This window comes from Kitasatospora misakiensis, assembly GCF_042656005.1.
Classification (GTDB): Bacteria; Actinomycetota; Actinomycetes; order Streptomycetales; family Streptomycetaceae; genus Kitasatospora; species Kitasatospora misakiensis.
Window position 1 is genome coordinate 1 of the sequence record NZ_JBHSOF010000039.1, and the last position, 86,302, is coordinate 86,302.

91 protein-coding genes and 4 pseudogenes are annotated in these 86,302 nt (G+C 72.4%); 50 read left to right on the forward strand and 45 right to left on the reverse strand.

Annotation, left to right across the window (positions count from 1 at the left end; translation table 11 throughout):
* Nucleotides 1-128 precede the first annotated feature (128 nt).
* The gene (locus ACFP3U_RS25630; protein ID WP_380228013.1) at nt 129-770 is read right to left on the reverse strand and encodes a DUF2461 domain-containing protein; all 642 of its coding nucleotides are present in this window, start codon (nt 768-770) and stop codon (nt 129-131) included.
* Nucleotides 771-842: 72 nt separating this feature from the next.
* Between ACFP3U_RS25630 and ACFP3U_RS25635 the strand changes: the two genes are divergently transcribed.
* Nucleotides 843-1,181 carry a hypothetical protein gene (locus tag ACFP3U_RS25635; RefSeq protein WP_380228014.1) on the forward strand — a complete coding sequence of 113 codons (339 nt, stop codon included), beginning with the start codon at nt 843-845 and terminating at the stop codon, nt 1,179-1,181.
* A gap of 76 nt (nt 1,182-1,257) precedes the next feature.
* On the opposite strand, the gene ACFP3U_RS25640 is transcribed toward ACFP3U_RS25635, so the two are convergent.
* Nucleotides 1,258-2,247: a COX15/CtaA family protein gene (locus ACFP3U_RS25640; RefSeq protein ID WP_380228015.1), complete on the reverse strand. Its 990-nt coding sequence runs from the start codon at nt 2,245-2,247 to the stop codon at nt 1,258-1,260.
* Nucleotides 2,248-2,644: 397 nt separating this feature from the next.
* Between ACFP3U_RS25640 and ACFP3U_RS25645 the strand changes: the two genes are divergently transcribed.
* Complete coding sequence (locus ACFP3U_RS25645) at nt 2,645-3,388, forward strand: LAETG motif-containing sortase-dependent surface protein (RefSeq protein WP_380228016.1); 744 nt, start codon at nt 2,645-2,647, stop codon at nt 3,386-3,388.
* An 81-nt stretch (nt 3,389-3,469) separates the two neighbouring features.
* Here the strand turns inward: ACFP3U_RS25645 and ACFP3U_RS25650 are convergent, their stop codons facing one another.
* Entirely contained in the window at nt 3,470-4,189 is a 720-nt protein-coding gene (locus ACFP3U_RS25650) for an ABC transporter permease (protein ID WP_380228100.1), read from the reverse strand.
* Between the two features lie 41 nt (nt 4,190-4,230).
* Nucleotides 4,231-5,157: an ABC transporter ATP-binding protein gene (locus tag ACFP3U_RS25655; protein WP_380228017.1), complete on the reverse strand. Its 927-nt coding sequence runs from the start codon at nt 5,155-5,157 to the stop codon at nt 4,231-4,233.
* 208 nt (nt 5,158-5,365) lie between these two features.
* On the opposite strand from ACFP3U_RS25655, the gene ACFP3U_RS25660 reads away from it, so the two are divergent.
* The 8 genes from ACFP3U_RS25660 (at nt 5,366) to ACFP3U_RS25695 (ending at nt 12,174) form a co-directional block, all read left to right on the forward strand.
* On the forward strand, nt 5,366-6,193 hold the full coding sequence (locus tag ACFP3U_RS25660; protein ID WP_380228018.1) for a helix-turn-helix transcriptional regulator: 828 nt from the start codon (nt 5,366-5,368) through the stop codon (nt 6,191-6,193).
* A 28-nt stretch (nt 6,194-6,221) separates the two neighbouring features.
* Complete coding sequence (gene sufB / locus ACFP3U_RS25665; RefSeq protein ID WP_380228019.1) at nt 6,222-7,637, forward strand: Fe-S cluster assembly protein SufB; 1,416 nt, start codon at nt 6,222-6,224, stop codon at nt 7,635-7,637.
* A gap of 58 nt (nt 7,638-7,695) precedes the next feature.
* A complete protein-coding gene (gene sufD, locus ACFP3U_RS25670; protein ID WP_380228020.1) occupies nt 7,696-8,928 on the forward strand; it encodes a Fe-S cluster assembly protein SufD in 1,233 nt (410 codons plus the stop codon).
* A 5-nt stretch (nt 8,929-8,933) separates the two neighbouring features.
* A complete protein-coding gene (locus ACFP3U_RS25675) occupies nt 8,934-9,251 on the forward strand; it encodes a non-heme iron oxygenase ferredoxin subunit (protein ID WP_030308000.1) in 318 nt (105 codons plus the stop codon).
* 6 nt (nt 9,252-9,257) lie between these two features.
* Nucleotides 9,258-10,022: a Fe-S cluster assembly ATPase SufC gene (gene sufC / locus ACFP3U_RS25680; RefSeq protein WP_380228021.1), complete on the forward strand. Its 765-nt coding sequence runs from the start codon at nt 9,258-9,260 to the stop codon at nt 10,020-10,022.
* A 23-nt stretch (nt 10,023-10,045) separates the two neighbouring features.
* The gene (locus tag ACFP3U_RS25685; RefSeq protein WP_380228101.1) at nt 10,046-11,293 is read left to right on the forward strand and encodes a cysteine desulfurase; all 1,248 of its coding nucleotides are present in this window, start codon (nt 10,046-10,048) and stop codon (nt 11,291-11,293) included.
* 17 nt (nt 11,294-11,310) lie between these two features.
* Nucleotides 11,311-11,778 carry a Fe-S cluster assembly sulfur transfer protein SufU gene (gene sufU / locus ACFP3U_RS25690; RefSeq protein WP_380228022.1) on the forward strand — a complete coding sequence of 156 codons (468 nt, stop codon included), beginning with the start codon at nt 11,311-11,313 and terminating at the stop codon, nt 11,776-11,778.
* A 120-nt stretch (nt 11,779-11,898) separates the two neighbouring features.
* Complete coding sequence (locus ACFP3U_RS25695) at nt 11,899-12,174, forward strand: metal-sulfur cluster assembly factor (protein WP_051770310.1); 276 nt, start codon at nt 11,899-11,901, stop codon at nt 12,172-12,174.
* Nucleotides 12,175-12,393: 219 nt separating this feature from the next.
* Here ACFP3U_RS25695 and ACFP3U_RS25700 read toward each other — a convergent pair.
* A pseudogene (locus ACFP3U_RS25700) lies at nt 12,394-12,555 on the reverse strand (SMI1/KNR4 family protein); the annotation flags it as partial.
* Between the two features lie 90 nt (nt 12,556-12,645).
* Nucleotides 12,646-13,959, reverse strand: coding sequence for a helix-turn-helix transcriptional regulator (locus tag ACFP3U_RS25705; protein ID WP_380228023.1), 1,314 nt, complete (start codon nt 13,957-13,959; stop codon nt 12,646-12,648).
* A gap of 155 nt (nt 13,960-14,114) precedes the next feature.
* Here ACFP3U_RS25705 and ACFP3U_RS25710 point away from each other — a divergent pair, with 155 nt between their 5' ends.
* From ACFP3U_RS25710 to ACFP3U_RS25735, 6 genes and pseudogenes are all read left to right on the forward strand, one after another.
* Nucleotides 14,115-15,107 (forward strand): Gfo/Idh/MocA family protein, encoded by a 993-nt coding sequence (locus tag ACFP3U_RS25710; protein WP_380228024.1) that lies wholly within the window; start codon nt 14,115-14,117, stop codon nt 15,105-15,107.
* Complete coding sequence (locus ACFP3U_RS25715) at nt 15,104-16,357, forward strand: DegT/DnrJ/EryC1/StrS family aminotransferase (protein WP_380228026.1); 1,254 nt, start codon at nt 15,104-15,106, stop codon at nt 16,355-16,357. The genes ACFP3U_RS25710 and ACFP3U_RS25715 overlap by 4 nt, the downstream gene beginning before the upstream one ends.
* Nucleotides 16,354-16,788 (forward strand): NUDIX domain-containing protein, encoded by a 435-nt coding sequence (locus ACFP3U_RS25720; RefSeq protein WP_380228027.1) that lies wholly within the window; start codon nt 16,354-16,356, stop codon nt 16,786-16,788. Before ACFP3U_RS25715 ends, ACFP3U_RS25720 begins: the two co-directional genes overlap by 4 nt.
* 132 nt (nt 16,789-16,920) lie before the next feature.
* A complete protein-coding gene (locus ACFP3U_RS25725) occupies nt 16,921-17,394 on the forward strand; it encodes an NUDIX domain-containing protein (RefSeq protein ID WP_380228028.1) in 474 nt (157 codons plus the stop codon).
* Between the two features lie 248 nt (nt 17,395-17,642).
* A complete protein-coding gene (locus tag ACFP3U_RS25730; RefSeq protein WP_380228029.1) occupies nt 17,643-18,464 on the forward strand; it encodes a class I SAM-dependent methyltransferase in 822 nt (273 codons plus the stop codon).
* Nucleotides 18,465-18,523: 59 nt separating this feature from the next.
* Nucleotides 18,524-18,628, forward strand: a pseudogene (locus ACFP3U_RS25735) (NUDIX hydrolase); the annotation flags it as partial.
* A 276-nt stretch (nt 18,629-18,904) separates the two neighbouring features.
* On the opposite strand, the gene ACFP3U_RS25740 reads toward ACFP3U_RS25735, so the two are convergent.
* Nucleotides 18,905-19,342, reverse strand: coding sequence for a hypothetical protein (locus ACFP3U_RS25740; protein ID WP_380228030.1), 438 nt, complete (start codon nt 19,340-19,342; stop codon nt 18,905-18,907).
* Between the two features lie 151 nt (nt 19,343-19,493).
* On the opposite strand from ACFP3U_RS25740, the gene ACFP3U_RS25745 reads away from it, so the two are divergent.
* A complete protein-coding gene (locus ACFP3U_RS25745) occupies nt 19,494-20,807 on the forward strand; it encodes a sensor histidine kinase (protein ID WP_380228031.1) in 1,314 nt (437 codons plus the stop codon).
* Nucleotides 20,792-21,448: a response regulator transcription factor gene (locus ACFP3U_RS25750; RefSeq protein ID WP_380228032.1), complete on the forward strand. Its 657-nt coding sequence runs from the start codon at nt 20,792-20,794 to the stop codon at nt 21,446-21,448. The genes ACFP3U_RS25745 and ACFP3U_RS25750 overlap by 16 nt, the downstream gene beginning before the upstream one ends.
* Nucleotides 21,449-21,470: 22 nt before the next feature.
* Here the strand turns inward: ACFP3U_RS25750 and ACFP3U_RS25755 are convergent, their stop codons facing one another.
* The 6 genes from ACFP3U_RS25755 to ACFP3U_RS25780 all read right to left on the reverse strand — a co-directional run bounded on the left by ACFP3U_RS25755 (nt 21,471) and on the right by ACFP3U_RS25780 (nt 27,151).
* The gene (locus ACFP3U_RS25755; RefSeq protein WP_380228034.1) at nt 21,471-22,226 is read right to left on the reverse strand and encodes a hypothetical protein; all 756 of its coding nucleotides are present in this window, start codon (nt 22,224-22,226) and stop codon (nt 21,471-21,473) included.
* Nucleotides 22,227-22,659: 433 nt separating this feature from the next.
* A complete protein-coding gene (locus ACFP3U_RS25760; protein ID WP_380228035.1) occupies nt 22,660-23,811 on the reverse strand; it encodes a hypothetical protein in 1,152 nt (383 codons plus the stop codon).
* 9 nt (nt 23,812-23,820) lie between these two features.
* Nucleotides 23,821-24,495 (reverse strand): histidine phosphatase family protein, encoded by a 675-nt coding sequence (locus tag ACFP3U_RS25765; protein WP_380228036.1) that lies wholly within the window; start codon nt 24,493-24,495, stop codon nt 23,821-23,823.
* 13 nt (nt 24,496-24,508) lie between these two features.
* Nucleotides 24,509-25,582 (reverse strand): hypothetical protein, encoded by a 1,074-nt coding sequence (locus ACFP3U_RS25770; protein ID WP_380228037.1) that lies wholly within the window; start codon nt 25,580-25,582, stop codon nt 24,509-24,511.
* Nucleotides 25,539-26,441, reverse strand: coding sequence for a phosphotransferase (locus ACFP3U_RS25775; protein WP_380228038.1), 903 nt, complete (start codon nt 26,439-26,441; stop codon nt 25,539-25,541). Before ACFP3U_RS25775 ends, ACFP3U_RS25770 begins: the two co-directional genes overlap by 44 nt.
* Nucleotides 26,442-26,476: 35 nt before the next feature.
* Nucleotides 26,477-27,151, reverse strand: coding sequence for an ATP-binding protein (locus tag ACFP3U_RS25780; RefSeq protein WP_380228039.1), 675 nt, complete (start codon nt 27,149-27,151; stop codon nt 26,477-26,479).
* Nucleotides 27,152-27,168: 17 nt separating this feature from the next.
* Here ACFP3U_RS25780 and ACFP3U_RS25785 point away from each other — a divergent pair, with 17 nt between their 5' ends.
* The 4 genes and pseudogenes from ACFP3U_RS25785 (at nt 27,169) to ACFP3U_RS25800 (ending at nt 29,902) form a co-directional block, all read left to right on the forward strand.
* A complete protein-coding gene (locus tag ACFP3U_RS25785) occupies nt 27,169-27,315 on the forward strand; it encodes a hypothetical protein (RefSeq protein ID WP_380228040.1) in 147 nt (48 codons plus the stop codon).
* A gap of 363 nt (nt 27,316-27,678) precedes the next feature.
* Nucleotides 27,679-28,940 (forward strand): annotated as a pseudogene (locus ACFP3U_RS25790) (helix-turn-helix domain-containing protein).
* A complete protein-coding gene (locus tag ACFP3U_RS25795; RefSeq protein ID WP_380228041.1) occupies nt 28,937-29,488 on the forward strand; it encodes a flavoprotein in 552 nt (183 codons plus the stop codon). Before ACFP3U_RS25790 ends, ACFP3U_RS25795 begins: the two are co-directional and overlap by 4 nt.
* A 3-nt stretch (nt 29,489-29,491) precedes the next feature.
* Entirely contained in the window at nt 29,492-29,902 is a 411-nt protein-coding gene (locus tag ACFP3U_RS25800; RefSeq protein ID WP_380228042.1) for an NUDIX hydrolase, read from the forward strand.
* A 424-nt stretch (nt 29,903-30,326) separates the two neighbouring features.
* Here the strand turns inward: ACFP3U_RS25800 and ACFP3U_RS25805 are convergent, their stop codons facing one another.
* Nucleotides 30,327-31,658, reverse strand: a complete 1,332-nt coding sequence (locus ACFP3U_RS25805; RefSeq protein WP_380228043.1) for an MFS transporter — start codon at nt 31,656-31,658, stop codon at nt 30,327-30,329.
* 330 nt (nt 31,659-31,988) lie between these two features.
* Here ACFP3U_RS25805 and ACFP3U_RS25810 point away from each other — a divergent pair, with 330 nt between their 5' ends.
* Nucleotides 31,989-33,647, forward strand: coding sequence for a hypothetical protein (locus tag ACFP3U_RS25810; protein WP_380228044.1), 1,659 nt, complete (start codon nt 31,989-31,991; stop codon nt 33,645-33,647).
* 40 nt (nt 33,648-33,687) lie between these two features.
* Here ACFP3U_RS25810 and ACFP3U_RS25815 read toward each other — a convergent pair whose 3' ends face one another.
* Nucleotides 33,688-34,134 carry a VOC family protein gene (locus ACFP3U_RS25815; protein ID WP_380228045.1) on the reverse strand — a complete coding sequence of 149 codons (447 nt, stop codon included), beginning with the start codon at nt 34,132-34,134 and terminating at the stop codon, nt 33,688-33,690.
* 182 nt (nt 34,135-34,316) lie between these two features.
* Between ACFP3U_RS25815 and ACFP3U_RS25820 the strand changes: the two genes are divergently transcribed.
* Together ACFP3U_RS25820 and ACFP3U_RS25825 are read left to right on the forward strand one after the other, a co-directional pair.
* A complete protein-coding gene (locus tag ACFP3U_RS25820; protein ID WP_380228046.1) occupies nt 34,317-35,678 on the forward strand; it encodes a hypothetical protein in 1,362 nt (453 codons plus the stop codon).
* 287 nt (nt 35,679-35,965) lie between these two features.
* A complete protein-coding gene (locus tag ACFP3U_RS25825) occupies nt 35,966-37,447 on the forward strand; it encodes an alkaline phosphatase PhoX (RefSeq protein ID WP_380228047.1) in 1,482 nt (493 codons plus the stop codon).
* A 91-nt stretch (nt 37,448-37,538) separates the two neighbouring features.
* Here the strand turns inward: ACFP3U_RS25825 and ACFP3U_RS25830 are convergent, their stop codons facing one another.
* Entirely contained in the window at nt 37,539-39,140 is a 1,602-nt protein-coding gene (locus tag ACFP3U_RS25830; RefSeq protein ID WP_380228048.1) for a PucR family transcriptional regulator, read from the reverse strand.
* Nucleotides 39,141-39,371: 231 nt separating this feature from the next.
* Here ACFP3U_RS25830 and pruA point away from each other — a divergent pair, with 231 nt between their 5' ends.
* Nucleotides 39,372-41,000 carry an L-glutamate gamma-semialdehyde dehydrogenase gene (gene pruA / locus ACFP3U_RS25835; protein ID WP_380228049.1) on the forward strand — a complete coding sequence of 543 codons (1,629 nt, stop codon included), beginning with the start codon at nt 39,372-39,374 and terminating at the stop codon, nt 40,998-41,000.
* Between the two features lie 81 nt (nt 41,001-41,081).
* Entirely contained in the window at nt 41,082-42,011 is a 930-nt protein-coding gene (locus tag ACFP3U_RS25840) for a proline dehydrogenase family protein (protein WP_380228050.1), read from the forward strand.
* A gap of 71 nt (nt 42,012-42,082) precedes the next feature.
* Here the strand turns inward: ACFP3U_RS25840 and ACFP3U_RS25845 are convergent, their stop codons facing one another.
* The 4 genes from ACFP3U_RS25845 to ACFP3U_RS25860 form a co-directional block, all read right to left on the reverse strand.
* The gene (locus tag ACFP3U_RS25845) at nt 42,083-42,676 is read right to left on the reverse strand and encodes a Uma2 family endonuclease (protein ID WP_380228051.1); all 594 of its coding nucleotides are present in this window, start codon (nt 42,674-42,676) and stop codon (nt 42,083-42,085) included.
* A gap of 142 nt (nt 42,677-42,818) precedes the next feature.
* Nucleotides 42,819-43,310, reverse strand: a complete 492-nt coding sequence (locus tag ACFP3U_RS25850) for a GNAT family N-acetyltransferase (protein WP_380228052.1) — start codon at nt 43,308-43,310, stop codon at nt 42,819-42,821.
* 76 nt (nt 43,311-43,386) lie between these two features.
* Entirely contained in the window at nt 43,387-44,634 is a 1,248-nt protein-coding gene (locus tag ACFP3U_RS25855; RefSeq protein ID WP_380228102.1) for a TerD family protein, read from the reverse strand.
* Between the two features lie 172 nt (nt 44,635-44,806).
* On the reverse strand, nt 44,807-46,057 hold the full coding sequence (locus ACFP3U_RS25860; RefSeq protein ID WP_380228053.1) for a hypothetical protein: 1,251 nt from the start codon (nt 46,055-46,057) through the stop codon (nt 44,807-44,809).
* A gap of 579 nt (nt 46,058-46,636) precedes the next feature.
* Here ACFP3U_RS25860 and ACFP3U_RS25865 point away from each other — a divergent pair.
* Nucleotides 46,637-47,026, forward strand: a complete 390-nt coding sequence (locus ACFP3U_RS25865) for an SsgA family sporulation/cell division regulator (RefSeq protein ID WP_380228054.1) — start codon at nt 46,637-46,639, stop codon at nt 47,024-47,026.
* Nucleotides 47,027-47,040: 14 nt separating this feature from the next.
* Here the strand turns inward: ACFP3U_RS25865 and ACFP3U_RS25870 are convergent, their stop codons facing one another.
* Nucleotides 47,041-48,510, reverse strand: a complete 1,470-nt coding sequence (locus tag ACFP3U_RS25870) for a GAF domain-containing protein (protein WP_380228055.1) — start codon at nt 48,508-48,510, stop codon at nt 47,041-47,043.
* A 560-nt stretch (nt 48,511-49,070) separates the two neighbouring features.
* Here ACFP3U_RS25870 and ACFP3U_RS25875 point away from each other — a divergent pair.
* The 4 genes from ACFP3U_RS25875 to ACFP3U_RS25890 all read left to right on the forward strand — a co-directional run bounded on the left by ACFP3U_RS25875 (nt 49,071) and on the right by ACFP3U_RS25890 (nt 52,586).
* Nucleotides 49,071-49,724 (forward strand): phosphatase PAP2 family protein, encoded by a 654-nt coding sequence (locus tag ACFP3U_RS25875; RefSeq protein ID WP_380228103.1) that lies wholly within the window; start codon nt 49,071-49,073, stop codon nt 49,722-49,724.
* A gap of 126 nt (nt 49,725-49,850) precedes the next feature.
* The gene (locus tag ACFP3U_RS25880) at nt 49,851-50,972 is read left to right on the forward strand and encodes a TIGR03364 family FAD-dependent oxidoreductase (protein WP_380228056.1); all 1,122 of its coding nucleotides are present in this window, start codon (nt 49,851-49,853) and stop codon (nt 50,970-50,972) included.
* 11 nt (nt 50,973-50,983) lie between these two features.
* Nucleotides 50,984-51,658: a phosphonatase-like hydrolase gene (locus ACFP3U_RS25885; RefSeq protein ID WP_380228057.1), complete on the forward strand. Its 675-nt coding sequence runs from the start codon at nt 50,984-50,986 to the stop codon at nt 51,656-51,658.
* Between the two features lie 136 nt (nt 51,659-51,794).
* The gene (locus ACFP3U_RS25890; RefSeq protein WP_380228058.1) at nt 51,795-52,586 is read left to right on the forward strand and encodes an alpha/beta fold hydrolase; all 792 of its coding nucleotides are present in this window, start codon (nt 51,795-51,797) and stop codon (nt 52,584-52,586) included.
* Nucleotides 52,587-52,590: 4 nt separating this feature from the next.
* On the opposite strand, the gene ACFP3U_RS25895 is transcribed toward ACFP3U_RS25890, so the two are convergent.
* Genes ACFP3U_RS25895 through ACFP3U_RS25915 form a run of 5 tightly spaced genes read right to left on the reverse strand, consistent with a single transcriptional unit; the run spans nt 52,591 to nt 54,127 of the window.
* Nucleotides 52,591-53,262, reverse strand: a complete 672-nt coding sequence (locus ACFP3U_RS25895) for an HAD family hydrolase (protein ID WP_380228059.1) — start codon at nt 53,260-53,262, stop codon at nt 52,591-52,593.
* A gap of 60 nt (nt 53,263-53,322) precedes the next feature.
* Complete coding sequence (locus ACFP3U_RS25900; RefSeq protein ID WP_380228060.1) at nt 53,323-53,466, reverse strand: hypothetical protein; 144 nt, start codon at nt 53,464-53,466, stop codon at nt 53,323-53,325.
* Nucleotides 53,463-53,669, reverse strand: a complete 207-nt coding sequence (locus ACFP3U_RS25905) for a hypothetical protein (RefSeq protein WP_380228061.1) — start codon at nt 53,667-53,669, stop codon at nt 53,463-53,465. The genes ACFP3U_RS25900 and ACFP3U_RS25905 overlap by 4 nt, the downstream gene beginning before the upstream one ends.
* 24 nt (nt 53,670-53,693) lie before the next feature.
* Nucleotides 53,694-53,903, reverse strand: coding sequence for a hypothetical protein (locus ACFP3U_RS25910; RefSeq protein WP_380228062.1), 210 nt, complete (start codon nt 53,901-53,903; stop codon nt 53,694-53,696).
* The gene (locus tag ACFP3U_RS25915; protein ID WP_380228063.1) at nt 53,900-54,127 is read right to left on the reverse strand and encodes a hypothetical protein; all 228 of its coding nucleotides are present in this window, start codon (nt 54,125-54,127) and stop codon (nt 53,900-53,902) included. The genes ACFP3U_RS25910 and ACFP3U_RS25915 overlap by 4 nt, the downstream gene beginning before the upstream one ends.
* Nucleotides 54,128-54,414: 287 nt before the next feature.
* On the opposite strand from ACFP3U_RS25915, the gene ACFP3U_RS25920 reads away from it, so the two are divergent.
* From ACFP3U_RS25920 to ACFP3U_RS25930, 3 genes are all read left to right on the forward strand, one after another.
* Nucleotides 54,415-55,284 (forward strand): helix-turn-helix domain-containing protein, encoded by an 870-nt coding sequence (locus ACFP3U_RS25920; protein WP_380228104.1) that lies wholly within the window; start codon nt 54,415-54,417, stop codon nt 55,282-55,284.
* Nucleotides 55,284-55,484 carry a DUF397 domain-containing protein gene (locus tag ACFP3U_RS25925; RefSeq protein ID WP_380228064.1) on the forward strand — a complete coding sequence of 67 codons (201 nt, stop codon included), beginning with the start codon at nt 55,284-55,286 and terminating at the stop codon, nt 55,482-55,484. The genes ACFP3U_RS25920 and ACFP3U_RS25925 overlap by 1 nt, the downstream gene beginning before the upstream one ends.
* Nucleotides 55,485-55,672: 188 nt before the next feature.
* The gene (locus tag ACFP3U_RS25930) at nt 55,673-55,873 is read left to right on the forward strand and encodes a DUF397 domain-containing protein (protein WP_380228065.1); all 201 of its coding nucleotides are present in this window, start codon (nt 55,673-55,675) and stop codon (nt 55,871-55,873) included.
* A 161-nt stretch (nt 55,874-56,034) separates the two neighbouring features.
* On the opposite strand, the gene ACFP3U_RS25935 is transcribed toward ACFP3U_RS25930, so the two are convergent.
* The 6 genes from ACFP3U_RS25935 to ACFP3U_RS25960 all read right to left on the reverse strand — a co-directional run bounded on the left by ACFP3U_RS25935 (nt 56,035) and on the right by ACFP3U_RS25960 (nt 61,281).
* A complete protein-coding gene (locus tag ACFP3U_RS25935; RefSeq protein WP_380228066.1) occupies nt 56,035-56,355 on the reverse strand; it encodes a DMT family transporter in 321 nt (106 codons plus the stop codon).
* A gap of 6 nt (nt 56,356-56,361) precedes the next feature.
* Nucleotides 56,362-57,036, reverse strand: coding sequence for an HAD family hydrolase (locus ACFP3U_RS25940; protein ID WP_380228067.1), 675 nt, complete (start codon nt 57,034-57,036; stop codon nt 56,362-56,364).
* A 31-nt stretch (nt 57,037-57,067) separates the two neighbouring features.
* A complete protein-coding gene (locus ACFP3U_RS25945) occupies nt 57,068-58,153 on the reverse strand; it encodes an ABC transporter ATP-binding protein (protein ID WP_380228068.1) in 1,086 nt (361 codons plus the stop codon).
* A 20-nt stretch (nt 58,154-58,173) separates the two neighbouring features.
* Complete coding sequence (locus tag ACFP3U_RS25950) at nt 58,174-59,052, reverse strand: ABC transporter permease (protein ID WP_380228069.1); 879 nt, start codon at nt 59,050-59,052, stop codon at nt 58,174-58,176.
* On the reverse strand, nt 59,040-60,005 hold the full coding sequence (locus tag ACFP3U_RS25955) for an ABC transporter permease (protein ID WP_380228070.1): 966 nt from the start codon (nt 60,003-60,005) through the stop codon (nt 59,040-59,042). Before ACFP3U_RS25955 ends, ACFP3U_RS25950 begins: the two co-directional genes overlap by 13 nt.
* Before the next feature lie 106 nt (nt 60,006-60,111).
* Complete coding sequence (locus ACFP3U_RS25960; protein WP_380228071.1) at nt 60,112-61,281, reverse strand: ABC transporter substrate-binding protein; 1,170 nt, start codon at nt 61,279-61,281, stop codon at nt 60,112-60,114.
* Between the two features lie 340 nt (nt 61,282-61,621).
* Here ACFP3U_RS25960 and ACFP3U_RS25965 point away from each other — a divergent pair, with 340 nt between their 5' ends.
* Nucleotides 61,622-62,428: a GntR family transcriptional regulator gene (locus ACFP3U_RS25965; protein ID WP_380228105.1), complete on the forward strand. Its 807-nt coding sequence runs from the start codon at nt 61,622-61,624 to the stop codon at nt 62,426-62,428.
* 53 nt (nt 62,429-62,481) lie between these two features.
* On the opposite strand, the gene tmpA is transcribed toward ACFP3U_RS25965, so the two are convergent.
* The 3 genes from tmpA to ACFP3U_RS25980 all read right to left on the reverse strand — a co-directional run bounded on the left by tmpA (nt 62,482) and on the right by ACFP3U_RS25980 (nt 66,284).
* On the reverse strand, nt 62,482-64,080 hold the full coding sequence (gene tmpA, locus ACFP3U_RS25970) for a 2-trimethylaminoethylphosphonate dioxygenase (RefSeq protein WP_380228072.1): 1,599 nt from the start codon (nt 64,078-64,080) through the stop codon (nt 62,482-62,484).
* Nucleotides 64,081-64,225: 145 nt separating this feature from the next.
* Nucleotides 64,226-65,128 carry a hypothetical protein gene (locus tag ACFP3U_RS25975; RefSeq protein WP_380228073.1) on the reverse strand — a complete coding sequence of 301 codons (903 nt, stop codon included), beginning with the start codon at nt 65,126-65,128 and terminating at the stop codon, nt 64,226-64,228.
* 55 nt (nt 65,129-65,183) lie between these two features.
* Nucleotides 65,184-66,284, reverse strand: coding sequence for a pyridoxal-phosphate-dependent aminotransferase family protein (locus tag ACFP3U_RS25980; RefSeq protein WP_380228074.1), 1,101 nt, complete (start codon nt 66,282-66,284; stop codon nt 65,184-65,186).
* A 117-nt stretch (nt 66,285-66,401) separates the two neighbouring features.
* On the opposite strand from ACFP3U_RS25980, the gene ACFP3U_RS25985 reads away from it, so the two are divergent.
* The 4 genes from ACFP3U_RS25985 to glnII all read left to right on the forward strand — a co-directional run bounded on the left by ACFP3U_RS25985 (nt 66,402) and on the right by glnII (nt 70,679).
* The gene (locus ACFP3U_RS25985; RefSeq protein ID WP_380228075.1) at nt 66,402-67,505 is read left to right on the forward strand and encodes an amidohydrolase family protein; all 1,104 of its coding nucleotides are present in this window, start codon (nt 66,402-66,404) and stop codon (nt 67,503-67,505) included.
* A gap of 97 nt (nt 67,506-67,602) precedes the next feature.
* Nucleotides 67,603-68,280, forward strand: a complete 678-nt coding sequence (locus ACFP3U_RS25990; protein WP_380228076.1) for a uracil-DNA glycosylase — start codon at nt 67,603-67,605, stop codon at nt 68,278-68,280.
* Nucleotides 68,281-68,428: 148 nt separating this feature from the next.
* On the forward strand, nt 68,429-69,487 hold the full coding sequence (locus tag ACFP3U_RS25995) for an SCO1860 family LAETG-anchored protein (protein ID WP_380228077.1): 1,059 nt from the start codon (nt 68,429-68,431) through the stop codon (nt 69,485-69,487).
* A 169-nt stretch (nt 69,488-69,656) separates the two neighbouring features.
* Nucleotides 69,657-70,679, forward strand: coding sequence for a glutamine synthetase (gene glnII, locus ACFP3U_RS26000; RefSeq protein ID WP_380228078.1), 1,023 nt, complete (start codon nt 69,657-69,659; stop codon nt 70,677-70,679).
* Nucleotides 70,680-70,788: 109 nt separating this feature from the next.
* On the opposite strand, the pseudogene ACFP3U_RS26005 reads toward glnII, so the two are convergent.
* Together ACFP3U_RS26005 and ACFP3U_RS26010 are read right to left on the reverse strand one after the other, a co-directional pair.
* Nucleotides 70,789-71,219, reverse strand: a pseudogene (locus ACFP3U_RS26005) (GNAT family N-acetyltransferase).
* A 56-nt stretch (nt 71,220-71,275) separates the two neighbouring features.
* Nucleotides 71,276-71,947, reverse strand: a complete 672-nt coding sequence (locus tag ACFP3U_RS26010) for a DUF4232 domain-containing protein (protein WP_380228079.1) — start codon at nt 71,945-71,947, stop codon at nt 71,276-71,278.
* Nucleotides 71,948-72,195: 248 nt separating this feature from the next.
* Here ACFP3U_RS26010 and ACFP3U_RS26015 point away from each other — a divergent pair, with 248 nt between their 5' ends.
* Nucleotides 72,196-72,582 (forward strand): hypothetical protein, encoded by a 387-nt coding sequence (locus ACFP3U_RS26015; RefSeq protein ID WP_380228081.1) that lies wholly within the window; start codon nt 72,196-72,198, stop codon nt 72,580-72,582.
* 7 nt (nt 72,583-72,589) lie between these two features.
* Here ACFP3U_RS26015 and cobC read toward each other — a convergent pair whose 3' ends face one another.
* On the reverse strand, nt 72,590-73,699 hold the full coding sequence (gene cobC / locus ACFP3U_RS26020; protein ID WP_380228082.1) for an Rv2231c family pyridoxal phosphate-dependent protein CobC: 1,110 nt from the start codon (nt 73,697-73,699) through the stop codon (nt 72,590-72,592).
* Entirely contained in the window at nt 73,696-74,103 is a 408-nt protein-coding gene (locus ACFP3U_RS26025; RefSeq protein ID WP_380228083.1) for a cobalamin biosynthesis protein, read from the reverse strand. Before ACFP3U_RS26025 ends, cobC begins: the two co-directional genes overlap by 4 nt.
* 647 nt (nt 74,104-74,750) lie before the next feature.
* Between ACFP3U_RS26025 and ACFP3U_RS26030 the strand changes: the two genes are divergently transcribed.
* The 7 genes from ACFP3U_RS26030 to ACFP3U_RS26060 all read left to right on the forward strand — a co-directional run bounded on the left by ACFP3U_RS26030 (nt 74,751) and on the right by ACFP3U_RS26060 (nt 81,242).
* Complete coding sequence (locus ACFP3U_RS26030) at nt 74,751-75,659, forward strand: alkaline phosphatase family protein (RefSeq protein ID WP_380228084.1); 909 nt, start codon at nt 74,751-74,753, stop codon at nt 75,657-75,659.
* A gap of 5 nt (nt 75,660-75,664) precedes the next feature.
* A complete protein-coding gene (locus tag ACFP3U_RS26035) occupies nt 75,665-77,101 on the forward strand; it encodes an MFS transporter (protein ID WP_380228085.1) in 1,437 nt (478 codons plus the stop codon).
* On the forward strand, nt 77,098-78,135 hold the full coding sequence (locus ACFP3U_RS26040) for a TolB family protein (protein WP_380228087.1): 1,038 nt from the start codon (nt 77,098-77,100) through the stop codon (nt 78,133-78,135). The genes ACFP3U_RS26035 and ACFP3U_RS26040 overlap by 4 nt, the downstream gene beginning before the upstream one ends.
* Before the next feature lie 133 nt (nt 78,136-78,268).
* Nucleotides 78,269-79,054, forward strand: a complete 786-nt coding sequence (locus ACFP3U_RS26045; RefSeq protein WP_380228088.1) for a hypothetical protein — start codon at nt 78,269-78,271, stop codon at nt 79,052-79,054.
* Between the two features lie 59 nt (nt 79,055-79,113).
* Complete coding sequence (locus ACFP3U_RS26050) at nt 79,114-79,686, forward strand: Uma2 family endonuclease (protein WP_380228089.1); 573 nt, start codon at nt 79,114-79,116, stop codon at nt 79,684-79,686.
* A gap of 48 nt (nt 79,687-79,734) precedes the next feature.
* The gene (locus tag ACFP3U_RS26055) at nt 79,735-80,598 is read left to right on the forward strand and encodes a hypothetical protein (RefSeq protein WP_380228090.1); all 864 of its coding nucleotides are present in this window, start codon (nt 79,735-79,737) and stop codon (nt 80,596-80,598) included.
* A gap of 125 nt (nt 80,599-80,723) precedes the next feature.
* The gene (locus tag ACFP3U_RS26060; RefSeq protein ID WP_380228091.1) at nt 80,724-81,242 is read left to right on the forward strand and encodes a hypothetical protein; all 519 of its coding nucleotides are present in this window, start codon (nt 80,724-80,726) and stop codon (nt 81,240-81,242) included.
* 23 nt (nt 81,243-81,265) lie between these two features.
* Here ACFP3U_RS26060 and ACFP3U_RS26065 read toward each other — a convergent pair whose 3' ends face one another.
* Nucleotides 81,266-81,883 (reverse strand): TOPRIM nucleotidyl transferase/hydrolase domain-containing protein, encoded by a 618-nt coding sequence (locus ACFP3U_RS26065; RefSeq protein ID WP_380228092.1) that lies wholly within the window; start codon nt 81,881-81,883, stop codon nt 81,266-81,268.
* Between the two features lie 134 nt (nt 81,884-82,017).
* Complete coding sequence (locus tag ACFP3U_RS26070; RefSeq protein ID WP_380228093.1) at nt 82,018-82,425, reverse strand: RidA family protein; 408 nt, start codon at nt 82,423-82,425, stop codon at nt 82,018-82,020.
* 101 nt (nt 82,426-82,526) lie between these two features.
* Here ACFP3U_RS26070 and ACFP3U_RS26075 point away from each other — a divergent pair, with 101 nt between their 5' ends.
* Nucleotides 82,527-82,928 (forward strand): winged helix-turn-helix transcriptional regulator, encoded by a 402-nt coding sequence (locus ACFP3U_RS26075; protein ID WP_380228094.1) that lies wholly within the window; start codon nt 82,527-82,529, stop codon nt 82,926-82,928.
* A gap of 92 nt (nt 82,929-83,020) precedes the next feature.
* Entirely contained in the window at nt 83,021-84,010 is a 990-nt protein-coding gene (locus ACFP3U_RS26080; protein WP_380228095.1) for a S66 peptidase family protein, read from the forward strand.
* A gap of 11 nt (nt 84,011-84,021) precedes the next feature.
* Here the strand turns inward: ACFP3U_RS26080 and ACFP3U_RS26085 are convergent, their stop codons facing one another.
* The 4 genes from ACFP3U_RS26085 to ACFP3U_RS26100 all read right to left on the reverse strand — a co-directional run bounded on the left by ACFP3U_RS26085 (nt 84,022) and on the right by ACFP3U_RS26100 (nt 86,177).
* Nucleotides 84,022-84,795, reverse strand: coding sequence for an NUDIX domain-containing protein (locus ACFP3U_RS26085; RefSeq protein WP_380228096.1), 774 nt, complete (start codon nt 84,793-84,795; stop codon nt 84,022-84,024).
* A 53-nt stretch (nt 84,796-84,848) separates the two neighbouring features.
* Nucleotides 84,849-85,058, reverse strand: coding sequence for a DUF397 domain-containing protein (locus ACFP3U_RS26090; RefSeq protein WP_380228097.1), 210 nt, complete (start codon nt 85,056-85,058; stop codon nt 84,849-84,851).
* A gap of 77 nt (nt 85,059-85,135) precedes the next feature.
* Entirely contained in the window at nt 85,136-85,369 is a 234-nt protein-coding gene (locus tag ACFP3U_RS26095; RefSeq protein ID WP_380228098.1) for a DUF397 domain-containing protein, read from the reverse strand.
* On the reverse strand, nt 85,332-86,177 hold the full coding sequence (locus ACFP3U_RS26100) for a helix-turn-helix domain-containing protein (RefSeq protein WP_380228099.1): 846 nt from the start codon (nt 86,175-86,177) through the stop codon (nt 85,332-85,334). Before ACFP3U_RS26100 ends, ACFP3U_RS26095 begins: the two co-directional genes overlap by 38 nt.
* Nucleotides 86,178-86,302: the final 125 nt, after the last annotated feature.

The following is an 86,302-nucleotide window of genomic DNA, read 5'->3' on the forward strand; positions in this document are numbered from 1 at the left end:
CAGCTTGGTGAACCGCCGGATGCGTGGCCCGCATGTCCGGTGGTGTGGGAGGAGGAGGGCCGGGTGACCCGGCCCTCCTACCCGATTCGCCGGGGCCCTGACGGGGCTTCACCGGGGCTTTGTCGGCGCTAGCGGGCCGGCAGCTCGGAGGGGCCGACGTGACCGTCCAGCCAGTCCTTGAGCGGCTGCGAGGCGCGCAGGAAGCCGGTGATCCGCTCGTACGCGGCCCGGGTGCCCAGCCAGGGCCCGGGGGTCCACTCCTGCCAGGCGATCAGCCCCTTGTGGCGGAGCAGCTCGATCCGCGGGTGGTCCTTGGGGTAGCCGCGCGGGGCGGTCTTCAGGGAGTCCCGGCCGACCACCTCGGGGCCGGCCCGGCGGACCCTGGCGGCCACCCGCTCCAGCTCGGCGCCGGTGACGTCCTCGGCGACCGCGGCGCGGTACCGGTCCAGCTGGTCGGCGGCGAGCTGGTACAGCCCGTTGCCGCAGGCGAGGCCGTCGGCGGAGAGCTGGACGTAGCCGCCGGCGGTCAGATAGGCGCCGATGTGCGTCTTGTACGGGGACTTGTCGGCGCTGAACCGGACGTCGCGGTTGGGCCGGAAGATCTTGCCCGGTCCGAACTCGGGTTCCAGCTCGGCCAGCAGCCGCTCCATGGGCTCCCGTACGGCGTGCTCGTACTGGGCCTTGTGGGCCTGCCAGAAGGTCTTGGAGTTGTCGGCCTCGAGGTGCTCGTAGAAGTCGAGCGCCTCGGCCGGCCAGCCGTCGAAGGTCACCCCACCAGTATGTGGCCCGGGGCACAGGGCGCTCCCGTCGCCAGCTCTCCTACCGCTCGGTAGCATGCGGGCATGAGCAGCGCAGAGACCGCCACCCCCGCCGCGCCGGACGCCCGTGCCGAGCGCCGCGCCAAGCGCATCGCCAAGAACCTGACCGCCTTCGCCAAGGCGCACGGCGGCAGCGCCGACGGCGTCGTCGAGTACGTCGGTTCGGTCGCCACCCGGATCGTCGTGGTCGGTGCCGACGGCGCCTGGGGCGACCAGGTCGCGCCCAGCTACGCCGTGGGCCGCCGGGCCGCCGAGCTGGCCGGGGTCACCCTGCACGACGACTTCGAGGGCGAGCTGGCCTTGAAGGTGAAGACCGGCGCGTACGAGTGGAAGCGGATGGCGGGCATCCAGATCGGCGGCTGACACCCGCCCACCCCGCCCGAGTACGCCGAAGGGCCCCGATCGAGAAGATCGGGGCCCTTCTGGTGTGCGGTGTTCCTCAGACGGCCGCGGCCTGCGGGGCGCGGGCGGCGGGCGCCTCGGTGGGGGTGGGGGTGTCCTCGCGAGTGCGGAGGGCGAGGGGGATGCGCAGGGCGGCGATCCAGACCAGGGTGGCGCCCAGCATGTGGAGGCCGACCAGCAGCTCGGGGACGTCGGTGAAGTACTGGACGAAGCCGATCACGCCCTGCAGCAGCAGGCCGATCAGCAGCTCGCGGGAGCGGGCCCGGGCGGCCGGCGGGGCCTTGACGGCGGCGAACACGAAGATCACCGCGACGGCCAGGCCGATCGAGACGAAGGCCAGGTCGGCGTGGGCCTGGGCGAGGCGGTCGTAGTCCAGCGGGATGCGCGGGACCATCTTGTTGTCCTTGGGCGTCCCGGGGTGGTGGCCGGCGCCGGTGACCAGGGTGCCGGCGGCCACCAGCAGGCCGATCACACCGACCAGGACGTAGGAGAGCCGCTTGATGGGCTCGGCCACCAGCGGGCGGGCCGGGCCGTCGCCCTCCTTGCTCCGCTCCCACATCAGCGTGGCGACCCAGACCAGGGCCATCGCGGCGATCAGGTGCAGCGCCACGGTGTAGGGGTTGAGGCCGGTCAGCACGGTGATGCCGCCGAGCACGGCGTTGCTCATCACCAGCCAGAACTGCGCCCAGCCGAGCTTGGTCAGGCCGCGCCGCCGGGGGCGGTGGCAGCGGGCGGCGAGGATCGCCCAGCCGACGGCGGCGCTCAGGACGTAGGTGAGCATCCGGTTGGTGAACTCGACGACGCCGTGGAAGCCCATCTCGGCGGTCGGGGTGAGGCTCTCGTCGGTGCAGCGCGGCCAGGTGGTGCAGCCGAGGCCGGAGGCGGTGAGGCGGACGGCACCGCCGGTGACGACGATCACCACGCTCATCACCAGCGCGGCGAACGCGGCGCGCTTGACCACGGCGGCGGAGGGCTGCCAGCGCTCGGCGAGCAGGGAGAAGGGGGTGGTGGTAGGCACGGCGTCCATGGTATGCGGCCTTACAGCCGATCTTGGGGCGGGGCGGGGCGGGGCGGGTGCCGGTCGGGCGCGGGGCCTGCGCCGCGTTCGTCCGAGCCCGTCCGGGCGTGACCCGGTCTGCTCGTTGAGGCAACCCCTGGTGATCAAAAGTGATCACCGGGGGTGCAGTCTTTCGGCCACGCTGACGGCGTACATGCGAGTCGGCCGAGGCGGTGTCGCCCGAGCTCGCGGCGGTGACGGCCCGTCAATGCACATCGGGGGGCGGACGGAAAGACGGAATCCGGTCGTGCGGCGGGGTGTGGTGGGGGGAGGGGATGCCGGTAGAGTCCCCCGGACAGTCGTAGCGGGCCACCGCTGTTCCACTCAATGCGCCTGCTGCACAAGACCGTTCGGAGGGAACTACGAAATGGCGCGACAGCGGAGGCAGATAGGCATCGGCAGTGCGGCGATCGCGGGAACGGCGGCGGCTGCCGTCCTGCTGCCGGTGGCGCTGGCGACCAGTGCCTCGGCCCACGTCCCGACCTGGCAGGTCACCTGCGACAAGATCGTGATCGACCTGACCAACTACAGCGACGCGTCGGGCGTCAAGAACGCCGTCAGCCTGACCGTCGACGGTGAGAAGGTGCTGGACCAGAAGGAGTTCGGCAAGGCGTTCCACCAGGTCTTCCCGGTGAAGGCGCACCCCGCGCCGATCAAGGCCACGCTCGTGGTGACCACCACCGAGGACCCGAAGAACGCGGACTGGAACAAGACGGAGACGAAGACGATCGAGGTCTGCGCGACCCCGACGCCCACCCCGACTCCCACCCAGACCCCGACGCCGACGCAGACCCCGACCCCCACGCCGACCCCGACGCCCACCCCGACGGTGACGCCGACCCCGACGCCCACCGTCACCCCGACCCCCACGCCGACCCCGACCCGGACGGCGACGCCCACGCCGACGTCCAGCCCGAGCGTCACCCCGACGCCGAGCCGGACGCCCACGCCGGTCCCGACGGCCACCGCGACCCCGGTCGGCCCGGTGCTGGCCCAGACCGGTAGCAGCGACGCCACCCCGGTCATCGCGGCCGTCGGCGGTGGTGTCGTGCTCCTCGGCGGCGCGCTCGTCCTGCTCGCCCGCCGTCGTCGCGGCGGCAGCCAGGGCTGACGCCCCTCCCGTACCGCGAACGGCCCCCGGTACCGCCCCCAGCGAGCCGGGGGCCGTTGCCGTGCGGTGGTGGCGGCGGGGCTACTCCCAGCGGAAGAAGCGCGCGGCGGCGGCCAGACCGAGGACGGCCCAGCCGGCCAGGATGCCGAGGTCGGCCCAGGGGACGCCGGCGCCGGTCTGCAGCATCGAGCGCAGCCCGTCGGAGAGGGCGGCGATCGGGAGCAGCTCCAGGACGGACTGCACCGCGGCGGGGAACTTCGACAGCGGCACGATCACGCCGCCCGCCAGCAGCAGCAGGATGAAGACCAGGTTGGCCGCCGCCAGGGTCGCCTCGGCGCGAAGGGTGCCGGCCATCAGCAGGCCGAGCCCGGAGAAGGCGGCGGTGCCGAGCACCAGCAGGGCGATCACCGAGAGCGGATTGCCCTGCGGCGACCAGCCGAGGGCCAGCGCGATCACCGACAGCAGCGCCACCTGGAGCGCCTCGGTGACCAGCACGCAGCCGGTCTTGGCGGTGAGCAGCGCCCAGCGCGGCAGCGGGCTGGCGCCCAGCCGCTTGAGCACGCCGTAGCGGCGCTCGAAGCCGGTGGCGATGGCCTGCCCGGTGAACGCCGTCGACATCACCGCGAGCGCCAGCAGGCCCGGTGCGAGGAAGTCGACCCGCTTGCCGGGCCCCTCGACGGCGACGATGTCGACCGCCGAGAAGAGCACCAGCAGCACGGTCGGGATGACCACGGTGAGCAGCAGCTGCTCGCCGTTGCGCAGCAGCATCCTGGTCTCGAACGCGGTCTGCGCGAGCAGCATCCGGCCGACGGGCGCGGCACCGGGCCGGGGGGAGTACGTGGTCACGAGCGCAGGTCCCGTCCGGTCAGGTCGAGGAAGACGTCTTCGAGGCTGCGGCGCTGCACCGCGAGCCGCTCCGGGAGGATGCCGGAGGCCGCGCACCAGGCGGTGACGGTGGCGAGCAGCTGCGGGTCGACGGGCGCCTCGATGCGGTAGCCGCCGGGGGTCGGCTCGGCGGCGGTGGCGCCCTCGGGCAGCTCCTTGAGCAGGGTGGTGAGGTCGAGGCCGGGCGGGCCGTCGAAGCGCACGCTGGACTCGGCGCCGCCGCGGCACAGCTCCTCGGGGGTGCCCTCGGTGACCACCCGGCCGCGGTCGACGATGGCGACCCGGTCGGCGAGCTGCTCGGCCTCGTCCATGTGGTGGGTGGTGACGACCACCGTGACGCCGTCCCGGCGCAGGTCGCGGACCAGCTCCCAGGTGGCGCGGCGGGCCTGCGGGTCGAGGCCGGCGGTGGGCTCGTCCAGGAAGACCAGTTCGGGGCGGCCGACCACGGCCATCGCCAGGGCGAGCCGCTGCTGCTGGCCGCCGGAGAGCCGGCGGTAGGCGGTGCGGCCGCAGGAGCCGAGGCCGAGGCGTTCGACCAGCGCGTCGACGTCCAGCGGCTCGGCGTGCAGCTTGGCGGTGTGCCGGAGCATCTCGACGGCGCGGGCGCCCGCGTACACGCCGCCGGACTGGAGCATCACGCCGATCCGGGGGCGCAGCTCGGCGTTCTGCGCGACCGGGTCGAGGCCGAGGACGCGGACGGTGCCGGCGTCGGGGCGGCGGTAGCCCTCGCAGGTCTCGACGGTGGTGGTCTTGCCGGCGCCGTTGGGGCCGAGCACGGCGGTGACGGCGCCCCGGGCGATGGTCAGGTCGAGACCGTCGACCGCGGTCTTCTCGCCGTAGCGCTTGACCAGCCCGGTGATCTGGACCGCGGGTTCGGATTGCATACGGGTGAGTCTAAGAGGACCGAACAGCCCCGCCGCGCACGGGGAGTCCGGGGCCGGAGATGGCCGGATCGGGCCGCCGAGCGGGGCGTCCGATGATCAAAACCGCAGGTCAGGTAAGGCTAACCTGCGTGACAGATGCCACGGGTGAGGCCTGGATCACGGCTTGTCCTGCCGGAAGTAATTACGCAACACTGGTGTTGTGAAAAACATGCGCGAGCACTCCACGCACCAGGAGGCCGAGTCGGCCCCCGGCTGTGCCGTGCCCGCGACGGCGGCCGAGGTGCTGCTGGAGGGCCACCGGGCCACCCGGGACCGGGTCGCCCGGTCGATCCTGGACCACGGCCCCTCCTCCGCCGCCGACCTGGCGAGCCGGCTCGGCCTCACCGCCGCAGCCGTCCGCCGCCACCTGGACGGACTGGCCGCCGCCGGCCTGGTCGAGTCCCGCGAGCAGCGGGTCTACGGCAGTCGCGGCCGGGGCCGTCCGGCCAAGGTCTTCGCCCTGACCGACGGTGGTCGCGACGCCTTCTACCAGGCGTACGACCAGCTCGCCGCCGACGCCCTGCGCTGGATCTCCGACGCGGTCGGCGGCGGCAAGGCCGGTGAGGAGGCGGTCGCCGCCTTCGCCCGGGCCCGGTTCGGCCGGCAGGCAGAGCGGTACGGCGAGGCCCTGCGCACCGCCGGGGCGGACGGGCGCACCGAGGCGCTCGCCCAGGCGCTCAGCGCCGACGGGTACGCTGCCACGGTGCGACGGGTCCCGTCGGCCGCCGCGGCGCAGGCCCCGGCGGGCGCCCAGCTCTGCCAGCACCACTGCCCGGTCGCGCACATCGCCGAGCAGTTCCCGCAGCTCTGCGAGGCGGAGACCGAGGTCTTCTCCCGGCTGCTGGGCACCCATGTGCAACGGCTGGCCACCATCGCCCACGGCGACGGGGTCTGCACCACCTATGTGCCGGCACCCGGTGCCGCATCGTCGCCCGTCCTGCGGACCACCGCGGGCCGGGACACCGATGCCGCGCCGACTGCCGGTACGTCCACCTGATTCAGCGTCCGCGCGTTAGGAAGCTCGCATGACTGACACCGTTTCGCACCCCGAGCTCGAGGGCCTGGGCAACTACGAGTACGGCTGGGCCGACCCGGACGTCGCCGGCGCCGCGGCCAAGCGCGGGCTCAGCGAGGACGTGGTCCGCGACATCTCGGCGAAGAAGAACGAGTCCGAGTGGATGCTGAACCTGCGCCTCAAGGGTCTCAAGCTGTTCGGCAAGAAGCCCATGCCCACCTGGGGCTCGGACCTCTCCGGCATCGACTTCGACAACATCAAGTACTTCGTCCGCTCCACCGAGAAGCAGGCCGAGTCCTGGGAGGACCTGCCGGCGGACATCAAGGCGACGTACGACAAGCTCGGCATCCCGGAGGCGGAGAAGCAGCGTCTGGTCGCCGGTGTCGCCGCCCAGTACGAGTCCGAGGTCGTCTACCACCAGATCCGTGAGGACCTGGAGGAGCAGGGCGTCATCTTCCTGGACACCGACACCGCGCTGCGCGAGCACCCGGAGCTGTTCCAGGAGTACTTCGGCACCGTCATCCCGGTCGGCGACAACAAGTTCGCCGCGCTGAACACGGCCGTCTGGTCCGGCGGGTCCTTCATCTACGTGCCGAAGGGTGTCCACGTCGACATCCCGCTCCAGGCCTACTTCCGGATCAACACCGAGAACATGGGCCAGTTCGAGCGGACGCTGATCATCGTCGACGAGGACGCCTACGTCCACTACGTCGAGGGCTGCACCGCCCCGATCTACTCCTCCGACTCGCTGCACTCCGCGGTCGTGGAGATCATCGTCAAGAAGGGCGGCCGCTGCCGCTACACGACCATCCAGAACTGGTCGAACAACGTCTACAACCTGGTCACCAAGCGCGCCGTGGCGTACGAGGGCGCGACCATGGAGTGGGTCGACGGCAACATCGGCTCCAAGGTCACCATGAAGTACCCGGCCGTCTACCTGATGGGCGAGCACGCCAAGGGCGAGACCCTGTCGATCGCCTTCGCCGGTGAGGGCCAGCACCAGGACGCCGGGGCCAAGATGGTCCACATGGCGCCGAACACCTCCTCCAACATCGTCTCCAAGTCGGTGGCGCGGGGCGGCGGCCGGACCTCCTACCGCGGCCTGATCGAGATCGGCGAGGGCTCCAAGGGCGCCAAGTCCAACGTGCTCTGCGACGCGCTGCTGGTCGACACCATCTCCCGCTCGGACACCTACCCCTACGTGGACGTCCGCGAGGACGACGTGTCCATGGGCCACGAGGCCACCGTCTCCAAGGTCAGCGAGGACCAGCTCTTCTACCTGATGAGCCGCGGCATGACCGAGTTCGAGGCCATGGCCATGATCGTCCGCGGCTTCGTCGAGCCGATCGCGCGCGAGCTGCCGATGGAGTACGCGCTGGAGCTGAACCGGCTGATCGAGCTGCAGATGGAGGGCTCCGTCGGCTGACCGCCGGCCGCCCGCCGTCCATCGACCATTTTTGAGGAAGAGAGCACAACGAACAGCCATGGCTGACGTCCAGAACAACTCCGGCTCCACCACCGCCGGTTCGATCGAGGTCGGTACGGCCGGCGCCGGCGCCCAGCTCGCCGGCCCCGGCACCGGCCGGGACAGTGTCCGGCAGCCGATCGACGCGCGCGTCGCGGTCGCGCCGTCCTTCGACGTCGCGGACTTCCCGGTGCCCACCGGCCGCGAGGAGGACTGGCGGTTCACCCCGCTGCACCGCCTCGGCGGCCTGCACGACGGCACCGCCGCCTCCGCCGAGAAGGGCGAGGACAAGGTCGAGCTGAGCCTGCCCGAGGGCGTGACCGCCGAGACCGTCGGCCGTGACGACGCCCGCCTCGGCAAGGCCGGCAAGCCGGTCGACCGGGTCGCCGCGCAGGCGTTCAGCGCCTTCGAGCAGGCGCTCGTGGTCACCGTCCCCCAGGACGCGGTGCTCACCGAGCCGGTGAAGATCGACGTGCACGGCGAGGGCGGCACCCGCTTCGCGCACGTGGTCGTCGACGTCAAGCCGTTCGCCGAGGCCGTCGTGGTGATCAACCACACCGGCACCGGCACCCGGGCCGCCAACGTCGAGCTGCTGGTGGGCGACGGCGCCAAGCTCACCTTCGTCTCGGTCCAGGACTGGGACCGCGACGCGGTGCACGCCGCCCAGCAGACCGCGCTGGTCGGCCGGGACGCCTCGCTGAAGTCCGTCGTCGTCACCTTCGGCGGCGACGTGGTCCGGATCCACCCGCGGGTCAACTACGCCGCGCCCGGTGGCGAGGCCGAGCTGTTCGGCCTCTACTTCGCCGATGCCGGCCAGCACCTGGAGCACCGTCTGGTCATCGACCACGACACCCCGCACTGCCGCTCCAACGTGGTCTACAAGGGCGCGCTGCAGGGCCAGGACGCGCACGCCGTCTGGGTCGGCGACGTGCTGATCCGCGCCGCCGCCGAGGGCACCGACACCTACGAGCACAACCGCAACCTGGTGCTCACCGACGGCGCCCGGGTCGACTCGATCCCGAACCTGGAGATCGAGACCGGCGAGATCGTCGGCGCCGGCCACGCCTCCGCCACCGGCCGCTTCGACGACGAGCAGCTCTTCTACCTGCAGGCCCGCGGCATCCCGGCCGACGAGGCCCGCCGCCTGGTGGTGCGCGGCTTCTTCGCCGAGCTGGTCCAGCAGATCGGTGTCGCCGAGATCCAGGACCACCTCATGGAGAAGATCGAGGCCGAGCTGGAAGCGGCGGTCTGACACCCATGAGCTTCCTTCGCGCCTGCGCGCTGAGCGAACTGGCTGAGGACGTGCCCAAGCGCGTCGACCTCAACGGCGTACCGGTCGCCGTCGTCCGCACCGACGAGGGGGTGTTCGCGATCAACGACATCTGCTCGCACGCGAACGTCTCGCTCTCCGAGGGCGAGGTCGAGGACTGCATGATCGAGTGCTGGCTGCACGGCTCCAGCTTCGACCTGCGCAGCGGCAAGCCCTCCGGCCTGCCCGCCACCCGTCCGGTCGCTGTCTACCCCGTAAAGATCGAAGGGGACGATGTGCTCGTCTCCGTCAACCAGGAGTCCTGAGTACACATGGCTACCCTTGAAATCCGCGACCTGCACGTCTCCGTCGAGGCCGAGAACGGTCCCCGGGAGATCCTGAAGGGCGTCGACCTGACCGTGAAGCAGGGCGAGACCCACGCCATCATGGGTCCGAACGGCTCCGGCAAGTCCACCCTGGCCTACTCCCTGGCCGGCCACCCCAAGTACACCGTCACCGGCGGCTCGGTGCTGCTGGACGGCGAGGACGTCCTGGAGATGTCCGTCGACGAGCGCGCCAAGGCCGGCGTCTTCCTGGCCATGCAGTACCCGGTCGAGGTCCCCGGCGTCTCGGTCTCCAACTTCCTGCGCACCGCCGCCACCGCCGTCCGCGGCGAGGCCCCCAAGCTGCGGCTCTGGGTCAAGGAGGTCAAGGAGGCGATGGCCGCCCTGCAGATGGACCCGGCCTTCGCCGAGCGCAACGTCAACGAGGGCTTCTCCGGCGGTGAGAAGAAGCGCCACGAGATCCTCCAGCTGGAGCTGCTCAAGCCGAAGATCGCGATCCTCGACGAGACCGACTCCGGCCTGGACGTCGACGCGCTGCGGGTCGTCTCCGAGGGCATCAACCGGGTGCGCTCGACCGGCGAGGTCGGCACCCTGCTGGTCACCCACTACACCCGCATCCTGCGGTACATCAAGCCCGACCAGGTCCACGTCTTCGCGGGCGGCCGCATCGTCGAGTCCGGCGGTGCCGAGCTGGCCGACAAGCTGGAGGCGGAGGGCTACGAGTCCTACGTGAAGGGTGGCGCGTCCGAGTGACCCCAACGCACGAGTCGGCGGTCCTGTCGGGCCTGCTCGACACCGACGCGATCCGCAAGGACTTCCCGGTCCTGCAGCGTCTGCTGCACGACGGGAAGCCGCTGGTGTACCTGGACAACGCGGCCACCTCGCAGAAGCCGCGCCAGGTGCTGGAGGCGCTCAACGCCTACTACGAGCGGCACAACGCCAACGTCCACCGCGGCGTGCACGTGCTCGCCGAGGAGGCCACGGCGCTGTACGAGGGCGCCCGTGACAAGGTCGCGGCGTTCGTCAACGCGCCGAGCCGCAACGAGGTGATCTTCACCAAGAACGCCTCGGAGTCGCTCAACCTGGTCGCCAACATGCTGACCTGGGCGGACGAGCCCTACCGGGTGGACGCCGAGTCCGAGATCGTCATCACGGAGATGGAGCACCACTCCAACATCGTGCCGTGGCAGCTGCTCTCGCAGCGCACCGGCGCGAAGCTGAAGTGGTTCGGGCTGACCGACGAGGGCCGGCTCGACCTGTCCAACATCGACGAGCTGATCACCGAGAAGACCAAGGTGGTCTCGTTCACCCTGGTCTCCAACCTGATGGGCACCGTCAACCCGGTCGAGGCCATCGTGCGCAGGGCCCAGGCCGTCGGCGCGCTGGTCGTGATCGACGCCTCGCAGGCCGCCCCGCACATGGTGCTGGACGTCCAGGCGCTGGAGGCCGACTTCGTCGCCTTCACCGGCCACAAGATGCTGGCGCCGACCGGCATCGGCGTGCTCTGGGGCCGCCAGGAGCTGCTGGAGGACCTCCCGCCGTTCCTCGGCGGCGGCGAGATGATCGAGACCGTCACCATGGGCTCGTCCACCTACGCCCCGGCGCCGCACAAGTTCGAGGCCGGCACCCCGCCGATCGCCCAGGCGGTCGGGCTGGGCGCGGCCGTCGACTACCTGTCGGCCATCGGCATGGAGCGGATCGCCGCCCACGAGCACGCCATCACCGCGTACGCGATCGAGCGGCTGCTGGAGGTCCCGGACCTGCGGATCATCGGCCCGCGCACGGCCGTCGACCGCGGCGCCGCGATCTCGTTCACGCTGGGCGACATCCACCCGCACGACGTGGGCCAGGTGCTGGACGAGCAGGGCATCGCCGTGCGCGTCGGCCACCACTGCGCGCGGCCGGTCTGCCTGCGGTACGGAATTCCGGCGACCACGCGGGCGTCGTTCTACCTGTACTCGACGCCGGGCGAGGTCGACGCGCTCATCGACGGCCTGCACCACGTCCGGAACTTCTTCGGCTGAGGACGGGGCACAGGACCATGAAGCTCGACTCGATGTACCAGGACATCATCCTGGACCACTACCGCAACCCGCACGGCAAGGGGCTGCGCGACGGGGACGCCGAGGTGCACCACGTCAACCCGACGTGTGGCGACGAGATCACCCTGCGCGTGAAGCTCGACGGCTCGACCGTCGTGGACGTCTCGTACGAGTCCCAGGGCTGTTCGATCAGCCAGGCCAGCGCCTCGGTCATGAACGACCTGGTGGTCGGCCGGACCGTGGGCGAGGCGCAGGCGGTCCAGGAGGCCTTCCTGGAGCTGATGCAGAGCAAGGGCCAGGGCGAGGGCGACGAGGAGGTGCTGGAGGACGCGGTCGCGTTCGCCGGCGTCTCCAAGTACCCGGCCCGGGTCAAGTGCGCCCTGCTCGGCTGGATGGCCTGGAAGGACGCCACCGCCAAGGCCCTCGCCGAACACCCCGCCGTCGAACACCCCGCTGTCACCGACTGATACCGCAGAGGAGGACAAACCATGAGTGACGAGACCCCCTCCACTGCGGAGGAGGCCCCCGTGGGCATCGTCGGCACCAGTGCCGGCACCGTCTCCGTCGAGGACCTGACCGAGGCCCTGATGGACGTCGTCGACCCCGAACTGGGCATCGACGTCGTCAACCTCGGACTGATCTACGGCGTCCACATCGACGACGCCGACGTCGCCACCATCGACATGACGCTCACCTCGGCGGCCTGCCCGCTGACCGACGTCATCGAGGACCAGGCCAAGACCGCCACCGACGGGCTGGTCAAGGACCTGCGGATCAACTGGGTCTGGATGCCCCCGTGGGGCCCCGACAAGATCACCGACGACGGCCGCGACCAGCTCCGGGCGCTGGGCTTCAACGTCTGAGGTCGTTCGTCGATCGTCAACCCGCTGCCGCGCGAACCGAGGGGTTTGCGCGGCAGCGGCGTTTCCGCGCGTGATCTGCTTCGTTGAGCAGGTTCACCGCCGTTCCCCACCGTCCACCCCCCACCCGCCTGCCGGCGGGTGCCCACCCCGGGCCTGGCCGCGTGCCGACCGGCCGGGCGGCACGCGGCGCTGGCTTTTTTCACCGGAACAGGAGCTGGCTCAACTTCCGTGACGCGGCCAGGCTGAGTAAACGGGCCGCTGCCGAATCGGGTGGGCTGGGAGCTGGGGTGAGGTGAGCTCCAGGGCCCGGTTGTCCTGTCCGGCAGCCATGTGATCGAGCCATCGTTCGTACCAGGCGAGAAAGTCCGGTACTGAGGAGACGTATCACGCCATTTGACGCAACGTCAGGCTTTTGGGGTGCGCGCGCAGCTGCTGGCAGGCGGCACCACGGGCCTTCCCCCGCTGGTGTGCTCAGCTGACCTTCAACCGCTCCAAGAACTCCGGGACGCCGTCGACCTGGCGGTAGGGCTTGAAGGCCGGTGCGAGTTCCCGGATCAGGGCGACGCACCGTGGGGCGCCAATGCGGGTGGCCAGGTCGAGCGACTCGCTGGTGACGGCAAGCGCTTGCTCGATGTCGTTGGCCTGGAGGTGGCCCATGGCCTGATAGGTCAGGAAGATGCCGCGTGTCTTGTCCCTGGCGCGGGGCAGCAGGGTCAAGCCCTCGGAGATCCGGGCATGGGCCTCGTCGGTTCGGCCGAGGTCGAGGAGGCACTGGCCGGAGTCCACGGCGAGGTCGGCCGGGCTCATCCATGCGCACCAGCCGGGTGCGGGGTCGGCGGCTTCGACGACGAGGGCCGATTCGGCTTCGGACAGATCGCGGTAGCAGGCGGAGCGGTCGCCGAGCGCGGCGTGGGCTCTGGCCCGGCGGAGGAACAGCAGAGATCGGGCGGTGGGGTGCTCGATGCCGGACAGCGCGTATCCGAGCTGGTCCACAGAGACCTTCGGCTCTCCGAGCCAGTTCGATTGATAGGCGAAGTCAGCGAGCACTCCCGCGCCGTGGTCGCGGTCACCGGCGGCGTGCGCGGACTGTAGGGCCGCACCCCACAGCTTCCCGGCCGCCCAGTGCCTGCCCTGGTCGAAGCGGTGCCATCCGCAGGTGGTGGCGAGCGAAGCCGCCAGCAGGTGCAGCCTACGGCCGGTGTGTTCGCTGTAGCGGCCGTCCTCGATCAGGTCGGTCACCGCGCCGAGTTGAGCGTCCATCAATCGGATCGTGTGCTGGCGTTGCTCGGTGGGCAGGGCCGTCAGCTTTGAGCTGGTGTCCTCCAGCCAGTCCACGAGCTCGGCGTCCACCCGCTTGCCCCCGAGGGCCGAGGTGAGACGCTCGGGTTCGATCGTGGCCCACTGGGCGGCGAGGCCGGCCAGCGAGATGGCGCTGTAGGTCATGAAGCTGCGTCGGTCCATGGAGGCTCTCTGTGCATCGTGGAGGGCTTGAACGGTGTAGGCGGACCCCAGCGGCAGTGGTTCGTCGCGTCCGGGCAGCCAGTAGGGCCAGCCGTACGCCTCCATCTCCGAGACCTTGACGCCGAAGGCTTCGGCGATCAGGAGCTGGGAGTCGAGGTTCGGCGTCTTGCGCCAGTTCTCCCACCTGCTGACGGCCGCCTTGTCGGCGCCGGAGAGGAGCCCGTGGCGGCGGGCGGCCCGGTCGAGGCGGGCGACAAGGTCGCCCTGTGACCAGCCGCGCAGTACGCGTGCGTAGGCGAGGGGGTGCCGGATCGGGTCGTCCACGGGCCAATCCCATCATCGACAGTGACCGTGAGCCTACTGCCGGCGAAGGCGGGACAACCCCGGGACTACAGACAATGCCTGTTCGGCGGCAGGTAGTTGGGCTGTACTCGACGCACACCGAAGAACTTCCTTCGTGAAGCGGAAGGAGTCTGCCCATGAAGCGACGTGCTGCGGTCATCGGTCTCGGCCACCAGGCGTGTGAGGACCACCTGCCCGGCCTGCTCGGCTCCGGCAGGGCCGAACTGGTCGCGATCTGCGACAGCAATCCCGACATCCTGCGTGAGCGTCAGAAGTCCCTCCAGGTACCTGCCTTTACCCGGGCCGCCGACCTGCTGGACACCGTCCGTCCGGACTTCGTGATCATCGCCGTCCCGCACCACGCGGGCCGGGCCGTGATCGAAGAGTGCTCCTCCCGGGGTGTGCACGTCCTCAAGGAGAAGCCGTTCGCCACCTCGCTCGCCGAGGCCCGTGAACTCGCCACAATCTGCCAGGCCGGGCGGGTGGAGCTGATGGTCGCCCTCCAGCGGCGGTTCAACCCGATCTACACCAGCGTGGTGCAGTTCCTCGACCAGATCGGCACCCCGTTCCTCATCGACGGCCAGTACACCTTCCACACCGACGACCCCGGCGCCGGTTGGCGCGGGGACGTCAAGCAGGCTGGTGGCGGCTGCATCATCGACATGGGCTACCACCTCATCGACCTGCTGCTGTGGTACTTCGGCCTACCCAGCCGCGTCATCGCCGACTTCTCGGCCACAGCCCTGCCCGAGGCCGGCTACGACGCGGAGGACACCGCCGTCATCCAGCTCGGCTACGAATCCGACCTCTATGGTTCTGTCCTTCTCTCACGCTGGGCGGCTCCGAAGACCGAGAAGCTGCACGTCGTCGGCACCCGCGGCTCGGTGCTGCTGACCAAGGGCCACCTCCAGCGGCTCGACCTCAACGGCACCGTCGTGGTGGAGCTCGCCCGGCCGCACGCGCCCGCCAGCGCATCGACCGCCCAGATCGACTACTTCTGCCGGATCTTGAACGGCGAACGCCCCAACACCTCCGGCCCCGAACAGCACCTCGCCCACGCCGCCTTCATCGCCTCCTGCTACGAGTCCAAGGCAGCCGGGCGCTACATCGACCCGAAGGAGATGCTGTGACCTCAACCCTCGCCCTCCTCGGCGGCCGGCCCGAAGTGACCGCCGTCGGCCCGCACTTCGAGTGGCCGCCGATCGACGACACTACCCGGGCCAAGGTGGCCGCCCAGCTGGACGCGGCCGTCTCCATCCCCGGCCGGTCCGGCATCGTCGCCGACCTGGAGGACGGCCTGCAGGAGTACTTCGGTGTCCGACACGCGGTCACCACCAGCTCCGGCACCGCCGCCCTGCACGCCACCTACTGGGCCGCGAGGATCAGGCCCGGCGATGAGGTCATCGTCCCGGCCTGGACCTTCCACGCCACCGCCTCCCCGTTGTTCCACCTCCGTGCCGTGCCGGTGCTGTGCGAGACCAGGCCGGACGGCAACATCGACCCGAACCGGGTCGAGGAGCTGATCACCCCGCGCACCCGCGCGATCATGGTCACCCACCTGTGGGGCAAGCCCGCCGACATGACCGACCTCGTGGCTGTGGCGAACGCCCACGACCTGGTGGTGCTGGAGGACGGTTCCCACGCCCACGGAGCCGGCATCGCGGGCCAGAAGGTCGGCACGTTCGGCCTCGCCTCGGCGTTCTCCCTCAACGGGCCCAAGCCGCTGTCCGGCGGTGAGGGCGGGTTCGTCCTCACGGACGACGACGACACCTACCACCGGGTCATCACGCTCGCGCACTACAACAAGCGGGCCAGGACCGAGATCCCGGAAGGCCATCCGCTCGCGCGGTACGCGGTCACCGGAGCCGGCCTCAAGCTCCGTATCCACCCGCTCGCCGCCGCGATCGCCTATGACCAGCTCGCTCGCCTGGACGGCTACCTCGCCGGCCGGGCGGAGATCGCGCGCTACCTGACCGGACAGCTGGCCCGGATACCGGGCCTGGAGGTCACCGAGATGCCCCAAGGGGTGGTTCCGTCCTGGTACGGGTTGACGCTCACCTACAAGCCGGGTGAGCTCGGCGGCCTGCCGATCGAGAAGTTCCACCAGGCGCTGGTCGCCGAGGGCGCCACCGAGTTCGACCGGCCCGGCTCCACATGTCCGATGAACCAGCTGCCGCTGTACCAGCATCCGACGATGCTGTTCCCCGGCCACCCGCACTCCCACCGCCGGTACGAGCCGGGCGATTTCCCGGTCGCCGAACACGCTCATGCCCACATGATCAAGCTCCCGGTCTGGCATCGTGAGCAGGATCTGGAGCTGGCCGAGCGGTACGCCCGCGCGGCCATGAAGATCAGCGAACATCACAAGGAGCTGCTGTGACCGTCACCTCCCCCGAGTTCGTGGCCGGCCTGGCGGCCGACGCCGAGGCCGCCGGCATCACCGGCTTCGTCGCCGCCGCCGTGATCAACCACGACGGGCGGGTCCTGCTCGTGCGCCGCAACCCCGACGACTACATGGGCGGCCTGTGGGAGATCCCTTCCGGGACGGTCGAGGCCGGGGAGACCATCCTGGACGCCCTGCGCCGCGAGACCAACGAGGAGACCGGCCTGACCATCGACCAGGTCACCGGCTACGTCGGGCACTTCGACTACGAGAACAGCCGCGGCGGCACCACCCGTCAGTTCAACTTCACCGTCACCGTGGCGAAGACCGAGCCGATCGTCCTGACCGAGCACGACGCCCACCAGTGGGCAGTCCCCAGTGAGCTGCCCGAGGTCAGCGATGCAGTCCGAGGCCTGATCACCTCCTGAGTCGGAGCCGTCGGGCTCTGCTGAGCGGCCCGCTCCTCGAAGCCGTCGAGGAGCGGGCCGCTACACCTCCGGAGCCGGCGGTGGCGGCTCCGGTTCGTCGCGTGACGCGGCGGGACGCCTACAGTCGTCGCCATGAGCGACTCCCAGTTCCATGAGGTGGTGGCCCAGCCCCGTACGGCCGCCGGCGTGCTCTTCTTCGACGAGGAGGACCGCGTCCTCCTCGTGAAGCCGACCTACAAGCCCGGTTGGGAGATCCCCGGCGGCTACCTGCACGCCGGCGAGACGCCGCGCGAGGGCGCGGCCCGGGAGGTCATGGAGGAGCTCGGCATCACCCCGTCGATCGGCCGTCTGCTCGTCGCGGACTGGGCGCCGCACCCCGCCGAGGGTGACAAGCTCCTCTTCGTCTTCGATGGCGGTGTCCTCCCGGTCGGCGAACTCGACCGCATCACCGTCGACCATGTGGAGATCGGCGAGTACGCCTTCCGCACCACCGACCAGCTCGACGCACTCCTCTTCCCACGCCTCTCTCGCCGCGTCCGCGCCGCTTACGTCGCCAAGGCGCGGTCCGAGACCGTCTACCTGGAACACGGAGCGACCCGCCCGTAGGGCCACGCCTCGCAGTGTCTACACGAATCCTCCCCCGCGGACGCGCCGGTACCGTGGCCGGAGATGTACGAGCTGGTGGGGGTGTGGAAGTTCGGCGAAGTGGCGTCGAGATCGGCACCGATGCCTGGAAGCCCTGGAGGTCTTGCCGAGCCCGCCTACGCAGGCTCCCCGATTGTCGTGAGTCTCCGTGAGAATGTCGGAGAAGCTTGCTCTTGACCCGCACTCACGAAGCCCCCGGAGCTGCCTCAGTGACGAGCAACACCGCACAGCAGGACGCCGCCGTCGCCGACAAGTCCATCCTCGCGAACAGCGCCTACGCTGACGGACGCCACCTCGCCGCCCGACAGTCCATCTACCGGTGGCAGCAGCCGCAGTACGACCTGCCCGGGATCGTCGTCGAAGAGCTGGCCGCCACGAGCGGGATCGTCCTCGACGTCGGCTGCGGCAACGGCAAGTTCGTCAGCCGCCTGCACAAGGACCGCCCAGACCTTCAGGCCGTCGGAATGGACATCTCGGCGGGCATCCTCGCCGACGTCGAAAAGCCGGTCCTGGTGTCCGACGCCCAAGCCCTGCCCTTCGCCGACAACAGCGTCGACGCCGTGCTGGCCCTGCACATGCTGTACCACGTCGGCGACATCGTGGCCACGATCAAGGAACTGGCCCGAATCCTCCGGCCTGGTGGCGTCCTCATCGCGTCCACCAACAGCGACATCGACAAACGGGAACTGGACCAGCTCTGGAGCAAGGCTGCAGGAGACGTCCTCGGGATTCCCGAGGGCGGCCCGGCGCGGGTCTCCCTCAGCTCCCGCTTCTCCCTGGAGAAGGCCTGTGGCTATCTCGGGACGGCGTTCAAGGACATTCGGGTGAGGGAACTGCCCGGAACCATCGAGATCACCGACCCAGCGCCGATCGCTGCCCACCTCGCCTCCTACGAGGCATGGGCCGACGAATGCGGCGTCCCCTTCCGCGAGACCGTAAGCCGCGCAGCCGAGGTCGCTGCCGGTGCGATCGCGAGCAATGGGTCATTCAAGATCACATGCCTGGGCGGAATTCTGATGTGCCGCTTGTGAAGGCGCCCTCTCTGGCGACGGCCGTACCCCCTTCGCTAGTTCCGTCAGCCAATCTGCACACGGACGAGCTGGACCAGCTCGCGTGGGTGGCCCTCGCCGAGATCCCCGAGTACGTGCCGTACGGACTCTTCGAGCCGGCGCAGGCGTACTTGGACATCGCGCTCACTGCCGGACCCGCTGGCTCTACGGGCGGCCACCCATTGGGGCCGCCCGTAGAGGCATCGATCACATCGGTGGCGCCGCCGTAGCCGTTTGATTTCGAGATCGGCATCGGGAGGTGGAAGCCCTGGCCGCGCGGCGTGCGGCCAGGCCTGGGGCGGGCACCCGCCGGAAGGCGGCTGGGGGGTGGACGGTGGGGAACGGCGGTGGAACTGCTCAACGAAGCGGAGGCATCAGACGATGCCGTTGGCGCAGTCAGGAAGCACGCAGGAGCCGAAGGGTCAGCGTGACCGGGGGAAGGCGGCGCGCAGTGCGGAGCCCCGGGTGATGAACGCGACGCGGATCACGGGCAGCACGCAGACGGCCTGCATCACGGCGTACCACGGCGGGCAGACACCCGGGATCAGGTCGACGCCGACGATCGCGATCGGCATGACGACGGCGAGGGTGCTCACGCGCTCGAAGGCCCGTCGAGATCCCCGGGAAGCGGAGACGGTCAGCCGGTGGAGCAGCACGGCGACCACCGGCAGCAGGGCTGCCCGGACCCACATGAACGTGTTCACCGCATGACCGCTGCTCGACACCACGACGACCGCCAGGAGGGCGACGGCGCCGAGTGCGCCGTAGACCTTGACGCTGCTCTTCGCCGTGTCGAAGGCTTCCAGGGTGCGGGGGCTGCTGAGGAGTGCCGCCTCAGTCGCGAGCTTGTTGCTTTCCATACTCACCGACGTTAGGAAGCGCCGGGCCGACGCGGTATCCGTCCAGACCCACGGGTGGGTGGGGCTAGCCCCACTCCCCGGCTGACCAGGGCGGTAGCGGGCTCCGCGTGGTGCACAGTGGGAGCACCGAACGGAGAGCGAGGGGAGAGTCATGAGACAGCTGAGTTCGTGGCCGGCGCGCGCGGGCGTGGGGTTCGTACGGGCGTGCGTCGTGGCGGTCATCAGCATGCTCGTCCCGGCCCTGTGGGCCGCCGCCGTGGCGCTGGGGATCCGGTGGGGAGCGGGAAACCCGTGGTCGTGGTTGGCGCCGGTCGTGCTGGTGTGCGGGGGCACGCCCGCCCTGGCCCGCCCGGTCTGCCGGACGGTCCGCTTCCTCGTCGCGAGGTGGACGGCCACCGTCATCCCCTCCGGGTACCGCCACGCCGGGCCGGTGACGCGGATGTCCACCGGGTACTGGTGGAACGGCTTCAGCTACGAGCGCACCCGCCGCGATGCCCTCCTGGACCAGAAGTGGCGGGTCCGGTGGAGCGACCCCGCCAACTGGCGCGACCTGCGGTTCACGGCGATCGCCCCGTTCACCGCGGGCCTGGTCGCGTCCCTCCCGCCGGCCGGGGTGGCCGCGGCGGTCCTCGGGCTCGGCCGGCCGGAGCCCGCCGCGCGCGTCGTCGGGGCGCTCGGCCTGGTCGTGGCCGTCGCCGGCGCCCCGTACGCCTGGCGGTGCGTTGTGCCGGTGGCCGTCCGCTTCCTGCGCCCGTCACCCGCGATGGCACTGGCCGACCGGGTGGACGAGCTGACCGCCCAGCGCGCGGACGCGACGGTCGCCCAGGCCGCCGAGATCCGCCGGATCGAGCGGGACCTGCACGACGGGGCGCAGGCCCGCCTGGTCGGGCTCGGGCTCTCCCTGGCGACCGCGGAGAAGCTGCTGGAAACCGACCCTGACCGGGCCAGGACCCTGATGCGGGAAGCGCGGGCCGGTGCCACCGCGTCACTGACCGAGCTCCGCGAACTGGTCCGGGGAATCAACCCGCCCGTGCTGAGCGACCGCGGGCTCATCGATGCCGTTCGCGCTCTCGCCCTGGACAGCCCGCTCGAAGTGGCGCTCAGCACGGACCTTCGACTCAGCGCGGACCTTCGACCCAGCGCGGACCTTCAACTCGGCGCGGACTCTCGACTCAGCCTGGACCCGCCGATCGAGTCCGCCCTGTACTTCGCCGTCGCCGAACTGCTGACCAACGCGGTCAAGCACGCCCGTGCGACCCGGGCCCGGATCTCCATCACCCAGGACGACACCGGCATCGTCATCGATGTCGAGGACAACGGCCGCGGCGGAGCCCGCCTGCGAGCCGACGGCGGACTCGCGGGGCTGCGCCGCCGCCTCGCGGTCTTCGACGGCACCCTGGAGATCACCAGCCCGGAAGGCGGCCCGACCAGGGTGAGGATGATGGTGCCGTGCGAATCGTTGTAGCCGAAGACCTCTACCTCCTGCGCGACGGGATGGTTCGCCTCATCGAGGCATACGGACACCAGGTGGTGGCGACCGCGGCCACCGGACCCGAGACGCTGGACGCGCTGTTGACGTGGCGGCCGGACGTCGCCGTCGTCGACGTCCGCATGCCGCCGACCCAGTCGGACGAGGGCCTGCGGGCGGCGCTCGCCGCCCGCGGCGAACTGCCCGGACTGCCGGTCCTCATCCTTTCCCAGTACGTCGAGCAGCTGTACGCCCGCGAACTCCTGGCCGACGGCGCCGGCGGCATCGGCTACTTCCTCAAGGAGAGCGTCTTCGACGCCGACCAGTTCATCGACGCCCTGGAACGCGTCGCCGCCGGCGGGACCGCCATGGACCCGGCCGTCATCGCCAAACTCCTGTCCAGCGGATCCTCGTCTCAACGGCGCGAACGGCTCGAACGGCTCACCGAACGCGAGCACTCCGTGCTCGGCCTCATGGCCGAAGGACTGTCCAACCAGGCCATCGGCCAACGGCTCTTCCTCAGCGAAAGCGCCATCAGCAAGTACACCACCTCCCTGTTCGGCAAACTCGGCATCACCGACAACGACAACAACAACCGCCGCGTCCTCGCCGTCCTCGCCTACCTGAACAGCCCCTGACGCATCTCTGGGACAGCGTGTCTCAGGCGGCGATGTGTGCAGGCCGACTGCCGGTCATCGCGGAGCGCAGGGCGGTTCGGGCTCGGGCGGCGCCTGCGGTGGCGATGTCCGCCCCCTGGCCGGGCGTGGGGGTTCGGGTGGTCAGGCCGGCGCACGGGCGGCAGATGCCCGGCCGGGGCACGGGGTCGTGGCACTTGGCGCATTCGGCGTACCGGGCCGTTGGCCGTGCGGCGGGCCGGGCGGGCTGGGCGGGCGGCATCTTGTGCTCCAGGCGGTAGCGGAGCAGGGCTGCCGCCGAGTGCATCGGGACGGGCAGGCCCGGCAGCAGGGCCTGGGCGAGGTCGGCGTGGGCCGCGCCGCGTTGCAGCCACTGCGCGACGAGGGGCGCGAGTTCGGCGGCTTCGGCCTCGCCCAGGCGCAGTCGGGGCTCGGGCCGGATCACCCGGAACAGGGTGGCCACCGCTTCGCGGACCTCGTCGGCCGCCTCGGAAGCCTCCTCCCGTTCTTCGGGCTTGCCGTCATCGGCCGATCTCGCGGGGAGGGAGGGTTCTTTGCGCCGGTTTTTACCAAGAGGGCTGCCAGCGCGCCCGGCAGCCGCTCCACCGGGCGCCGGACGGGTGTCATCCGGCGCGGACCACGGCGTGTCGTACACGTGGGTCTCGGTGCGGATGGTGCCGTCGGGCATACGGATCTTCTCGACGCGGTAGTACCCCGCGTCGGTCAGCTCCTTCAGGGCCTTGCGGATCGCGCCGCGGCCCTGCGGACTGGAGTCGGCCATGTGCCGACCGTCCTCCCGCCAGCCGTCGGGGCGGGAGAGGAGGTCCGCGAGGGCCGCGGGCGGTGTAGGACAGCCGCCGGTACTGGAGAACGGCGTTGGGCAGCACGGTGAAGTTGCGCACGTGGGCGCTACGATGGACACGCATCGGGAGTCTGGCTCCTGTTGCCGGACCCCGGGGTGTTGGTAGCACCGCCGGGGTCGCCTATTTTCTATTGGACTACGGAACGTACCACCGTGGTTGACGTGGCATCAGGAGTTCCTGGAAACCTCGCCTCGTAAGGGTGAAGCTGGGCCGGGTTCAGCCGAGGGCCGAGGTCAAGCTGGTGCGGCTGTCGGCATGGAAGCGGGCGGCGCGATGTTGATGCCCAACGGCCCTCCGAGGGCTGCGGTTTCGGGCTCGTAGATGCCGGGTGGCCGGGTTGGTGCAGAGACCTCAGTCGCGTCCGGCTCCACCGCGGTGCCCAGAAGTATCTCTGAGGGCAGTCATCACATTGGCCAGGGCTTGCTTATCCGTGATCCATTCCGTGTCTCCGGCGGAGACCGAGCGCTGAACGGCTTCGAAGACGGCTTCGTCGGCCGCAACGACAGGCTTGGCCGCCAGGTGTGCCCGCATGTATTGCTTGAAGAGTGCGGGAAGTTGGTCGGGCCGAGTTCCAGTCTTGGCCCTCAGGGAGAAGATTGGGAGGAACCACTTCTCGAAGCAGTCCTTGATCTCCTCAGTGGCTCGGTATGCCTCGTGCAACGGCCGCAGGCTTGTCATGTGGTCGTACGGGAGGTGGCCGTGTAGGGCGTGCTGAAGCCGGATACCGCCGTGTTCGCGGAAGTGCTGGCCATGGGCGGCGATGTGGTTGGCCGCGTTCTCGGTGATGGTCATGATGGCTACGTCGGCCTGCCGCCTTCGGGCTGCGGCGAGGACGGTGGCGTGGATGCCGGCGCGCGGGTCGAGGACGAGGCCGTTGAGGCCGAGCGGCGAGAGGTCGATGCCGTGGTCGCGAGTTCGAGAGAGGATCAGGCGCTGGGCGACGTTGGCAGCGGTGTGCTGGAGGTGCTTGGGCTGCTGGCGGTGGCTGGCGTGGATGTCCGAGCGGTCGAGGACGGGGCGGTCCCTCGCGAGTTCGGCCACGAGGTGGAGGCCTGAGCGGCCTTCGGTGTCGGTGCTGCCACAGGCGTTGCAGGGGTGGTTGCCGCTGCCGGTCATGTGGCCGCAGGCTCGGCAGGTCGGGACGGTCTCGCGGCTGATAGTCAAAGTGCCGAGGCGGAGGTTGTTCTCGATCATCTCCAGGGCGAGGTCGGCGACCTCGCCGTCGGCGTCGGTCATGATGCCGCCCACCGGGGACGGTCCGGGCGTGTACTTGTCGGCTATCAGGTCGGCCTCGAACCGCTGGCGGGGGATCTTCCCGCCGTCGACCTCGCGGTAGCGAAGATCTCCGGCGAGGGTGGCGGTGTTCCACAGATGGGGTGCGGGCGGTAAGTCCAGGATGGCGTTGAGGGCGGCGGCGAGGCGGATGCCCACGGCCTTTCCGGGGCGGGTGGCGAAGGTGAAGGGGCCGTTCTGGACGGGCCCGTTGAGGAACAGGTGTCGCACGGGATCCTCCTAGATCGGCGGGGTGGTGGTTCCCGTCCGGGTGAACCGGCCGTCGTGCAGCTCGTAGTGGAGGATCGCGGCGTTGGGCATCTTGCCCTTCCGCTCCTCGGCGAGGATCTCGGGTAGGGAGCAGGCTTCGAGTAGGGATCGGAGCGCCACTGCGGCGGTCTGGTGAGTGAACGCGATGACAGTGCGCGCTTCGTGGAGTTCGGTCTGGGCGAGTGCTGCAAACTCGGCGGCTCGGGTGAGCACGCCTTCGGCGAGTGACTCGCCGCCGCCCGGCGCGGTCCAGATGTGCTTGCGCAGGCGACGCTCCTCAGCGAGCTCGGGATAGCTGTCGTACAGCTCGCGCTTTGTCATGTAGGTCGCGTCACCGTAGTGCTGTTCGTCCAGGAGCGTCGTCTGCTGGGGCCAGCCGTCGGGGAGGTCGGGCAGGGCGATCGCCGCGGTGTCGATCGCCCTGCGGTAGGTCGAGGTGTAGACGTGCGGCTCGGGGCCCGCGAGCTGCGGGAGGACCTCGGCGAGCCACCGGGCCTGCCGGAAGCCGCGCGGGGTCAGGCCGACGACGGTGCGGGAGATTGCGTGCGCGGCGGCTCCGCTGTAGGGGCGGGGGTCCTGGTAGAAGCCGTTGTACTTGTCGGCGTTCTCGACGGACTCGGCATGCCGGATGACGAGCAGGGGCATGGGGCGTCGGCTCCTATCCGGCGAGGTTGGCGACGTAGGAGCCGCTGACGGTCCAGGGGGTGAGTTCGATGCCGAAGCCGCTGCGGTCGCCGTCCTGGGTGTGGACGAGCTTGCCGGCCAGGTGCACGGTGTCGCCGGTGCGGAACGCTCCGGTGTAGGCGCCGAGGTACGAGCGCATGTGGGTGATCCGGCGGGCGAAGGAGTCGGCCTCGTCGATGGTCGAGCTGAGGATGGTCTTGACCTTGATCCCGTAGACGGCCGGGGTGGTGAGGCCCTCGGCGTGGTCGGTGATTCTTGCGAGGAGCGAGATCTCGCCGATCTCCTTGGAGGAGATCCGGGCGAAGGTCCTGTCGCGGTCGGAGCGGATGGGCTCGCAGTTGATGTGCGCGCCGGCGCCCGCGGTCAGCCCTTGGAGCTTGCGGCGCTCCTGCCTGATGAGGGCGTCGAAGGAACTGCCCTCCATGTACTTGGCCCGGCGGATGTACAGCCGGGTCAGGTCGTCTCCGTCGTACGGTCGGATCAACTCGGCCTGCTGGAACAGCGCCTGTGCGGCCTGGTATCCCTCCGGTCCGTAGCAGACGAGGTCGATGTCCGAACGCTCGTTGAAGCAGCCGACCAGGAAGGAGCCGGTGACGCCGATCACACCCTGGGCATCGTTCGCGGTGATCCACTCGGTGATTGCCAGGAGGTCCTTGCCCGCCGGGTTGTCGGCGACCGCGCCAGGCTCCTCGTGGATGGCCGCGAGCGCCTGGCGGCAGGAGTAGTGAACAGCCACGTCCTCGCGCGGGATGCCGGTGATGACGCAGCCGAGGGTGTCGGAGTAGACGTAGCACTCCGGCCTGCTGGCCAGGATGCCGAAGGACTTCGACACGACACTGTTCTGCCGGTAGGTCCGGCCGAACAGCCGCCGGTCGCCCTTCTCGTCGGGGTGGTACTTGACGTAGCCGAGGTAGTGGCTGCCGGGGTGGCTGTCGCCGATGACCTTGAAGACGACTCCGTGGTGGTCCATCAGGTAGTCGCGGTCGCGGACGGTGGGGACCGGCCTACCGGTGTTCAGCGGTGAACCGTTCCAGAGTGGGGAAGGCACCGGTGTCGATCGTGTCGGACGACTCATACTGATCAAGTCCCATCGTGAAAAGGGTGCGGCGGTACTGCCACTTGATGTGCTTGTCGTGCCGTGTGGGGTCAGTGGGCCGCATGAGGGCGAGGAAGAAGAAACACTTGACGAGCAGGAAGTCGCCCAGGTGCTCGCTCACCCGTTGCCCGATCAGGGATGCGGTGGTCTCGTCGAGCGCTGCGGTGTAGGCGGCGCGCTGTTCCGGGGTGATCGTGTAGCCCTTGCCGCCGCCCTTGAAGGCCACTATGTCGAGCGCGGGGTAGACGTCGTAGCCGAGCGGGACCGGTCCGTGGTGCTGCCAGTCGATGACCCCGGCCTGGAGGACGTTGGGCAGGCCGTAGTCCAGGTGCCCGTGCACCATCGGGAGCCGGGCCAGCCGGTCGATGGCGTGCTTGACCGCCTCGTGGACGCGCGGGGTGTCGAAGTCCGGGTTCTCCTCGAAGACCTCGGACGCGAAGGCCGCCTTCTCGAACCACGGCGTGACAGGGAGGGGGTGCCTCGCCTGGGCCTGCAGGAGCCTCGATGCGACGGCCGCCGCCGTGCTGATCACCTGGTAGCTGACCTGACCGTCCTGCCTGGCGTCGGCCAGCGCTTCCTCGTGCAACGAGCTGTCGCCGATGGCGCGCTCGATGACGAAGTAGCGCCCGTTCTCCGATCCTCTGTTGACGATCTCCGGCACCGGGTAGCCGAGGCCGGCAACCAACTGCTGGAACTCGGCCTCCGCCCGCAGATCCTCGCCACCGGTCCGCTTGTAGAGCAGGCCATCGGCCGACCTCCACACCGCGCCTTGGGTGGCGGTTCTGTCCTTCACGAACTCCCAGTCGCTCATCCATCCATCCTTCCGTAGCGCCGAGTTGGCGTGGATCAGATACGGCTGTGTCGGGCAGGTCGCCTGGGGTTGGGCCGACCGCCCCCGGGGGAAGGGGCGACCGGCCCCGTCGCCGCCCGGCCGGTGTGCCTGCATCGGTACGGGCGGAGTCGTTGGGCACGCGGCGGGCGGTGCCGCGAGAACCACCTGTACGCGCGAGCGCTGGGCCAGGCAGGCGAGTGGGGACGGGGCCTGGGACGGTCGGTGCGGACGAGGCTGGCGATGAGTGCCGCCCTTCGGGCCGAGCGAGGGTGCGCGGGTACCGCGACAGCGGGCACCGCCAGTTCGGCCCAGACCTTCTTGCCATGGGTCGTCGGCTCCGCGCCCCAGGTTTCCGACAGGCCCTCGATCAGCAGCATGCCTCGACCGGTGGTCAGTTCGTCGTTGCCGAAGTTCGCGGCGCCGGCAGGCATCCGGCGCGACGGGTCGTACACCTCGATCACCACCCGGTCCCCGTCCGGTGACAGGTAGATGCCGGCGAGCAGTCTCCCCGGCGCGTGGATGACCGCGTTGGCGAGCAACTCGTCGGCGACCAGAGCGATGTCACCAAGCGAAGTCGGGTCGATCCCCCACGAGCGGGCGACGCGGACGACGGCTTCCCGCGCTGGTGGGACGTGGTCACGCCTGGTGCCGATGAACGAAATACGCCGAGTGTGGGTGAAGACGGTCACCGGTCACCGTCGCAGGCTTGGACAGCATCGACGACGCTGTTGCACGGCCAGGGGCCGCGGCCGTCACTGCACCGGCCGTCCTCGAACTGGTGGCGGTCGGGGACCTCTCGGGCGTGGGTGCTGGCGGTGGCGAGGCGCTCGCGACGCGCGGCGGCGCGGTCTGAGGGGCTCGCGGTTGTGTTCGACGCCCGGCCGACTTCCGAAGCGAGAGGAAGGGCCGCTGCGTCCCGCTGGTGCGCGGTGTCGCCCCTCTGTGCGTTCGAGCGGAGGGTCATCGACACTTCTCCTTAGCCACTGGGTGAAGCCGCGCATGCGAGAGACCGCAGATGGGCCTCGGTCATGCGGGAGCGGGGAATCGCGAGCTGCGAGGGTGATCGAGCTGCTGACGACCAGACAACTCCATCTCGATGCGCCACTGTTAGGGCATGCGCTCCGCGTGCATGATCCATGCAGATCGTGCATGACGGGTTGTCCTGGTGCGGCTACGCTCGGCTCACCAGGCAGGATCAGCATTGGCAGGAGAAGCCATGTCGCAGACGGCCAAAGGACACTCCGCAGCGGGCGGGATCGGAGAAGTAATCCGCCGCGCACGGGTGTTGAGCGGGCGGTCGCAGGCGGATGTGGCCACCGAACTGGGCTACCACCAGTCGAAGATCAGCCGGCTGGAGAGCGGCAAGGGGACGCAGGACATCGATGTCCTGCGCGCTGTCGCAGCCGTGCTCGACATCCCGCTGGGAAGCCTCGGCCTGTCCTCCCATACCAGTGCGGACAGCAGGACGGACGACATGCACCGTCGCAACTTCTTGGCCGCGAGCGTCGTCGCGCTCGCGGCCCCGACACCTACTCCTCGCGTGGGGATAGAACTGGTCCAGGCACTGCTGCCCGGACCCGTTCCAGCTGAGCACGCGCCACAACCCCTGGCCGCACTCGCATCCCGGCTCTCCCAGGCGCGGAGGCTCTTCTACACCTGCCGGTACGCCGAGCTCGAAGGCGCGTTGCCGTCGCTGATCGCCGACCTTCGCCAGGCCCAGGACGCCGCCCGCGGCGGCGATCAAGCCCTGTCCGGGCTGCTCGCGACGGCGTACCAGACCGCGGTGAGCCTGTTACTCAAGCTCGGCGACCACGGCAACGCCTGGCTCGCGGTGGGCCGTGCCATGGCTGAGGCCGAACGGAGCGCCGACCCCGTCGTGATGGCCTCCAGCGTCCGCGTCCAGGCGCACGTCCTCGCGCGCGACCGGCACACCGCGCCAGCCGTCACCCTTATCCGGCACACCGCCGACCAGCTCTCCGGCAGCTACGACCGGCGCACGCCTGAGTACCTCGCCGCACTGGGGCTCATGCTCCTTCGCGGTGTTACGGCGGCGACCGTGCCACCACCGCCGAGTTCCTTGCCGAGGCTCAGGAGGTCGCGCGCTACGTCGACCTCGACGGCCCCGAAGCGTGGGCTAACTTCAGTCCAACCAACGTCGCGCTCCACTCGGTGAGCGCCTCGGTCATCCTCGGCGACGCGGGAACGGCGCTGGAAGCCGCCCAGCCCCTGATGCGCAGGCGCATCCCGGTCCCCGAGCGCCGGGCAGCACTGTGGGTGGAGGCTGCACGGGCCTATAGCCAGCAGGGCAGACTGGCCGAGGGATACAAGGCGCTCAGGATCGCGGAGAGCTGTGCCTCGGAGGACATCCGCCGACGGCCCAGCGTGCTTGAGCTGGCCGGTGACATGGCCGCTCGCGACCGGCGTGGCGCCGTCCCGGAGCTTCGTCGTTTCTGCCAGGAGTTGGGAGTTCAGGTTTGACCGAGCACCGTGAGCCGTTCCTCTATGTCGTCGTCTGCGCGTCGGGCATCGCCGACGGAGTGGGCGAACTGATCACCGCTGCCCATTCCGAGGGCTGGGGAGTCGGCGTGATCGCGACCCCGAACGGACTCGGGTTCATAGACCAGGAAGCCATCGAAGCCCAGACCGGATACCCGATCCGCTCCGCCTGGCGCACGCCGAGCATCCCCCAGCCGCTGCCCCCGGCCGACGCCATCGCCGTCGCCCCGGCCACGTTCAACACCATCAACAAGTGGGCCGCCGGCATCTCCGACACCCTCGCCCTCGGCATCCTCTGCGAGGCGTACGGCCTCGGCATCCCCGTGGCCGTCCAGCCCTATGTCAACTCCGCCCAGGCCGCGCACCCCGCGTACGGGGAGAGCCTGGCCCGGCTCCGGTCGATGGGCGTCCTGATCGGTGACTACGTCCCCCACAAGCCCAAGGCCGGTGGGGGCCGCGACAAGTACAACTGGACCCACGTCCTCGACCTGCTCCGCCCCGTGGCGGCCTCAGCGGCGGAGAGGGAGTAGCCGATGGTCCCGGTTTCGGACGGGCCGCCAGGGGTCGCTGCCGCGATCGTGATCCGGGAGGGTCGGGCGCTGATGGTCCGGCGGCGGGTCAGCGAGGGCCGGCTCTTGTGGCAGTTCCCGGCGGGCAAGATCGAGCCCGGCGAGTCTCCCGAGGAAGCGGCTGTCCGCGAGACTGCGGAGGAAACGGGGCTGAACGTGGCCGTCGTCAAGATCCTCGGCGAGCGCGTTCACCCTGAGACTGGCCGATGGATGTCGTACACGGCCTGCGAGATCGTCAGCGGCACCGCTGCTGTCGGTGACCCACGAGAGCTGGCCGCACTGGCGTGGGTGACGCTTGCAGAGATCCCCGAATACGTGCCGTACGGGCTCTTCGAGCCGGTGCAGGCGTACTTGGACATTGCGCTCGTTGTTTGAGCCCGCGGCTCCAGGGCGGCCACCCACTGGATGGCCGCCCTGGATATCAAACTGCCGGACGGCGGTTGCACCGGCGTCGCCATGAACCTCGTCCGCATCGATGCCTGGCTGACCGACGCGCGCGGTGTCCGCACCCGTACTCTCCCAGCTGGCAGCGCTCCGCCCGCTGGATCAAATCCAGCGGGCGGAGATGGGACCGAGCCCTCTCGTCTCTGGCAGGTACGTCGCCCTGCTTCATCAGCGCCACGTGCCGCCTGACCGGGCGGCACGTGGCGAGGCCGGGGGCGGGCACCCGCTGGTAGGTGGGTGGGGGGTGGATGGTGGTGGCCGTACTCAACAAAGCGGATCACGCGCGGGTGTGGAAACGCCGCTGCCCGGGACTCCTGCGGAAGTCCCGGGCAGCGGCGTTTCGTGGTGCGGGGGGTCAGGCCGTCCGGGGCTTGCGGGCGACGGCGACTGCCAGGGCGGCGCAGAGGAGGGCCGCGACGGTGGCGAAGCCGCTGACGGCGGGGAGGAGGCCGTAGGTCTGGACGAGGGCGCCGACGGCGATGATGGGGGCGGAGCTGCCGAGGTAGACGATGACCCAGAGGGCGGAGAGTTCGGAGCCCCGGCGTTCCGGGTTCATCGCGGCGACGGCGGTGGTGAAGAGGGAGCGGAAGGCCACGCCCTGGCAGATGCCGCCGAGGACGCTGCCGATGAAGAGCAGCGCGGGGGTCTCGGTGTACTGGGCGGTGACCACCAGGCCGAGGCCGGTGGCCAGGCCGGTCATGCCGAGGGCGACCACCAGGCGGTCGGCGGTCGGCGGGACGATCAGCTGGGCGAGTGCCGAGGAGCCGAGCAGCAGGGCGGCCACGATCGCGCCGGTCAGGTGGGAGTCGGTGTGCAGCAGCTTGGCGGAGAAGGCCGGGGCGAGGGCCAGGTAGACGCCGAAGACCCCGTACGAGATGAAGCCGGCACCGGCGGCGAGCAGGAACTCGCGGCGACCGGCGCGGGGCAGCCGCAGGCGCTGCGGGCGCAGGTGGGCCGGGGTGGTGATCCGGGGCGGGGAGGCCGGCGGGCGGTTGCGGCCGGGCATCCGCGGGTGGACGAGGGCGAGCGGCACGCACAGTGCCAGCACGGCGATGGCGTGCAGCAGGAAGGGCGTCAGCAGCGGGTCGGAGCCGTTGGCCAGCAGGGCGCCGACCACCGGGCCGAGCGCCACGCCGCCCGCCGAGCAGGCCAGGGTGAGCTTGGCGGCCAGGGTGGGCCGGTCGGGCAGCAGGTCGCCGAGGGCGGCCCCGGCGGCGCCGGTGGACAGGCCGACGGCGATGCCCTGGACGGCGCGGCCGGCGGCGAGTTGCCAGAAGCTGCCGGCGGTGGCGAACACGACGTCGCCCGCGGCGGCCAGCCCCACGGCGGGCAGGATCAGGGCGCGCCGGCCGAGGTGGTCCGACCAGTGGCCGACCACGGCCAGGACGGGGACCAGCGCGAACACGTAGATCGTGAAGAGGATCGTGGTGTCGAGCGGGCCGAGCCCGAGGCGCTGCTGGAGCAGCGGGTAGATCGGCGTGGCCAGGTTGGCGCCGATCAGCAGGAAGAGGAGGGCGAGGCCGACGAGGCCGACGCGGACACCGCGCAGCGCGTTCCAGCGGCTGACGGCGGCGAGTCGGAGCTGGGCGCGCGGCGCGAGCTCCAGGGGAAGCAGGGCCTCCGACAGTCGGCGCCCGTCGAGCTGCGCGGTGCGCAGGGCGGGGCCGGCAGGGGAGAGGTCCGTCACGGCAGGGGTCTCCTGTGGCCGGGCACCACCGGGGTCGGCGGGGTGTGCCGGCGCGCCCGTCCGGGGGGCGCTGTGGTGGTGGCCTCGGTACGGGCTCCCTGGTGGAGCGGGTGAGCTGGAAGGGGGGCTTCGTTGCCCGTCGGCGCGCGCGGGGTGTGCGCGGTACCGACTCCGAAGGATAAGGGGTGGGCGCACGGCTGCGGCGCGCGCCCCTGGAGGCCGGGCATCGGGGGTGCCCGGCCTATACGCTGAGGTAGTGGGCCGGTACGCGGAGCTGATCTCCGTGACCGCGGCCCCGCTGACCGCTCGGCGTAGGGAGAACGCGCAACGATGGCCGCACGACGTCGCAGGAACACCGGCACCTCGTCGGCGGGCGCACCGGGCGAGGGCGCGGTGCTGCCCGCCGACCTGGAGCTGCAGGATCTGTACGGGGCGTTCGCCGAGCACGGGCTGGACGACGACGACCTGGACGACTCGGCCGTGCTGGTGCCGCCGGTGCGGCTGCCCGCCGAGTCGGAGCTGGCCGAGCAGGCGAAGGCCGTGCCGATGTTCGCCTGGGCGCTGAAGCTGGCCCGCTGGACGGCCCCGCACCGGGCGGTCGACGAGTTCGGCGACCTCACCGGCCCGGACCGGCTCCCGGCCGCCCGACTGCTCGGCCTCGCCCCCGAGCAGCCCGAGCAGCCCGAGGAGGGGAACGCGCAGGAGGAGGCGGTGGTCGAGGCGATGCGCGCCTGGTCGCTCGCCTGCGACCTGGACCTCGTCGAGATCGGCACCACGGAGGCCGGCGAGCACGTCGCGGTCCCCGGCCCGGACCTGGAGCCGGCCGAGGAGGGCGACGCCGAGACCGTCCTGGAGCTGTGGCTGACCGCCGCCGGGATCGTCCGCGAGCTGGCGGTGGAGGCGGACTCCCAGGAACTGGAGCCGGCGAACGGCGGCGGCGGCGACGGCGAGGAGGACGAGGAGGGCCTCGGCGAGGTCGAGGACGCCCGGGACGAGGCCGCCGAACTGCTCGACGAGGCGCTCCAGGTGCTGTACGAGACCACGGCCTTCGCCGAGCCGGGCACCGAGACCGTGCCGCTGGGCGTACTCGCGGCGCTGCTGGTCGTCCCGGAGGGCGAGGAGCCCAGTGACGAGTTGCTCGGCGACATCACCGATGTGATGGTCGCCCTGGACCCGATGCTCGCGGACCTCGCCGAGCTGGGCCTGCTGGACTACCGCCCGATCGACCCCGAGCTCTTCGACGAGGAGGAGGGCGAGGAGGCGGGCGAGGCGTCGGGCGCCGGCCGGTCGGAGGCGGAGCCGGCGGAGCTGGACGAGGCGGAGTCGGCCCGGTTCGGCCTGGTCCGGCTCACCCCGCTCGGCCAGTACGGGATCCGGCAGTGGCTGCTGGAGGACGGCTACGACGCGCCGCTGGTCGGCGACCTCGCGGGCGGCGACGCGGCGGCGCTGCTCCGCGGGATCAGCGAGGCCGCCAATGTGCTGCCGGAGGAGGAGCTGAAGGTCTGGCTCACCGACCGGGAGCCGGTGGCGGCGGCGCGCGAGCTGCTCGCGGCGGCGCGCGGGAACGACGCGTACGCCCCGGTGCGGCGGATGCTCTGCCAGTCGGCGCTGACCGTGCTCGGCGCGCCCGCCGAGCCGGCCGTCCGCGAGGTGCTGGACGATCCGGAGCTGGGCGGCGGCGCGCGGGCCTGGCTGGTCGCCCTCGGCGCGGCGGAGGTGCCGGCGCCGGACCGGGCGACGGCGCTGTGGACGGTCGTCGACGCCTTCGCGGCCCAGCTGCTGGACACCGGCGGTGATCCGGAGCAGCTGCGCGAGCTGGTCGCCGAGCTGCCGGTCACGGACGCGCCGGCGGACTACTTCGCCGAGCTGTGGCGGGTCGACCACCCGTACACGGCGGACGTGCTGGAGGCGGTCGGCGAGCTGCACCCGGACCGGGCGGTGGCCAAGGAGGCCCGCAAGGCGGCCTTCAAGGCGCGCTCGCAGGGCTGACCCGCTGACCGGACCCCGAGGGGGGCTTGCTCGGCCGGGCTCAGTGGGGCAGGTCGAGCGAGCCGTCCTCGGTGAAGGGGAAGAACGGGTTGTGGGCCAGCTCCCAGAGGTGGCCGTCCGGGTCCTCGAAGTAGCCGGAGTAGCCGCCCCAGCCGGTCGGCGCCGGCGGCTTGACCACCACGGCGCCGGCCGCCACCGCCGTCTCCAGCGCGGCGTCGACCAGGGCCGGGGACTCCAGGTTCACGGCGAGGGTGACGCCGCGGAAGGCCGGTTCGCCCGCGGACGGCACGCCCGCGTCGGCGGCCAGCTCGTCGTGCGGGTAGAGGCCGAGCACCGAGTCGGCGGTGCGGAACCAGACGATCTCCGGGCTGGAGGCGGCGGAGCGGTGCCAGCCGAGCGCCTCGTAGAAGCGGGTGCTGCGGTCGAGGTCGCTCACACCGAGGGTGACGATGCTGAGCCGGGCCGGGAACTCCGTGGTTGTTGTCATGCCGCCAGCGTAGGGAGGGGCACCGACAGCGGCGCCCCGGACGGGGCCGTCCGGCGGGACCGGCCGGGGGTGAGGTAACCGAGCGGTGGACAACGGGCCTGATGACCCGGCAGTTCGGGCCACGTATCGTTGCCGGGGTCGACGGCACGGCGGGACGGCGAGGGCAGGGGGTGCGGCGCGGGATGACGCGGGCGAGCGGAGGCGGTCGGGACGGCCGGTACGGGGACGGTGCGGGCACGGTGGACCCGTACGGCCGCCCGGGGGACTGTCCGGACGAGTGCCGGGTCGGTGACCTGGAGGAGTACCTCGCCGCCCAGGAGGACCTCGCCCGCCGCACCCTCGCCGCGGCCGACTTCCCGCTGTACGGCGTCACGGCCGCGCCGGGGCCGGGCGGCGCCGCGCTGGTCGCGTTCGGCGCGGGCGGCGGGGCGGGCGGCGGCGGGGCGGGCGCGGGCCTGTTCAGCGTCGCCGGGCTGCACGGCGCGGTGGGGCTGCACGGCACGGCAGGCTTGCACGGAACCAAAAAACGGGCGGCGCCCGGCGGCCCGGCGTTCGGCGTCCCGGAGCTCCAAGGCCTGGCGTTCGCGCCCGGCTGGGTCGAGGTCGGCTCCGGCGACTGGACCTCGCCGGCCGGCCCGTACGTCACCGTGCGCACGCACCGGCCCGGCGCCGACCGGTACGAGCCGCTGCCCGAGCTGGAGGACGTGGTCGAGGACGAGCGAGACCGGGTCTACGAGCAGCTCGGCGTGGACGAGGGCGACACCCCCGGCCGGGTCCGGGCGCTGCGCGAGTGGATCACCGTCGACGGCCGCGCGCACGCCGTCGAGGTGCACGAGGACCGACGCGGCCTCTGGTCCGGCGCGGCGCTGCCCGGCTGCTGCCCGATCAGCGGCGCCGAGCCGGTCTGGGCGGGCCGCTTCCGGGTGGACGGGCTGACCGTCACGGTCTGCGGGCGCGGCGTACCGCCGGGCTGCGTCGACCTGGCCCGGATCGGGGACCACGAGGGCTACCTGCGCGGCCGCACCGCGCTGCTGCGCGAGCTGGCCGTCCGGCGCGGCCGGTGCCTGCCGGTGGAGCGGCGCGAGCTGCCCCCGGTCACCGGGCTGGAGACGCACCGGGCGGTGATCGCGCACGGCATCACCGAGGCCGCCGCGGTCGAGGCCAGGCTGCGCTCCGGACGGCCGCCCCGGCCGCTGCGGGGGGCGCGCGCGGAGGCGGGCGCGCTGCGCTGGGAGGCGGCGGTGCGCCAGCAGATGCGGCTCGCCTCGGAGACCAGGGCGGAGGCGGTCGAGGCGGTGACCGCGATGGTCGAGCAGCTCGGGCGGCTCTCCCAGCTGACCCACTGGGTGGTGGGGACGGCGGAGGGCGACGCCGCGGTGGAGGAGTCGATCCGGTACTCGGTGTTCGCCAGCGAGGTGGCGAGCCTGCCGGCGCAGCGGGCCTGGCAGCAGGTGCGGCGCGGGGAGCGCGAGGAGCACGGGATGGGCGAGCAGCTGTGGCTGGCGGCCTGGGAGCAGTGGCGGACGGCGCGGGCCGGACGCTGAGCCGGCGGTCAGCTGGCCCCCGCCCGATGCTGAACGGCGGCCCTCCCGGGGGCCGAACGGAGGGTGACGGAGCCGGGTCCGGCGGTGTGACCTGTGGGGACATGGCAAAAGCTGAGTCATGGGTTCGAATACGGTCGGCAAATGGCCGCCCTGACGAGGCATCCGCTTTACCGGTTGTTCACCGGATGGGCGGAGTCTGCTGGGCGTCGACGACCCTTCTCTCGACACCTCGTACGCCACGCACCGGGCCCGCCCGGTCGGCGACCCACCCTTCAGGAGTGACTGCCATGTCGCTGTCCCGCCGGGACTTCGTCAACCGTTCGACCCTCGTCGGGGCCGGCGTTCTGATCGCCGGCAGCGCGGAGGCCCTGGCCACCGCCCCGGGTGCGATCGCCGCGCCGGCCGGTGGCGAGGCGCCGGTCGCCGAGGCCGCCGAGGCCGAGCGGGTCGCCGTCGGCTACGGCCCGCTGGTCGGTGACGCGGAGGGTCTGCTCGCCCTGCCCAAGGGCTTCAAGTACAAGGTCGTCAACCGCGCCGGCGTCACCAAGCTGCGCACCGGCGAGTTCACCCCGAGCAACCACGACGGCACCTCGGCCTTCGAGGACGAGCGCGGCGGCAACCTGCTGGTCACCAACCACGAGCTGCGCGGCGCGCGCGCCGACTGGCCCCACCCGGTCCCGCTGACCGAGGGCCACGTCTACGACCCGGGCGCGGCCGGCGGCTGCACCATCGTGCACGCCAAGGCCAACGGCACCGTCGAGCAGTGGGTCGGCATCGCCGGCACCTCCACCAACTGCGCCGGTGGCGTCACCCCGTGGGGCACCTGGCTCTCCGGTGAGGAGACCGAGGACAGGGCCGGCCAGAACGGCATGACCAAGGACCACGGCTACATCTTCGAGGTCGACCCGTTCGACGACGAGTACAACGAGAACCCGCAGCCGGTGAAGGCCTTCGGCCGGTACGCGCACGAGGCCGTCGTCGTCGACCAGAAGCGCGGCCACGTCTTCCTGACCGAGGACGCCGGCAACCCGAACGGCCTGCTCTACCGCTGGACCCCGCCGGCCGGCTTCAAGCACGGCCGCTACCAGCTGCGCAAGCTGGCCGCCGACGCCGGTGTGCTGGAGGCCTTCAAGGTCTTCGACGCCCAGGGCAAGTTCATCGACGACCTGTCCCGCGCCACCAAGGTCGGCACCACCTACGGCGTGGACTGGGTCAAGGTCCAGGACCGCGACGCGAAGACCGTCTCCGTCCGCAAGCAGTTCAAGGACGGCGAGGTCACCCGCGCCCGCAAGCTCGAGGGCATGTGGTGGGGCGACGGCGGCTTCTACTTCGTCTCCAGCTTCGCCCGCTCGGAGAGCCCGCTGCAGCACGACGGCCAGGTCTGGTTCTACAGCCCGGTCCGCCGCACCGTCACCCTGAAGGTCCTGCTGGGCGTCAACACCGACGTCTGGGGCGACCACGACAACTTCGACGGCCCGGACAACATCACCGTCTCGCCCTACGGCGGCATCGTGATCGCCGAGGACGGCGAGGGCGTCTCGCACCTGTTCGGCGCCACCGAGGACGGCCTGACTTACCCGATCGCCCGCAACGAGCTGAACATCGGCACCGCCGAGAAGCCCGAGTTCAGCGAGTTCACCGGCGTCACCTTCTCGGACGACGGCAAGACCCTCTTCGCCAACATCCAGACCCCGGGCATCCAGCTGGCCATCACCGGCCCGTGGCACCGCCTGAACGAGCACAAGCGCGGCCAGGGCTACGGCCAGTGAGCTGAACTCGACTGAGCACGGCTGAACGCAGCTGATCGGGGCCCGCTTCGGCGGGCCCCTTTCGCGTGCCCCGCCTGCCCCGCGCAGGCCGTCAGGAGTCGGCCGGCAGCCGCAACTGCAGCATCGCCAGCAGCCGCTGCTGCGGCTGGGCGAGGTCGATGCCGGTGAGCTGCTCGGCCCGGCGGACCCGGTAGCGCAGGGTGTTGGGGTGGATGTGCAGGGCGTCCGCCGCCACCCGGACCTCGCCGAGCGCGTCCAGCCAGGCCAGCACCGACTCGGCGAGCCGGGTGCCGTGCCGCCGGTCGTACGCGGTGAGCGCGGTGAGCCGCGGGTCGCGCAGGCCGCCGCGCTCCTGGAGCAGCGCCAGCACCTCGCTGACCAGCACCTCCGCCTGGACGTCGATCAGCGCCGCGACCTCCAGGTCGACCCCGCCGCGGCCCATCGCGTCCAGGATCCGGTCCGCCTGGGCGCGCGAGTCGGGGACCCGCACCAGGCCGTCCACCGTCGAGCCGATCGCCGCGCGCAGCGGGACGCCCAGGTGGTCCCGGGCCGCCGCGACCACCTCGTGCGCCCAGCCGCGTACGGTCGCCAGCGGCAGGTTGGCGGGCAGCTCGGGCAGCAGCACGTACACCCGGGACTCGATCGGCGCGAGCAGCGCGGCGCGGTGCCGGGCCGCCGTGTGCACCGAGATGAGGCCGGTCACCTCGGCCCGGTTGAGCTGCTCGGTGGTGCCCGCGCTGTACGCCAGCACGGTGGCCGGGCGGCGTACGTCGAGCCCGAGGTGGGTGGCGAGCGACTGCGGGCCGGTGGAGCCCTCCAGCAGACCGGTGAGCAGGGTCTGGGTGAGCCGGACGTCCGCGGACAGCTCCCGGCGGCGGCGGACCAGCTGGGCCGCCGCGACCCGGGCCGCGCCGACCAGCGCCTGCTCGGCCAGCGGCGCGAGCGGCCGGGCGCCCTCCTGCACCCAGATGGTGCCGAGCGGCTGCGCGCCGGTCCTGATGCCGATCGCCAGCCGGCGGCGCAGGCCTAGCTCCGGGTGCGGGTCGACCGCGATGACGGTGTCCGTGCTGCGCAGGTGCTGGAAGACGCCCCACTCGCGGAGCTTGGAGAGGTACGGCTCGGGGCCCTGCCAGCCGAGGATGGAGAGCCGGCGCAGATCGTCGACCTCGTCGGAGTCGGAGGAGCGGGAGTAGGCGAGCACCCGGCTGGAGGTGTCCTCGATCGAGACGATGCCGTTGGTGAGGACGGCGACGGTCTGGGCGAGCGAGAACAGGTCGCCGGCGTTGTGCTCGGGGGCGCCGGGCGCGTCCGGGGCGTCCGGTCCGGCGATGATCGCGCGGGCCAGCGAGTCGAGGTGTTCCCAGCGGGTCTCCCGGCGCACCGAGAGCAGGGCCACGCCCGCCTCGGTGGCCGCCTCGCGCAGCGCGTCGGCCTGGCCGGGGGCGTCCAGTTTGACGGCGACCGCGGCGGCGCCGGCCCGGCCGGCCGCGCGCAGTGCCGGGAGCGCGGCCCGGCCGCGGGCGCCGATGGCGAGCACGAGTTCGCCGGCGGCGGCGGTGGGCGGGTCCTCGGGGTCGAGGATGGCGACGTCGCGGACCGGGACGTCGAGGCCGTGCGGGGCGGTCTGGAGCTCGACGAGCGGCTCGCCCAGGGACATCAGCAGCTGCCGGAGCGGGAGGCCGGGGGTGGTCATCGGGCCTCCTCGGGGCGTTCGACGGGTGGCCGGAGGACGGTCGGCGGGGGTGCGCTGGTGGTCGAAGGGCGGCTTTCGTCCGAATCCCTCGTCCACCCGGACAACGCCGTCCGGATGATTTTAGCCGCTCGGCCAATCAAGCGACCCCCGGTGCAGGAATAGCGTTCGTCATGTGGCCGTCGTGCGACCCGCGTCGGCATCCCCCGCAAGAATCGAAGGAGAGCTGCGCTCATGGATGCTGTGACCCAGGTCCCCGCGCCGGTGAACGAGCCGGTCCGCAGCTACGCCCCGGGCAGCCCGGAACGGGCCCGCCTCGAGGCCAAGCTGAAGGAGCTGGGCGGCCAGGAGCCGGTCCAGCTGACCATGACGATCAACGGTGAGCGCCGGATGGGCGGCGGCACCGAGTTCCACGTCGTCCAGCCGCACAACCACGCGGCGAGGCTCGGCACCCTGCGCAACGCCACCCAGGCGGACGCGCAGGAGGCCATCGACACTGCCCTGGCCGCGGCCCCGGCCTGGCAGGCGCTCTCCTTCGACTCCCGCGCCGCGATCTTCCTGCGCGCCGCCGACCTGCTGGCCGGTCCCTGGCGCGAGACCCTGGCCGCCGCCACCATGCTCGGCCAGTCCAAGACCGCGCAGCAGGCCGAGATCGACACCCCCTGCGAGCTGGTCGACTTCCTGCGCTTCAACGTGCACTTCGCCCGCCAGATCATGGCCGAGCAGCCGATCTCCTCGGACGGCGTGTGGAACCGCAGCGACCACCGCCCGCTGGAGGGCTTCGTCTACGCGATCACCCCGTTCAACTTCACCGCCATCGCCGGCAACCTGCCGACCGCCCCGGCGCTGATGGGCAACGTGGTGCTCTGGAAGCCCTCGCCGACCCAGCAGTTCTCCGCGCACCTGCTGATGCAGCTGCTGGAGGCGGCCGGCCTGCCCAAGGGCGTCATCAACATGGTGACCGGCGACGGCCTGGACGTCTCCGCCGTCGCGCTGAAGCACCCCGCGCTGGCCGGCATCCACTTCACCGGCTCCACCGCCACCTTCCAGCACCTGTGGCGTTCCGTGGGCGAGAACATCGCCAACTACCGCACCTACCCGCGGATCGTCGGCGAGACCGGCGGCAAGGACTTCCTGGTCGCCCACCCGTCCGCCGACAAGGCCGTCCTGAAGACCGCGATGACCCGCGGCGCCTTCGAGTTCCAGGGCCAGAAGTGTTCGGCGCTCTCGCGCGCCTACGTCCCGGCGTCGCTGTGGGCGTCGCTGAAGGACGAGTTCCGCGACGAGGTCGACGGCCTGACCATGGGCGACGTCACCGACCTGTCGAACTTCATGTCCGCCGTCATCGACGACCGCGCCTTCGCCAAGAACAAGGCCGCGATCGACCGCGCCCAGGCCGACCCGCGGGTCGAGGTGCTGGCCGGCGGCACGTACGACGACAGCGTGGGCTACTTCGTCCGGCCGACCGTGCTGGTCTGCGAGGACCCCGCGAGCGAGTACTTCCGCGACGAGTACTTCGGCCCGATCCTCGCCGTGCACGTCTACGAGGACGACAAGTACGACGAGATGCTGACCCAGATGGAGTCGGTGTCGGCGTACGGCCTGACCGGCGCGATCATCGCCCAGGACCGCGAGGCCGTCCAGCACGCGATGCTCAAGCTGCGCAACGCGGCCGGCAACTTCTACATCAACGACAAGCCGACCGGCGCGGTCGTCGGCCAGCAGCCGTTCGGCGGCGCCCGCGCCTCGGGCACCAACGACAAGGCCGGCGCCAAGCAGAACCTGACCCGCTGGACGTCGACCCGCTCGGTCAAGGAGACCTTCGTCCCGCCGACGGACTACCGCTACCCGCACATGGGCTGAGTGCCCCCCGGCGGCGGACCTACCCCGGTCCGCCGCCCGCCTTTTCTGCCACCCTTAGAAGCACCAGCTCCAGGAGTCACGATGCTCCGTTCCGCCCTCCTCGCGGCCTCCCGCTCCCCGCAGGTCCGCACCGTCGTCGAGAAGTTCCCGCCGACCCACGCGATAGTCGAGCGCTTCGTCGCCGGCGAGGCCCTCGACGACGCCGTCACCGCCTGCGACGACCTGGTGGCCACCGGCCGCAAGGTCACCCTGGACCACCTCGGCGAGGACACCCAGGACGCCGCCCAGGCCGCCGGCACCGCCGAGGCCTACGAGCACCTGCTCACAGCACTCAAGGAGACCGGTCTGGCCGCCGGCGCCGAGGTCTCGGTCAAGCTCTCGGCCGTCGGCCAGTTCCTCCCGGTGGACGGCGAGAAGATCGCCCTGGAGAACGCCCGCCGCATCTGCGCGGCCGCCGCCGACGCCGGCACCACGGTGACCCTCGACATGGAGGACCACACCACCACCGACTCCACCCTCGCCATCGCGCGCGAGCTGCGGGCCGACTTCCCCTGGCTGGGCGTCGTCCTCCAGGCCTACCTGCGCCGCACCGAGGCTGACTGCCGCGAGTTCGCCGGCGCCGGCTCGCGGGTGCGCCTGTGCAAGGGCGCCTACAAGGAGCCCGAGTCGGTCGCCTTCCAGGGCAAGCACGAGGTCGACCTCGCGTACGTCCGCGCGCTCAAGGTCCTGATGGCCGGCGAGGGCTACCCGATGATCGCCTCGCACGACCCCAACATGATCAAGATCGCCGGCCAGCTGGCCCAGTGGAACGGCCGCAAGCGGGACTCCTTCGAGTACCAGATGCTCTTCGGCATCCGCCCCGAGGAGCAGCTGCGCCTCGCCGGCGAGGGCAACACCATGCGCGTGTACCTCCCGTACGGGCAGGAGTGGTACGGCTACTTCATGCGCCGCCTCGCCGAGCGCCCGGCCAACCTCACCTTCTTCCTCCGCGCCATGGCCACCCGCGGCTGACCCCCGCGGCGACCGACCGGCCCGTGTCCCCCTTCCGCGATGGGGGGACACGGGCCGTCGCGCGTGTGGACCTAGAGGAAGTCCTTGGTGTCCAGCTCGAATTCGAACGGGGCGGGGAGGGTGAGGGGCTCACCGAAGGCGGCCAGGTGCACCTTGGTGTACTCCTCGCGATGCGGTTTGCCGAAGAGGCTGACCTGCGACTTCTCGCGGTCGATGAGGAGGTAGAGCGGGATCCCCGCGCGGGCGTAGCAGTGGCGCTTGATGATCCGGTCCTGGTCGGGCTTGCTGGAGGTCACCTCGGCAACCATGGCCACGCCGTCCGGTTCCATCCAGGACGGGGCGCCGCGGAAGAGGCGGAGCTCCTTGGGGGCGAAGGTCGCGTCGGGGATGACGTGGTTCTTCGGGCAGAGGCCCCCGCTGACCAGGCGAAGGCCTTTGGCGCCCGATACCTGCATGTGGACCTTGGACTTCGCCTTCACCTGGTCGATCAGCAGGTCGATGTAGTCCTCGTGATCGCCGTCCGGGGGTGGTGCCACGATGATCTCTCCCTCGATGAGCTCGGCCCGGAAGCCTTCGGGGGAGTGCAGGCTCAGGAAGCTCTCCAGCAGGATGTCCTCCTGCGACGGCGAGTCCGAGATCGGTTTCTCATGCGCCACAGCACTCATGATGCCCCTCCTCCTTCTGCGCGTCACGCTAGGAGCGGGCTGCGCAGGGTTATGCCGCACGCGGTGGTTTTTCACCCGATCGTGTGGGGGTGCAGCTTCCGGCAGCACCTGCGGCGGGTCGGCGGGGTGATCGAGGAGTAGCTCAGAGGGCCAGGTGCATGATGTGCAGGCCGACGTAGCCGTGGACGGGGTGGTGGAAGGCCTCCGGGACGGTGCCGATGATGGTGAAGCCGAGGGACTCGTAGAGCTTCACGGCGTGCTCGTTGGAGGCCGCGACGGCGTTGAACTGGATGGCGCGGTAGCCGGCTCGGCGGGCCCAGGCGATGCTGTCCTCGACGAGGGCCCGGCCGATGCCGTGGCCGCCGTGGGCCGGGTCCACCATGTAGCTGGCGCCGGCGACGTGTGCGCCGTTGCCCAGCTGGTTGCGGTTCATCTTGGCGGTGCCGAGGACGGTGCCGGTGGTCTCGTCGACGGCGACCACGGTGCGGTGCGGTGCGGGAAGCAGCCACCACTCCCGGCCCTGCTCGAAGTCGAGGTCGAGCGGGTAGGTGAAGGTCTCGCCGGCGGCGACGATGGTGTGGAAGAACGGCCAGACGGCGGGCCAGTCCTCGGTGGTGGCTTCCCTGATCAGCATCCGGACATGATGCGCGGCGGGCGGCGGGAGGTCCAGTCGTTTTCTCCCGCCGCCCGACCCGCCGCCCGACCGGTCGTCAGAGCATCGAGGCGGCAGGCTTGACCATGGCGCGGGCGGTCTTGGCGTCGACGTACTCGCCGATCGCGGTCATCACCCACTCGCCCGAGTACTGGCGGACCAGCTTGCACATCACCACGCCGGTGTGCGCCTCGGACTGGGTGAGGTCGAAGCGGACCAGCTCCTGGTTGGTGGCGGCGTCGACCAGCCGGCAGTAGGCGTTCTTGACCTCGGTGAACTTCTGGCCGGAGAAGGAGTTCACCACGAAGACCAGGCCGCAGACCTCCGGTGGCAGGCCGTTGAGGTGGACGGTGATCGACTCGTCGTCGCCGCCGCCCTCGCCGGTCAGGTTGTCGCCGGAGTGGGCGATCGCGCCGTTGAAGATGCCCAGCTTCATGAACCAGGCGGTGTCCAGCTTCTCGCGCTTGGCGTCGAAGGCGAGGCAGGAGGCGTCGAGGTCGATGTTGCGGCCGCGGCCGGCGGGCTCCCAGCCGAGGCCCATCCGGATCGAGGAGAGGAAGGGCTTGCCGTTCTTCTCCAGGGAGACCGAGCCGCCCTTGGTGAGGCTGACCCGGCCCTTGTCCAGGGTGACCTTGGTGAGGGACGGCGCGGACGCGGCGGGCGGGGCCGGCGGCATCGGCGGGGCGGAGGCCATGGCGAGCCGGGGGTCGGCGGGGGCGGCGGCCGGCGGCGGGGTCGGCGCGGCGGGCGGCGGGGCGGCGGCCGGGGGCGCGACGGCGGGCGCCGGGGTCGGGGTGGGAGTCGGGGTCGGCTGGTCGTCGACCGAGACGCCGAAGTCGGTGGCGATGCCGGCCAGGCCGTTGTCGTAGCCCTGGCCGACCGCGCGGACCTTCCAGGCGCCGTTGCGCTGGTAGACCTCGACCACGATCAGCGCGGTCTCCCGGCCGAGCGGCGGCGGGGTGAAGGTGACCAGCACCTCGCCGGAGGCGGCGTCCCGGACGGTCGCGGTCGGCTCGATGCCCGCGAAGGTGGCACCGGCCTCGTCGGGGCTGGCGGTCACCACGATCTTGGTGATCCCCGCCGGGACGGCGGCGGTGTCGACGATGATGGCGTCCGGGGCGCCCGGACCGGCCGGACGGTGCGTCACGCCCGGGCCGTTGGGGGCGTTGTAGAAGACGAAGTCGTCGTCCGAACGGACCTTTCCGGCATCGGTCAGCAGCAGGCCCGAGACATCCAGCGCCTTGGGTGCGGTGACCTCGACGGTCACCCGCGCGGCGGTCAACGGGGCGTTGCCGCCTTGGGTCAGGACCGTGGACACGAACTCCTCCTGGGATGCGGTGGTACGGGGCCGGCCCCGGCGGTGGGGCGGCTGTGCCGACTGGCGACCACAGTAACGAACGAGCCTGGCCGGATGAGCCCGATCGGGCCGCTGACCTGTCGGGTTGTCGGACCGGGCGGGCCGACGGGGACCGCGGTGGTCAGCGGGCCGGGACGGTCGCGCGGGGGGCCGGTGCCGTGGGGCCGGTACCGGTCGGCGGTGCGAAGCCGCCGAAGCCGCCGAGGGCGGCGACGGCGCGCGGCCGGTCGATGCCGAAGGCGCTGGCGTTCCAGGACTCGGCTGTGCGGGAGTCGGCGCTGCGGGGCTCGGCGTTGCGCGGCCGGGACGGTCCCTGGGCGGTCGGCCGGGCGGCGGGGGGCCGGGTGCCGCGCACCGCGAAGGTGTACTGGCCCGGGCGGACGTCCGTACCGGGCGCGGTGGTGAAGCGGTACACCGCCGCGCCGCGTTCGTGCTGGGTGGTGACCACGACGCCGGCGAGGTCCGTCCAGACGGTGCCGGTGCCGGGGGCCACCGCGCCCGGGGCCAGGCGGAACTCGGCCTGGAGGGCGGTGAGCGGTTCGGTGACGGTCAGCGCGAGCAGGTGGCGGGTCCCGTCGCGGCCGAGCGACTGGACCAGGGCCGCGCCGGTGAGCGCCTGGTCGACGGTGTCGGTCGGGGTGCCCAGGGTCTCGCCGGTCCACTCGCGCGGGGGCGGCGCGGGGGTTCCCGGAGCTGGGGTCCCCGGAGCCGGGATGAGCGGGCGGGGCGCGGTCGGTGACGGGGAGGGGCCGGGGGTGGTCGGGGCCTGGGCGGTGGGCGTCGGCTCCTCGGTGGGCCGCCCGCCCGCCGGGGTGCCCGCGCCGGTACCGCCGGGGTACTGCCCGGCCGGCTCCCCGGTCACGCCGTGCCGGGCCGGCGCTCCCTCGGCCAGCGGCGCGCCGGACGGGGCGCCGGACGCGCCGGCGCGGGGTGCGGCCGGGGTGGAGGGGTGCGCGCCGGGGGTGCCCTCGGGGGCCCGGGGGCCGACGGTCGGGGCGGCCGGGTGACGGCCCGCGCTCGGTCCGGTGCCCTCCCGCTCGGCCGTGGTGCCGGAGACGGTGCCGGCCGCGGGCCCGGAGGTGGCGCCGGAGGCGGTGTCAGGGTCCTTGGCCGGGCTGGGCGGCGGGGCGCTGGAGCCGACCCGGGCGACCCCGGCGCGGCGGCCCACGCCCTGCTGCTCGTTCAGCAGGAAGGTGGTGGCGATGCTGATGCCCACGACGGTGGACATCGCCATCGCGGCGCCGGAGAACCGCAGGGTGGGCAGCCGCAGTCGGCCGCCGAACGGTCCGGGCCGGCCGTGTCGGCCGTGCCGTGTGCGGTGCCGGTCGTGCGCGTACGCCGCGTCCTGCCCGGTGTCCTCGGACGGACCCACCGGACCCCCTCCCTCCCCTGAACTCGCCGTTGCGGTCGTCGCATTCTCCCACGTACCGACGGCGGTGCCGGTGCCACCGGACCGGGCGGACGGCCGCCGGCCCTCCCGGCGCGGCCGGTCCGATCGGGTCCGATCGGGGAGCGTCGTCCGGGGGTTCGTCCGGGCACGGCCCGGGTGTCCTCCCGGGGCCGTGCGTGCGGAGTCCGCCGGGTGCGCGCGCGGGCGCGCGCCGGCAGGGGGACGAGCCTAGCAGCGGGTGCCCGGGCGGGGGCCAGTGCGCGGACCGAATTGATCGAATCCGTGGACAACCCTTTTACCGAAGGGGAGTTGACGGTCCGTTCGGCGGTCGGGGTAAGGGACCCCGGGACGGTGCGGGGATTATTGCAACCCCCTTGCAACCCTTGCCCGGCCGTCGCGCGGTGGCGCAGGCTGAGTGGCATTCCACGCCGTCCCGGAGAGACCGTCATGCCGCCCGACCCGCTGCCAGCACCCTCCAGTGCCCCCCTCGCCGCTACCCCCACGGGCGGCGATGAGGCAGGCTCCACCGCCGCTCCGGCGGCGGTGGAGGAGGTGCTGTCCATGCGGATCTCGTTGGGCGAGGAAGTGCTCGGAGAGGTCCGTACGCGGTTCCGGTTCGACGCCGCGCGCCCCTACGAGGTGCTGCTGACGTTCCACCTCGGGCGGCCGGACGAGGCCGACTGGGTGTTCTCGCGTGACCTGCTGCGCGACGGCCTCCGCTCGTTGAGCGGTCAGGGCGACGTCAAGCTGTGGCCGGCCTACTGCCCGTGCCACGGCTCGACGTTGCACCTGGCGCTCGAATCGCCGCACGGCAGCGCCCTGCTGGAGGTCTCCAAGCCGAGGGTCCGGGCCTGGCTGGAGCGGACGTACGCGCTGGTCTCGGAGGAGGCGGAGCAGGCCCACGGGCCGACCGACGCCGAGCTGTCCGAGCTGCTGGCCGGCGGCGGCTGAACCCGGGGCAGGTCCTAGGCCGGCGCCAGCGGGACGCGGCCCGGCAGTGGTCCCGGGCCCGGCAGCGGCCCGGGCAGCCGGACGGTGCCGGCGGCGAGCCCCGCGCGGAGCCTGCGCACGGCCGGACCCGAGGAGGACGGCAGCAGGTCGTACGGGTCCTCCGGACCGGCCACGGTGACCAGCACCGATTCGGCGAAGCGGTACGGCCGGTGGGCCAGCAGGCCGCCCAGGTGGCGGCGGAGCCGGGAGAGTTCGGCCCGCACCGTCACCGTCCGGGCCGGGTCCCCGAACAGCGCGTCGGCCAACTGCGCCGCGCTGAGCCCGTTCCGCTCGGTGGCGAGCAGCAGCAGCAGTTCGGCGTGGCGTGGGCTGAGCGCGTGCGACCAGCTGCCGGCCGCGCCGTGCACCGAGAGCGCGGGGCTGCCCGCGCGGCGCAGGTCGAGCCGGAGCCGGGCGCCCTCGGCCTGCTCGGCGAGCGGACCGTGGCCGGCCGGGTCGGGGCCCTCCGGGGTGTCGGAGGGGGCCGGCGCGGTGTCCTGGGGCAGGACGGGGCGGATCAGCCAGCCGTCGGCGAGCGGCTCGATCACGCACTCGCCCAGGCTGGGCAGCCAGTGCACGGCGGTCGGGCCCCAGCCCTCGGCGGGCAGCCGCAGCCGGGCGGGTGGCGGCAGGCCCGCGGCGGCGGCCGTCCAGCCGGCCGCGTCGACGACCAGGGCGGGACCGTTCACCCGGGCCAGCATCGGGGCGGCGAGGGTGCGCAGGTGGTGCAGCGATTCGAGCCGGCGGGCGCGCAGCTCGGTCTCGGCGAGCCGGGCGGCGGTGGCGGTCAGCTGGAGCAGGTAGGGGCGGACGGAGTGGGCCGGGCCGCTGAGGTTGATCGCGCCGATCAGCCGGCCGGTGCCGGGGTCGTGTACGGGGGCGGCGACGCAGGTCCAGGAGTGGTGGCTGCGCAGGTAGTGCTCGGCGGAGTGGACCTGCATCGGGCGCTGGGTGCGCAGCGCGGCGGCTATGCCGTTGGTGCCGACGCTCTCCTCGATCCAGCGGGCGCCGGTCAGGAAGCCGATCCGGTCGGCGCTGCGGCGCAGGCCGCGCTCGCCCTCCTGCCAGAGGATGTGGCCGTCGGCGTCGGTGATGGCGAGGATGAGCGGGGGCTGGCCGGGCGGTTCGAGCAGGGTGTCGCGCAGGACGGGGAGCAGCGGGTCGAGGCCGCTGACGCGGCGGCGGCGTTCGATCTCGGCGGGGCCGAGGTGGACGGCGGCGGCGCCGGCGTCGGGGTCGAGGCCGAGGCGGCGCAGGCGCTCCCAGGAGTCGCCGATCTCGGGGCGGGGCTGGAAGAGGGCGGGGTCGTCGGGGGCGGCGGTGTCCCGGGTGGCGCTGCGGGCGGCGGCCTCGGCGAGGGCGCGCTCGTGGACCTTGGCCAGTTCGGCCGCGGTCTGCGGAGGACGACGTTCGGGTCGTCGGGTCTGCCGTCCTGGCTGCCGCACTCGGTTCGCTCCTCGCCGCCGTTCGAGGGCGCGTCGGGGTCGACGCGCTGACGAAAGCGTACGGGCGCCACCCGTTCCTGGGGACGGGGTCTGCCAACTCGGAATACCGGACGGTATCAGAATGCACATGCCAACGAGTCGGAGTGTTCGATCGGGGGCGGGGAGGGGTGGCGGACGGGGCGGGGAGCGGTGGGCGGACGCCCAGTTCCGGGACGGTCGGGACGCGGGAGGGCAACCGGGCGCGCCGGGTCTTCGGGGGGGCACACTCGGCGCACGGGTGCGCACGAGGGGCGCATGTCCACATGCTGGACGCGGCGGTGGGCGTCGGACGGGTGGCGGCCCGGCTTGACCGCATCCGGTATCGGCCGTTATCCCTGGCTGACCGCCGGTCTGGTAGTAGTTGTCTCCATGCTCCCGACTGTTTGTGAACTGTTCCGCGCCCGTCGGCCCGAAGGTGGTGGCCGGTGACGGCCGCGCTCCCCGTCGCGGCGACCTCGATTGCGGCGCCCCCGGTTGCGGCGCCCCCGGTTGCGGCGCCCCTGCCGGGGTCGGTCCGCGGGCTGGCGGCGTACGACGGCAGCGGCATCGACGGCGGCCTCTACAGCCGGGTGGTCGGCTGGGCGGACGCCGCGCCGCACTGGTTCAACCGGCTGGTCGAGGTCTGGTCGCTGCTCGGCCTCGGCCTCTTCGCGCTGCTGATGCTCGCCGCCTGGTGGCGGGCGCGCGGCGCCGGTCCGGCGGTGATGGCCAGGGTGCTGGCCTCGCCGCTGGTCGTGCTGGTCGCCTACGCGGTCAACTCCGGATTCAAGGGGCTGGTGGAGGAGGTCCGGCCGTGCGCGCAGCTGCGGATCCGGGACACCCTGGAGGCCTGCCCGGGGGCCGGTGACTGGTCCTTCCCGAGCAACCACACCGTGATCGCCTTCTCGGCGGCCACCGCGCTCCTCCTCGCCGACCGGCGGATCGGCGCGGTCGCCCTGGTGGCCGCCGCGCTGATGGGCGCCTCCCGGGTCTGGGTCGGGGTGCACTACCCGCACGACGTGCTGGTCGGCGCGGTGGTCGGCGTCCTGGTCGCGGTGCCGCTCGCGCTCGCGGCCGGGCGGGCCGGGCCGCTGGTGGCGCACGGTCGCGGCGGTGCGCTGCGGCCAGTGCTCGGCACGGGTGCCGCGGCGGCGGTGGCGGACGCCCGCCGGCCGGTCGGCGTCCGGCGGGACTGAGCGGGCGGAGGGAGCAGCCGGGGGCCGCGAGCGCGCGCCAGGTTGGCTGTACAACTTTTCGGGCGGTTCATCTGCGGGCCGCCGCTCGGACTCCCCTCGGTCACCTGGCGGCACCAGCCTGGCCGCATGAGAGTCATCGTCGTAGGAGCGGGCGTGCTGGGCACCATGCACGCCTGGCAGGCCGTCGAGCGCGGCCACGAGGTCGTCCACCTGGAGCGCGAGGCGGAGGCCCGTGGCGCCTCGGTGCGCAACTTCGGTCTGGTCTGGGTCAGCGGCCGGGCGCGGGGCGAGGAGTTGGACACCGCGCTCCGGGCCCGCGAGCTGTGGGAGCGGATCGGCGGACGCGTCCCCGACCTCGGCTTCCGGGCCAACGGCTCGCTCACCGCGATCCGCACCGAGGCCGAACTCGCCGTCGCCGAACAGGCGTTGACCCTGCCCGACGCCGCCGCGCGCGGCTACCGGCTGCTCGGCCCGGAGCAGACCCGGGCCGCCAACCCCGCCCTGCGCGGCAAGCTGCTCGGCGCCCTGTGGTGCGAGCGGGACGCCGTCGTCGAGCCGCGCACCGCCCAGCCCGCGCTGCGCGCCGCGCTGACCGCCACCGGCCGGTACACCTTCCTGCCGGGGCGCGAGGTCCGCGACGTCGTCGGCGAGCACGCCGTCCGCGACGACCACGGCGACGTCCACACCGGCGACCTGGTGATCCTCTGCACCGGCGCCTGGCTGGGCGGCCTGGTCCGCGAACTCGCGCCCGCGCTCCCGGTCCGCCGGGTGCGGCTGCAGATGATGCAGACCGACCCGCTGGACGAGCCGCTGACCACCTCGGTCGCCGACGGCGACTCCTTCCGCTACTACCCGGCCTTCGCGGGCGGCGCTCTCGACCACCTCCGCGAGGTCCAGCCGCAGCCGCCGGTCGCCGCCGAGCACAAGATGCAGCTGCTGATGGTCCAGCGCCGGGACGGCGGTCTGACCATCGGCGACACCCACGAGTACGACCAGCCCTTCGGCTTCGACGTGGTCGAGGACCCGTACGACCACCTGGTGGGCGTGGCCGAGGAGCTGCTCGGCCGCCCGCTGCCCCGGGTCCGCCGCCGCTGGGCCGGCGTCTACGCGCAGTGCGTCGACACCACCCGGGTCGTCCACCGCGAGCGCGTCCGCGACGGCGTCTGGCTGGTCACCGGCCCCGGCGGCCGGGGCATGACCTGCTCGCCCGCGATCGCCGAGACCACCGCCGAACTCGCCAACCTGTGAGGAACACCGACATGACCTTCGACATCCGCCTGGTCGTCCTGGACATGGCCGGCACCACCGTGGCCGACGACGGCCTGGTCGAGCGGGCCTTCGGGTCCGCCGCCGGCTCGCTCGGCGTCGAGGCCGGCAGCCCCGAGCACGCCCGCATGCTGGAGCACGTCCGCGCCACCATGGGCGAGTCCAAGATCTCCGTCTTCCGGCACCTGTTCGGCGAGGAGGAGAAGGCCCAGCGGGCCAACGCCGCCTTCGAGGCCGCCTACCACGACCTCGTCGACGAGGGGCACTGCGCGGCGCTGCCCGGCGCGGCCGAGGCCATCGCCGAACTCCGCGGCCGGGGCCGGAAGGTGGTGCTCACCACCGGCTTCTCCCGGGCCACCCAGGACCGCATCCTCGCCGCCCTCGGCTGGCAGGACATCGCCGACCTCACCCTCTGCCCCGCCGAGGCCGGCCGCGGGCGCCCCTACCCGGACCTCGCCCTCGCCGCGCTGCTGCGCACCGGGACGGACGACGTCCGCGAGATCGCCGTGGCCGGTGACACCGGCTACGACATGCTGACCGGCGCGCGGGCCGGCGCCTCGGTGGTCGCGGGCGTCCTCACCGGCGCCCACGGCGAGGAGCGGCTGCGCGCCGACGGCGCGACGCACGTGCTGAAGTCGATCGCCGAGCTCCCGGCGCTGCTGGGCTGACCGGCGGAACCGGCCGGACCGCTTGGCTCGGCCGGACCGTGCGACGGCGGGGTGGGTCACGGGTGGTTCACCGGACGCGCCCCGCCGTCGGTGTGCGCGGACTTGTGCCGGGCCCGCGTCCCGTCAGACTGAAGGCATGGAAACCATGGTGCCGGTCGACAACGGCCAAGTCTGGGCGGACGATTCGGGACAGGGGGACGGGCTGCCACTGGTCCTGGTCCATCCGGGTGTCGGCGACTCCGCGATCTGGGACCCGGTCCTGCCGGCGCTCACCGCGCGGCACCGGGTGATCCGCTACGACGCCCGCGGCTTCGGGCGCTCGCCCGCGCCCACCGCCGGGTACTCCCTGGTCCGGGACCTCGCCGCGGTCCTCGACCACTTCGGTCTGGAGCGGACGGTGCTGGTCGGCAGCAGCATGGGCGGGGCCACCTCGATCAGCCTGACCCTGGACGCCCCCGACCGGGTGGCCGGTCTCGCGCTGATCGTCCCCGGGGTGAACGGGTTCGACCTGACCACCCCCGAGATGTACGCGGAGGTGGGCCGGCTGGCCGAGGCCGGCGACCTGGAGGGCATCGTCCGGTACGGCCTGAGCCTCTGGGGCCTGGCCGGCGGCGGCACCCCCGAGGCCGACCCGGTCGCCGCCGCCCAGCTCAGGGGCGTACTGCCGGCCTGGTTCGCGGCCGTCGGGCGCCAGGAGGCCGAGCCGTCCGCCCTCGACCGGCTCGGCGAGATCGCCGTACCCACCGCCCTGGCCCTGGGCGAACTGGACCGCCCCGAGGTGTGGCGCTTCAACGAGGAGACGGCGGCCCGGATCCCCGGCTGCCGCCTGGTCCGCCTCGCGGACTCCGACCACTACCCCACCCTGCGCGAACCGGCCGCCGTCACCCGCCTGATCGAGGACGTGCACGCCGAGGCGAGCAGGCGTTAGCGGCTCAGATAGTGGCAGAGGCCGCGGCGAGCAGGGCGGGGAGTTCGCGCATGTCGTCGAAGACGACGGTGCCGGGGCCGGCCAACCGGTCGGCGGGGGTCAGGCCGCCGGCGTAGCCGAAGGCGCGCATGCCGGCGGCGCGGGCGGCCCGCACGCCCGGCGCGCTGTCCTCGACGACGGCGCAGGCGGACGGCGGCACGCCCATCCGCCGGGCGGCGTACAGGAAGAGGTCGGGGGCAGGCTTGCCGTGGGTGACCTCGGTGGCGCTGAAGATGCGGCCGGCGAAGCGGTCGAACAGGCCGGTGCGGCCCAGGGTGTGCGCCATCTTCTCGTGCGAGCCGCTGGACGCCACGCAGGTCGGCAGGGTGAGCGCGTCGAGCGCCGCGGGCAGGCCGTCGACGGGCTCCAGCCCGGCGTCCACCTCCTCGGCGTGCCGGCGCACGAACTCCGCCCACCAGTGGTCGGCGGTCTCCCGCCCGAGCCGCTCGGCGATCTGTTCGTCGATCGACATCATCGAGCGGCCGATGAACCGCTCGATCACCTCCTCCTCGGTGAGCGGCCACCCGAGTTCGGCGCCGAGCGCGATCTGGACGCGGGCCGCGATCCGTTCGCTGTCCACCAGGACGCCGTCGCAGTCGAAGATGACGAGTCGTATCGGTTCCGTTGAAATGATCACGACCGGCAGGATAGCCGCGGGACCGCCGGGTGAAGCCCGTACCGCGCGCCGGGCGGTGCCTCACCGCCCGGCGCGTTTGCCGATTGCCGTGGCCAGCAGTACCGAGCCGACACAGAGGACGAAGAGGAAGACGAAGTTGGCCACCCCGGGAAGGTCCGTCCGAAGCGGGTGACTCGCCAGCGCGGCCAACCCGGTACTGGTCACGACGGCGACGGCCGCCCCACCGATCCGGGCGGCGACATCGGCCGGCCGATGTGCGAGGGGCGGACGGTCCACTCGACGCCGCCCCCGGGCGGCCGGAGGTAGAGCTTCCCGGCGATGGTGTCCATGAGGACGCCGGTCCGACCGGTGCGCCGATCGTGGACCAACTCGCCGGGCGTGGGAGTGTACGGGTCGGCGTCGCTCATGGCGCTCGCCCCTTTCCTCGGTGCTCAGCGCGGGTCCTCGGTCCACGGCGCGACCTGGCGGAGTCGCCGAAGCCGCAGGTTGCCGTCGACGGCGAGCGTGACGAGGTCGTCGGCGATGTGGACGACCTCGGCGGGAATACGAGGGGCCCAGGGAGTGGTGATCTCCCAGTCCGGCGGCACGATGGCGACGGTCTCGCCGACCACGGGCGCCCAGGGGATGTCGGGGGAGCTCACGCCCGCGCCCCTCGACGGAGGGCTTCGACCAGCTTGATGATCTCGGACGGCGGCGCGGCCCCGAGGTCGATGAGGACGGCGCCGGTGGTGTAGGCGGACTGCCAGTCCACGGTGAGGGACGGCAGCTTGATGTCCACGACGGACAGGACCGCCTGGAGGTCGTCGAACACCTCCGCCGCCTCGCGTCGGTACTCCTCGGTCGCTCTGCTGAGCATCGATCCCATGGGCGCATCACTCCTTGGGGGGCTGGCGCGAGCAGGCAGGCCGAGCCAACTGTCGGTGCGCGGTCGGCTGCTGCGCGTAATGATGACGACGCAGCCAGGATGACACCAAAACTCGCGGAAGCGCACGTTGCTTGGCGAAAATTTCGCGGAGCATCATTACCGGTCGATGAGTTGCGCTTTGGCGATCAGTTCATGTCGGATATCGCCATCATCGTTCACGCCGTAGATGTATCCGTGGCCGTCCGTCAGACTTGGCGGCAGAGCGATCAAAGGAACAGGTGACGAACATGGCGGGAAGCCACGACCTGGGCTCGCCCACCCTCTGCCGACTGAAGCTGCGGCTCGAACTGCGCGCGCTGCGCGAGGAAGCCGGCATGACCGCCGCCGAGGTGGCGAGGACCGTGAAGTGGTCCACGGCGAAGATGACCAGACTGGAGACCGGCGAGGGCTGGGTCCAGCCCACGGATGTCGAGGCCCTGTGCCGGCTGTACGGCGCGAGCGCCGAGCAGACCGAGATGCTCAGCTCGTACGCACTGGTGACGAAGACGCACCGCGACGAGTGGAAGAGCAAGGAGTACCAGGAGGTCATCTTGCCGGGCTTCTCCGCCTACTTGGGCTTGGAGGGCGCGGCGACTCACGTACGGACCTACGAGTCGGAGTTCGTGCCCGGTCTCCTGCAGACCGAGGCATACATGCGGGAACTGCTACGGCACACGCGTCGCCCGAAGGATGAGATCGACCGCCAGGTGGAGATTCGGCTCAAGCGGCAGGCGATCCTGAAGCGGGAGGTCGACCCGGCTCGCCTGAGCGTCGTCCTCAACGAGGCTGTTCTGAAACGGGTCGTGGGCTCTCCCGGCCTGATGCGCGAACAGTTGGAGTACCTGGCGGACGGGGCCACGACCGCCAACATCAAGCTGCAGGTCGTTCCGTTCCGAGCAGGCTTCCACCCCGCCATGATCGGCTCGTTCACCGTGCTCAGCTTCGATGACCCCAAGGTCGGTCCGATCGTTCACATCGGTGCTCTCGGGTCAGCGACGGTGATAGACGATCGAGAGAGGGTCCGGATCTATGAGGAGACCTGGTCGGATCTCACAGGCACCGCAGAGAGCCACGACAGGTCCAGCAGGATGATCAAGCAAGCAGCCAAGGAGTTGTAATGCCCCAGCCGCACAAAGACGCCGACTGGTTCAAGTCCAGCTACAGCAGCCAGCAAGGCGACAACTGCATAGAGGCCCTGCGCCTGACCTCGGGCATTGCGATACGCGACTCGAAGGACAAGTCCGGCCCGAGCCTCCAGTTCAGCGCCGACGCTTGGCAGAGCCTGCTCGCCGAGATCAAGGCCGAACGACTCGGCTGATTCCGCGCGATGGACGGGCGGGGCGGGCCCGATCTCGGGCTCGCCCCGCCGTTGTGTTTGCGGCGCGGGTAGATGGCATTGGACTGAGCCAGACAAGTCTATGAGGAGACCTGGTCGGATCTCACAGGCACGGCAGAGAGCCACGACAGGTCCAGCAGGATGATCAAGCAAGCAGCCAAGGAGTTGTGATGCCCCACCCGCATGAAGACGCTCGCTGGTTCAAGTCCAGTTACAGCAGTGAGCAAGGCGGCGAGTGCCTGGAGGCCTTGCGCCTGTCCTCGGGCATTGCGATACGCGACTCGAAGGACAAGTCCGGCCCGAGCCTCCAGTTCAGCGCCGACGCCTGGCAGAGCCTGCTCGCCGAGATCAAGGCCGACCGACTCGGCTGACTCCACGCGGTGGATGGCGCGGGCGGGCCCGATCTCGGGCTCGCCCCGCCGTTGTGTTTGCGGCGCGGGTAGATGGCATTGGACTGAGCCGGACAAGGTGGCCATTGCGTTCGTGTGGAGTAGGAAGTCGGCCGATCCGACTTCCTACTCCACACGACGCCTCAGTGGCTGCCGCGTAGGTTCAGCACCACCACGCCGACGATGATCAGGGCGATGCCTATCCATTGCACGCGGCCCAGGGACTCGCCGAAGGCGACGATGCCGATGCCGGCGACGGCCGCCGTGCCGGCGCCGGACCACACCGCGTAGGCGACCGAGACCGGGATGTGCTTCAGGGCGCGGCCGAGCAGGACGAACGAGAGCACGTAGCCGATCGCGACTCCGACGCTCGGCCAGAACTTGCTGAAGCCCTCGGTCAGTTTCAGGCAGCTGGTGGCGCAGACTTCGCTGATGATCGCGAGGGCGAGGAGTACGTAGGGCACGGGGAATTAAACCCCGGGGGCGGCGGTGAGCCGGCCGAGCAGGTCCAGGTCCGCGTGCTCAAGGCTGTCCAGGAGGGTGACCCGGGAGCCGTTGGGGATCGCGACGTCGCTGGACGGGACGGCGAGCACCGCGCAGCCGGCCGCCGTGGCGGAGGCGACGCCGGTGGGGGTGTCCTCGACGGCGACGCAGGCGGCCGGGTCGAGGCCGAGGTGGGCGGCGGCGGCCAGGTAGGGGTCCGGGGCGGGCTTGGTGCGCGGGGTGTCCTCGGCGGCCAGGGTGACCGCGAACCAGTCGCGGCCGAGCGTGGACAGGACGAGGTCGACCACCCGGCGCGGGGAGGCGGAGACCAGCGCGGTGGGCACCCGCGCGTCCCGCAGCGAGGCGAGCAGCGCGAGCGCGCCCGGCCTGGGGACGGTCTCGGCGGCGACCTTGCCGGCGAAGGAGTCGCCGAGCCGGTCGGCGAGTTCGGCCTCGCTGAGCGCCGTGCCGCTGACCCGGTGGAGGTGGGCGGCGGTGTGCTCGATGGCCTGGCCGAGGACCTCGGGGAGGTCGGCGTCGGTGAGCGGGTGGTGCAGTTCGTCGGCGAGTTCGGCGGTGGCCTGCACCCAGAGGTGCTCGGTGTCGACGAGGGTGCCGTCCATGTCGAAGAGGACGGCGGCGGGCGGGCGGGTTTCAGGCATGGCGGTACCTTCGGTGGTTCAACAGGGCAGATCAGACGGCGCGGCGGTCGACCAGGACCGGCCGCTCCGGCAGGGTCAGAGCGGCGTTGGAGCCTACCGGCAGGGTGGCGGCGGCTTCGGTCGGCAGGTCGGCCTTGACCTCGGTGCCGTCGTCGAGCCGGACGGTGAGGCGGGTGACGGCGCCGAGGAAGGATGCGGAGACGACCTGGGCGGCCCCGTTCGAAGCAGGCGTGAGGATGACGTTCTCCGGCCGGACGAGCACCTCCAGCGCGCCGTCCGCCGGCAGTGCGCCGTCCACCGCGTGGCGGCGGCCGAGCACCTCGACGCCCTCGCCGACCCGCACGCACGGGATCCGGCTCATGGTGCCGACGAACTCGGCGACGAACGCGGTGGCCGGGCGGGCGTACAGCTCGGCGGGGGCGGCGCACTGCTCCAGCCGGCCGGCCCGCAGGACGGCGACCCGGTCGGCCATCGACAGCGCCTCCTCCTGGTCGTGGGTGACGAACAGGGTGGTGATCCCCAGCTCCTGCTGGAGGCGGCGGATCTCCTCGCGCAGCGACAGCCGCACCTTGGCGTCCAGCGCGGACAGCGGCTCGTCCAGCAGCAGCACCCGCGGCTGGAGGGCGAGCGCGCGGGCGAGCGCGATGCGCTGCTGCTGGCCGCCGGAGAGCTGGTGCGGGTAGCGGTCGGCGTGCTGCGGCAGGCCGACCAGCTCCAGCAGCTCCTTGGCCCGCTTGAGGCGCTCGGCCTTGCCGGCGCCGCGCATCCGCAGGCCGAAGGCGACGTTGTCGGCGGCGGTCAGGTGCGGGAAGAGGCTGTACGACTGGAACACCATGCCGGCGTCGCGCTTGTGGGCGGGGATCGCGGTGATGTCCCGGCCGTCGACCAGCACCTGGCCGGAGTCGTGCTGCTCGAAGCCGGCCAGGATGCGCAGCGCGGTGGTCTTGCCGCAGCCGGACGGGCCGAGCAGGGCGAGCAACTCGCCGGGGCGGACGGTGAGGTCGAGGCCGTCGAGCGCGGTGGTGGCGCCGAAGGCGCGGCGCAGCGCGCGGAACTCGACGGTCGCGCCGGCGGGGGCGAGGGGGGCGTCGGCGACGGGGGCGGTGGCCGTGGTCATGATGGGTGACTCCGGGGGGTTCAGGAGGTGGCGGTCTTGGCGCCGCGCTGCCGGCCGACGGTGGCCAGCAGGAGCAGCAGCAGCCAGGTGAGCAGCAGGCTGAGGATGGAGACCGCGACCGACATGTGGGCCTGGCTGTTGCCGACCGAGTAGATCCAGACCGGGAAGGGCTGGAACCCGAGGATCGAGGCGGCGGTGAACTCGCCGAGCACGAGGGCCAGGGTGAGGAAGGAGGCGTTCAGCAGCGCGCCGCGCAGGTTCGGCAGGACGACGGTGAACACCGCCCGGGGCCAGCTCGCGCCGCAGTTGCGGGCGGCCTCGACCAGGGTGCGGACGTCCACCGCGCGCAGGCCGGCGTCCAGCGAGCGGTAGGCGAGCGGCAGGGCCATCAGCACGTACGCGATGACCAGCACCAGCGGGAAGTCCGGGTTCTGGACGAACACGAAGGTCTGGAAGAACGGGGTGTCCATCAGGTAGTCCGGGCCCCAGCGGAGCACGCCGATCAGGCCGGCGGTCAGCGCGACCGGCGGGACGACCAGCGGCAGGGTGCAGAGCAGGTCGATGACCGGGCGCAGCCGGGGCGCGCCGAGCCGGACCGCGATCAGCGCGGGGACGAGCAGGACCAGCAGCACCAGCACGGTGACGAGGGCGAGCTCCAGGGTCAGCCGGAGGCTGTCCAGGAAGCCGGGTGCGGAGAGCAGCCCGGTGTAGGCCTTGAGGGAGAGGCCCTGGGGCTCGTCGATCGAGAACCAGGTGGAGGCCGCGAGCGGGACGACGAAGTAGAGGCCGGCGACCAGCAGTACGGCGCCGCGCCACCAGCGCGCCTTCGGCCGGCGGACGGCGGCCTGGCGGGCGGCGGCCTGGCGGCGGGGGCGGTCGGGGGTGGTCAGCTGAGCCATCGGGCGCTCCGGCGCTGGAGGGGGAGGTACACGGCCATCACCAGGACGGCCACGACGATCATGTTGAGGCTGAGCGCGAGGGCGAGGTTGCCCTGGCCGACCAGCACGTTGCCGGAGAGCGCGTCCGCGATCGAGCGGCTGACCAGCGGGACGGTCGCGCCGACCATCGCGGCGGCCGTGGCGTACGCGGCGAAGGCGCTGCCGAAGAGCAGCACGAAGCCGCCGAGCAGCGAGGGCAGCAGGATCGGCAGCGCGACGTGCCGCCAGTACTGGAAGGTGGTGGCGCGGTTGTTCTGCGCCGCCTCGCGCCACTGGGTCCGCAGGCCGTCCAGCGCCGGGGTGATGGTGAGCACCATCAGCGGGACGAGGAAGTACAGGTAGACCACGGTGAGGCCGGTGAACGAGTACAGCGTCCAGCCGTGGTCGGTGAGGTGCAGCAGCTTGGTGATCTCGCCGGCGTTGCCGAGGGTGGCGACGAACGCGAAGGCGAGCGGCAGGCCGCCGAAGTTGGCGAGCACACCGGAGGCGGTGAGCACTGCCTGGCGCAGCCAGCCGCGGCGGGAGGTGACGACCGCCTGGGCGAGCGGCAGGCCGATCAGGGTGGCGAGCAGCGCGGTCAGCGCGGAGAGCTTGAGGCTGCTCAGCATGGCGGTCAGGTAGCCGCCCTGGACGGAGGCCGTCAGGTTGTCGAGGGTGAACTGCCCGGCACCGCTCTCCGCGTCGCTGGAGGTGGTGAACGCGCCGATCACGATGGCGACGGTGGGGAGCCCGAAGCCGATCAGGAAGAACAGCAGCAGCGGCACGGTGGCCAGCCAGGCGCCGCCGAGGCGGGCGAGCGGGCGGCGCCGCGCGGGGGCGGGGGTGGTGCGTGCGGCGGTGGTCGACGCCCCCGCGCCGCCACCGGGGTCGGTGGCGGCGGGGGTGGTCGGCACCGGGGTGGGAGCCGTGGTCATGAGTGCCTTATCTCAGCCAAATGAGTGGTGTCTCAGCCTGACGGGTGGTGACTCAGCCCGATGGGTGGTGTCCCAGCCCGATGGGTGGTGCGTGGCCGGGGCGGGGTCAGCCAGCGATGGCCTTGGTCCAGTTCTCGGTGACGACCTTCTTGGCCGCGTTGATCTGGTCCACGGACGGGAAGTCGGTGAAGGGCTTCTCGACGACCGGCAGCTTGGCGGCGCCGGCGGCGTCGAGGGTGCCGTCCTTCTTCAGGGCCTCGAAGGTGGCCGGGGTGGCGTAGCCGCCGAGGAAGAGGTTCTGGCCCTCGGCGCTGAACAGGTACTCCTGCCACAGGCGGGCGGCCGCCGGGTGCGGGGCCCACTTGTTGACGCCCTGGTTGTAGAACTGGGCGTAGGAGCCGTCGGAGGGGATGGAGACCTTCCAGTCGATGCCCTTGTCCTTGAACTGGTCGCTGTAGCCGGCGTTCAGGTAGGACCAGTCGATCGAGATCGGGGTCTCGCCCTTCTCGATGGTGGCCGGGGTGGACTCGACCGGGTTGAAGTTGCCGGACTGCTTCAGCTTGCCGAAGAAGTCGATGCCGGGCTGGATGTTGTCCAGCGAACCGCCGTTGGCGAGCGCCGCCGCGTAGACGCCGCCGAAGGCGGAGCCGGACTTGGTCGGGTTGCCGTTGAGGGCGACCTGGCCCTTGTACTCCGGCTTCAGCAGGTCGGCGAAGGTCTTCGGGCAGTTGGCGATCTTCTTGGCGTCGCAGCCGATGGAGATGTAGCCGCCGTAGTCGTTGACCCGCGCGCCGCTGGCGTCCTTCATGCTGTCCGGCACCTTGTCGAAGGTGGCCACCTTGTAGGGGGCGAGGATGCCGTCCTTGACCGCCTGCAGGGCGAAGGCGCTGCCCAGGTCGACCACGTCGGGGGCGCGGTCCTGGCCCTTGCGGGAGTTGATCGCGTTGATCTCGTCCTGGCTGGAGCCGTCCGGGTTCTCCTCCTCGACGTCCAGGCCGTACTTGGCCTTGAAGCCGTCGATGATCTTGCCGTAGTTCGCCCAGTCCCGGGGCAGCGTGATGACGTGCAGCTTGCCCTCCTTCTTGGCGGCGGCGACCAGGCCGTCCAGGCCGCCGAAGTCGGCGGTGGAGGTGGCGTCCTTGGCGTCCTTGGCGCCGGCCTTGGCGGCGTCGCCGGCCTTGGCGCTCGAACCGGCGGAGCCGCAGGCGGTCAGGGAGAGCGCGGCGGCGGTCAGTACGGCCGCGAAGGCTGCGGCACGGGCGCGGTGCACGGTCACGGGGAAGTCTCCTGTAAAGGGGGCGTACTGCGAGGGGGCGTTCGCGGGGGTCCGCGGGCCGGCGTCTCGCGAAGGGCGGCGGGCCGGCCGGGGTGAGCGACCGATCGACGTCATCCGAGTTGACTAGCCAACTTCGCTGACGGCAGTAAGTACGCCGGAGCGCGGTGAAGGGAAGGTGAACGGATGGCCCAGAGCCGGGGTCGGCTGCGGGAACGGTCGAATCAGGTCGCCGGCGGATGATCGCGGAGTGCGATGCTTCGGGAGCGCAGCGGGATAAGGTCGGTCTGTCCGCGCTGGTATGGGCTGCGCAGGACACCGCCCAGGAGGGAAATTGACTGACGTGGCACTGGAGTCGGGGCGCCCGGAGAGCCGCCCGGCCGGCGCTCCCGAACCCGAGCGCGCGTCCGGTGCGCTCTACCGGAAGGTCGCCGCGGACCTGCGCGAGGCGATCACCACCGGCGCGTTCGGCGAGGCTGGACGGCTGCCCGCCGAGGGCGCGCTCGCCGAGCAGTACGGCGTCTCGCGCGGCACCGTCCGCCAGGCGCTCGCCATGCTGCGCTCGGACGGCCTGGTCACCTCGCGCCGGGGCACCCGCCGCGTCGTGCTCGGCACGGCCCGGGTGCAGAGCTTCTCCGAACTGCTCAGCTTCACGCACTGGGCGTACTCGATGGGCGAGGAGCCCGGCGGCATCCTGGACTCGCTGGTCCGCCGCCCGGCCGACGCCGCCGAGCGCGAGCAACTCCGCCTGGAGCAGGGCTCCGAGGTCTATGTGACGGTCCGGCTGCGCACCCTCTCCGGCAAGCCGGTGATGGTCGAGCGGACCGTCTACCCGCCCCGGGTCGGCGAGATCGTCGCCGAGCTGCCGCCGGACGTCGTCTCGCACACCGAGGTGCTGCGCGAGCACGGCATCCTGTTCACGGACGCCGACCACACGATCGACATAGTCGCCGCGAACGCGGACGACGCCCGGCTGCTGGGCTGCCGGCGCGGCGGCCCGCTGCTGCGCGAGCGGCGCCGGACGACCGACCCGACCGGTATGCCGGTGGAGTGGTCCCAGGACCGCTACCTGCCCGGCACGGTGGCCTTCAGCATCCACAACTCGCTTGCCACGTCGGCGCTTTCGCGACACGCGCGGGAAGGCGACTGAGTTCTGGGGGGCGGCCAGGCCTGTGGGCCGGGCCGCCACCTCGCTTTGGCGCGTCAGCGCATGAGCGCGGCCAGCAGCGGCCGGAAGTGCGCGAAGTCCGGGGTCACCGCCTCCGCCTCCTTGGCCTCGTCGTCCCAGCGGCGGACCGCCACCGCGTCCTCGGCGCCCGGGTGGGCGGCGAAGGCGGCGGCGTCCTGCTCGGACATCGGGCCGCCCTGCACCTGGAGGGTGAACTCCGAGGCCTCGGAGAGCCGCGCCCGGTAGTCCGGCTCGACGGCGCAGAGGTACCGCTTGGCGGCCACGTGCAGGCGGATCGGCTCGGTGACCTCGGGGCCGAACCAGCGGGCCAGCCAGTCGGCGCCGGTGTCGCTGTGCCGGTTGTCCTGACCCTGCATCAGATCCCGTCCGTGCAGGGCTCCTTGGCTGTGCTGGTCCAAGAAATGCCCGACATCGTGCAGCAGCGCCGCCGCGACCAGGTGCGGGCCCGCGCCCGTCGCCTCGGCCAGCGCGCCGGCCTGCAGCATGTGCTCGGCCATGGTGACCTCCTCGCCCAGGTACTCCCCGGCGCCCTCGCCCTCGAACAGCGCGGCCAGCTCGTCCAGCGCCGCCGAGCGGCGCCGCAGCACGGCCAGGGTGGAGGCGAGCGAGTCCACGTCCGCGTAGCAGCCCTGGAGGTGGCGGCGGCCGTCCTGCGCGAAGGCCGTCCGGGCGTGCAGCAGCCGGACGTTGTCGAAGATCAGGCAGTCGCCGGGGTCGAGGCGGAACTCCAGCTGCAGCTCCGGGCGCAGGGTGATCGCGGCGAACGCCCGGTACGCGGCGTAGAAGGCGTCCAGCTCCGCGGCCGGGCCGCGCAGGGTCGCGATCGAGCGGTTGTTGAACCGCACCTCGCGGATCCGGCCCAGCCCGTCCACCTCGATCAGCGGCCGGTCGGCGCGCAGCTCGGCGCCCCGGTCGCGGAAGACGAACGGCACCGGGGTGCGGGTCAGCACGGCGAAGTGCTCCGGCGCCTCGGCGCGCAGCAGCGCCGCCGCCCGGAAGCCGTCCACCAGGCCGGAGTCGCCGCCGGTCGCCGAGTTCTCCAGGCAGTGCAGCAGTTGGAGGGTGGGCACCGGGTCCCGGTACGGGTTGTCGGTGTGCGGGGCGATCGCGGCGCTGGTGAACGCCAGGTTGTTCGGGTCCGGCTCGACCCGGACGTCGAACAGCTCGCCGTAGTTGGTGACCCGCACGTACCCGAAGGTCGCCGCCACCGCGAGCACCTGCCGCTCCCGGGTCGGCACCCCGCGCAGCACCGCGAAGCCGGAGCGGAGGACGGCGGCCAGCACGGCGGCCCGCTCGGCCGGGTCGGCGAGGTAGGCCGCCCAGTCCGCCTCCGGGATGCCGGCCGCGAAGTCCGCGGCGGTCCAGAGCCGCTTGCCGGCCTCCGTCCGGCCGTCGTCCTCGGCCTCCCGGGTCAGCCGGTCGAGGGGGTGGCGCGAGCGGTGCCCGTCCGACCAGAGCACCTCCAGGTGGCCGTCCACCTCGGCCCGCGCGGCGATCGCCAGGTCGTCCGGCAGGTCGGTGATCTGGAACAGCTTCTGCCCGTTGCGCGGATCGCGGCACTCGGCGCAGGGGCAGTTGTCGCGCAGCCAGTACGGCGACAGCTCGGTGGTCATGGTCGTCTCCCTCGGGCGGCTCGGCGGTGAAGTTGTATAGCCAACTTCTCGTCGCGCAGGAGCCTGCCGGGAGCCGGTGAGGTCAGGGTGCCGGGGGAGTGAACGGTGCGGGAACAGGCTGCGGGGTTTTACCCGGGGGAGGGGCTTACGTGAGCCGGCGGGCCGCCCACCAGGCGGCGAGCGGCGGGGCGGTCGCCGCCGCGAGCGCCAGCAGCCAGCCCGCGGCGGTGGGCGGCCAGGCGAACACCACCAGCAGGGCGAGGCCGACGCCCGCCGCCAGCAGCAGCGCGACCGGCAGGTGCGTCCCGGGGGTGAACCGGCGCAGCTCGTCGACCGGCTCCCGGGCGGCGGTGTTCAGCACGAGCGCGACGATGAACGAGCCGACGAGGCCCAGGAGCACGATCCAGAGCCCGGCGATGCCGCTCAGACCGCTGTAGTCGTGGGCCCGGGCGCCGAGTTCGAGGTCGTTCGCGGCGAACATCACCGAGACCGAGTCACCCGGCTCGGGTTCGTCCAGCGTCTCGACCCGGTCCACGGTCAGTCGCCGGGGCACGCCGTCGGACCACGGCACCGTCAGCACCATCGGCGCGCTCCAGACCGGGTGGTCGTTGACGACGACGCCGGTCTCCCGGGGCGTGCCGAGCACCTCCGCGATCTCCACCGTGTAGGTGCCGCCGCCCGCCCGCAGGACCCGCTGGGTCCAGCGGCCCTCGGCGCCGTCCGGGCCGACCGCCTGGGCCAGGGCGGCCGCCGGCCCGAGCGCCAGCGCGATGCCGAGCAGCACCGGGACGGCCCGGCCCGGAGTACGGGGCGCGCGCTTGTCCAGCTCCGGCCGACCGTCGTCCCGCCGGTTCCGCCGGTGCGCCGCCGCCGAGGAGGCCAGCCAGGCGAGGGCGCAGACCGCCGTCACCAGCAGCGGCAGCAGCCGGGCCCGGGTCGACAGCGCCACCGCGTCCGGGCTCAACGCGGGCAGCAGCGCCCACACTTCGGTGACGAGGACGCCGATCAGCGTCAGCCACCCGGTCGTTCTGGTCCACACCGTCGACATGCGTGCCCCCCGTGATCAAGATCGGAGCGCGAGCCTAGCTGGGTGCCGGAGCGGCCTACCGTCCGGCGGTGAGCGCCTCGCCCCAGGCGGTGTCCGCCGCGGTCAGGGCGGGGCCGGCGTCGGTGCCGGTCGCGGTGGCGAGGGCGGTGAGGGTGGCGCGGACGGGGGTGAGCGCGGCGGCGGGGCCGTAGTGGTTGACCCGCAGCATGGTGCGGGCCAGGGCGCCGCCGCCGGCCTGGACCGGGAGGGTCGGGTCGAGGCGCAGCAGTTCGGCGGCGAGGCCCGCGGCGGCCAGGCCGGCCGGGGTGCGCAGGGTGGTGGCGACCGGCGCGGCGTGCGCGTCGTCCGGGACGAAGGGGTCGAGCGTGCCGAGCGCCCGGACGCCCGCGCGGGTGGCGGCGGCGGCCGCCCGGTGGCGGGCGATCACGGTGGGCAGGCCGTCGGCCGCGATCCGGTCCAGGCAGGCGTCGAGCGCCAGCATCTCCAACTGCGCGGGCGCGTGCGGCAGGGCGGTGCGCCCGGCGTCCGTCCAGCGCTCCTTCCAGTCGAGCAGCGAGAGGTAGGAGTGGCGCGGGGCGGCCGGGTTGGCGGCGATCCGCTCCCAGGCCCGCGCGGAGACCGAGACGGCGGAGACGCCGGCCGGTCCGCCCATGGCCTTCTGGCCGCCGATCACGCACAGGTCCACGCCCCACGCGTCGGTGAGCAGCGGTTCGGCGGCGACCGAGGCGACCGCGTCCAGCATCAGCAGGGCGCCGTGCGCGCGGACGGCGGCGGCGATCTCGGCGACCGGGTTGGTGTTGCCGGTGGCGGCCTCGGCGTGCACCAGCGAGACGAAGTCGATCGACGGGTCCGCCGCCAGCGCCTCGGCGACCTGCGCGCCGCTCACCGCGGTGTCGAACGGGACGGCGAGGTCGACGACCTTCGCCCCGCAGTCGCGCAGCCAGTTGCCGAAGGTCTGCCCGTAGGGGCCGGTGACGATGTTGAGCGCGGTCGAGCCCGGGTGCGCGGCGCCGCGGATCGCGGCCTCCAGCGGCAGCAGCGCCTCGCCCTGGGTGACGATGACGTCGGCGGTGGTGTGCAGCAGCGCGGCGACCTTGTCCTCGGTCGCCGCGAACTGGGCGGCGGTGAGCGGGGGCAGGTCGAGGAAGGGGCTCACGGTCTCGGGGCCTTTCCGGGTGGGGTGTGTGTGGGGAGGGGGACGGCGGCCGGCTGGGGACGAGTCTGCCCCATCCGCGGCCCTTCCCCGGAACGGCGCCGTCGGTAGAGTGCGGCCATGAGCGATGGCGCGGTGCTGCACGTCCGTGGTCGGGTGCTGGTCGGTCCGGAGGACGTCCGGGACGAACTCTGGGTGGTCGACGGCCGGGTGAGCTTCTCCCGCCCGGTGGCCGTCGGGGCGGGTTCCGGGGACGTCCGGACGGTGACCGGCTGGGTGCTGCCGGGCCTGGTGGACGCGCACTGCCACGTCGGCCTGGACGCGCACGGCGCGGTGGACGCCGCGACCAGCGAGAAGCAGGCGCTCACCGACCGCGACGCCGGCACCCTGCTGATCCGCGACGCCGGTTCGGCCGCCGACACCCGCTGGATCGACGACCGTGCGGACCTGCCGAGGATCATCCGGGCCGGCCGGCACATCGCCCGCACCCGCCGCTACATCCGCAACTACGCGCACGAGATCGAGCCCGGCGACCTCGCCGCCTACGTGCGGGCGGAGGCCCGGCGCGGCGACGGCTGGGTCAAGCTGGTCGGCGACTGGATCGACCGGGAGCGCGGGGACCTCGCGGCCTGCTGGCCCGGCGACGCGCTCGCCGAGGCGATCGCGGCGGCGCACGAGGAGGGCGCGCGGGTCACCGCGCACTGCTTCGCCGCCGAGTCGCTGCCGGACCTGCTGGCGGCCGGGATCGACTGCGTCGAGCACGCCACCGGCCTGACCGAGGAACTGGTCCCGGTGTTCGCCGAGCGCGGTGTCGCGATCGTGCCGACGCTCGTCAACATCGCCACCTTCCCGCAGCTGGCGGCCGGTGGCGAGGGCAAGTTCCCCGCCTGGTCGGCGCACATGCGCCGGCTGCACGAGCGCCGCTACGCGACGGTGGGCGCGGCGCACGACGCGGGCATCCCGATCTACGTGGGCACGGACGCGGGCGGCTCGCTCGCCCACGGCCTGGTCGCGGCGGAGGTGGCCGAGCTGGTGAAGGCCGGGCTCAGCCCCGCGGAGGCGCTCTCGGCGGCGAGCTGGGGCGCGCGCGCCTGGCTGGGGCGCCCCGGCCTGGAGGAGGGCGCGCCGGCGGACTTCGTGGTGTACGCGGACGATCCGCGCGCCGACGTCCGGGTGCTGGCCGATCCGCGGCTGGTGGTGCTGCGCGGTCGCCCGGTGGGCTGAGCGCCCGCGCGGGGGTCGTCGGTGCTGTCACCGGTGCGGTACCGGTGTGATCATCGGAGGGAACGGACTGTCCGGGTAGGCCGATAGGGTTACGCCCATGGCACCGCGTCCACTGAACGAGATCGTCGAGCCCGGGTGGGCCACCGCGCTGGAGCCGGTGGCCGGGCGAGTCGCCGCGATGGGTGACTTCCTCCGCGCCGAACTGACCGCCGGCCGCACCTATCTGCCCTCCGGGCCGAACGTGCTGCGCGCCTTCCAGCAGCCCTTCGCCGACGTCCGGGTGCTGATCGTCGGCCAGGACCCGTACCCGACACCCGGTCACGCCGTCGGCCTCAGCTTCTCGGTGGGGGCGGACGTGCGGCCGATCCCGGCCAGCCTGATCAACATCTTCCAGGAGTACGGCAGCGACCTCGGCCTGCCGCAGCCGTCCAACGGCGACCTCACGCCGTGGACGCAGCAGGGCGTGCTGCTGCTGAACCGCGCGCTGACCACCGCCCCGCGCAAGCCCGCCGCGCACCGCGGCAAGGGCTGGGAGGAGGTCACCGAGCAGGCGATCCGTGCCCTGACGGCGCGCGGCGGCCCGCTGGTGGCGATCCTCTGGGGCCGTGACGCGCGCAACCTGCGGCCGCTGCTGGGCGAGATCCCGGCGATCGAGTCGGCGCACCCGAGCCCGTACTCGGCGAGCGGCGGCTTCTTCGGCTCGCGTCCGTTCAGCCGGGCCAATGAGCTGCTGGTGCGCCAGGGCGCGCAGCCGGTGGACTGGCGTCTGCCGTAGCCGCGAGCGCGCTTTAGCAGACCTGGGTCAGCGTGGAGCGTCAACATCACCCCAACGGGTGAAATGACTCTCCGTACGGCTCATATGACGGATCGTTTGAGAAGACTGGCGGCTCATCCACTTCAGTCGTAGGCCGTGGGGTACCGCCATGTCTTCTCGCCGAATCGTTTCCGCAACCGCCGCCGTCGCGGTCTGCACCCTGCTCACCGTCCCGTCCGCCCGGGCCGCGGGGCCGTCCGCCCCGGCGGCCCCGGCCTCCCCGACCGCCCCGGCGGCCCCCTCGCCCGGCAAGGCGCGCGCCGTCACCGTCGAACTCGACCTGGACGTCCGGCTGTTGAACAACGCTGCGGACGTCCCGGTGAACGTCTCGCTCAACAGGGTCGACTCCCCGGCCCAGCGTGAGGGCACCGTCCTCACCGCCCAGGTGGACGGCGTCGACCAGTCCGGCCCGGTCACCCTGGTCAAGGCCGACGTCGGCAAGTCGGTGACCAGGGCGGACGCCAAGGGCGCCACCGCCTCCGTGACCCTCGCCGACGCCGATGTGCACGCCCCGGGCCTGCCCGCGACCACCCTGCTGGGCCTGGAGGCGCTCACCGCCACCGCCACCTGTCCGGTCGACGGGCAGCCGACCGCCGACGTGGTGGCGCCCGCCAGGCTCACCGTCCTCGGCAAGCCGGTCACGATCAGCCTGTACGGGCCGACCAAGGTGGACGTGCCGCTGGTCGGCAGCGTCTCCGTGGAGTTCTCCAAGAAGACCACCACCTCCACCACGGCCGCCGCCTCGGCGCTGGAGGTCCAGGTGGCGGTCGACCCGCTGAACCTCAACGTCGCCAAGGTGACCGGCACGATCACGGTCGCCTCGGTGAGCTGCGAGAAGCCGGTCCCGGCCGCTCCCACCCCGTCTTCCACTCCCACTCCGGCGAACGCCGCCCCGGCCGCCCAGCCCGCCGCGGACACCACCCCGTCCACCGCCCCCGGCACCGGCCGCCCCGCCGCCCCGCAGGCCGCGACCGCCACCCCCTCCGCCCGCCGGACCGGCGCCGGTACCTCCTCTGCCGCGCCCGACCACCTCGCCGCCACCGGCGGCAACGACTCCACCACCCCGCTCGCCGCCGGTGCCGCCGCCCTCGTGGCGGGCGGCGCCGGTGCCCTCTGGGCCACCCGCCGCCGGCGGGCCGCCGCCCCGGCCCACGCCCGCCGGCACTGACCCTCGACGCCCCACGGCTGCGGGAGTGCCAGCGGCGACACCCCCGCACCGTGACGGTGTCAACGCGGACGGTTGGTTCACATGGGCGTTACATGAGAGGAACAACTGGGAAACGGCGCCTTGCGACGCTACGCGGGCACCCACCACTCAAGTTGCGAGGTACACCGCCGTGGCAATCAAGGCCGAGTACATCTGGATCGACGGCACGAAGCCGACCGCCAAGCTCCGTTCCAAGACTCGGGTCCTGCCGAACGCCGACAAGATCCCCACCTGGGGCTTCGACGGTTCCTCGACCAACCAGGCCGAGGGCCACGCCTCGGACCGCGTGCTGGAGCCGGTGAAGGTCGTCAAGGACCCGATCCGCGGTGGCGACAACATCCTCGTCCTGTGCGAGGTCAACGAGATCGACGGCACCCCGCACGAGTCGAACACCCGCTCGCTGCTGCGCGTCGTGGCCGAGCAGTTCGCCTCGCAGGAGGCGATCTTCGGCATCGAGCAGGAGTACACCTTCTTCAAGGGCTCCCGCCCGCTCGGCTTCCCCGAGGGCGGCTTCCCGGCCCCGCAGGGCGGCTACTACTGCGGCGTCGGCGCCGAGGAGGTCTTCGGTCGCGAGATCGTCGAGCTGCACCTCGACCGCTGCCTCGACGCCGGCCTGGCGATCTGCGGCATCAACGCCGAGGTCATGCCCGGCCAGTGGGAGTTCCAGATCGGCCCGGTCGACGCCCTGACCGTCTCCGACGACATGTGGATCGCCCGCTACCTGCTCTACCGCACCGCCGAGGAGTTCGGCATCGACGCCACCCTCGACGCGAAGCCTGCCCGCGGCGACTGGAACGGCGCCGGCGCGCACACCAACTTCTCCACCAAGGCGATGCGCGAGGGCTACGAGGCGATCATCACCGCCTGCGAGTCGCTCGGCTCCTCCCAGGAGAAGGTCCTGGAGCACGTCACCCAGTACGGTGCCGACATCGAGTCCCGCCTGACCGGCAAGCACGAGACCGCTCCGTGGAACGTCTACTCGTACGGCGTCTCCGACCGCGGTGCCTCGGTCCGCATCCCGTGGCAGGTCGAGGTGGAGCAGAAGGGCTACATCGAGGACCGTCGCCCGAACGCGAACGTCGACCCCTACGTCGTCACCCGCCTGCTGATCAACACCTGCTGCGCCGCCCTGGAGAAGGCCGGCCAGATCTGATCCCGGCCCGCCGACAGGCGGGACGGCACGCAGCAGTAGCACATACGCCCGCAGGGCCTCCCCCGTCACCGGGGGAGGCCCTGCGGGCGTTCAGGCATTGACCGGTCCGTCACTGCACGCCCAGGACCATCCACTTCTCCGGTGCGGTCAGCGGCTCGAAGCCCACCCTCGCGTACACGGGTGGGCGTCGGCGGCGGCGAGCATGATGCGGCGCAGCCCGTACGGCGCGAGGTGGTCGCGGACGGCGGCGGCGAGGGCGGTGCCGAGGCCCCGGCCGCGAGCGGCCGGGGCGATGTAAACGTCGCAGAGCCAGGCGAAGGTGGCGTAGTCCGTGGCAACCCGCGCGTAACCGAGCTGGGCGCCGGACGGGCGCGCGTAGACGCCGAAGTTGAGGGATCCGGCGATGGCGCGGTCCTGCTTCTCGCGGCTGCGGCCGAGTGCCCAGTAGGCGTCCTCGGACAGCCACTGGTGGATCAGGGCCGGGTCGAGGCGGGCGGGGTCGGTGGAGATCTCGTAGCCGTCCGGCGGTTCCGTGGTCATGGCCGGATCCAAGCAGAGCTCCCCGCCGCCTGACCAGGCGTTTTCGTGCCGTCGGGTCAGTGGACGGGCACGGCGTCCGCCGGCAGGTTGTGCCAGTTGGTGACGATCGGCTTGTCGACGTTGGTCGGGCCGCCGATCGGCAGGCTGACCGGGTCGGGGTCCGGGTCGCCGACGGCCACGATGACGTCGGTGAACTGGACGGCCTGGTTGTCCTTGGTGGTCTTGGTCAGGACGCCCGCGTACGCGGCCTCCGAGCCGCTGAGCTTGATCGGCTGGGCGGCGGCCTGCTCGGCCTTGCCCGCCTCGATGCCGCCCGAGCCGAAGGCGATGACGGGGCGGCGGGCGGGCAGCGTGCAGGTGACGCCCGGCTTGGCCTTGACGGTGATCAGGAGGTAACCGCCCGCCTGGGACTCGGTCTTGGCGGTGAGCACGACGTCCTTGGTGTGGCAGGTGCCGGCGGCCTCGCCGGTGGCGGAGGGCTTCCCGGTGGCGGGCACGGTGGCCGGGGCGCCGGCGGGCGTGGTGGGCTTGGCGGACGCGGTACCGGCGGGCGCGGCGGTGCCGGCCGGTGCGGCGGTGCCGGCCGGCGTCGGCGCGGCGGTCGCGGCGGTCGCGGCCGGGCTCGACGCGGTGGAGCCGGTGCCGCTGTTGTCCGGGCCGCAGGCGGTGGCGGTGACGGCGAGCGCCGCGACGGCGATGGCGGTGAGAGCGAGACGGCGCGAACGCATGGTGCTGGTTCCCCCAGGAAGTTGACCGCCGGTGCGGGTCACCGGCGTAGTACGACCGTACGACGGACTCGTTCACGGGGTGGTGCGGGAAATATCTTGATTCTGTTCCGGACCGCTGCCGGGCCCGCCCGCATGGCCCTCGCCTCGGCGGGTAGGTCCGAAGGGGCCGAATTCCGGCTGGGAGGGAACCGGTTGCCGCACTGAGGGGTCACATCCCCACCGGAACCGAGTCCGAGGAGGCGACCGGGATGGACGACGGACACCGGCAGTTCGGCGGGACGGCGGGAGCGACGGCGGGCTGGGCGGCGGTGCGTGGCCGGGTGCTCCGGGCGGTGCGGTGGGCGGTGGTCGCCACGGCCGGGGCGACGGCGGCGGTGCTGCTCGCGACCTCGGCGGACGGCGGGGGCGGCGGGCGCTCGGCACCGATCATGGTCACGGTGCCGGGGGAGTCGTACCCGCCCGCGTCCACCACCGAGGCCTCTGCCGGGCCGCTGCCGTTGCCGTTACCGCTGCCCGGCTGCGTCGGCCGCGGGACCACCGAACCGCCCGGTTTCGAGGCCCCGCACCCCCGCACCGTCGCGGCCCGCCCGGAACCGGCCGAGCGGCCGACCGATCAGCCGGCCGACTGTGAGTGACCGGAGGTCAGGGCCGTTCCGGGGCGTCCCTCCGGGCGTCCCCTCGGGCGTCCCCTCGGGCGTCCCCGAGCGCGACCGCGAGGGCGGCCAGGAAGCCGTCCGTGGTGGCCTCGTCCCGGACGGCGACGCGCAGCCAGTCCGGGCCGAGGCCGGGGAAGGTGTCGCCCCGTCGGACGGCGAAGCCGAGCGCGCGCAGCCGGTCGCGGACGGCGTCCGCGCCGGGCAGCTCGACCAGGACGAAGGACGCCGCCGGTTCGCCGTGCACCCGGACCTCCGGGAAGGCGGCCAGGCCCTTGAGCAGGTGGTCGCGATGGAGCGCGAGTTCGTGCGCGGCCTGTTCGGCCTCGGCGAGCGCCGCCGGGGTCGAGCAGGCCCCGGCCGCGACCAGCGCCGGGGTGGACACCGGCCAGAGCGGCTGGGCGGCGGCCAGGGCGGCGATCAGCGGCGCCGGGCCGAGCACGTAGCCGATCCGCAGGCCGGCCAGCCCCCAGGTCTTGGTGAGGCTGCGCAGGACGACCACCCGGCCCGGCAACTCCCGTACGGAGGCCAGCGTTTCGCGCTCCCCGGGCACGGTGTCCATGAACGCCTCGTCGATCACCAGGGTGCGGCCGGGCCGGGCGAGGGCGGCGACGGCGGCGGCCGGGTGGAGGACGGAGGTCGGGTTGGTGGGGTTGCCGAGCACGACCAGGTCGGCCTCCTCCGGCACCGCGTCCCCGGTCAGCCGGAAGCCCTCAGCGGGGGAGAGCAGGACTCGTCGCACCTGGTGCCCGGCGTCCCGCAGGGCGGCCTCGGGTTCGGTGAACTGCGGGTGCACCACGACGGTGTGACGAGGTGTCAGCACGCGGGCGAGCAGGACGAACGCCTCGGCGGCGCCGGAGGTGAGCAGCACCTCGTCCACCGGGCGGCCGTGCCGCTCGGCGACGGCGGCGCGCGCGGCGGTGCCGTCGGGGTACGCGGCGAGGTCGGCGAGCGTGGCGGCGAGGCGTTCGCGCAGCCACGGCGGGGGCGTGCCGGTGCGGACGTTGACGGCGAGGTCGACCAGGCCGGCGCCGTCGGCACGCACTTCGGCGTCCCCGTGGTGGCGCAGGTCGGGTTCGGCGGGGGTGTGGGGGGTCACGGGTGCTCTCCTGCGTTCTGCGGGTGGGGTTGCGGCGGGTGCGAGTACGGGACGCGGGCGACGGCGACCGTCGCGGACGCCGACTTCCGCTTGGGGACGAGCAGTTCGCCGGCTCCCGCCGCCAGCGCCGCCGCCTCGGCCACGCTGACCGTCCCGACGGCGTCGCCGACGGCGCCGGACGGGTTCGGCACCGGGACGGCCGCCAGCACCCCGGCCGGGTACTCGACCACCGGCACCCCGAGCACGGTCGCGGCCGTACGGACGGCGGGGTGGCCGCCCTTGCCCGTCAGGGTGGCGAGCGCGGCGACGGCCCCGGACGGCAGTCCGGCACCGTCGAGCGTCCGCCGGATGAGGTCCAGCAGTTCCGCGTCCGTCGCCGCCCCGCGTACGCCGACCCCGATCACGAGCCGCCCGTCGCCAGCCGAAGCGCCGTGCGCGCCCCGGGCGCGCTGCGGATCACGCGCCCCCCGAACGCTCCGCGTACTCCCAGTGCCGCGAGTGCTCCGGGCGCCCGGGGTTTCCCCGGCGTCGCGGCCGCCGCCGTCCGGATCCCTCACGCCGCGCTCACTCCCCGCTCACCTTCCGCTCCTCCGCGCCATCCGCCCGACACCTGACCGAGGGCCGGGTGCCCGGCGGCCCCGGTCGGCGGCCACCCGGGGCGGCCGAAATCCGCCGCTCGCCCGTCGGCCGGAATGTCCAGGTCAGGGCGATTCCGGGCGCCCGAGGACTGCCGGAATCCCACCACGCCCGCGACGGACGGGTCAATCGCGCCGCTTGTGACGTACGTCGGCACACCTCCGACGGCGAAGCTCGGCCAGCGATCCCTGTTCGCCTGGTCTTCACCCGGCGGCCGGGGCCCGCGCCACCGCGGCCCTCCTACTGTTTGCGGCGCTCCGACACCGCCGGTTCCCTGGCCGGCGGTCCTCATCCCCATCCGGCACCACCCGGCACCACCGCCCGGCACTTCCCCGCGGCCGGGAAGCCCGCTCCGCCCGGCCGCCGTTCCCGACCAACGGAGGACACCATGCCCGAGACCCCGGATACTGTTGACATGAGCGCCACCACCGAGGGCGCCGTCCCCGGCCGCCCCCACCCCCGCCGCCGCAGGCTGACCGCCTCGGCCGCTGGCCTCGCCCTGGTCGCCGGCTCGCTCGGCCTCTGGGCCGCCACCGGCACCACCGCCCAGGCCGCCGCCCTGCCCGCCCCGGACCACGTGGTCGTCGTCGTCCTGGAGAACCACGCCTACACCCAGGTCATCGGCAGCTCCAGCGCGCCGTACATCAACAACACCCTCAAGGCCGGCGGCGCCACCCTCACCCAGTCCTTCGGGCTCACCCACCCCAGCGAGCCCAACTACTACCAGCTGTTCTCCGGCTCCAACCAGGGCCGCACCGACGACAGCTGCGTCTCCGTCGGCTCGATCAACAAGCCGAACCTCGCCTCCGAGCTGATCGCCGTCGGCCAGACCTGGGGCAGCTACAACGAGGGCCTGCCCAGCCAGGGCTCGACCGTCTGTTCCAGCGGCAAGTACGCGCAGAAGCACAACCCGTGGTTCGGCTTCAGCAACGTGCCGACCAACACCGCGTTCACCATGACGCAGTTCCCGACGAACTTCGCGAGCCTGCCGAAGGTCTCCTTCGTCGTCCCCGACCTGTGCAACGACATGCACGACTGCTCGGTCTCCACCGGCGACACCTGGATCAAGAACAAGCTCGGCGCCTACGCCACCTGGGCCAAGGCCAACAACAGCCTGCTCGTCGTCACCTTCGACGAGGACAACCGCCTCTCCGGCAACCGCATCCCCACCGTCTTCTACGGCGCCCACGTCACCCCCGGCGCCACCACCGCCACCACCTACAACCACTACAACGTGCTGCGCACCCTGGAGGACCTCGCGGGCCTGACCAGCCACGCGGGCAACGCCGCCACCGCCGCCACCATCACCGGCATCTGGAACTGACGCCCGTGTACGTCGCGGACTCCCGCAGTTCCAAGGCCCCCGTCGCCCCGGCCGAGACCCGGCCGGGGCGGCGGGAGGCCGCCGACGGACCCCGCACCGGCGACGGACCCCACCCCGGCGACGGACGCCGCACGGCCGCCCGGGCGGCCGTCCCCGGCACCGTGGTGGCCCTGGGCGTGGTCAGCCTGGTCACCGACGTCTCCTCCGAGATGGTCAGCGCCGTCCTGCCGCTCTACCTGCTCACCGGCCTCGGCCTGTCCCCGCTCGGCTTCGGCCTGCTCGACGGCATCCAGAACGGCTTCAGCGCCCTCGTCCGGCTGGCCGGCGGCCACCTCGCCGACCGGCGCGGGCGCGACGGCGCGCCCCGGCACAAGGCCGTCGCCGCCGTCGGCTACGGCCTCTCGGCGCTCTGCAAACCGCTGCTGCTGCTCGTCCACACCGTGCCGCTGATCGGCGCCGTCCTCGCCGTCGACCGCACCGGCAAGGGCCTGCGCACCGCCCCGCGCGACGCGATGATCTCGCTCGCCACCGAACCCGCCCACCGCGGCCGGGCGTTCGGCGTGCACCGGGCGATGGACACGGCCGGCGCGCTGCTCGGGCCGCTCGGCGCCTTCCTGGTGCTCCGGACGGCCGGCGGTCCGCTGCTCGCCGACGGCGGCCAGCAGCAGGGCTATCACGCGGTGTTCGCGGTCAGCGCCTGCGTCGCGGTGCTCGGCGTCCTCGTCCTGCTGCTCTTCGTGCCGAACCGCCCGGGCGGGGCCGAGGCGTCCGGCGCCGAATCGTCCGACACCGAGGCGTCCGACGCCCGCCCCCGTCTGCGGGACGGCCTCGCGCTGCTGCGCGTCCCCGGGCTGCGCCGGCTCGCCGTGTGCGCCGTGCTGCTCGGCCTCACCACCGTCAGCGACTCCTTCCTCTACCTGCTGGTCCAGCGCCGGCTCGGCCTCGCCACCGAGTACTTCCCGCTGCTCCCGCTCGGCACCGCCGGGGCCTTCCTGCTGCTCGCCGTGCCGCTCGGCGCGCTCGCCGACCGGATCGGCCGCCGCCGGCTGTTCCTGGCCGGCCACGGCGTCCTGCTGCTCGCGTACGGGCTGCTGCTGTCGCCGCTCGACGGCCCGGCCGTGGTGGGCTGCGTCCTGCTGCTGCACGGCGCCTTCTACGCCGCCACGGACGGCGTGCTCGCCGCCGCCGCGGCCGACACCGTCCCCGCCGGGCAGCGCGGCGCCGGCCTCGCCCTGGTCGGCACCGGGCAGGCGCTCGCCCGGTTCGCCTGCTCGCTGGTGTTCGGCGCGCTGTGGAGCGCGGTCGGCGGCACCGCCGCGCTGGCCTGGTCGGCGCTGGCGCTGGCCGGCTGCGTCACCGGGGCGGCGTTCGTGCTGCGCGAGCCCGCCGTGCCGCGTGTGCCCGCCACCCCCACGACCGACGACTCCGAGGTGACCTCGTGACCACCGCCCCCCTCCCCAACCGCACCCGGGTGCTGATCCTGCTGGTCGCCGTCCTCCTGCTCGGCGCGGTCGGCACCGGCGCCGTCCTCTGGGCCGCCGACCGCTCCGCCGAGCGCGACCGCCCGCAGGCCGGCGGCCCCGTCGTCACCCGCGGCGAGGTCACCCTCAAGGACCCCGCCACCCGGCAGCTGGTCTTCCGCAACATGGCCTGGGGCCCGCACCGCGACGAGATCGTCACCGTCCCCGCCGGCCACCCCGACGGCCCGCGCACCTCCTCCGGCGTCCAGTGCCTGCGCTTCTACGCCGCCGCCGGCACCGGCATCTGCCTGCGGGCCGACCGCGGCGCCCTCCAGGACACCTACCGGGCCGTGGTCCTCGACGACCACCTGCGCGAACTGCGCTCCTTCCCGCTCGCCGGCATCCCCACCCGCTCCCGGGTCTCGCCCTCCGGCCACCTCGCCGCCTGGACCGTCTTCGTCAGCGGCGACTCCTACGCGGGCACCGAATTCTCCACCCGCACCTCGATCGTCGACGTCCGCGACGGCGACCTCCGGGAGAACCTGGAGGAGTTCGACGTGATCAAGGACGGCCGGCCGTACCGCGCGCCCGACGTCAACATCTGGGGCGTGACCTTCGTCGACGACAACGCCTTCTACGCCACCGCCGCCACCGGCGGCCGGACGTACCTCGTCCGCGGCGACCTCGGCGCCCGCACCCTCACCACCCTGCACCAGAACGTCGAGTGCCCCTCGCTCTCCCCGGACGGCACCCGGGTCGCCTACAAGAAGCGGGTCTCCGGCGTCTCCGAGGACGCACCCTGGCGGCTGTACGTCCTGGACCTCGCCACCATGACCGAGACCGCCACCGCCGAGCAGCGCTCCATCGACGACCAGGCCGTCTGGTCCGACGACCACACCCTGCTCTACGCCATGCCCGGCGACTTCGGCGCCGACCTGTGGACCGTCCCCGCCGACGGCACCGGCGCGGCCCAGCGGCTGCTGGACGCCGCCGTGGCCCCGGCCTACCTGGGGTGAGGCCTGGGGTGAGGGGGGCCGATCGGGCTGGTTGGTCCCTTTCGGAACTCGGAGCGTAGGGTCCACGTCGAGCACTACGAGTGGCCGGCCCGGTACCGGGCCGCCACGCCGACGGACCGGGGGAGCGGGAACAGTGAGGCAACGAGGGCCCGACGGCGGATCGTCGCCGGAACGCACGACCAGCGACTCCTGGCCCGAACTGCACGGCCGGCCGGTGCTGCGCCGCACGGTCGCCATCGGCCTGGTGATCTTCGTGTCGGTGCTGGCCGCGCTGGCCGTCCGGGGCGTCAACGCGCTCACCGTCGGCCGCGGCGCGATCGAGACCGACCGCGACCGCGCCGAACTGCTGGCCGGCCTCCACCCCTCCCAGCACCCGGGCGCGGGCCGCTACTACGTCCCGGTCGGCGCCGTCTACACGCGCACGGCGGACGGTTCGCCCGTCGCCTACCTGCACTACCGGCTGGCCGGCGGGCGGGAGGTCGGCGTCCCCGACTTCCTGCGCACCTACGACCTGCCGACCCCCGGCGCCGTCTCCCCCCTGCCGAGCGACCTCGCCGAGGCCCTGGGCGGCGACGAACCGGCCGAGGCCCCAGAGGTGGGCGTGCCACTCCCCACCACCTCGCCGTCCGCCTCCTCCACCCCGTCCCCCTCGGCCCTGCCCGACGACACCCCCACCGCCGACCCGGACCCCGCCGAGGCCACCGACCCCGCACCCGAAGCCACCGAACACATCGCCCCGGCCGCCGAGCCCGGCCCCGATCCCACCCCCACCCCGACCCCGACCCCGTCCCCGGACGACACCACCGACCCCACGCCACTCCCCACCCCCACCACCACCCCCGCCCGCCGCATCTACATCGCCCCCGACCCCGTCGGCCTCCCCGGCGCCGCCGACATCTACGTCCGCGCCACCGGCTGACCGGCCCTGCCGTACGGTGGTGGCCGTACCTCGAAGGAGCCTGCGGAGAGGGAGCCGCCGTGATCACCCGTGACCGGCCGCAGATGAGCCTCGAAGCGTTCGAGGCCATCGCCGAGACCGCGGCGCTCCAGGGCGTCACGCTGGAGTTCGTCGGCGGCGAACTCGGGGTCAAGCCGGCGCCCGACGGCGACCACGGCCAGATCGTCGCGTGGCTGCAACGGACCTGCGCGCGGCACCGCCCGGATCTCTGGCTCTTCGCCGAACAGGGCCTGCGCATCCGGTCGTACGAGAACGGCGACGCGCGCCCGGACGGCACGCTCGCGCCCGCCGAGTACTTCGCCGGCCAGGGTGAATGGGCCGATGCGCGCGGCGTCCTGCTGGTCGCGGAGGTCACCTCCTTCGACCGGCGGGCCGACGAGCGGGACCGCGTCAAGAAGCCGCGGGCGTACGCCGAGAGCGGCATCCCGGTCTACCTGCTGGTCGACCGGGACAGCGACACCGTCGCCGTCCACAGCGAGCCGGTCAAGGGCCGCTACCGGGAGATCCGGAGCTACGACTACGGGGAGCGGGTCGAGCTGCCCGGGCTCGGGGTCGCGCTGGACACCGAGACCCTCAAGAGCTACAGCCGCTGAGCCAACCCTGTCGGCCGGTTTGTCGGTTGGTCATGCTGTACTCCCGGCATGACGCTTGATGACACCACGATCCCCGTCCGCTCCGAGGAGTGGGGCGCCGCCCTCGCCCAGGCCTTCGGGGAGGTGCTCGGCCGGCCGCTCGCCGTGTACGAGGACGGCGGCGCCCGGTACGGGGCCTACTACGGCGGCAACTTCCTCCTGGAGAGCGAGCTGGAGCGCGACCCGCTGTGGGTCGGCCGGGCCGCGCTCGCGGGGGAGGGGACGGTCACCACTTCGCACCTGCTGCTCACTCCGCCCGGCGACCTCGACGAGACCGAGTTGGTCTTCGACGCGAGCCGGTCGCTGTTCTGGGTCGAGTCGCGGGAACTGCCCGCCGAACTCGCCCCGTTCGCCGCCGACCTCGCCGCCGCCGTCGAGGAGTCCGCGGCCGGGCGGTGGCGCGGCGCGCTGCTGGGCGCCGACCTCGGCCGGATCGCCGAGCGCCACGGCGTCGACCTCGCCTCGGCCGAACTGCCCCAGGAGCTGTGGACGCTCTGGCAGGCCCGGCTCGCCTCCGGGGACACCCTGCTCGACGCCCTCTGCGCCGCCACCGGCCTGACCGCCGCCACCTCGCCCGAGCGGATGCCGCACGGCCTCGGCGACTCCCGCGACGAGGTGGAGGAGGAGGCCCACGAGCAGGTGGCCGGCGTGGCCGACCCGGCCCTCCGGGACTACCTCGCCGCCTTCTGCGACCCGGAGTCGCACGACCTCGCCTTCGTGCCGTTCGCGGTGGACGACGAGGACGACGAGGACGCCGAGGACGCCGAGGAGGACGCGGTGGACTACGACGAGACGGAGGGCGGCACCGTGGTCGTCCGCTGGGACGGCGCGGTGGACCAGTACGAGATCACCGTCCGCCGCCTGGACGCCTGAGCGGCCCCGGGGCGCCCCCGGGGCGGTCCGGCCCGGCCCTCCCGCTCGGTGGGGGCCGGGCCGGCCGGGATAAGGTCACGGGGCGAACCGATGTGCGGTGCGCGCGTGCAACCCGAGGAGCTGACGTGGGCGGAGCCGCCTCCCCCGAGACCGGTGCCGACACCGTGGACCCCCGCCGGGGCGCGGAACTCGCCGCACGCTGGTGGAAGTGGGCGCTGTCGGCCCCGGCGGAGCGCAGCCCGGTCGGCGACACCACCGGGGAGTTCGCCGGCTGGCGGCAGCCCGAGGACGTCTGGTTCCTGGCCGGCACCTACGGCGGTCGCGTGGTGCGCCGCTGCCCCATCGCCGCCGGCAGGCCGGTCTTCTTCCCGGTGTTCAACACCCAGCGCGTCGCCCTCGGCTTCTCCTCCGCGCCCTGGCGGGTCGAGGCCTCCGAGGTCGAGGCGACGCTGAACGGCGTCCCGCTGAAGGTGCACGAGTTCACCTCGAAGCGGTTCCTGGCGATGGGCATCCCGCGCGTCGCCTGGGGCCTGTGGTGCGCGCTCGACCCGCTGGCGCCAGGCCAGTACGTGCTGTCCGTCAAGGCGCAGGCCGGCGGATTCGGCATCGACACCACCTACCACCTGGACGCCGTCGAGTTCTGACCGCCCGCCCGTGCCCGCCCGGGTCAGACGTGCGCGAGCAGGTCCCGCAGCGGCGCCGGTTCCCGCCCGGGCTCCAGCGCCTCGACCAGCAGGTGCCCGTAACGGATCTTGCGACCCTTCTTGGTGCCCAGGAAGCGCCGCAACTGCCGCTCCGGCACGCCGCCCTGGTGGGCGGGCTGGCGGACGAAGGTCTGCCAGGCCGGGAGGTCCCCCTCGGCCTCGACGATCTCCTCCACCCTGGCGACGCCGAGCGCCCGGATCAGCTCCGCCTCCAAGTCCGCCACGCATACGAAGAACCCTTCGCGCGGCGCCCCGGCCCGGTCCAGCCCCCGTTCGTAGAAGCCCTGTTCGTTCTCGTCACAGAGCCCGGCGAGGCGCAGCCCCAACCCCGGCGGCCCGAGCAGGCCGGCGTAACGGGCGACGTTCATCGCCCCACCCATGGAGACCACGCACACCCCGTCGCCCGCGAGGTCCCGGCCGTGCCGGACGGCCAGCGTCTCGACGGCCGCGAGATCGCTCGGCCCTTCGACCAGGACCGCGGTCCGCACCCCCACCCGCTCGGCCAACTCCCCGGCCACCCGCCCGGAACCACCCGCCGCCCAGTCATTGACCGCGTCCCGGAACGCCTGCATGTCCGCCATGGGCCGATTCTGCTGCAGACCGCCGCACGGGGCGCGGCATTTTCACCATCGTTCTGTGGTGTCCCCCCGCAGGGTAGTGCGCGTGGGAAGTCGGCGGGTCCGACTTCCCACGCGGGGAGCGGTGGTACGGAGCCTCAGTCGAGGACGGCGATGGCCTCGATCTCGACGAGGTGCTCGGGGACGTCCAGGGCCGCGACGCCGAGCAGGGTGGCCGGTGGGGCGGCGGCGGTGCCGAGCTTCGCCTCGGCCCGCGCGATGCCCTCCATGAGCAGCGGCATCTTGTCGGGCGTCCAGTCGACGACGTGGACGGTCAGCTTGGCGACGTCGTCGAAGGACGCGCCCGCGCCGGCCAGGGCGGTGCCGACGTTGAGGTAGGACTGCTCGACCTGGGCCGCCAGGTCGTCCGCGCCGACGGTGGCCCCGTCGGCGTCCCAGGCGACCTGCCCGGCGATGTAGACCGTCCGTGTGCCGGAGGCGACCGCCACCTGGTGGTAGACGTCGATTCTGGGCAGTCCCTCGGGGTTCAGCAGGGTGATGGCCATGGCGGATTCCGCCTCCTCGTGCTCTCTTGCAGTGACTCAATCACCGTAGGAGAGTGGTCGCCGACGTGGAAGAACGCACTTTTCGGTGACGGGGGAACCTCATGGTGACCAAGCAGCTCAGGGGCGCGACGGCCCGCCCGATCAAGAAGGACGACGCGGATCTGGCCCGCGCGGACTCCCTGGCGCGGGAGATCTTCGCGGACATCGCCAACAAGTGGGCGCTGCTGATCGTCGAGACGCTGGGGGACGACACCCTGCGCTTCACCGAGCTGCGCGACGGGATCGAGGGCATCAGCCACAAGATGCTCACCCAGAACCTGCGCCTGCTGGAGCGCAACGGCCTGGTCGAGCGCACGGTGCACCCCACCGTGCCGCCGCGCGTCGAGTACACCCTCACCGAGCCGGGCCGGGGGCTGCGCGCCACGGTCGACGCCATGTGCGACTGGACCCACCGCCACCTGGGCGCCATCGAGTCGGCCCGCCACCGCTTCGACGGCGTCTGAGTGCCGAGTGGTCGGCTTCGGAAACGCTGTCGGAAATACCGGCGGCACGGGCCTTGTTGCCCGCCCTGTTGATCAACGAGGAGGAGACCCCCATGCCCGCGATCCTTCGGCCCCGCGCGCTGCGTCCCGGCGACCTCGTGGTCGTGACCGCGCCCTCGGGCCAGCTTGAGCCCGGTGAGGAGCCGCTGCTCGCCCGTGGCGTGGCGATGCTCGAACGGATGGGTTTCCGCGTGCGGGTCAGCCCGATGGTCGACCCGGCGCGGACCCGCTGGTGGGCGTCGGGCACTCCGGCGGAGCAGGCCGGGGAACTCAATGCGCTGCTCCGGGACCGGGAGGTCCGGGCCGTCGTCGCGCACACCGGCGGACAGGCGACCATCGGCTATCTCGACCTGATCGACCTGGACGCGATCCGGGCCGACCCGAAACCGATCCTCGGCTACAGCGACATCTCCCTGCTGCACATGGCGTTGCACGCCAGGACCGGCCTCGTCGGCTTCCACGCCGACATCGCCACCCACGGGTTCGGCGGCGACTGGTACACGCTGGGCGACGAGGCCCGCCGCTCCGAGCTCGTCGACCTCTACACCCGCGTGCTCACCAAGGCCGAGGCGCCGGGCGCGCTGCCGGGGATGGGGGCTTGGGAGACCTGGCGGCCGGGCCGCGCGCAGGGGCCGCTGTTCGGCGGTCTGCTGAACCGCCTGGTCCTCCTGCAGGCGACGCCGTTCGCGCTGCCCGCCGAACGGTTCGACGGCGCCGTGCTGTTCTGGGAGGAGGTGCAGCGGCCGGTCTCGCGGATCTGGAACGACCTGCAGACCCTGAGGCTGTCCGGAGTGCTGGACCGGATCGCGGGCATGGTGGTCGGCATCCCGACCGAGGTCGCGCCCTACGAGGGCGGCGGAGGGCGCGCGGAACTGCGCGAGGTGGTCCTCGATGTCCTGGGGCGGCGTGACATCCCGGTCCTCGCCCAGGTCGACTTCGGTCACACCTCGCCGAACCTGCCGCTGCCGATCGGCGTCCGCGCGGACGTGGACGCGGACAACCGGACGCTGTCCCTGATCGAGCCGGCGGTCGCGGAAGGCTGAGCGGGGCGCTGCTACCGGGGGAGCCCCGGCTGTCCCGGCTGTCCCGTCTGCCGACGGGCGAGGCGGCGGAGGACCGGGGGCAGGTAGTCGGCGTGCGGGCCCGGGAGGCCCGGGAGGTCCGTGGGGGAGCGGACGAAGGCCAGTTCGACCAACTCCCGCTCCGGGGGCGCGAGGGCGGTGAAGTGCTCCCGGAGGGTGGGCTCGGGGAGGGGCGGGGCGAGGAACAGCACGCCGACGCTCCCGTACTGGCCCCGGGTGACCGCCCAGAGCTCCAACTCCTGCGGGGTGGCGGCGACTCCGGTCTCCTCGGCGAGTTCGCGGACGGCGTCGCGGCGCAGGGCGGCGAGGTCGAGGCGCTCACCGTCGGGCGGGGGTTCGACGGAACCGCCGGCGAACTGCCAGCGCCCGGGGGCGGCGGTGGTGGGGGCCATCCGGCCGACGAGCAGGCGGCCGTCGTCGGTGGGCTGGACGACGCTGACGGAGAGGGACGCGGTGGGGGCGGTGGAGCTTGTGACGCGGCGCAGGGCGTAGTGGCGGTAGGGCACCCGGCACCAGGAGATGTGGAGTTCACCGGGGCGGGGCCACGAGGTGTCCGAGCAGGCCACCACCGGGCCGTCGAAGAGCGTGGGGTTGGCGAGGACCATGGTCGCCCAGACCTGGTCCCGGGCGCGCCGCTCCTCGACGGTGAGGCGAGGAGCGGCGACCTCGGCGAGCCTGATCCGGCGCACGCCGAGGACTTCCGAGAGCGGGGGCGGGGGCGGGGGCGGGGTGGCTGCGTCGGGCATCCGCCTATCGAATCAGCCGGAAGGCGTGCGGGTCAGCTCAACGCGGCGCTGTCTCAGAGGATGTCGAACTCGTCGTCCTGGACGGCGGTGACGAAGGCGTGCCAGGCGTCGGAGGGGAAGACGAGGGCGGGGCCGGCGGGGTCCTTGGAGTCACGGACGGGGACGACACCGGGGAAGTCGGGGGCTACCTCGACGCATGAACCCCCGTTGTTGCTGTAGGAGCTCTTGCGCCAGCGCACGGGGGTGGAGGCGTTCAGCTTCATGTCAGCCACGGTAGCGCGGCGCCCCAAGTAGCGTGCCCCGACCGGGAAATCCCGTCGGGGCACGCAATGAGCTCGCGTCAGATGGCGCCGAACTCGCTGTCCTGGACGGCGGTGACGAAGGACCGCCAGGCATCCAAGGGGAAGACGAGTGCGGGGCCGGAGGGGTCCTTGGAGTCGCGAACAGGCATGACACCGGTGTAGCCATCGGCAACCTCGATGCATCCGCCCCCGCCGTTGCTGTGTGAACTCTTGCGCCACTTGGCGCCTGATAGATCAACGTGCATGGCGTTCATGTTCCTTCCGTACTTCATGAATCATGGTCAGGCTGTCCGCCCGGGGAAGTGCGTCCACCAGGAGTCGATCGTACTTTCTTGCCCAGCCCGCGACGATCTCGCCATCCTGCTCCAGGTAGCCGCGTTGAAGAGTCTCGGTGTAGCCGACCATCGCCCGATTGGGCATGGTGAGCAGGGTTACCGGGTGTGAGAAGGGGCGCTCCTCGCCCAGGCTGAACGGTGCCACTTGAAGAACGACGTTCGGCTGAGCGGACAAACTCTCCAGGCGGGTCATCTGCTGCACCATGACGCGTGGGCCGCCGATCGGTCGGCGGAGGACAGCCTCGTCCAGGACGACGTGGATGGTTAGCGTTCGCTCAAGCAACTTCTGGCGAGCAGCGAGAAGTTGAAGTCGTTCATCGGCTTGAGTGCGAGTGGCCTCACCTCGGCGCACGATGGCAGCCTCGTACGCAGCGGAGTAGTCCGGGTGTTGGAAGACGCCCGGCACCATGCCCGTCTCGAAGAGCCGTATGCAGATCGCCTCGCGCTCCTTGGTGGTGTACTCCGGGAATCCCGGGATCAGGGCCCCGTTCTTCCAGCTCCACCACAGCAGCTCCAGTGCGCCACCGGTTGCCAGCGCCTCGTCGGCCCGCTGGACGAACTTTAAGCTCGGGGCTTGCTTTGCCGTCTCCACGTTCGAGATGTACACGCTGGAGTATCGAACTAGCGTGCCGAGTCCGACCTGTGTCAGTCCTCGTGCCTCGCGCAACCTGCGGAGTTGAACGGCGAAGGCCGCAAGGGGAGATGACGTTGGATCAAGGTTGACGCGCTTCAAGGTCGCCCCCACTTAAAGCAGTGTGAACTAGAGAGTTGAAGACCTTCCGATCGTAGCCCCTCCAGCTCCACCATGGATACGAGTCGTAGCGATCCCAATGCGCACCGCAATCAAGGAGCCCCCATGCCCTCCCGCCC

Excerpts from the sequence above, each read along its gene's own strand:
- ACFP3U_RS25635 (WP_380228014.1), top strand. The coding sequence starts at position 843 with ATGAGCAGCGCAGAGACCGCCACCCCCGCCGCGCCGGACGCCCGTGCC.
- ACFP3U_RS25640 (WP_380228015.1), bottom strand. The coding sequence starts at position 2,247 with ATGGACGCCGTGCCTACCACCACCCCCTTCTCCCTGCTCGCCGAGCGC.
- ACFP3U_RS25645 (WP_380228016.1), top strand. The coding sequence starts at position 2,645 with ATGGCGCGACAGCGGAGGCAGATAGGCATCGGCAGTGCGGCGATCGCG.
- ACFP3U_RS25650 (WP_380228100.1), bottom strand. The coding sequence starts at position 4,189 with ATGCTGCTCGCGCAGACCGCGTTCGAGACCAGGATGCTGCTGCGCAAC.
- ACFP3U_RS25655 (WP_380228017.1), bottom strand. The coding sequence starts at position 5,157 with ATGCAATCCGAACCCGCGGTCCAGATCACCGGGCTGGTCAAGCGCTAC.
- ACFP3U_RS25660 (WP_380228018.1), top strand. The coding sequence starts at position 5,366 with ATGCGCGAGCACTCCACGCACCAGGAGGCCGAGTCGGCCCCCGGCTGT.
- sufB (WP_380228019.1), top strand. The coding sequence starts at position 6,222 with ATGACTGACACCGTTTCGCACCCCGAGCTCGAGGGCCTGGGCAACTAC.
- sufD (WP_380228020.1), top strand. The coding sequence starts at position 7,696 with ATGGCTGACGTCCAGAACAACTCCGGCTCCACCACCGCCGGTTCGATC.
- ACFP3U_RS25675 (WP_030308000.1), top strand. The coding sequence starts at position 8,934 with ATGAGCTTCCTTCGCGCCTGCGCGCTGAGCGAACTGGCTGAGGACGTG.
- sufC (WP_380228021.1), top strand. The coding sequence starts at position 9,258 with ATGGCTACCCTTGAAATCCGCGACCTGCACGTCTCCGTCGAGGCCGAG.
- sufU (WP_380228022.1), top strand. The coding sequence starts at position 11,311 with ATGAAGCTCGACTCGATGTACCAGGACATCATCCTGGACCACTACCGC.
- ACFP3U_RS25695 (WP_051770310.1), top strand. The coding sequence starts at position 11,899 with ATGGACGTCGTCGACCCCGAACTGGGCATCGACGTCGTCAACCTCGGA.
- ACFP3U_RS25710 (WP_380228024.1), top strand. The coding sequence starts at position 14,115 with ATGAAGCGACGTGCTGCGGTCATCGGTCTCGGCCACCAGGCGTGTGAG.
- ACFP3U_RS25725 (WP_380228028.1), top strand. The coding sequence starts at position 16,921 with ATGAGCGACTCCCAGTTCCATGAGGTGGTGGCCCAGCCCCGTACGGCC.
- ACFP3U_RS25740 (WP_380228030.1), bottom strand. The coding sequence starts at position 19,342 with ATGGAAAGCAACAAGCTCGCGACTGAGGCGGCACTCCTCAGCAGCCCC.
- ACFP3U_RS25745 (WP_380228031.1), top strand. The coding sequence starts at position 19,494 with ATGAGACAGCTGAGTTCGTGGCCGGCGCGCGCGGGCGTGGGGTTCGTA.
- ACFP3U_RS25755 (WP_380228034.1), bottom strand. The coding sequence starts at position 22,226 with ATGGCCGACTCCAGTCCGCAGGGCCGCGGCGCGATCCGCAAGGCCCTG.
- ACFP3U_RS25765 (WP_380228036.1), bottom strand. The coding sequence starts at position 24,495 with ATGCCCCTGCTCGTCATCCGGCATGCCGAGTCCGTCGAGAACGCCGAC.
- ACFP3U_RS25775 (WP_380228038.1), bottom strand. The coding sequence starts at position 26,441 with ATGAGCGACTGGGAGTTCGTGAAGGACAGAACCGCCACCCAAGGCGCG.
- ACFP3U_RS25800 (WP_380228042.1), top strand. The coding sequence starts at position 29,492 with ATGGTCCCGGTTTCGGACGGGCCGCCAGGGGTCGCTGCCGCGATCGTG.
- ACFP3U_RS25810 (WP_380228044.1), top strand. The coding sequence starts at position 31,989 with ATGGCCGCACGACGTCGCAGGAACACCGGCACCTCGTCGGCGGGCGCA.
- ACFP3U_RS25815 (WP_380228045.1), bottom strand. The coding sequence starts at position 34,134 with ATGACAACAACCACGGAGTTCCCGGCCCGGCTCAGCATCGTCACCCTC.
- ACFP3U_RS25820 (WP_380228046.1), top strand. The coding sequence starts at position 34,317 with ATGACGCGGGCGAGCGGAGGCGGTCGGGACGGCCGGTACGGGGACGGT.
- ACFP3U_RS25825 (WP_380228047.1), top strand. The coding sequence starts at position 35,966 with ATGTCGCTGTCCCGCCGGGACTTCGTCAACCGTTCGACCCTCGTCGGG.
- ACFP3U_RS25830 (WP_380228048.1), bottom strand. The coding sequence starts at position 39,140 with ATGACCACCCCCGGCCTCCCGCTCCGGCAGCTGCTGATGTCCCTGGGC.
- pruA (WP_380228049.1), top strand. The coding sequence starts at position 39,372 with ATGGATGCTGTGACCCAGGTCCCCGCGCCGGTGAACGAGCCGGTCCGC.
- ACFP3U_RS25840 (WP_380228050.1), top strand. The coding sequence starts at position 41,082 with ATGCTCCGTTCCGCCCTCCTCGCGGCCTCCCGCTCCCCGCAGGTCCGC.
- ACFP3U_RS25845 (WP_380228051.1), bottom strand. The coding sequence starts at position 42,676 with ATGAGTGCTGTGGCGCATGAGAAACCGATCTCGGACTCGCCGTCGCAG.
- ACFP3U_RS25850 (WP_380228052.1), bottom strand. The coding sequence starts at position 43,310 with ATGCTGATCAGGGAAGCCACCACCGAGGACTGGCCCGCCGTCTGGCCG.
- ACFP3U_RS25865 (WP_380228054.1), top strand. The coding sequence starts at position 46,637 with ATGCGGATCTCGTTGGGCGAGGAAGTGCTCGGAGAGGTCCGTACGCGG.
- ACFP3U_RS25880 (WP_380228056.1), top strand. The coding sequence starts at position 49,851 with ATGAGAGTCATCGTCGTAGGAGCGGGCGTGCTGGGCACCATGCACGCC.
- ACFP3U_RS25885 (WP_380228057.1), top strand. The coding sequence starts at position 50,984 with ATGACCTTCGACATCCGCCTGGTCGTCCTGGACATGGCCGGCACCACC.
- ACFP3U_RS25890 (WP_380228058.1), top strand. The coding sequence starts at position 51,795 with ATGGAAACCATGGTGCCGGTCGACAACGGCCAAGTCTGGGCGGACGAT.
- ACFP3U_RS25905 (WP_380228061.1), bottom strand. The coding sequence starts at position 53,669 with ATGAGCGACGCCGACCCGTACACTCCCACGCCCGGCGAGTTGGTCCAC.
- ACFP3U_RS25915 (WP_380228063.1), bottom strand. The coding sequence starts at position 54,127 with ATGGGATCGATGCTCAGCAGAGCGACCGAGGAGTACCGACGCGAGGCG.
- ACFP3U_RS25920 (WP_380228104.1), top strand. The coding sequence starts at position 54,415 with ATGGCGGGAAGCCACGACCTGGGCTCGCCCACCCTCTGCCGACTGAAG.
- ACFP3U_RS25925 (WP_380228064.1), top strand. The coding sequence starts at position 55,284 with ATGCCCCAGCCGCACAAAGACGCCGACTGGTTCAAGTCCAGCTACAGC.
- ACFP3U_RS25930 (WP_380228065.1), top strand. The coding sequence starts at position 55,673 with ATGCCCCACCCGCATGAAGACGCTCGCTGGTTCAAGTCCAGTTACAGC.
- ACFP3U_RS25940 (WP_380228067.1), bottom strand. The coding sequence starts at position 57,036 with ATGCCTGAAACCCGCCCGCCCGCCGCCGTCCTCTTCGACATGGACGGC.
- ACFP3U_RS25945 (WP_380228068.1), bottom strand. The coding sequence starts at position 58,153 with ATGACCACGGCCACCGCCCCCGTCGCCGACGCCCCCCTCGCCCCCGCC.
- ACFP3U_RS25950 (WP_380228069.1), bottom strand. The coding sequence starts at position 59,052 with ATGGCTCAGCTGACCACCCCCGACCGCCCCCGCCGCCAGGCCGCCGCC.
- ACFP3U_RS25955 (WP_380228070.1), bottom strand. The coding sequence starts at position 60,005 with ATGACCACGGCTCCCACCCCGGTGCCGACCACCCCCGCCGCCACCGAC.
- tmpA (WP_380228072.1), bottom strand. The coding sequence starts at position 64,080 with ATGACCACCGAGCTGTCGCCGTACTGGCTGCGCGACAACTGCCCCTGC.
- ACFP3U_RS25975 (WP_380228073.1), bottom strand. The coding sequence starts at position 65,128 with ATGTCGACGGTGTGGACCAGAACGACCGGGTGGCTGACGCTGATCGGC.
- ACFP3U_RS25985 (WP_380228075.1), top strand. The coding sequence starts at position 66,402 with ATGAGCGATGGCGCGGTGCTGCACGTCCGTGGTCGGGTGCTGGTCGGT.
- ACFP3U_RS25990 (WP_380228076.1), top strand. The coding sequence starts at position 67,603 with ATGGCACCGCGTCCACTGAACGAGATCGTCGAGCCCGGGTGGGCCACC.
- ACFP3U_RS25995 (WP_380228077.1), top strand. The coding sequence starts at position 68,429 with ATGTCTTCTCGCCGAATCGTTTCCGCAACCGCCGCCGTCGCGGTCTGC.
- ACFP3U_RS26010 (WP_380228079.1), bottom strand. The coding sequence starts at position 71,947 with ATGCGTTCGCGCCGTCTCGCTCTCACCGCCATCGCCGTCGCGGCGCTC.
- ACFP3U_RS26015 (WP_380228081.1), top strand. The coding sequence starts at position 72,196 with ATGGACGACGGACACCGGCAGTTCGGCGGGACGGCGGGAGCGACGGCG.
- ACFP3U_RS26030 (WP_380228084.1), top strand. The coding sequence starts at position 74,751 with ATGAGCGCCACCACCGAGGGCGCCGTCCCCGGCCGCCCCCACCCCCGC.
- ACFP3U_RS26055 (WP_380228090.1), top strand. The coding sequence starts at position 79,735 with ATGACGCTTGATGACACCACGATCCCCGTCCGCTCCGAGGAGTGGGGC.
- ACFP3U_RS26065 (WP_380228092.1), bottom strand. The coding sequence starts at position 81,883 with ATGGCGGACATGCAGGCGTTCCGGGACGCGGTCAATGACTGGGCGGCG.
- ACFP3U_RS26070 (WP_380228093.1), bottom strand. The coding sequence starts at position 82,425 with ATGGCCATCACCCTGCTGAACCCCGAGGGACTGCCCAGAATCGACGTC.
- ACFP3U_RS26075 (WP_380228094.1), top strand. The coding sequence starts at position 82,527 with ATGGTGACCAAGCAGCTCAGGGGCGCGACGGCCCGCCCGATCAAGAAG.
- ACFP3U_RS26080 (WP_380228095.1), top strand. The coding sequence starts at position 83,021 with ATGCCCGCGATCCTTCGGCCCCGCGCGCTGCGTCCCGGCGACCTCGTG.
- ACFP3U_RS26085 (WP_380228096.1), bottom strand. The coding sequence starts at position 84,795 with ATGCCCGACGCAGCCACCCCGCCCCCGCCCCCGCCCCCGCTCTCGGAA.
- ACFP3U_RS26090 (WP_380228097.1), bottom strand. The coding sequence starts at position 85,058 with ATGAAGCTGAACGCCTCCACCCCCGTGCGCTGGCGCAAGAGCTCCTAC.
- ACFP3U_RS26095 (WP_380228098.1), bottom strand. The coding sequence starts at position 85,369 with ATGAAGTACGGAAGGAACATGAACGCCATGCACGTTGATCTATCAGGC.